We start from the raw sequence: 115,343 nt of genomic DNA, 5'->3' as shown, positions 1-115,343 counted from the left end.
CGAGGTGCCGCTCCTCGGCCAGATCCCACTCGTCCCGCTCGTGCGAGAGGGAGGCGACAAGGGCCACCCGATCGTCACCGTCGAGCCCGAGGGCGAGGCTGCCGAGGCCTTCGCCGCACTCGCCGAACGAATCGATGTCGAGCTGGCCCCGACCCGACGTTTCAACCCGGAATTGCGCATCAATTGAGTTCGACGACCGCGGCCGCCTCACGCCATGCCTACGATTGGCGGCCGCGCACCACAACACTGAGGAGTTCGTGTGGACATTCGTATCGGCATCATCCAATCGGCCCGTGAGCTCGAGCTCGACCTCGGCGACGATGCAACCGTGGAGGCCGTCAAGACCGGTCTCGAAGCAGCACTCGGCACCGAGGGCGGTGTCTGGTGGATCGCCGACAAAAAGGGCCGCGAGATCGCAGTGCCGGTGGCCCGTATCGCGTACGTCGAGATCGGCGGCGACAAGGCGGCGCCGCGGATCGGGTTCGGCGCGTAAGCGGCAACCCGAGTGGTGACGCGAACCTGAGCGAGGCGCTGCGATTCATGGCTCCACCCACGCAACGACCGCACCTGCTCGATCGGCGCCTGCTTTTCGTCACGGGCAAGGGCGGCGTCGGCAAGACCACCGTGGCGGCCGCACTCTCGCTGCTGGCCGCCGCGCAGGGCAAGCGCACGCTGGTGTGCGAGATCGATGCAAAGGGCAACCTTGCCGAGTTCTACGGCATGCAGTCGCTGCGCTACGAGCCGACCGAGGTGCAGCGCCACCTCTCCGCGATGACCATGAACACCGAGGACTCCCTCAAGGAGTACCTCAAGTTGCACCTGCGCATCCCGCTCGTGAGCCGCCTCGGCCCGCTCGCAAAGACCTTCGATTTCGTGGCGAGCGCCGCGCCGGGGGTCAAGGAGATCCTCACGGTCGGCAAGCTCGCCTGGGAGGTCCGAGCCGAGAACTACGACCTGGTCGTCGTCGACGCGTCGGCGAGCGGACACGTGGTCGGGCAACTCGCCTCGCCGGTCGCGCTCGGCGAACTCATCTCGGTGGGCATGGTGCGCCAGCAGACCGAGTGGATGATCGACATCCTCACCGACCCGCACCAGACCGGCGTGGTCATCACGGCGACCCCCGAGGAGATGCCGGTGAACGAGACGCTGGAACTCATCGAGCGGCTCGACTCCGAGACCGACATCGACGTCGCAGCCGTGATCGTGAACCGGGTGTTGCCGGAGCTGTTCAACCGCGACGAGGAGGCGGCCTTCGACCTGCTCGACACGCCCGCCGGCCGTGCCGCGCTCAGCGGTGTCGTCGGTTCGGGGGCCGAGGCGGTGATCGACGCAGCTCGCCTCGCCGCCGATCTTCGTCGCAGCCGCGCCGTGCACCTCGAACGCCTCGCCGGCGAGTTACCGAACACGATTCCGCTCGTCATGGTTCCGTATCTGTTCACCCGGATGCACGGCATCCGCGTCACCCGGCAGGTGGCCGACCTGCTGGGGGAGGAGATCCTGTGACCAACAGCGTGACCCTCGAACAACTCTGCTCGGCCAAGGAGATCGTTATCTCGACCGGTTCGGGTGGAGTGGGCAAGACGACCACCGCGGCCTCGCTCGCGGCGACCGCAGCGGCGGAGATGAATGCCAAGGTGCTGGTGCTGACCGTCGATCCGGCCAAGCGGCTCGCGAATGCGATGGGCCTGCAGTCGTTCGGCAACGTCGAGACCCGCGTCGACCCGGCCGGGTTCGCCGAGGCTGGCGTCACCCCCAAGGGGGAGCTGTGGGCGGCGATGCTCGACACCAAGCAGAGCTGGGACGACCTCATCCGCCGACACGCGCCCGACCCGAAGACCCGCGACGAGATCCTCAAGAACCCGCTGTATCAGAACATCACCGGGAAGTTCGTCCAGAGCCACGATTACATCGCCATGGAGCGGCTCTACGAACTCCACACCTCGGGCACCTATGACCTGATCGTCGTCGACACCCCACCCACCCGAAACGCCGTCGACTTTCTCAATGCGCCGGATCGCATGGCCGACTTCTTCAGTTCGAGGCTGTTGCGATGGCTGATCGCGCCGTATCGCAGTCGGGTCGTGTCGATGGCCTCGAAGCCCTTCTATTCGATCGCCGACCGCGTCCTCGGAAGCCAGTTCCTCCAAGACGTCGCCGAGTTCTTCATCCTGTTCCAGACGATGTATCCCGGTTTCGTCTCGCGAGCCGAGGCCGTGACCCACCTGCTCGAGGGTTCACAGACCACCTTCGTCGTGGTGTCGACCCTCGAGGCGGCGCCGGTGCGCGAGGCACAGTTCTTCCTCGACCTGTTGAACGAACGCAAGCTTCACGTCGGCGCGATCGTGCTCAACAAGGTGTTGCCCGAGTATCTGCTACGCGCCGACGGCGCCGCTGCGGCCAAGGAGATCGCGGCGAATCCCGACGAGGTGATCGCACAACTCGCCGGCGCGTGGGATCACGAAGGACACGGCCCACGGGTGCTCGCAGAGATCGGCACGAGCTTCAACAACTACCGCCTCGTCGCCCAACGCGAGGCCGAATTGCGCGCCGAGTTGTCGCGCCACGCCGATTCGGTGGCGGCCCTCGACTACATGAGCGAGGACATCACCGATCTCCGTGGGTTGTTGCGCCTCGGCGCGATGATGTGGAGGAACTGAGGTGGAGGCCGATTCGTCGGCGTCGCGCCGCCTCCCGGCCCACCTCGGCAGCGAGGCGATCGGGCACCTCACCCGGCTGTTGTCCGAATGGTCGATGCTCGCTGACTTCTGCTTCAGCGACCTCGTCCTGTACGTGCGCGATGACGACCGCTTCCGCATGGTCCGCCACGTGCGCCCCGCCACGAGCCAGACCATCTACCTGACCGACATCGTCGGTCAGACGCGAACCCCGATGCAGCGCCCGCTGATCGCTGCGGCCTTCGGCACGGGCGCCATCCACCGCGGCACCATCGACTCGGCGTGGCTGGGCGAAACGATTCGCGTCGAGGCCATCCCGGTGAACCTCAACGGCTCGCCCATCGCGGTGCTGGCCCGCGAGTTCGTCTCGGCATATCGCCCCCATCCTGGTGAGTTGGAACAAACCTACGAGACGGTATTCGGCAGATTCACCGAGATGATCGCCGACGGGACCTTTCCGTTCCCCCCGGAGGACGTCGAACATGCGACGGTGCCACGTGTGGGCGATGGGGTGATCGTGGTCGACGCGGATGGCCTCGTGGAGTATTCCTCCCCGAACGCCAACTCGACGCTCAACCGAAGCGGGGTCGAGGTCATCAGTCGTGGCTCGTCGTTACGCGACCTCGGCTTTTTCAACGTCTCGATGAGAGCGGCGCTGGCCACCGGACGGCCCAGCGCCGAGGAACGCGAGTTTCCCGGAGACGTCACCGTCGCCTTGCGAGTGCTGCCATTCATTCGAAACGGCGTTGCCGAGGGCGCCGTCATGTTGGTGCGCGACGTCACCGAGGTGCGCCACCGCGACCGGTTGTTGCTCAGCAAGGACGCCACGATCGCGGAGATTCACCATCGGGTGAAGAACAACCTGCAGACGATCTCGTCGTTGCTGCGGCTTCAGGGCCGGCGCCTCAGCGAGCCGACAGCGCGAGACGCGGTCGAGGAGTCGGTGCGACGGATCCATTCGATCGCGCTCGTTCATGAGACGCTGTCTCGCGAGCCCGGCGACGACGTCGAGTTTCGCTCGTTGCTGGGCCCCCTGGTGCGCATGGTGAACGAGGGCCTCGTCAGCAGCGAGCACCCGATCGAGTTTCGGATCTCCGGAGACGGGGGAGTGGTGGCCTCAGAAGTGGCGACGTCGTTGTCGCTGGTCGTCACCGAACTCCTGCAGAACGCCGTCGAACACGCCTTTGTCCCCGAGCGTCAGCCGTGGCACGAGCCGTTGGTCGAAATCGAACTGGCCCGAGACGACGACGACATCGTCGTGACGGTGATCGACAACGGGGTGGGCTGGATTCCCGCTGCGGTGCGCCCGGCGCGCAGTTCTGAGTCGCTCGGGCAGAGCATCATCGCCGCGCTGGTGATCGATGAGTTGCGCGGCACGATCGACTACAGATGCGGAGACGATGGATCGGGGACGAAGGTTGTCATCTCGGTCTCGGCGACCAAGCGTTGGGAGTGACTCGCCTACGACGAGGCCATGGGCCCGGACGCGACGATGGGTCGACACGGGTCGACCCATCGTCGGCACTGAGCGCTCAGGCGCTCAGCGGTTCAATTGTTGCGCCACCCGGGTCTCGGGTGTTCGGTGCAGACGTGTTCGGTGCTGCAGCGTTCGGTGCTCAGGCGGACTTGCGCTGGGCGGCGAGCCATGCGCGGCGGAGCTTGCGGCGCTCCTCTTCGGAGGTTCCGCCCCAGACACCGGAGTCCTGGTTCGTCATCATCGCGAACTCGAGGCACGGGTCTTTTGCCTCACAGGTCGAACAGACGCGCTTGGCGTTGTCGATCTGTTCGATGGCCGGGCCGGTGGTGCCGACGGGGAAGAAGAGGTCCGGATCGGTGTCCTGGCAGGCGGCGTTGGTGCGCCAGTCGTCGTTGGCCAGGGTGAGAGAGCGGCTCGAGGTCAGTGCCACGATTCCTCCGATATGCGTGCGGGGACGTAGATTTGAATGCGAATTCTCGGTGTGCCACCGCTCCAAGGCCGGCATCAGGTGATGGCCGGATCGTGGATCCCAAGCTGCCCGCCATGTCGGTCGGACTCTTGTGAAAAGTGGAACAAGGGAAAGTTACCGCCCGATTTCCGGGCTGTAAAGGAAAAGTTTCGAGGTGATTTGCGTTGACGCTCGTGATCGGCCATAGGGGTGCCTCCCACGATTATCCGGAGAACACCCTGGAGGCGTTTCGTGGCGCCGCGGCCCAAGGTGCTGATTGGGTGGAATTGGACGTGCGTCGGACTCGGGACGGACTCCTGGTCGTTCATCACGACCCCCACCTGAGCGACGGCCGAACGATTGCAGAGATGACGTCACGAGAGATTCCCGACTCGGTACCTTCGCTCGCGGCGGCCTTGGAGACATGCGCTCCGATGGGCGTAAACGTCGAGATCAAGAACACCGAAGGGGAACCCGGCCATGACGCTACCGCCGGAATCGCCCGCGAGGTCGTCAAAACGATTCGGGCCACCGTGAAAAGCGTCACCGACATCCTCATCAGCAGCTTCGACCTCCCAACCCTGGACGCAGCGCGGCACGCCGACGGCGATATCGCCACGGGGTTTCTCGTGTTGTCGACCGAGGAACCCGCCGATGCGGTCGCGCTGTGTGTCGAGCGCGGCCACCAGGCGGCGAATCCCTACGACCTGTTCGTGTCGGCCGAGTCGGTCGCCCGAGCCCACCAATCCGGTGTCGCCGTCAACGTCTGGACCGTCGATGACCCCGGCCGCATCGCGCAGCTCGCCTCCTGGGGCGTCGACGCCGTGATCACGAATCGTCCGGACGTGGCGCTCGGGGCGCTTGGTCGGCCTCGGAGTCGTGGCCTCGACCCCGTCCTCGGCGAAGGGTCGTGCGGCGAGCCTGAATCAACGTGAACATCACGGTCAGGGCGGCGACGATCGCCAACGCCCACCATCGCGAGGCCCCTGCACTCGCGCCGCAGCCGTTCTCTCCGCAGGACTCCACAACCGCGGCGATCATCGTCACCATGGGTACTCCTCGGGAATCACGACCCGCAGCGAGTCGGGGTGGTGGCGGAATTCGATGAAGTTGGCGTCGCCGAGGTCGTCGCCATCCGCCTGATACGCGACCGGATCGACCGCAGTGATGGTGAATCCGTTGGTCTTGGCCACGTGATCGACGATCGGATGGGTGGCGAGCGCGTCCCGTGAGCGCAACGTGGCGAACATCAATCCGAGAAACGAGCGGGCCCGCAACTCGGTGAGGGTCGTCACCGCGAGCGGGTCGACGAGGGTGAGGTGCGGCGAGACGTTGAACGGGCGATGCCCGACGTAGGTGTAGGGGTTGGAGTTCTGTGCGACGGTGAAATAGGCGTCGTCGACGGTGCGCCCGTCCTCGTGGTGTACCGAGAAATGTGGCCGCGTCCGGTCATAGAGCCGGAACCACGTCTCGAGGCCGCACCACACGAACAACAGGTGGCCGAGGCGGCGCTTGAGGTGCGAGCGCCGTTCGGTTTGGCGTACCAACACGGCGTCCCAGCCGACGCCGCAGTTGAACAGGAAGTGGCGCCCGTTCGCCGAACCGGTGCCGATGGATCGAATCGAACCCGCGCGCAGGGCGCTGAGCGCGGTCCTGGTCGCCTTGAGCGGATTGTCGCTGAGGCCCAACGTGCGAGCGAACACGTTGGTGGAACCTCCGGGCAGGGCCATGAGTGCGGTGGTCGAGCCGATCAGGGCGTTGGCAGCCTCGTTCAAGGTGCCGTCCCCGGCGAGCACCGCCACGACATCGACCCCGTCGTGCGCCGCATCGGCCGCGAGTTGGGTGGCGTGGCCGCGGTGGGTGGTTTCGACCATCTGGACCGTGTGTTCGGTGCCGAGGAGGCGATGCACACCGAGCTGTCGGCGCGGTCGCACCGACGAGGCGCGGGGGTTGACGATCAACAACACCTTCATGACGTTCGTACCGTAGCCCGGGCACCTCGGCGCGGCGGAAGTGGGGTGGCCGACCCTCGATATCCGAGGTTGTTTGTGAATACATTCTCTTGGCAGACTGTGACCATGAACGTCGTTGTTTGTGTCAAGCAGATCCCAGACCCGGCTGATCCGGGCGCGCTGGATCCCTCCACGAAGACCCTCGTGCGCGATGGCAAGCTCATCTTGGATGAGTCCGATGCCTACGGCGTCGAGATGGCCCTGCAGCTCGCCGGCGACGGCGAGGTCTCGCTGGTGTCGATGGCCCCGAACGGTGAGGTCTCCGGCCTTCGTACCGCACTCGCCATGGGAGCCGCCAAGGCCGTCCTCGTCAGCGACGATGCCTTGAAGGGTTCGGATGCCCTGACCACCGCCAAGGTGCTCGCCAAGGCCATCGAGCGGGTCGGCGGCTATGACCTGGTCATCGCCGGTATCGAATCCTCCGACGGCTACACCGGTGTCGTTCCGGCGCAGATCGCGGCCGTGCTCGGCATTCCCTCGGTCACCTTCGCCAAGTCCGTCACGGTCGATGGCTCCAACATCAAGGTCGATCGCCAGACCGAACTCGGCTACGACGAGGTCGTCGCACCGCTTCCGGCGCTCGTCGCCGTGACCGCGGGCGTGGTCGAGCCCCGCTACCCCTCGTTCAAGGGCATCATGGCCGCCAAGTCCAAGCCGGTCGATCAGGTCACCGTCGGCGACCTCGGTCTCGACGCCGGGCAGGTCGGCTGGGCCGGCGCCGGCCAGGAGATCGTCGAGGTCGCCACCGCCGCCGCCCGCGAGGCCGGCGAAGTCATCGAGGATGACGGCGAGGCCTTTAACAAGGTCGTCGACTTCCTGTCCAACCTGAAGGTCATCTGAGGAGTAACACCATGACGCTTTCAAAGATCTGGGTCCTCGCTGAGGCCGCCAACGGCGAAGTCGCCACCATCACACTCGAAATGCTGGCCAAGGCCCGCGAGCTCGCCTCAACCGTCGAGGCCGTCTACGCCGGTGCCGACGCCGACGCGATCGCCGGCCAACTCGGTGCCCACGGAGCGACCACCGTGCACGCCACCGGCGATGTCTCGGGCAACCTGCTCGGCGCTCCGGTCGGCCAGGCCATCGCCGCCGCCATCGACGGCGTCGACGCCATCTTCATCGGCACCACCCAGGACGGCCGCGACATCGCCGCCAACCTTTCGGTGGCTCTCGATGCCCCGGTGATCACCAACGTCACCGACATCGTGGAACGCGACGGCGGACTCGCCGGCGTCGAGCCGATCTTCGGCGGCACCCAGGACGTGTTCACCAAGTTCACCGGCTCTAAGCCGGGCATCTTCCTGGTGCGTCCGAAGTCCTTCGCCGCCGAGGAGACCGGTGGTGGCGCTGCCGCCGTCGCCAGCCTCGCGGTGCCCGACGGGGTCGCCAGCGCGGCCGTCACGAACCGGCACGTCGAAGAACGCACCGGCCCCTCCCTCGATGACGCCGATATCGTCGTCGCCGGCGGTCGTGGCCTCGGTGAGGAGGCGAACTTCGCGCTCATCGAAGACCTCGCCAAGGCCCTCGGCGGCGCGCCGGGCGCCTCGCGTGCGATCGTCGATGCCGGCTGGGTTCCCTACTCGTACCAGGTCGGCCAGACCGGCAAGGTCGTGAAGCCGACGGTGTACATCGCCGCCGGCATCTCGGGCGCCACCCAGCACCTCGTGGGCATGAAGGGCTCGAAGAACATCATCGCGATCAACAAGGATCCCGAGGCTCCGATCTTCTCGGTCGCCGATCTCGGCATCGTGGGCGACGTGCACAAGGTCCTTCCGGCCGTGCTCGAAGCCATCAAGAATCGCTGATCCTCGCGATCCGCCGTTCAAACGACGAGGCCCCGCTCAGGCGGGGCCTCGTCGCGTCGTACGGGCGTCGTCGCGTCCGGGGAGGCCGAGCGTTGGCGGCTCACACGAGTGGCCAGGGAACGCGATGTCCGGTCGGATCGACCGGAAACACGCCGCTGGCGATGATCGCGTTGGCGCGTTGACGTACCGCGTCGAGTTCGTTCTCGCTCAGCAACTCGCCCAGGCGTTGGGGCATGGGTGCCGCGACGAAACCGATGAGCGCCTCGATGAGTTCGCTGGGAATCGGGGACCCGGCGAAGTCCCAGATGACCGTTCGGAGCTTGAAGTCCTCGTGGAAGTTCAGCCCATGGTCGATCCCCCAGATGCGCCGGTCGTCGGTCAACAGAACATGGCCCGCCTTGCGGTCGGTGTTGTTCGACACCAGGTCGAATGCGCAGAGCCGCTCAAGCTGTGGCCGCAACTCGGCGTCATCGCGGAACGTGAAGTAGTGCTCCTCGAAACGCGCGTGGATGAAGAATTGCAGCGAGCCGACCCCGAAGGGGCCGTCGCGTTCGATCGTCGGTGGAATCAGGTTCCAGCCGAGGTCGTTCGCCAGCTCCCAAGTGGCCACCTCGCGGCGCCACAGCCCGTCGGGGAAGTCCCACAACGGGCGCTCGTGGGCGGCGGGTTTGTAGATCGCTCGACATGTGGCATCGCCGTCGCTCAGCGCGCACAGCCAGGTCCCGTTGGAACTCCACGGCATCCGCCCGAGCACCTCGATCTCGCCGTGCTCCAAGATTTCGAGCGCGTCAGATGAGTCGGCATCGACAGTGTCGATATACCCTTCGATCGGGTCGTCGGATCGGCTCATCGATTCGCGGAACCGTCAGTTCATCCGGGGACAGAAATGCCCGTCGGGATCGATCGGCCGCCCACACAACCGGCAGATCGGGCGACCGCGGGTGACGACCTCGCGAGCGCCGATCACAAATCCGGCCGCTTGTGCGGGGGTCAACACGAACCGGGCCTCGGCCCCCTCGGCGGGTTGATCCGGGTCGGCGTCGTCGGGGAGCAACTCCTCGGCGATGACGATCAGGCGCGACTCGTCCTGGTCGACCGCGACGAGCATCGACCCGACGATCCATTCGGTCAGGAGCGGCGATTCGAGCGGAACCATCGGTTCGGGCTCATCGACGACCATGTCGTAGCGAACCGCGATCTGTTCCAGAAAGTCGGCGAGGGCCTCGACCTGTTGCTTTTCGAGACGCAAGGTCACGACGTCGAGATCGGTTCCTGCCTGCAGGTAGAAGACCCGTTGGCCGGGTGGCCCCTCGGTGCCGGTGCTGAAGATGGAGAGCTCGGGGAAGTCGAAGGAAGAGTCCATGATGGTGCCAAGCGGTGCGGGGTCAGGACGGGGCGAGGGCCGAGAGGTCGTCGCCGGTGGAGTTCACCGACAACACGACCGGGACGCCGGCGCCGTAGAGGATCGGGGTGATGGAGCACGGGGAGATGACGATGCGCTGGAACAAGTCGAGATGGATGCCCTGCGCCTGGGCGACGACCGCTTTGATGGGGTCGGCATGTGAGACGCACACGATCCGCTCTCCCGGATGGCGAGCGACGAGCGATGCGATTTCGTTGCAGATGCGGGTCTGCATCTCGATGAACGACTCGCCGCTCGGGAATCGGAAGGTCGACGGCGCCGACTGCACCGCGCTCCATTCGGGGAGCTTGCGGAGCTCGTCGAGCTTGCGGCCGGTCCAGTCGCCGAACTCGCACTCGAGCAGCCCCTTGGCGGTGCGGACCCGCAGACCGAGGGCCTTGGCGATCGGTGCCGCGGTTTCGCGGGTGCGTTCGAGCGGGGAGGCATAGACCGCGGCGATGGGCCCCGCCGTTGCGAGACGCTGCGCCGCGTGTTGCGCCTGGGCGCGGCCGTGTTCGGTGAGGTGGAGCCCCGGCGAGCGCCCCGGCAGCACCGATCCGGTCGTCGTCGTTTGACCGTGTCGGACGAGCAGGACGGTCGTCGGCTGAGGGCTCGAGTGACGGGTGTTCGAACGAGCAGAGGTGCGTTTGGCCGTTGCCATTGCCGTCACGTTAGTTGGGGTGATCGCCGCCCCCGGTCCGCGGCGTTGGCGGTGGAGCCGAACTCCCGACGCTTCGGCCGCGGCGCGTTTCGGACTCGGGACGCAGCGGCGAGTAGCGTTGGCGAGTCATTCAACGCACGGAGAATCTCAGTGTCGCGTTCCCATCGCACTCGTTTCACACGTCTCGCCATGGTCGTCCTTGCAGGGGCCACCGTCGCCGGCTGCTATCGCCCGCCGGATGCCACCGAATGGGGCCCCGAGGCCAAAGCCCATTTCGTAGCGAGCTGCACCCATGAGGTCCGTGCCGGCAACGGGACGACCACCACGATCGCAATCGCCGATCAGGCGACGTGTGAGTGCATCTACGACGAGATGGTGAACACCTTCAACCTCAAGTGGGACGACATGAAGGACTACGAACGGGAGCTTTCCCGAATGAGCGATGGCGATGATCCGCCCAAGGCGCCTGCGGCGCTGACGAAGGCCCTCGATGCGTGCGAGGACGCCGGCAAGGCCGGGCCTCGGGTCACCACCACCACCGCTGCGGACGAGGACGCGGAAGCGAAGTAGTGCTGTAGCAGCCGACGTTTCGTGGGTGACGCGGCAGTGTCACCCACGAAACCTTCGAGCTGCGAAACGTGCGGGCGACGGAGGCGTCAGGCGCCCTTGCGTCTGGGTTCGGGGAGCCCGACTCGCACCTCCGCCTCGGCGGTGGTGGGCCAGCGTTCGCGTGACTTCGCTGCGAGGGTGCGCATGAGTTTGATCGCCCCCGGATCGCTGTCGCCCGGGCGGGCGATGATGGAGCCATCCGCGATCATCCGTTCGATGATCTCTCGCCCGAGGTCGGTGCGCACGATCGTGAGGGTCCAGTCGTTGTCCTTGCCGATGCCGCCGGTGGAGATGTCGGCGTGCTCGGCAGCGAAATCTGGGCAGTGGTTGCAGCCCTCGCGGGTCCAGGCGTGGCATTCCTTGAGGTTGATCTCGTGGTACGCGCCGTCGCGCATCCAGATCTGGAACACGCCCTTGATGTTCATCTTGACGATCTCGGACTTCTCGATGGCGTACTTCGCCCAGAAGAGTTCCTCGAAGATCGAATCGTCGAAGGTCTTGGAGCAGAGCAGCCCGATGTTGAACAGGAACGGCTTGGACACCTTGCCGATCTTGCGCTGCCACATCGTCGGGGCGACCGAGCTCTGACAGCTCATGCCCACCTGCGCGAGGCGGGTGTATCCCTTGTCCCGGGCCTCGTCGAACGCGAGGGTGTTGGCCGAGTAGGTGTAGCGGCTTCCGGCCGCGTCCATGATGTCCTCGCGTGTCGTCGCCACACCGGGGACGGCCTTCCACGTCGACTGGTCGCGGTTCTCGAAGTAGCTGACGAGCGCCGCGTCGACGTAGTCGTTTTCGATGGCCCACAACAGAATCGCGGAGACGAGCCCACCGTCCTGGCCCATCTTGTGGACCATGTCGTCGGAGGCTCGGGTCAACAAGATGTCCTGGTAGATGCCGGCGAGTTCGTCCTCGGTGCGGCCGCGAGCGAACAGGTGCTCGTTGGCCCCTTCCTCCCAGGTGCGGAATCTGGGGCACGCACGGGTGCAGCTCGTGCAACCCTTCTGGCCGTGCACGCAGTCGTCCGGCCCGAGTTCCTCCTCGAGGTGGAACGGGCGGTAGCCGCCGGCCTCGTGGTTGTACCCGATGACGTCGTGGGGGCATGCGATGACGCATCCGGCGCATCCCGTGCACAGACCGGTGTCGATGACCTCGGCTTTGAGTTCGAGCCACTGGTTGGTCCAGCGTTCCTTCTTGGCCGGAGCCGGAGGGGTCTCGATCACAATTGACATGGTGTTGACCTTAGTTGTGTGACGCCTGGATCGTCCCATCCTTATCGTCTCTGTCAGCTGACGGGCGCCGGTGCGGCGCGGAGGTCGCGCCAGCGGGTCGGGTGGCGAAAGCTGACCGGTCGGTCAAGAATGTCGACATGGATCTGACCTACCCACCCGAAGCCGAAACGTTCCGCGTCGAGATTCGCACCTGGTTGGAAGAGAACCTTCCCCAGGGTTGGTTCGACGAGGGGTTCGAAATGACCCCCGAGGAAAAGCGCCGGTTCAACGACGAATGGACCACGAAGCTGTTCGACGGTGGGTGGATCTGTGCGACGTGGCCGACCGAGTACGGGGGTAAGGGGCTCACGACCATCCAGGGCGTGGTGCTGAGCGAGGAGTTCGCTCGGGCGAAGGCTCCCATGCGGGCCGACTTCTTCGGCGACACGCTGGTTGGTCCGACGATTCTCATGAACGGCACCGAGGAACAAAAGAAGTACTTCCTGCCGCGCATCCTCAACGGCACGATGCGATGGTGTCAGGGCTTCTCGGAGCCGAACTCGGGCTCGGACCTCGCGTCGCTCAAGACCTCCGCGGTGCTCGACGGTGACGAATGGGTGATCAACGGCCAGAAGGTGTGGACCACCCAGGCGCAATTCGCCGACTACTGCTTCGTGTTGGCCCGCACCGACCCCGACGCTCCGAAGATCCAGGCGGGAATCTCGTATCTGCTGGTGCCGATGGATCAGCCCGGCATCGAGGTCCGCCCGATCATCCAGCCCGACGGCACGGCCGAGTTCAACGAGGTGTTCTTCGAAAACGCCCGTTGTCCGAAGGACAATGTCGTCGGCGAACTCAACAACGGCTGGAAGGTCGCCAACGACACGCTGACCTTTGAACGCGGCATGTCGGCGACGACCGGGCACCGCCGTTTCGAGGAGGAGCACCGCCGGATGGTGGCGGCCGCCAAAGCGAACGGCAAGATCGACGACCCGTTCGTTCGTCAGGGGCTCGCGAAGTACTACTCGAAGATCCAGATTCTGCGGATCAACGGTCTGCGGAACCTGACCGCCGCGCTCACCGGCAAGCGCGATGCGGGCACCGCCGCGCTCGGGGCGACGAACAAGTTGTTCTGGTCGGAGATGCACCAGGATGCAATGCAACTGGCGCTCGCGATTTTCGGGGCCGGATCGATGCTGATCGACGCCGGTCCCGAGGACGGCTCCTGGCCGGGGCAGGGACGACTCGAAAAGCGCGATCACTATCCGGTGTCGCCGATGATGAGCACCTATTTCTTCAGCCGTTCCGAAACGATCTGGGGCGGATCGAGTCAGATCCAGCGCAACATTGTGGGTGAACGGGTGCTGGGCCTTCCTCGCGAACCGAAGCCGGCTGCACCGAAGAATTAGCGCTCTGGCGCAACCGTTGTCGGGCAACCCGGACCCATGTGGCCCTTAGGTTCGGTGGGTGACCGGGGGCCGTGTTGCGAAACGATTACGCTCGACGCCGTGCCGCAGACACCCCGAGGTGGGGGCGACAACCGATCGTCGCGCCGTCCATCCAATTCAGCGAGTTCCTCGGGCGGTCAGCGTCCGCCGTCGGGTGCCGCGCGCATGGTTCGCGGCGACGGTCGGCAATCCTCGTCGCAACAGCGTGGGTCGCAGCCCCGGGCGCCGCAGCAGCGTGCGCCGCAGCCCCGGGCGCCGCAGCAGCGAGCCTCGCAGTCACGCCCGTCGCAACCGCCACCCGGCCGCCCGACGCGGGCCCGGCTCCTCGGTCGCTGGGCGCTGGTCGTCGGTTGTGCGATGGTGCTGCTCGCCGGTGCCGCCGCCACGTGGGGGTACCTGCAGTTCCGGGGTATCTCGCGGGCCGATGTCGACCTGGCGGCCGGCGAAACGTTCGAGCCGACGAATTTCCTGATCGTGGGCAGCGACACCCGCGACCTCGACGTCGAGGTGGACGGCGGGCGTTCCAAGGAGACCCCCGATGGTCAGCGGGCCGACACGATCCTGATCGCGCGGGCCGACCCGGAGCTCGGCGCCGTGGAGATGCTGACGATTCCCCGAGATCTGTGGATCTCGGACGGCAAGGGCGGGCATCGCCGCATCAACTCCGCCTACAGTGACGGCCCCCAGGGCCTTATCGACGCGATCGATGAGTCTCTCGGAATCCCGGTGCACCACTACCTCGAGGTGAACTTCGAGAGCTTCCAGGGCCTCGTCGACGCGCTGGGCGGCATCGGGATGTACTTCGATCACCCGGTCTATGACGAACGGTCCGGGCTGAATATCAAGAAGAAGGGGTGCTACACCCTGGATGGCTCTCAGGCGTTGGCGTTCGCCCGATCCCGTTATCTGAATTATTCGAACGGTGTGAAATGGATCGCCGACCCCACGGGGGATTTGGGTCGTGCCACGCGCCAGCAGGTGTTCTTGCGTCGGGCGTTGTCGAAGGTTTCCTCGCTCGGCCTCAACAACGTCGGCTCCATCAAGGTGCTGGTGACGCTGGCTCGCGACTACTTGACCATCGACGACGACATGGGCCTTCGCGAGATGATGGACCTCATGGGCAGGTTCTCCGAGTTCGACCCGTCGAGCATGGCGATTCACCGCCTCGCCACCGATTCGGTGCGCGAAGGAAACGCGCTCGTCGAACAGCTGAACGAGCGCAAGTCCCAGCCGGTGATCGACGTGTTCACCGGCGCCGCACCGATGCAGACCCCCGAGCAGCTTGCGCTCGCAGCGGTCAAGCCCGAGAACGTGCTCGTCGATGTGTTGAACGGCACCGACACCCCCGGGCTCGCCAAGCAGGGTGCGGGAGCGCTTGAGCAGCTCGACTTCGGTATCGGCAACATCGCAGACGGCGAGGCCGTCACCGAGACGACGATCACCTACGCCGAGGGCTACGAAAAGGAGGCGTTGCTGGTGGCCTCGAAGATCCAGCCGACGCCGACCCTGGAAGTCGACTCCACGCTGACCGATGGGCGTGTGGTCCTCACGCTTGCTGGCACCCTGACCGTGCCCGGGGTGAATGCGCCGGCGACGACGGTGCCGACCGGAGTGATGGGCGCGGGATCGACCCCGACGACGGCGAGTTCTGCAGGCGCTGCGACTTCGTCTGCGGGTCGTGGCGATGCGGGCGCCACGACCGCGGTCGCCGCGGTCGACGGCGACAGCGGCGGGAGCAGCGCTGCGGCGATCGTCGATGAGGTGATCGGACTCCAGATCGGCGATCCCCCGGCGGGGATCACCTGCGATCCGTAGGTCCGCTCGCGAACCTCGCAGCGCCGGTCGGGAGCCGCAGCGCCCGAGTCGCAGGCCGGGGCTCGTCAGGAACTGGCGGCGCCGGTCGACTCGGCGATTTCAGCGCGGACCGCATCCATGTCGAGGGCCTCGATCTGCCCGATCAGATCCTCGAGCGCGGCCTGGGGGAGTGCCCCCGGCTGGCTGAACAACAAGATGCCGTCGCGAAACGCCATGATCGTGGGAATCGACTGGATGCCGAATGCTCCGGCGAGTTCCTGTTGAGCCTCGGTGTCGATCTTGGCGAAGGTGATGTCGGGGTAGCGCTCGGACGCCTCGCCGTAGATGGGGGCAAAGGCGCGGCACGGCCCGCACCACGACGCCCACCAGTCGACGAGCACGGTGCCGTCGCCGGTCACCGTGGATTCGAAATTGTCCTTGGTCAGGTCGATCGTGGCCATGTCGTGAGTGCCTTTCGGGTCGGGACCGGAGGTCGGTCCGTTCATGCAACCCTTAAACCCCCAGGGGTATTCCCGGAGGTGGGTTCATCGCTTGTGGGGGAGGGTCCGGCGGTGCGAGGGGTCAGTCGAGGGCCAGACGGACGGCCTGACGTTTGCCGCGCTGCAACACTGCACCGTCGAGGCCGGCGACCTCCAGGGTTTCGCACGAGGGGTCGAGTTTCACCCCGTCGAGTTTGATGCCGCCTTGTTGCAGCGTCCGTCGCGCGTCGCCGTTCGACGTCGCAAGCCCGGCGGCGACGAGGAGGGCGATCAACCCGACGGAGTCGCCGTCGGCCACGACGACGTGGGCGGCAAGCGCCTCGGCGTCGATCTGCTTTTTGGAGAATCGATTGGTGAACTCCTCGGCGGCTTTGGCGGCGGCGTCAGCACCCCAGTACAGCTCCACGACACGCTCGGCGACCCGGCGCTTGGCGGCATAGGGGTCGTCGGCCTGAAGCCGGGCGAAGTCCTCGAGTTCGGACCGGTTCCAGCTCGTCGTGAGCTCCGCGTAGTGCGGGGTGACGTCGTCGGAGATCGACATGATCTTGCCGTACTGCTCCGAGGGTGCCTCGCCGATCGCGACGTAGTTGCCGAGCGACTTTCCCATCTTGTCGGCACCGTCGGTGCCGCGCAGCAGCGGAACCGTAATCACGAGCTGGGGCAGGCGCTTCATCGCCGTCTGGAGTTGGCGGCCGACGAGGTTGTTGTAGGTCTGATCGGTGCCGCCGAGTTCGATGTCGGCGTCGATGAAGATCGAGTCGAGGCCCTGCATGAGCGGGTACATGAACTCCATCAACGAGATGGGCTGGCCAGCTTTGTAACGCTTGTTGAAGTCGTCGCGTTCGAGCAGGCGGGCGACCGTCATCAGCGACGTGTACCCCAACACCTCGGAGAAATCCATGGTGGCGAGCCACTCGGAGTTGTAGCGCACCTCGAGGCGATCCTCGCGAAGGATGCGCTTCACCTGATCGAGATAGGTCGCGGCGTTGGCGCGCACCTGCTCCTCGGACTGCACCTTGCGGACCTCGCTGCGACCCGTCGGATCGCCGACCCGACCGGTGAAGTCGCCGACGATCAGAACCGCCGTGTGGCCCAGGTCCTGGAACTGGCGGAGCTTGCGCAACACGACGGCGTGGCCGAGGGTCAACTCGGTTCCCGACGGGTCGATCCCCAGCTTGACCCGCAACGGACGCCGCTCGCTCGCAGCGCGGGCCAGGCGTGGGGCCAGGCCGTCGGCGGGGAGCACCTCGGCGACGCCGACGCTGAGTTCGTTGGCGGCTTCGACGAACTCGGCGGGTACCGCAGCATCGTGTGCCGTGGGCGGGTCGAGGTCGGGTTCGGCGGGGGTTGGCGTGGCGGGGTCGGCACTTCGTTGCGTCATGGCGCCCTTCAGGATACCGGCGGCGTCGCCGTAGCCCGGTGAGCCGATCCCCGGTCGCCGCCACCGACCCAGTTCGGTCTCGCACAGAACCGCACGGGCGACGCCTGTAGGCTCCGGCCATGGTCGATCACACCCCAACGCCGGACCCCTTCGCTCCCGCGACCCTCGGGAACCTGACACTTCGGAATCGCATCATCAAGGCGGCCACCTTTGAGGGGGTCATGCCGCGCGGCAAGGTGTCGGAGGAACTCATCGAGTTCCACCGCAACGTCGCTGCCGGTGGCGTCGCGATGACGACGGTCGCCTACTGCGCGACGTCGATGAGCGGCCGGGTGCACCGAGACACGATGGTGATGAGCGACGGGATCGTGCCCGACCTCACGCGTCTCACCGACGCGGTTCACGCCGAGGGGGCCAAGGCCCAGGCACAGATCGGCCACGCCGGCTACGTCGCGAACCAGGTGTCGAACGGTACGAAGACCCTGGGGCCGTCCACGCGATTTGCGGCGCCCGCCATGGGCATCGTGAAGGCGGCGACGGTCGAACAGATCCGCGGGATCATCGCCGACTACGTGAACGCCGCGAGGGTCGCCCGCGATTCGGGATTCGACTCGGTCGAGGTTCACATGGGCCACAACTACTTCGTGTCGAGCTTCTTCAGCCCCAACCTCAACAAACGCACCGACGCCTATGGGGGTTCGATCGAGAACCGGGCCCGGCTCGCCCGGGAGATCCTCGAAGCCATCCGCGCCGAGGTCGGCACCGAAATTGCACTCACCGGCAAACTCAACATGGTCGACGGCGTGGCCAAAGGCCTCTGGATCAACGAGTCGCTTCAGATCGCCGAGCTACTTCAGGACGACGGCCATCTCGATGCGCTTCAACTCACCGGCGGAAGCTCGCTGCTCAACGGCATGTATTTCTTCCGCGGCCCGGTTCCGATGCAGGAGTTCGTGGACGCGCAGCCGAAGATGGTCGGTCTGGGCCTCAAGGTCTACGGGCCGCGGATCTTTCCGACGTACCCGTTCGAGGAGGGGTTCTTCCTTCCCGAGGCCCGTCAGTTCCGCGACCGTTTGACGATGCCGTTGATCCTGCTCGGTGGCATCAACAAGGTCGACACGATCCACCATGCGATGGACGAGGGTTTCGAGTTCGTGGCGATGGGGCGGGCGCTGCTTCGCGAACCCGACCTGATCAACAAGATGCAGGCGGGGCGCGACGAATCGCTGTGCATCCACTGCAACAAGTGCATGCCGACCATCTACAGCGGCACGCGGTGCGTCATCACCGACCCCGACCCGATCAGGGTGGCTCGCTGAGCCACCGGGTGAAGCATCGAGGTGCGCCGACACGGGCGCGTCGACAACGATGGGGCGGGCGCCGAAGCTCGGCGCTGATGGGAGACCACGGTGAGGAATTCACGGTCGATGTCGACGCGCCCGGGCCGCACCGGGGCTGCGGTCCTGTTAGCCGTGTTGTCGGCCATGGCGATCGTGTCGGTGTCCTGCAGCGGCGACGATGGCCCGGACACCGCTGACGGCGCTCCGACGACGGCAGCGGAGCAGACCGGTTCCGATCCGGGCGACGTCCCGGAACGCGAATGTGACGGCAGCGTCGAATCGCCCGACACCCGCTTCATCGTCGACACCTGTGGCCGGGTGGTCATCTTGCGCGGTGTGAACGTCGAAAGCTCCTCCAAGGGCGACAGCCAGGACGGCGATCACCTTCCCAAATCCGGCATCGATGGACAGGCGGCGTTGACGAACTGGGGGTGGAACACCGTTCGCTTCCTCGTGTTCTGGGGGCCGCTGGAACCCGAGGAGGGTCGCTACGACGAGACCTACCTCGATGGGGTCGAGCGCTGGCTCGATTACTACGCGGACCACGACATCCATGTCGTGTTGGACATGCACCAGGACCTCTACGGATGGACGATCGGCGGCGACGGTGCCCCGGATTGGGCGGTCGACTCCAAGGGACTGATCCCCGGTCCGGTCGACGAGTCGATGCCGTGGTATGTCAAGGGGGCGGATCCGGCGGTGCAGGCCGCCTACCAGTCGTTCTGGAATCCCACCGAAGGCCAACCCGACCTCAAGCAGAAGTACCTCGCTGCGCTGACGCACCTGGCCGATCGCTTCAAGGACCACCCCGCCGTGATCGGCTACGACGTGATGAACGAGCCGGCGTTCGCCAACGGCGATCTCACCGAGACACTGGCCATCCAGAGCGAGGCGGCCGCTGGAAGGTTCCAGAACGAGAACCTCACCGAGTTCATGCAGGGCGGCATCGATGCGGTGCGCGCGGTGGACCAGAACTCGTGGGTCTTCGTCGAACCGACATCGCTGCTCAACGCCTTTCCCTATGCGGGCGACCTCATCGAGTCGTCGCTGACCGACCCGCGCGAGGGCCCGCCGCGGCTGGTGTACGCGGGCCACCTGTACGAACCGGCGGTTCACGACGGCGCCGGTTACGCCGAGGGGTCGACCTATCTCGAACAGTGGTGGTCGATGCGCCCCGCCGAGGCGGCGGAGATGAATGCCGCGCTGTGGTTCGGCGAATGGGGCGGGTCGCCCGAACAGGACCGTATGGCCGACTACATCACCGAGGTGTTGCGTGCCTCCGATTCCGCCATGGCCGGTTGGGCGTGGTGGAGCTGGGACCCGGGGGGTTGGTCGCCGATCGCTGAGGATCTCACCACCGAAACGGCGAACGGTACAGCCCTCAAGTGGGTGCAGCCCCGGGCGATCGCGGGCACCCCGACCGCATTCGGATGGGACCGCGACGCCGGCCGGTTCACCCTGGAGTGGACCGAACGTGTCGAGGCGGTGGGAACCACCGACATCGCGGTTCCCGCAGGGCTGTTCGCCGAGGGGATCGAGGTCGTGGTCGATCACGACGTCGTCGAGTCTCCGGAGTGGGACCAGCAGCGATCGGTGTTGAGCCTCGAGGTGGATCGGTCGTTGGCCGACCACACGGTGTGCATCGCGGCGGCCGGTTCGGGCGCGTGCCCGGCCGGCTGAACCGTCGCCTGAACCGTCGCGATCGAGTTCTGGGCGCGCTAGCGGGTCGGATGTGACCCGCTAGCGCGCCCAGAACGCTTTTGAGGTGCCAGCGACGTCGCGAGCGCGCCTATGCTGTCGATCCCCGCCCTCGTAGCTCAGGGGATAGAGCATCGCCCTCCGGAGGCGTGTGCGCAGGTTCGAATCCTGCCGAGGGCACCACATCGCAACGCCGGGCGGGCGGTTGCCGAGCGGTTGCCGAGCGGTGAACTCACTTCGACGCCTCGTCGGCGGGGAGTAGGCTCACCCTTCCCGCTCACCCTCACCGCCTACCTGCCGTCGCCGCAGGGTTGGGCGGCGTTGCCAGCATTCACCTGCGATGGAGAAATCGTGATTCGTCACCAGCTCACCGAAGCGCTTCGGTCTCACCTCTCCGCGGTCGGCATCGAAGTCGACGGCCCGATCCACATCGAGGAACCGCAGCGACGCGAGCACGGTGACTGGTCATCGAACGTCGCGATGGCGAACGCCAAGCGCAACGGCCGTGTCCCACGCGAGCTCGCCCAGGAACTGGTCGATCGCATCAACGCCGACCTGCCGCCACACGTCGCACGCGCCGAGATCGCCGGCCCTGGATTCGTGAACTTCCACCTTGAACCGACCTGGTTGCACGACGTGCTGCGCGCCGTGGTCGCCGCCGGGGTGCAGTCGTATGCCCGCTCCGACACCGGTGGCGGTCGCAAGGTCATGGTCGAGTTCGTGTCGGCGAACCCCACGGGGCCGCTACATGCCGGTCACGCCCGCGGCGCCACCTACGGCGACGCGTTGGCACGCCTGTTGGACCGGGTCGGCTACGACGTCACCCGCGAGTTCTACATCAACGATCGCGGCTCGCAGATGCTCAAGATGGGCGCCTCGATGCTGGCGCGGGCAACGGGCCAGGCGGTGCCCGAGGACGGTTACGCCGGCGCCTACATCGCGCAGTGGGCAACCCAGCTGACCCCCGAGACCGTCGCGTCGAACGACGTCGAGGCGGCCACCGAGGTCGGCTATCGGTGCGCGCTCGCCGATCAGCGCGAAGTGCTCGCGGAGCTCGACATCAACTTCGATGTCTGGTTCTCGGAGCGGTCGTTGGTGGAGTCGGGGGCGATCGAGCGCACGCTGAGCGACCTGCGCGACCGCGGCGTGGTCTATGACGCCGATGGTGCGGTGTGGCTGCGCTCGACGGACTTCGGCGACGACAAGGACCGGGTGTTGGTGAAGTCCGACGGCTCGTTCACGTACCTGTTGCCCGACATCGCATATCACCGGGACAAATTCGCCCGCGGATTCGACCTGCTCATCAACGTCTGGGGCGCCGATCATCACGGCTATGTCCCGCGCATGCGCGCCGCGATCGTCGCGCTGGGCCATGACGCTGCCCAGTTCGAGGTGCAGATCACCCAGTTGGTGAAGCTGCTCAGCAATGGTGCCGAGGTGAAGATCTCGAAGCGGACGGGCAACATCATCGAACTCCGAGACGTCGTCGACGAGGTCGGCCCCGACGCCACCCGACTGGTGTATCTGCTGCAATCCCTCGACACCCCCCAGACGGTCGATCTCGGTGTCATCGCCAGTGCGTCGATGGACAATCCCGTGTACTACATCCAGATGGCTCATGCCCGGCTGTGTTCGATCGCGGCGAAGGCCGCCGAGCGGGGCATCGTGGCTCCCCCGCTCGAAAGCGTCGAGCTCGGCGTGCTGGTTCATGGCCGCGAACTCGAGGTGCTGCGAGGACTGAACTCGCTTCCTCAGGTGATCGAATTGGCGGCCCGCGATCGGGCCCCTCACAAGGTCACGACCTGGCTTCGCGAGTTCGCCGCGGAGGTGCACGGCTGGTATCACGACTGCCCGGTTCTTCGCGACGATGTGGACGAAGCGACGCGCTCCGCCCGACTGTGGCTCGCCGAGGCCGCACTTGTCGGGTTGCGGGTCGGGCTCTCGGTGCTCGGAGCGACGGCCCCCGACCAGATGGCGTTCCTCGACGCCGAGGCCGACGCGGCGAACGACGACGCGACGGCGGATGGGGCGGGCGGCGACGCGGGCACACCGTCGTGAGTCGCTTCGCCACCTACCTGCTCCCCGACAACGCCTCGGTCGACTCCGAGGGACAGCTGTGCATCGGTGGATTGCGGGCGACCGACCTCGCCGAGGAGTTCGGAACCCCGCTGTTCGTCTACGACGAGGACCACCTTCGGATGCGCATGCGCGAAGCGGTCGCGGCGTTCGGCCCGGGGGTCGCGTACGCGTCGAAGGCGTTCCTGTGCGGAGCGGTCGCCCGGATGGCCCACGAGGAGGGGATGAAGATCGACGTCGCCTCCGGTGGCGAGTTGTTCGTGGCGCTGCGCGCCGAGGTTCCGGGGGAGCGCATCGTCCTGCACGGCAACAACAAGAGTGACGCGGAGCTGATCGAGGCGATCGAAGCGAACGTGTCGAAGATCGTCGTCGACAGCTTCGACGAGTTCGACCGACTGGAACGACTGCTCGGCCCCGGCGGCACACATGAGTCCTTCGCCCCGCAACCCATCATGATCCGGGTGACCCCGGGTATCGAGGTGCACACCTTCGACGAGGTGCAGACGGGACAGGTCGACTCGAAGTTCGGTTTCGGCTGGGGAAGCGGCGACGCTCATCGAGCGGCTCAGCGGGCGAATGACTCCGGCGCGGTCGAGTTGCTCGGACTTCACGTCCACATCGGCAGCCAGGTCTTTTCGGTCGACAACTTCGCGTCGGCGATCGAAATGGTGGCTCCGCTGGCGAAGGAGCTCGCGGCGGAGGAGTTCTGCGTCGGTGGCGGCCTCGGCGTCGCCTATGTCGACGGGGAAGAGGGTTCGACGATCTCGGCGTGGGCGGCGGCGGTCAAGCGCGTGTGTGCCAAGGCGGGCATCGACGCCGATGTCACCGCCGAACCCGGTCGATCGATCGTCGCCCAGGCAGGAATGACGCTGTACCGGGTGGGGACCATCAAACGCATTCCAGGGGTGCGCACCTATGTGGCGGTCGACGGCGGGATGAGCGACAACCCCCGTCCGGTGTTGTACGGGTCGGGATATGAGACGTTCCTTCCCCGAGCGGTGACCGCGTCGCGACCCGACGTGGTCCGCGTCGTCGGCAAGCACTGCGAATCAGGCGATGTCCTGGTTCGCGAGGCGGCGCTGCCGGCCGACCTCGCGGTGGGCGACATCGTGTGCACGCCGGTGACCGGAGCGTACGGACACTCGATGGGTTCCAACTACAACAAGGTCCCGCGTCCGGCGGTGGTGTTCGTGTCGAGGGGATCGGCTCGCCTCGTGGTGCGACGCGAGACCTATGACGATCTGACGCGGCTCGACCTCGAGTGATCGTCGGGCGGTCGCCTGCGGCCGGGGTCCATGCGGTCGGGGTCCCTGCGGGCGACGGCGTCGGGACCTAGGCTCGACCCGAATCGCCACCGGTGGTTCGAACGACGACGCGGCTTCGTGCCGCACCACCTCGAAGGAGCATGAGTGCCGAGCAGCGCATTGGGTCTTCCCGACCTGGTGGCAGCCATGCCTGCTGCAACCGCCGTAATCGATCAGTGGGGCCGCACCATCACTGCGAACCAAGCGTGGCTACCGCTTGCCGGCGACGTCGCGCCGTTGTTCGGGGCGGCAACGACCGCGGCGGGTGTTTCCGGCGCTGGTGAGCCCGAATCGGTGCGGTTGACCGGCGCGGCGGCTCAGGTCCGTGCCGTGTTGCAGGGCGAGCGCGATGCCGTCGAGGTCGATGCGCTTGTCGGCGGCCGCGAGATGCTGCTGCAGGTCGTCGCGATCGGTGAAGGAGCGTCCTACTCGTTGGCGGTGATCACGCCGGTTCACCTACCAGCACCGGCACCTCCGGCGGCTCCGGCACCTCCGGTGGCGCCGATGGCCGACGTCACGCCGAACCCGACCGTGCAGTCCGCCGCCGGAGTCGATCAGGAACCGTCCGAAGTCGACGCCACCCTCAGAACCAACAACGGGGCGCTGCCGGGTCGCGAACTCTTCTGTGAACTGTTGGCGCAGGCTTCGACGATGTCGGCTCGTCACGGGTTCATTCCGGTCGTGTTGGCGGTCGTCATCGACGGCCTCGACCACGTCGAGGCGAACCACGGGGCTGAGGCGCGCCGCGACGTGCTCGTCGCGATGGCGTCGAGGTTCAAGTCCGGGCTCCGGCCGAGCGACTTCCTCGCTCAACCCGATAGCGAGTCGTTTCTGGTGCTGTTGCCCGACGTCGACTCGATCGAGACAGCGGAGCACATCGCTCACCGGCTCTGCGTCGAACAATCCCAACCGTTTCGCGTGGGCGACCGTCGCCTCCACGTCAGCATTCGTGTCGGCATCGCCGGTGCCGACCCGCGCAAGTCCGCGGAGGCGGTCGTGTCCGCAGCGACCGAGGCACTCGATGCGACCACGCCGCTTCCCGACCACGCCGTGATCGATCTGACCGGGGTCGAACCGGGCGGGGAGCGCGACGAGCTCCGCGTCGTGTCGGTGGCCAACGCGCAGCGTCGTCGCGACTCCCTGCCGAGGCCGGTGCGCAAGATCGATCTCCGGGAGATGAAGGACGAGGAGTTGATCAGCTACTACCAGCCGATCTTCGACGTCCGAAACGATCGCGTCGTTGCAGGTGAGGCGCTGATGCGCTGGCGCCACCCGCACTATGGGGTGCTGTCGGCCGGCGAGTTCCTCGGGCTGGCGATCAACGCCTCGATGTTGGCCACCCTGACCGATCAGGCCCTGGTGCGTGCCACCGAGACCTGGGCGGAAATCCGCGATGGGTTCGGGCCCGTGCCGCCGCGGTTGTTCGTGAACCTCAGCCCCGAACAGCTGTTGAGTCGCGTGGCGGTCGATCGTCTCTACCACCTGCTCGTGGCGACCGGGTTGCCGCCAGCCGACGTGGTCGTCGAAGTGACCGAGGAGGCCATGGCGACACGGTTCGGGGAGATGATCTCGGTGCTCGCCGAGCTGCGCGACCAGGGTCTGCACGTCGCGCTCGACGATTTCGGAAGCGGCTACTCCTCGCTGGGGCGGCTGCGCCACCTCCCCGTCGACGTCATCAAGGTCGACCAGTCGATGGTGCGCGGCCTCGAGACCGATCGGCGGGCCCGCCAACTGCTCGCAGCGGTATCGACGATGGCCACCGAGCTCGACGTCGACTGCATCGTCGAGGGCATCGAGACCGCAGCCGAGGCCGACATCGTCGTCGACCTAGGGTTCCGGTATCTCCAAGGGTATTTCTTCGCGCGCCCGTGTTCCGCGGACGATTTCGTCGCGCTCGTCACGCGCTCCGATGCGGCCGCCGTCGCGCCTCCGGTCTGACCGGCCGGGCAGACCCGGCGGTCGGCGCCCACCACTACCATGGTGCGACCCGGCCCGGAGCGGAAGCGATGAGTGATCAAGTGAGTGAACATGGCAACGGTGGCGCCACCGAAGTCCAGCGCGCGTCCCGCGTTCGGATCGGCCTGTTGGGATGTGGCAACGTCGGTGCCGCGCTCGTCGAGTTGATCGGCAGGGAGGCAGCCGCGATCGAACGCCGTACGGGCATCCGCCTCGAGATCGCCCGCATCGCCGTGCGATCGATGCTCAAAGACCGCGGCATCGCCGTGAGCGAGTCGATGTTCACCACCGACGCGGCGGCCATCGTGGCGGATCCCGACATCGATCTGGTGGTGGAGGTGCTCGGCGGCATCGAGCCGGCGCGGAGCCTGATCGCCACCGCGCTGCAGGCCGGCAAGCCCGTCGTGACCGCCAACAAAGAACTGCTGGCGAACGTAGGTACCGAGCTCGCAGCGGTCGCGGACGACGCCGGGGTCGACCTGTTGTTCGAGGCCGCCGTCGCCGGTGGGATTCCACTGATGCGCCCGTTGCGGGAGTCGTTGGTCGGCGAGCGCGTCACCCGGGTGATGGGCATCGTCAACGGCACGACGAATTTCATTCTCAGCCAGATGAGCGACCACGGCACCGGGTATGCAGAGGCGCTCGCGGAGGCGCAGAGCCTGGGGTTCGCGGAACGCGACCCGACCGCCGATGTCGAGGGCTTCGATGCCGGGGCGAAAGCGGCGATCATCGCGACGGTCGCCTTCGGGTGTCGGGTCGTCGCGGGCGACGTGTACCACGAGGGCATCTCGAACATCAGCGCGGCCGACATCGCCTATGCCCGCCAGATGGGGTACCTGATCAAGCTGTTGGCGATCTGCGAACAATTCGACGACGGTTCGGTCGCCGTGCGCGTTCACCCCACGATGGTTCCGGTCGATCACCCGCTCGCAGGCGTGGCCGGGAGTTTCAACGCCGTGTTCGTCGAGGGTGAGGCGGTGGGCGACCTGATGTTCTACGGGCGCGGTGCCGGTGGGGCCCCGACCGCGTCGGCCGTGCTCGGCGACGTGATCGACGCCGCCCAGAACCTCTCGCAGTCCACGCACGGATCGCTCGGCACGTTGTCGCAGTGCCGTGTGCGTTCGATCGATGAGTTGTCCTCTGCCTTCTACCTCAACCTCGAGGTGAGCGACGAGCCCGGAGTGCTCGCTGCGGTCGCCGGAATTTTCGGCGAGCACGACGTGTCGATCCGTTCGATGGAACAAGAGGGGCTCGGCGCGCAGGCTCGGTTGGTGTTCATCACCCACGAGGCGTCGGAGTCGTCGGTGCGTTCCACCCTCAAAGCCCTCACCGCGTTGAGCGCGGTGCAGCGGGTCAATTCCGTGTTGCGGGTCATCGGACCCGACAGTTGACCCGCACATCTGGGGGATCGAAGCAGCGAGGAGCAGCAGCGACATGCGTTATGTGAGTACCCGTGGATCGGCACAGCCGTTGGAATTCGCGGAGGTTCTGCTCGAAGGGCTCGCGACCGACGGAGGTCTGTATGTGCCCGAAGCCTGGCCGGCTTTGCCGGATCTGAGTGGCGATGCCGACTACGTGGAGACCGCGACCGCGGTGATGTGGCCATTCGTCGAGGGGTCGATCAGCCACGACGACTTCGCGTCCATCGTCGCCGACGCGTATTCGACCTTCGAACCGCCGCAGGGTTCGACGCCCGACGTCGTGCCGGTCAGCGATCTCGGCGACAACCACTTCCTCGCGGAGATCTACTGGGGGCCGACCCTCGCGTTCAAGGACATCGCGCTGCAACTCGTGGGCCGACTGTTCGACCACGAATTGGAACGACGTCACGACAAGGTGACCATCGTCGGGGCGACCTCCGGCGACACGGGGTCGGCGGCAATCGAGGCCTGTCGGGATCGCGAACACATCGACATCTTCATCCTGCATCCCGAGGGGCGGACCTCCGAGGTTCAGCGCCGCCAGATGACCACGGTGCCCTCGGACAACGTCCACAACATCGCCATCGAGGGGACCTTCGACGACTGCCAGGACCTGGTGAAGGCCCTGTTTGCCGATGAGGAGTTTCGACGGCGGGTGAAGCTGAGCGCCGTGAACTCCATCAACTGGGCGCGGGTGATGGGCCAGATCGTCTACTACGTCACCTCGGCTCGTTCGGTGAATCGGCGTCTCGGCCGTCCGCTCGATGCCCCGGTGGCCTTCACCGTTCCCACCGGCAATTTCGGAAACATCTTCGCCGGTTATGCCGCGATGAAGATGGGGTTGGCCATCAGCCAACTCGTCGTCGCTTCGAACACCAACGACATCCTGTACCGGTTTTTCACCACGGGGCGCATGGACATCGAGGGGGTGACGCCGACGCTGAGCCCGTCGATGGACATCCAGGTGAGCTCGAATCTCGAACGCCTGCTGTTCGAGATGGTCGGGCGCGACGGAGCGGCGATCGCGGAACTGATGATGGCGTTTCGGGCCGACAACACCGCCAGTGTCGCAGCCGAGCAGTTGGCGTGGCTGAGCGAGACGTTCTCGGCGGGCCGTTACACCGACGACGAGTGCCTGGCGCTGATCGGCGCGCTGTATCGCGAATCCGGCAAGCTCATCGATCCGCACACGGCGGTGGGCGTCGGCGTCGCACGGTCCCAGCGTTGGGACCCGGAGATTCCGATGATCACGCTCGGCACGGCGCATCCGGCGAAGTTCCCCGATGCGGTCGAGGAAGCGACAGGGGTGCGGCCAGCGTTACCCGAGCACCTCGCCGACCTGTTCGACCGTCCGGAGCGCTTCGAGGTGCTCGCGGCCGATGCCGAGCGACTCAAGCACTACGTGTCGTCGCATCTGACCGCCCACGGCTGAGTTCCGGCCACTGACGTGGGGTTTGCCGGCACCGAGTACCGTGGTTGCCGTGAAATATGTGGTCTGCGTTCCCGATGGGTGTTCCGATGAACCGACCGAAGAACTCGGGGGCAAAACGCCGCTCGAGGTTGCGGACATGCCGGTACTCGCGGCGCTCGCAGCGCGTTCGACGGTCGGGCGGGCGGCCGTCATCCCCGAGGGATTTCCGCCCGGATCCGATGTCGGCAACATGTCGATTCTCGGTTACGACCCGGCGATCTACCACACGGGGCGTGCCCCGATCGAGGCTGCGGCGCTCGGACTGAAGCTTCCTGCGGATCGGCTGGCCTACCGTACGAATCTGGTGACCGTGTCTTCGGACGGGACGATGGTCGACTTCGCCGGCGGCCATCCGACCAACGAATTGGCCTCGGAGATCATCGCCGCGATCGACGCCGAACTCGGCACCGGCGGCGACCTCGGCCTCGAGTTCCACCCGGGCGTGCAGTACCGCCACATCATGGTGGCTCCCGCCGACTGGGAGCTCGCCGAGTGCGTGCCGCCTCACGACATCACCGATCGCCCCGCGGTCGCGCCGACCGGGCCGGCCGCGGCGAAGCTCATCGAGGTCATGGAACGATCGAAAGAGATCGTCGCCCGATTCGACACGGCCGCGACCCAGATCTGGTTGTGGGGGCAGGGGTTCCAGCCCCAGATGACGCCCTTTGGCGAGCTGTACGGCCGCCGGGCGGGCATGGTCACCGCGGTCGACCTGGTTCGGGGCCTCGGCGTGTTGACCGACATGGAAATCGCCGAAGTCGAAGGGGCGACCGGCTGGTTCGACACCAACTACGAGGGCAAGCGCGATGCCGCGATCGAAGGGTTGCGCGGCGGTGCGGATCTGTTCGTGATCCACGTCGAGGCCACCGACGAGGCCGGCCACGCCGGCAACGTGCAGGAAAAGATCAGGGCCTTGGAGAACTGGGACTCGCGCATCCTCGCCGATCTGGTGCCGGCGTTGGACCAGATGGGTCCGTGGCGGCTGTTGATGTTGCCCGATCACCCCACGCCGTGGAAGCTCAAGACTCACACCATGGCACCGGTGCCGTATCTGCTGGTCGACTCCGAGCTCGACGGCCCCGGCGGGCAGTACAGCGAGGCGGGGGTCGCGGATGAACCGATCGTCGCGGCTCACGAGCTCATGGGCACGCTGCTGTCCCGATAGCGCGCCAGCCCGCACCGCCCGTTCTCCGATAACCAGTGGTCGTGATCACGACCACTGGTTATCGGAGAACAGGCCAGGAGTCGGGGCCGGTGGTTGGAACCGGGGGCACGGTGCCGATACGATGCACCACGCAGCGGATAGGCGTGCCGGTTCCCGTTTCCCGAACACTCGGTTCGTGGAGGTTCAGCGCCCCTCGCCATCCCGTCTCAGTCGTAGCCCGCTCGGCGGTTTGAAACGTCGGCGGTGCTTCCCCCACACCATCGTGGCCCTGCGCCCGAACATGTCTCGAAAGAGGTCCTCACCCGTGGCCGGTGATTCCCAGCACATGGAACGATCCACGCTCGAACGCAAAGACCGGGCGGAACTCGCCGCGGTCGCCGCGGCGCTCGAACTCAAAGTCCCGTCCCGGGCAAAGAAGGCCGACATCGTCGACCTGATCCTCGAGGCCGTTGGCCGCAGCGACGCACCGGACCCCGGCGATGCCGGTGATGCCGGGCCAGCGCGGTCGAAGCCGGAGACCACCGCGTCTGCCTCGGCCCAGGCATCGTTGCTCGACGCGCAGCCGGCACCGACGGTCGCAGCCGACGATGCCACGGGCCCTGCCTCGGGCCCTGCCGCCGGCGATACGGCAGGCGACGGCCAACCCGGCGAACCTCTCGGCTCCGACACCGCCGATGTGTCCTCGGCCACGAACGGCGATTCCGCAGCGGCCGCGGCTCGCGAAGCGACCGACGGTACTACGGGCGCTGCGGGAGACGAAGAGGCGGCGGACGAGGGGTCGACCGACGGCTCGACCGACGGGTCCGAAGACGCCGCGGGGGAGGGCACCGGCCGTCGCCGCCGCCGTCGCCGCGGCCGCGATCGCGGCGACGGATCGGAATCCACATCGCCCGAGGTCGAGGTGGAACCGGTCGAGGTGCAGGGCCTGTTGGACCTTCGCGAGGACGGCTACGGGTTCTTGCGCGTCGCTGGCTTCGTCGCCAGCCGTGAGGATGTGTACGTCTCGGTCAAGCAATGCCGTCAGCTCGGTTTGCGTAAGGGCGACTATCTGTCGGGCCTCGCTCGACCTGCGACGCACAAGGAAAAGAATCCGGCGCTCGTACGCATCGAAACCGTCAACGGTCTCGACCCGGACGCGGCACGCGATCGGGTCCGCTTCGACGACCTCACGGCCATCGACCCCGGTGATCAATTGTCGATCGGTACCGGCAACCCTGAGGATCTCACCGGCGAACTCATCGATGCGCTCGCCCCGGTCCGACTCGGGGCTCGTGGCCTCATCGTCGCTCCGCCGAACGTCGACACCAGCCCCGTGCTCACCACGGTCGCCAACGCCATCGAGGCGGCCCACCCCGAGGTGCACGTCATCGTGCTGCTCGTCGACGAGCGTCCCGAGACCGTCACGAGCTTTCGCTCGGCGCTCGAGGGCGGGGAAGTGGTGAGCTCGACGTTCGATCGTCCGGCCGACCAACACGCAGCGGTCGCCGAGTTGGCGATCGAGCATGCCAAGCGCCTCGTCGAGTACGGCAACGACGTCGTCGTCCTCCTCGACAGCCTCACCGGCCTGGCCCGAGCGTTCAACCTTGCAGCGGCCCCGGGTGGCCGCACGATCCACGGTGAGCTCGATGCCGGCGCACTCGGTTCGGCAAAGCGTGTGTTCGGCACCGGCCGCAACGTGGAGGACGGCGGCTCGCTCACCGTGTTGGCCACGGTGCTGAGCGACAGCGGCTCGAACATCGACGACGTCATCCTCACCGAGCTGCTTCGCGGCGCCAACTCGGCGCTGCATCTCGAACCGGCCACCGTCGCCGAGCCGCCACGCAAGCTGCCGGTCGGTGCGGCGCCGCAGGCCCAAAAGGCGCTGCTCGCCGAGCTCAACGGCTGACGTCCAATTCCCTCCTTCGGCGTCGCCCCGATCGGGGCCGTCGATGTTGGCGGCTCGGCGCCGCCTTGCCTAGTCTGGAGTAACTATGAAGGCTGACATCCATCCCAACTACCGAAACGTCGTGTTCCAGGACACGTCGTCGGGCGACAAGTTCATGACGCGCTCGACCGTCGAGACCTCCGAGACGGTGGTGTGGGAAGACGGCAACGAGTACCCGCTCGCCAAGGTGGAAATCTCGGCCTTCACGCACCCCTTCTACACCGGCCAGATGAAGATCATCGACACCGCTGGTCGTGTGGAGCGTTTCCAGAAGCGCTACGGCGATCGCGTGCGTCGCCCCTCGAAGGCCGCTGCCGCCGAGGCACCGGCCGCCGCTGAAGGCGCCGACGCAGAGTGAGCCCGGTACCCCCGGTACCGGCACCACAGGAGCAACGATGAACGCACTGCCCGAGGAGCGCCTCGGGCAGTTGCGCGTCGCGAAACTCAAGGCGCTGCTCGGCGAACGACTCGACGGTGACGAGGTGGTGAACTCGTCACCGTTCGGCGTCGGAGCGGCACTGGCGACCCGCTCGGGACTTGTCGCATTTCTCATCGAGGAGGCCGACCGGCGCAGCCTCGGCGGGGCACTCGTGTGGGCGTTGCGCCAGCGGGCGTCGCTTCCCGGCCCGATTCGGGTGGTGGTGATCGTCGACGCCGATGAGCCCACCGCGGGTCACCTGGCCCGCGAGGCGACCTGGTTCGATGTGCCGGTCGCGGTGGAACGCATCGTCGGCACCGCCTCGGTGCCGGTCGCCGCGGCGCCGTTCGAGGACCGTGGCGAGGCCGTGGAGATCCCCGGTGAGATCCATGCGCTCGTCGTTGGCGAGGTGGACGACGCCGCGAGTTCGGGGCACCGCGACGTCGACGTCGTCGTCGAGTGGGGAGTGTTGCGCGTCGAAGTGCTCGGCCTCGAGGTCGCCCGGGTGGTGCCCGGCGATTCTGCGGGTGGGGTGCGACTCGAGATCGGGATCGGCAAGTTCGACCGCGAGATCGCAGCGATGATGCACGCCGAGGTACCTCCGGCCACCGCGCTTCACAACGCGGTGGAGATCGTGCGCACCTATCGGCATGCCGCAGCGGCGCTGCACCCGCTGCGCGATCTCGTCGCCGAGCGTTGGCTGCGTCAGATCGCACTGGCCGACCCGTCGCTGGTCGGGGCCCGCGAATTGTTCCCCATCGACTCGACCCTGCAGCCGCAGAGTCTTCGTGAATCCCAACCGGCGTCCGCCAGCGGTGTCGCCGCGGACGGGTCGCCGATCATCGCCGTGTTCGGCGCCGGTGTCGACCTCGATATCGTCCCCCACGCCGCCGACACCCGAGCGTTGCACGACCCTGACGCGACGCTGATCATCGTCATGCCTCAGCGCAACATCCTCGCTCCGGTTGTCGCAGTGGCAGATGCGCTCGTGTCGCCCGCCCGCTTCGTCAACCTCGAACTCCCGTACTGAGACCCCCGTACTGATGGCTCCCCGCCCGATGGCCCCGCGGCGTGAGACCCTCAAACCGACCGAAGGTGCACACCGTGCTCGAACGACTCGCCCCACTCGAACGTGAACTCCGCGACGTGGATGCCATGCTGGGCGATCCCGACGTTTTCGCCGATCAGGCCCGGTTCGTGAAGTTGTCGAAACGCCGCAAGGAGCTCGAACCGATCGTCGAGCGAGCGGTCGAGTTGCGACGCGCGAGCGAGGACCTCGACGTGGCGCGGGAGATGTTCAGCGATCTCACCGGCGATGATCGGGAAGCGATGCGTGAGGAGATCGACGTCAACGAGGCTCGAATCGTCGAACTCGAGGCGGAGATCAAGATCCTGCTGTTACCCCGCGATCCCAACGACGATCGCAACGTCATCATGGAGATCCGCGGCGCCGAGGGTGGCGAAGAAGCCAACCTGTTCGCTCGCGACCTGTTCGAGATGTACCGGGCCTACGCCCAGCGCCAAGGGTGGGGCTTTGAGGTGATGGACGCTTCGGTGTCGGATCTCGGTGGCTATGCCGACGTGACGTTCGTGCTCAAGGGGGACAGCGTCTGGTCGCGCATGAAACACGAGGCCGGCCCTCACCGCGTTCAGCGGGTGCCGGTGACCGAGAGCCAGGGCCGGGTACACACGAGTTCGGCCACGGTCACGGTGTTACCCGAGGCAGAGGAGGTCGACGTGGCGATCGACCCCAACGACCTGCAAATCGACGTCTACCGCAGCTCCGGTCCCGGCGGGCAGTCGGTGAACACCACCGACTCGGCGGTGCGCATCACCCACAAGCCCACCGGGCTCGTGGTGGCGATGCAGGACGAGAAGTCGCAGATTCAGAATCGGGCAAAGGCGCTGGTGGTGTTGCGCAGCCGTCTGTTGAAGCTCGAACAGGACCGGCAGGCCGCCGAATTGTCGAGCGCTCGCAAGAGCCAGATCGGCGGGGGCGGACGAAGCGAGAAGATCCGGACCTACAACTTCAAGGAGAACCGGATCTCGGATCACCGAATCGGGTTCACCGCCTACAACCTCGACAAGGTGCTCGCGGGCGAACTCGATCACGTCAGCGACGCGCTGGTTCACCATGAGCGGGCCGAGCAACTCGAAGACCTGTCGTGAACCGCTCCGAGCCGACTGAGCCGACTGAGCCGACCGAGCCGACCGAGGAGCCGGACATGGGTCCGCACACCGACGGACCTGGCGATCTGGCGGGCACCGTCGCCTGGTCCGAGTTGTTGTCCGAGGCGACGGCGCGGCTGCGTCGAGCGGGGCTCGACACCGCCGCGAGCGATGCCCGGCGCATCGTCGAAGAGGCCTCCGGTCTGGAGGGGGCCGAGCTCATCGTGTCGTTGGAGGATCCCGTGACCGAACGGGCCATGGCACGCTTCGACGACATGATCGCTCGGCGGGAGGCGGGCGAGCCGCTGCAGTACGTGTTGGGACGGTGGGGGTTTCGTCGACTCGACCTGGCGGTCGACCCTCGAGTGCTCATCCCCCGCCCAGAGACCGAGATGCTCGTGGAGGCGGCGCTCGGCCACCTCGATCGGCTCGCCGCCCGGATCGCAGCGGACGGCGAGCGACGCGACGTCGTGGTCGCCGACCTCGGCACCGGCTCAGGGGCGATCGCGTTGTCGGTGGCCTCGGAACGGACCAACACCACCGTGTGGGCCTGCGATGCATCGCCAGCGGCGGTCGCAGCGGCGCGGGCGAACCTCGCGGGCATCGGACGGGCGGCGGTGCGCGTCCGCATCGTCGAGGGGGAGTGGTTTGACGCCTTCAGCGATGAGCAGCGTTCGAGTTTCGACCTCATCATCACCAACCCGCCCTATGTGTCCATCGACGACGAGTTGCCCGCCGAGGTCGCTGAGTGGGAACCCGCCGCAGCGCTGTTCGCCGGTGCCGATGGGCTCGACGATCTTCGCCACATCATCAGCGAGGCTCCTCGGTGGTTGCGCCCCGCGGGCGTGTTAGCGGTCGAACTCGACCCTCGACAGGTCGCTGCGGTGCGCGACCTCATGACGGGCGCCGGGTTCACCTCCACCGAGGTTCACCAGGATCTCGCCGGGCGCGATCGGATCGTGATCGGTCGGCTCGGATAGGGCGGCTCGGAGAGGTCGGCGCTGATCGATCGAGAGCGCCGATCTCCGGCCGGGTCAGGCCGCGGGCAACTGCAGGTTCGCCATGACGGCGTCCACAAGCGCGCCACCGTCGTCGCCGGCGACGATGGTCACCACCGACACCGTGACGTTGCCGGACCGGATCGCCCGGCCTGCCACGGTCGTTTCGACATTCGGGCGTGGCCAACCGGTGGCCGAGGACTCCCACCGCCACGAGAGTTGATTCGCCGCGGCTTCGGTGGGCACGACGGCCGACGGGGTGAGCGCGGCCTCCGCGGCCACCCGGGCGGTCAACTCTGCCAACGGGGGAGTTGCGGCGTCCCCGGTACTGGTGGCGACGAGCACCGCGCCGCGGAACCGGTCGAGTGCGCTTTCGAATTCGATCTTGGAGGTGGTCGTGTCGTCGAGGACCGCTTCCCACGAATCTCCGACCCACACCGTCGAGACCGTCGCGGGCACCGCACCGAGCACTTCGTTGCTCACCAGCGGGCTTCCGGGAAGGTCGAGGCGCGCCCCGGCACCGATGTCGACGCTGTGCCAGGTTTCGCCCGGCACGATCGTGCGCGGCTCATGGGCCCAGTCCGGTCCAGCCTTGACGACGAAGTAGTTCACGATCGCGGCGACGATGACCACCACGACGGCGATCGTCGCGAGGCTCACAGGCCGGCGAGCCCGCTTCGAGGCGATCCGTTCCGACCACAGCGCTTCGTCGTAGACGCGCTGAGATGCCAGGTCGGACTCCCTGAGCGGACGCGTGCACACCGAACACCGATCCGACTGCGGGGGGTTGAACGTTCCGCACAACGGGCACTTGATCCGTCGAGATGCCAGCTTCATCGTCGCTCCTTCACCCCTCACTTATCGGCGTTGGCTCCCTGGAGTTGAGTCGACGCACCTCGGGTGGTGGAGCGACGGTCTCGCCACGTCCGGTCGGGCCGGCGCTCGCGCGCCGGCGTTCGCGTACTACCGTCGGCGGTGATGGAAGAACCCCAGATCGACCCGGTGGCGCCCGTCGTTGCGGTGGTGGGTGCCGACCAGCACGGCCTCGAATGCGCTGCGGAGGCGCTGCGGTCGGGGTCGTGTGTCGGGCTGCCGACCGACACCGTCTATGGACTGTCGGCGGCGTTGTCGCGGTCGGGGGCCGTGCGGTCGTTGTTCGAACTCAAGGGCCGTGCCGCGACCAAGGCCATGGCGGTGCTGGTCGGATCGGTCGACCAGGCGCGGGAGCTCGGCGTGCTGAATGAGCACGCGGTGGAGATCGTGCAACGGTACTGGCCTGGCCCGCTCACGGTGGTGGTGCGACGAGCTGACGGCCTCCGAATCGATCTCGGAGGAGATTCCGGAACGATCGGGTTGCGGTGTCCGGATTCGGCGCTGTTGAACGCGCTCATCGCCCAGGTCGGACCTCTCGTCACGACGAGCGCAAACCGCGCCGGACACCCGACGATCACCAGCGCCGCGAGAATCGCCGAGGAGTTCGGTGACCGATTGGCCGTCGTGATCGACGGTGGCGAGTTGGCCGAGTCGGCGTCGACGGTGGTCGATCTGTCCGGAACGGGCATCGATGTGTTGCGCGAGGGGCCGATTCCCACGGGTGACCTGATGCGGGCGTCGCGTCGCTGACGTCGCGTCGCAAACGCTTCTGGCCACGGCACTCGCTAGTGCCGTAGCAGCCAACGTTTGCGTGCCGCGTCCACCACTTGGGGGTGGCGGCCTGTTTTGATTGGTGGATGAGCGAGAAGCTGTTTGTCCGGGAGGTCGACAACGATGAGGGCAACCGGTTGTTGAGGATCGTGCGTCGGTCCTCGGGGTCGGTGGTGACGTGGCGACGAGCGCAGATGGTGTTGTTGTCGGCGCAGGGGATGGACGTCGCGCAGATCGCCAAGGTGGCCTTCACGTCCCCGGACCGGGTGCGCGAGGTGATCCACAACTTCAACGACGACGGGTTCGACTCGTTGTACCCGAAGTATGCGGGTGGTCGGCCACCGACCTTCACGTTGCCCCAGCGCCGGAAGATCAAGAAGCACGCTTTGTCCCGACCTCAAGATCACGGTCTGCCGTTCTCGACGTGGAGCCTGTCCAAGCTGGCCGAGTTCCTCGTTGCCGAGGGGGTGGTCGACGACATCAGCCATGAGGGCCTGCGGGTTCTGCTCCGAGAGGAGGGCGTGTCGTTTCAAGTGATCAAGACCTGGAAGAAGTCGAACGACCCGGACTTCGAGGCCAAGAAGAACCGGGTCCTTGAGCTCTACGACATCGCGGATGGCAAGGCAGAGCCGGGCCCCGATGACCCGACGGTTGTGTTCTGCATGGACGAGTTCGGGCCCCTCAACCTGCTGCCACGCCCGGGCCGCCACTGGGCCCCGGTCGCGGTCAAGGGCGGCGGCGACGGCGGGGCCGGGTCACCTCGGCGTCGTCGCAGGCGGGCGACCTACAACCGCAACGACGGAGTCCGCCATCTGCTCGCCGCCTATGACCTGGGCCAGGACAAGATCTACGGACACATCAAGGTCACCAAGAACCGCACCAAGTTCCTCGAGTTCTGCCGCTACCTGCGATCGCTGTATCCGCCTGAGGTGCGTATCGCGATCGTGTTGGACAACTTCAGCCCGCACCTGTCCACGAACAAGGACCAGCGTGTCGGCGACTGGGCTGCGGCGAACAACGTCGAGTTCGCCTACGTGCCGACCAACGCGAGTTGGCTCAACCGCATCGAAGCCCAGTTCCAAGCCTTGCGCTACTTCGCGCTCGACGGTACCGACCACCGCTCCCACGACGAGCAGAACAGCATGATCCGCCGTTACATCGCCTGGCGGAACCGCAACGCCAAAGACAAAGCGCTACGCGAGATCACCACGCGCGCAAACGTTGCCTGACGCGGCACTAGAGTCCTGCGATGACGGGCACCCACCCGACACCACCGACCACGCGACCACCGACCCGAGGACCAGAGAGGGTGTGAGATGACATTCTTCAAACGTGAGGCGGAAAGCGTCGACTGGCTGCGGGGGGTCGACTTCTTCGACGGGTTCACCGACGACGAACTGCAGCGCGTGTTGGCCTTGTCCTCTGAACTCGAGGCGTCTTCGGGCACGATCCTGATCGACCAGGGCGACGCCGGTGCGGAGTGTTTCGTGGTGGTGGCGGGAGCTGTGGCCGTCTACACCGGCGGCGACTACGTGACCTCGGTGTCGGCCGGATCGATGGTCGGTGAGACCGCCCTGATCGAACACCGCCCACGCAACGCGAGCGTGGTGGTCACCAGCGACGCCAAGCTGTTGCGTTTCGACGCGGTGCAGTTTCGTCGGCTCCTCGAGGAGATGCCCAAGGCCTCCGAACGGGTCATGACCATGTTGCAACGCCGACTCTCGGGCGCCCCGCCACAGTCCTGAGTTGCCGCCAGCCCTGAGTCGCCGCCAGCCCTGAGTCGCTTCCGGTCACAGCCGCTGTCGGCGAGCGTCGACCCACCAGCGGGCGCGTTCACGGAAGGTTCAGCTGGCCACCGGAATCGATGGTGACGGCGGTGCCGATGCGATCCTCGTCGAGGAGGAACGCCGACAGGTCGTCGTCGTGGCCCTTGAACCATGTCCGCGCACCCGCTGGCGTGCGAACGATGCCGTGGCTCTGGCCCGCAGTGCCGTCCCGTTCGAACATGACCGTCCACGTTTCGATGGTCGCGGGTCCGGTGTAATCGCTGACCACGTCGACCGTGTCGAACGCGTCGATGCGTTCCTGGGGTGTTTCGCACCGGAACGCATCGGAGGACGGCTGACACGAGTACACGCCGAAGCTGTGCTTTTGGATGTGTCCGCCGTTCGCGGTGACCAGGCCCGTGGACTGCGGGTCGTTGCGCAACACCTCGACCATCGTGGCGATCGCATGCCCAACGGGGTTGTTCCAGGGGCCGCCGCCGAAGCACAGTCCGCCGTACACACTGAGTTGGCGGGAGGTGTCGATATCGAGTTCCTTGCAGGCGATCTCGACCGCCGAGGGAAAACACGAGTAGACGTCGAGGTGCTCGACGTCGTCGATCGTCACGCCGGCCAACTCGAGCGCCCTCGGCCCGGCGACCGCGATCGCAGCCGAGCCGGTGAAGCTCGGCCGGACGCTGAAATATGGATCCTTGCCGTCGGTGCCGGCGAGCGGAAACACCCACCGGTCCTTCGATACGCCGAGCGCTTCGGCCAGTTGCGCGGAGACGACGATGGTCGCCGCGGCCATGTTGACATCGGGGTTCGACACCATGTGTTTGGTGTAGGGGTAGCCGACGATGCGGTTCGACTCGCTCACCGTCGCGATGTCCTCGACGCTGTAGGGGGTGCGGTCCCAGGCGTTCGGGTTCGTCGCGGCCACCCGTGAATACCCGGACCACAACTCGGCGGCGACGCGCATCTGTTCGGCACTCGTACGCCCCGCCTCGTGTGCGAGTGCGTTTTCGAACATCGGGTAGATCTCGGTGGGCCAGATGATGCGATGAGCAAGTTCGGCCTCATGGACCATCATGAACGGCTCGCTCTCGGTCCAGCCGGGAACCACCGATTCGTCCTGCAACGGCCACGAGAGTTCGACCCCGGCCTTGTCGGCGCGAGCCTTGGCGCGCACCGCCTCGGCGCCGCACAGCAACCCTGCGGACGTCTCCCCGGCCACGATGCGTTCGCAGAGGCGGTTCATGAGCATCTGCGGGGTGTTGCCGCCCATCGTCGGATACAACGTCAGCTTGGGGCTGCAACCGATCTGCGCGGCCAGAAGCGGCCCCGGATCGCGGTAGCGCCACGAAAACACCGGCACGAAGGCGATGGTGTCGAGTTTCGACAACACCGCCTCGGCGCCCGAGTCGGCCGCAGCGATGCGCGAGGCCTCCGCGGCCAGCTCGACCGGATCGAGATACAGCGAGTCGTCGCGTTGGAGAAACTGCCCGACCCCGATGATGACGGGCGTGTTCGCAGAGACGGCGTGAGACATGGGCCGAGACTACGGCAACGGTTATGGCACCGGCGCCGATGCGCCCCACCGGCACCGTGCGGCACCCGCCGTCGCCGAGGCGCCATGCGCGTCCCGATGCGCGTCCCGATGCGCGACCCGCGGAGCCGCTTGCGCCACGCCCTGCGGACCGCGCTTCGACCACGATTAAGATCGCGGCCATGACTCGCTTTGCTGTCGGTTCGGATCACGCGGGCTTCGAGCTCAAGAATCAGCTGGCCGACCATCTGCGCTCCCTCGGCCACGAGGTCACCGATCTCGGTGCCCACAGTGCCGACCGCGTCGACTACCCCGATTTCGGCGCCGCCGTGGGGCGGGCGGTCGCCGCGGGCGAGGCCGACCTCGGCGTGTGCGTGTGCGGCTCGGGCATCGGCATCGCCATCGCCGCCAACAAGGTGCCCGGTGTTCGCGCCGCCACCGTGCACGACGCCACCTCGGGGCGGCTGGCTCGCGAACACAACGACGCGAATGTCATCTGCATCGGCGAGCGACTCACCGGACCCCAGGTAGCACTCGACACCCTCGAAGCGTTCGTCAACGCTTCGTTCGAGGGCGGTCGCCATGCCGATCGCGTCGCAAAGCTCGACGCTCTCCTGCCCGGCTGAACCGCCGGGTCGACGAAACGAACTCCCTCCACCGACGAAAGGTCCCCATGGGCTGGCCAACCGAACGCGACGATGCCGTCTTCTCCCTCATCGAACGAGAGGTCGAGCGGCAAAACGCGGGGCTGCAGCTGATCGCCTCGGAGAACTTCACTTCCCCGGAGGTCATGGAGGCCACCGGTTCGGTGCTCACCAACAAGTACTCCGAGGGGTACCCGGGCAAGCGGTACTACGGCGGCAACGAGTTCGTCGACGACATCGAGACCATCGCCATCGACCGGGTGCGTGAACTGTTCGGTGCCGAGTTCGCCAACGTTCAGCCCCACTCGGGGGCAAACGCGAACCTGGGCGTGTACCTCGCGCTGCTCGAGGCCGGAGACACCGTGTTGGGGATGAGCCTCGATCACGGCGGCCACCTCACCCACGGCAGCCCGGTGAACATCTCGGGCCGGACCTACAACTTCGTTCCCTACCAGGTGACCCCGTCGGACGAACGCATCGACTACGACCAGATCCGCGACCTCGCCAAACAGCATCGCCCCAAGCTCATCGTGGCCGGTGCGACGGCGTATCCGAGAATCATCGACCCCGCGGTGCTGCGCGAGATCGCGGATGAGTCGGGTGCGCTGTTGATGTTCGACGCCGCCCATATCGCCGGGTTGATCGCCGGCGGCGCGCATCCGAATCCGGTGCCCTACAGCGACATCGTGACCTTCACGACCCACAAGACCCTTCGCGGTCCCCGCGGCGGGTGCATTCTCGCTCGCGAGCAGTACGGGGCGGCGATCAACAAGGCGATTTTCCCCGGGTTGCAGGGCGGCCCGCTCGAACACGTCATCGCCGGTAAGGCCGTGGCCTTTCGCGAGGCCATGCACCCGAGTTTCACCGACTATGCGAACCAGATCGTGGCCAACGCACAGGCGCTCGCCGCTGCGCTCGGCGCCGAGGGGTTCCGCCTCGTGTCGGGAGGAACCGACAACCACCTCATGTTGGTCGACCTGCGTCCGTTCGACGCCGAACTCACCGGCAAGGACGCGCAGCTCGTGCTCGATGAGGCCGGCATCACGCTCAACAAGAACACCATCCCCGACGATCCTCGTTCGCCGTTTGTGACCTCCGGGCTGCGCATCGGCACGCCGTCGGTCACCACTCAGGGCATGCGCGAGGCCGAGATGGCCCAGATCGCGGAGTTCATCGCCCGGGTGTTGCGGCACCGCGACGACCGCTCGGTCATCGACGCGGTTCGCGCCGAGGTCGCCGATCTCTGTGCGCGGTTTGCCCCGTATCGGGCGTCGCGCTGACCGCGCTCCGAGCGGTCTCGAACACCGGGTTGTCGACGATCGCGCCGCTAGGGTGATCCTGTGATGCGGTCATATCTGATCGTGCTCGCGGTCAGTGTCGTCGTCACGGCGGCGGTGATGCCGCTCATGATGCGACTGTCCGCGAAGTTCGGGGCGATCGCCCATCCGAGCGACCGCAAGGTTCACGCACAGCCCACTCCGTCGCTCGGCGGGGGAGCGATGTATCTCGGTCTCCTGGCCGGGTTCGCGTGTGCGGCGTTGCTCGGCGAGTTCGAGTCGGTGTTCGAGTCACCGTCGAACATCGTCGGTGTCGCGATCGCTGCGACCGTGATTTTCGCGACCGGGCTCGTCGACGACATCCGCGACGTGTCGCCTCCTGCGAAGGTTGCCGGCATGGTGCTTGCGGGGTCGATCCTGGCGTTGAGCGGAGTGTCGATCATCAACGTGCCGATGCCGCTGCTGGGCTTCACCGTGTTGTCCCCCGACCTCGCCACCCTCGTGAGCGTGTGCTGGGTGCTGCTGATGGCCAATGCCGTCAACCTGATCGACGGCCTCGATGGGTTGGCCGCCGGGGTGATGGCCATCGCCTCGGGGGCGTTCCTGTTGTACTCGGTCAAACTCGACGCTGAAGGCGCCCTGTTCGCGGGCAACGTCGGGCCGCTCGTCGCGGTGGTGACGGTGGGGGTGTGTCTCGGGTTCCTGTTCTGGAATTTCCACCCGGCGAAGATCTTCATGGGGGACAGCGGCGCACTGTTGCTCGGACTGTTGATGGCCTCGTCGACGATCGCGGTCGGCGGGCAGAGCGATGACTCGTTCACCGGGCAGTCCTGGTTTTTCTTCGCACCGCTGGTGATGCCGCTGTTGATCCTCGGGGTCCCGCTGATCGACCTGGCCTTCGCGGTGTTGCGGCGCACACGAAGTGGCGCCGGGTTCGCCACCGCCGACAAGGATCACCTGCATCACCGGCTGATGCGCCTCGGTCATGGTCACCGTCAGACGGTGATCATCATGTGGAGCTGGACGGGTCTGTTCAGCGCGTTCGCGCTCTACCCGGCGATGTCGGGTCGCTCGACATTGATCATGCCGATCGCCTTGGCGGCGCTGCTGTTGCTGGTGTTCACGCTGGTGTTCCCGTGGGCCTCGCAGCGGCGTCGTCGACCAAATGGTGACGACGCCGCAGACGGTGACGATGCCGCAGACGGTGATGACGGTGGGGTCAGCGCAGCGGAACCGTCTCGGTCGCCACACCCGGGCGCATGATCCGACCCGGGGTCGCGTCGGTGGCAGTCCCGTCGACGACGATGTCGGTTCCCGCGACGATGACCCGCTTGATGCCCTTGGCCTCGGGCACGAGCCGGGCGGTGCCGCCGGGGAGATCATCGACGAGTTCGATCTTGCCGGCGCCGATCGTCTCGGGATCGAACATCACGAGGTCGGCGGCGTAGCCCGCAGCGATGAGTCCGCGGTCCTTGAGGCCGAACAACTTCGCCGGCGCCTCGGTGAGGTGCTGAACGGCCCGCTCGAGCGTCGTCAGTTTGCGCCCACGCAGGCAGTCGCCGATCCACTGGGTGGTGTAGGCCGGCCCAGCCATGCGGTCGAGGTGGGCGCCGGCGTCGGAACCGCCGATGATTACGCTCGGGTGTTCCCACGCCTCGGCGCGCATCTGCCACGACAAGTCGTCGTCGTCGGTCGGGCCGGGCCACAACACGGTGCGGAGGTCGTCGGCCAACACGACGTCGAGCAGTGCGTCGAATGCGGAGATTCCGCGTTCGGCACCGATCTGGCCGGCGGTCTTTCCGCGCAGCCCGGCGTTGGCCTCGGAGTAGGTCTGGCCGATGACGTATCCGTCCCAGCCGGCCAGCCGGGCGAACACTCCGGCGTCGGGCGACGCCGCCCGCTCGACCATGAAGCGGCGCACCTCGGGATCGCGCAGCTTCTCCATGCGTTCGTCGAGGGGCAGGCCCAAGATGTCGCCCCAGTCGGGCAACAGGTTGAGGCCACAGAAGTTCAGGAAGCTCATGTTCATCCCGACCAGGATCGGCATGGTCAGCGCGACGACCTTGGCCCCCGCCTCGCGGCAGCGATCCATGGCCTCGAGTTGGGTGCGGTACCGCTCCGGGGCGTTGGAGTCGACGGTGAGCACGTTCCAGTTGAGCGGTCGTTGGGCGGTGAGGGAGAAGTCGATCATGAACTCGATGTCGTCCTCGTCGAACCCGTCGAGACATCCGTTGGATGCGTATTCCAGCGTGGTTCCCTCGAACTGCGACACCACCTCGGCGAACGCCATCAATTCCTCTCGGCTGGCCCAACGGCTGGCGACCGGCTGGCCGTCGCCGTCGGTGTGGGTGCGCGACAGGGTGGTGGAAAAGCCCAGACCGCCCGCCTCGATCGAGGTGCGCAGCAGTTCGATCATCTCGTTGAGCTGTTCCGGGGTCGCCTCGTTGCCGACGGCCTCCTCGCCCATCACGTGGCGGCGAAGGGCGCAGTGCCCGACGAGGAAGCCGGCGTTCACCGCGATGTTGCCGTCGAGCCGGTCGAGGTACTCGCCAAAGGTCGACCAGTTCCAGTCGACCCCCTCCTCGAGGGCCTTGAGCGGCATGCCCTCGACCTTGGCCATCATCCGACGGGTGTAGTCGGCATCGGCGGCCTTGAGCGGGGCGAGGGTGAATCCGCAGTTGCCCGCCAAGATCGTGGTGATGCCGTGCAGGTTGGACGGCGAGGCCGCTGGGTCCCACATGAGTTGGGCGTCGTAGTGGGTGTGGGGATCGATGAATCCGGGGGTGAGGACCAGGCCGGTGCCGTCGATCACCTCGGATGCTTCGGGCAATTCGTCGCCCGCGTCGAAGATCGCAGCGATGCGCCCGTCCTGGATGGCGACCGATCCGCTTCGGCGGTCTGCGCCGGTGCCGTCGACAATCGTCGCGTTCGAAATGAGTCGATCAAACATGTTCAACACCTCGTTCGGCATTCGTTGTGCGGGCGGTCGTTTGAGACCGTTCGGAGCGGTGCGTGCGGCACCTGGAACCCGACGGTATCAAAATCTGACGGTCCGTCAGAAACAAGTCGAACCGAAGGGCGAGATTGCTGACTAGGGTTGCGGCCCGTCATCCGACCTGATTGGATGGCCGCCACTCATCGACATGGGGGATATGCATGAAACTGCGAGTCGTCGCCGCCTTGGCGATCTCGGCACTGTTGGCAACCGCGTGTGCGGCTGAAGGCGCCGACGAGGCCGTCACCGGCAACACCGAATCGACCGTCGCGCCGTCCGAAGGCACCGATACACCCGATGCCGGGGGAGCGGGTCGATTCGGCGACATCGAGTCGCCCTGCGGGCCGGGCGAAGCCACCGTCGCCGAAGCCGACGCGGGCTTGGGCACCGACAAGTTGTACCTCGGCGTCGCCAACAACCGCGAGGGCTTCAAGCCCGGCCTTCTCAAGGAACTCTGGGACTCCAGCACGGCGTTCGTGCAGTGGTGCAACGCCCAGGGCGGTATCGCCGGCATCCCGCTCGAGGCCGTCGATCTCGGCGTCGATGTCATGGCGGTGGAAGACGGCATGGCCGAGGCGTGCACCGACGTGTTCGCCATGGTCGGTGGCGGATACGCCATGGACAACCTGATGTTCTCGGGCAAGCCGGGCAGCGACTTTCACGAGTGCGGTCTGATCGCATTCCCGGGGTTTGCCGTATCAACCGACTTCTCCGAGGCGACCGATCAGGTCCAGGCGATCCCCAATCCGGCGCACCTCAAGGCCTATGGCTCCTATGTGCAGCTCGCCGACGTGTATCCCGACCTGATCGGCGACTTCGGCGTGGCGTTCGGCGATCTGGCGTCCATCGAGCAGAACAAGGACCAGGTCGTCGGTCAGGCCAAGCTGGTCGAGGGCTTCGGCAACTTCAGCACGGTCCGGTACGCGGTGGTCAACGCCGACTACTCCGTCACCGCCCAGCAGGTCATCCAGGCCGGTATCAAGTTGCTGAGCTTCGTCGGCGAGCCCGTCTCCTACGCCGGGCTGTCCCAGGCGCTCAACGACCAGGGTTGGGAAGGCGTCACCACCGCCGACGCAAATCAGTACGACTCGCGCCTCATCACCGCCCAGGGCCCCGAGGCCGTCGAGGGTGCCGTGATTCGCCTCGCCGCCCACCCCTTCGAGGAGGAGGACAAGTGGCCGGCGACCAAGCAACTCGTCGAGATCCTCGATGAGTACTCACCCGATTGGGAACATGCCGGCCTGACGATTCAGTCGTTCTCGGCCAACCTGCTCTTCGCGACCGCTGCCAACGAATGCGCCAAGAAGAACGGCGAGATCACCCGGGTGTGCGTGCTTCAGGAAGGCAAGGCCATCAAGAGCTGGACCGGCGGCGGTCTGCACGCCGAGGCCAACCCCGGCGACAACGAGCCGAGCGGCTGTTCGGTCCTCGTCACGATCAAGGACGGAAAGTTCGAACGCCTCCACCCCGAGATCGGCAGCGAAATGGACAGCGAGGACGGCTTCTACTGCGACGAACTCGTGACGCTCGAAGGCAACTTCGGCGCAGGAGCGACATCACGGTCGATTCTCGACAACTAGGTTTCCACCCCAGGCAAACGGCTGAGAGGCATCTCGGTGAAAGACCTCATTACCTACACGGTCACTGGTATCGCGATGGCGTCGGTGTACGCCATCGCTGCCAGCGGCCTGGTGGTCACCTACACCACGTCGGGGATCTTCAACTTTGCGCACGGCGCGTTCGGAACGCTGTCGGGGTTCGTGTTTTGGCAGCTCAGCACCGAGTCGGGGCAGGGCGGCTGGGGCATACCGAGGGCGTTGGCCTTCGCGATCGTCGTGTTGGGGTTCGCCCCGCTGTTCGGTGCGCTGGTCGAACGCGTCATCATGCGCGGTCTCGAGGGTGCGACCGAAGTAGTTCGCATCGTCGTGACGGTGTCGTTGCTGTTGGCCGTCATCGGCCTCGTGAACTGGATCTGGCCAGGCGACGTCACCCGGTCGATGCCTCGGTTCTTCGGCAACAGTTCAGTGCGCATCGGTGGGGTGAACGTCGCCTACAACCGCATCCTCATCCTCGTTGCCGCGCTGCTCGTCGCCGGCGGACTCCGCTTGGTCCTGTACAAGTCGCGCATGGGTATCGCCATGCGAGCGGTCGTCGATGACCGCTCGCTGGTGCGTCTCAACGGCGCCCGGCCCGGCCGTATCTCGATGTTCGCCTGGGCGCTCGGTTCCGGCCTCGCCGCGCTGTCGGGAATCCTCAGCGCTCCGCTGAGCCAGTTCGACTCGATCACCCTCACCTACACGGTCGTGAACTGTTACGCCGCGGCGGTTTTCGGCAAGCTCAAGAGCCTGCCGATGACCTTTCTCGGCGCACTCATCCTCGGGCTGGCCGAGTCGTATTACGCCGGTTTCGTCGTGACAAAGACCCCGGAGATCGGCGGATTCTCGACCGGCGGATTCCAGTTCGCACTTCCGGCGATCATGATGATGATCGTCATGGTCGCCCAGCCGCAGGCCCGCCTTCGCACCGGCGGCATTCAACGGACCCGGGCGGCGATGCGGGTGCCGACGCTGAACATGTCGCTCGTGGGGGCGGGGGCGTTGATCGTCGCCATGTACGGCATCACCACCCTCATTCCCTCCGACCCGGCGCGTTCACCGCTGGTGTGGACCATGTACTTCGCGCTCGTCAGCCTGTCGCTGGTTCCACTCACCGGATTCGCGGGGTCGATCAGCCTGGGGCAGATGACGTTTGTCGGTCTCGGAGCGGTCGTGATGAGCAAGGTGGCGGCCCAGACGGCATCGCTCGGGGCGCTCATCGTCGCCCTCGTCGTGTGTGCGGTCGTCGGGGCGATCATCGCCCTGCCCGCCCTTCGCCTCACCGGCATCTACCTCGCGCTTTCCACGGTGTCGTTCTCGCTGGTGATGTCGAAGGTGTTCTTCAGTCAGCGAAAGCTCGCGAACGGCAACACCGTGCGCGTCGAGCCGATCGATCTCGGGTTCTGGAAGCCGGTCACCAACCAGGACCTCGTGATGTTGGGAACCGTGGTGTTCGCGTTGCTCGGCGTCGGAGTGTGTGCCTTGCGTCGCAGTTCCTACGGACGGCGCCTCATCGCCATGAAAGACAGCCCGGTTGCGTGCGCGACCCTGGGACTCGACCTGACGCGGACCAAGATCGGCGTGTTCGCCTTTTCGGCGTCGATCGCCGGGCTCGCAGGCGCGTTGTCGGCCCGCTCGGTTCCGGTCAGCGAATACGACCTGCTCAACTCGATGTCGGTGTCGATGTTGGCGGTGGTCGGCGGCATCGGGGCGGTCGGCGGTGCGCTCATGGGCGGCCTCATGCTCGGCGGATTCCAGATGTTCCTGCCGAGGTTCCTCGCCGGCAACGTCGTCGGGATCTTCCAGTTCTTCAACGTCGATATCAAGAACCTGCTGCAGGTCGCCCCGGGCATCATGGGCATCAGCCTCGGTCGCAACCCGGACGGTGCGGCGGCACAGATCGCGGAAGCGTTCCGGCCGGTCACCGAACGCAAGGACGCGTTCGGGTTGATGCTCGGCGGTCCGGTGATCATCTGGCTGCTCGCCCGAAGTGGCACCGTCACCGGATGGGGGTTTGTCGCCATGATGATTCTGTTCCTCCTGGCGATCGTGCCGCTGTTGCCGGTGCTGTTCGCTCCGATCGAAGGGGGAAGAGCGCTTCCTGCGGGGGTGTGGCTCATCGCATGTTCCGCGATCGTTGGAGGCCTGAACTGGCACGAACTGCTCGATTCCAACGGCGCCCGGGTCGTCGCGATGATCGTGGCCGCGCTCGTCGCGGCGTTCGGGGCGGTCGCGATCCACGGCAAGGTTCCGAAGATGACCGAACCGCGGCCGTCGCCCGACCTGTTGGGAATCGATCGGCCGATCATGCGGGCCGACGTGCTCGAGGCTGAAACCGTGTTGGGCGTGAGTGAGGGGGACTTCGGTGGCCTTGCTTGAGACTCGAGGGTTGACCGTGCGTTTCGGCGGGAACCTGGCCGTGTCCGACGTCAACCTCGCGGTGGAATCGGGCCGGGTGACGGGGCTGATCGGCCCGAACGGCGCCGGCAAGACCACGACGTTCAACATGATCTCCGGCGTTCTGACGCCGACTGCGGGTCGCGTGGTGCTCGACGGAAATGACGTGTCGAAGGTGGGCACACACAAGCGCGCTCGATTGGGGATCGGCCGGACCTTTCAGCGGCTCGAGGTGTTCTCTTCGCTGAGCGTTCGCGAGAACCTGTTGGTGGGTTGTGAGATTCGCCAGGCTTGGGCGCGCCGGACCCCGGCGAACCGACAATTGCTCGCCCCCGAGGGGAGCGACCCCGACGCCGGTGCCGAGGTGGAACTGATCCTCGATCGACTCGGACTCGCGGAGTTCGCGGATGTCAACGTCGGCTCGTTGTCCACCGGTCGGGCCCGCCTCGTCGAACTCGGCCGAGCGCTGGCCATCCGGCCCCGGGTGCTGCTCCTGGACGAGCCGGCCTCGGGTCTCGACGATCACGAGACCGAGCAGTTCGGAGAACTGCTGGTGCAACTCGCGCAATCGGGCCTCGCCATCTTGATGGTCGAACACGACGTCCCGCTCGTGATGAAGGTGTGCACCCAGATCTACGTTCTGGATTTCGGCCAGATCATCGCCGAGGGAACGCCGGCGGAGGTCCAGGCGAACGAGTCGGTGCTCAACGCCTATCTCGGGAGCGCGCTGTGAGCGATGTCGCGAACCTCATCGAACTGCAGGGAATCCGTGCGGCCTACGGAAACATCGAGGTGTTGCACGGCATCGACCTCGAGATTCCGGCGGGGGTCGTGGTGGCGCTGCTCGGCCCCAACGGGGCGGGCAAGACCACGACGCTCAACGTCTGTTGTGGCCTCGTAACGCCGACCGCTGGCAAGGTGATCGTCGCCGGCCGTGACGTGACCGGAGTCGCCCCAGAGGAGCTTGCCCGGCGTGGGCTCATCACCATTCCCGAGGGTCGGGGGGTGTTTCCCAACCTGACCGTTCGCGAGAATCTGCAGATGGCCAGCTATGCCGGTCGACCGATCGACGAGATCGAGGAGATGACCTACGCACAGTTCCCGAGGCTGGGCGAGCGGCGCAGCCAACTCGTGGGAACGATGTCCGGCGGCGAACAGCAGATGCTGGCGATGGCGCGGGGTCTCGCGTCGAATCCGGCGGTGTTGCTGCTCGACGAGTTGTCGATGGGACTCGCTCCACTCGTGGTGGAGGAGTTATATGCGATCGTCGCGGACATCGCGCGCACCGGCGTGTCGATTCTGGTCGTCGAACAATTCGCCCGCACCGTGCTCGGCATCGCCGACCTTGCGGCGATCATGGTCAACGGATCCATCCGTACCGTTGGGCCGCCGGCCGAGGTGGAAGAGGAGCTCTCCGCTGCGTACCTTGGCGGCGACCACGGCACAACCGGCGGTGCGCGGTGACCGGCGGACCCACGACCCCAACCCACACCCCTTCGATCTCCCAGCCTTGGAGGAACCACCAATGAATGAGAATCCCGATCGCATCCAGCAGTTCAACAAGGAGATCGGCGACCTGAAGCTCAAGGCGTCGAGCGGCGAGAACGAGTCGCGACTGCTCGTGGTCGGAGTCGTGCTGTCGATCGCCGGTCTGGTGCTGGCGATCTACGGCGGGCTCATGGTGCAAGGCACCTTGAACGAGTTCAACCAGCGCTCCTACACCGCCACCGGCAGTTTCATCGGCCTGGCGTTGTTGATCGCCGGCGCGGCGCTGTTCATCCGTTACTCGATCGCGCGCTACCTGCGGTTCTGGCTGATTCGCCTGGTTCATGAGAGCCGTGCGAACACCGACCGCATCGTGGAAGCGATCGAGATCGCATCCGGTCAGAGCCCGGAGCGGTAAGAACCGTCACAGCCAAAGGTTGGACTTGCGAGCAGATCGCGGGTCCCCGTAGATTGGGAACAGTTTCACAAGCACGCCGGACGAGGGTCCGGGCGCCGAAACCGGGACACCATTGATGGCCGTAGCCGACCACCACGAACTCACCGAACAGCCTGCCGGCCAGCTCGCCACTGCGCAGCGCGCCAGCGCGCAGCTGACCACGTCGCACACCGGCTATGAGCTGGTCGTGTCGCCGTTTCTGTTGGCGCTGTTCGGATGGTGGGTCGATTCCAAGCTCGGCTGGACCCCGGTGTTGACCATCGCACTGGCCGTGTTCGGTGTGGTCGGAGCGGTCACGAGCATGTACCTGAGCTACCGACGGTCGATGGACGAGGCGGCGGCGGCGGCCGGTGTCATCCGCGGCGAATCAGCGGCTCGACGTGCGCAGGCCCGCCAGAGCGTCGTCGAGGCTCGGGCTGCCGAGCGTGCCCGCCTCGATGTCGAACTCGCCGAGGCGCAAGCGGCCGAGCGACGCGGGGTCAACGGCACCGCACCGGAGGCGGCGGTATCGACAGCAGCGGCAGGGTACGGCGCATGAACGATCCCGTGAACCCGCTGACCACCGCCGTGCAGAGCGCTCCGGCATTCGAGATCGCCCTCGACATGGCGAAGCGCTCGTGGATTCTCATCCCGGTCACGTTCTTCGTCGGCGGATTCTGGGGGCTCAACGGCATCTTGTCCGCGGGCTACGCGCTCGTGCTGATCGTCGTCAATTTCGTGCTCGCCGCCTACATGTTGTCGGCCGCGGGTCGTATTTCGTTCGCCCTGATGGCCGGTGCCGCGCTCGGCGGCTACCTGCTGCGCTTGGGCCTGATCTTCGCTGCGGTCATGGCGGTCCGCAACATGTCGTGGGTTGAGTTTGTGCCGCTTGGCATCATGCTCATCGTCACCCACCTCGGACTCCTGTTGTGGGAGCTCCGATTCGTTTCGGGTTCGATGGCCTTTCCGGGCCTCAAGCCGAAGCCTGTTCCAAACCGGCCTGACGATCCCCACGTCGCGAACGCGGCGTAGAGCTTTGTCGGCAACTGAGACGTCATCTACTGAGGAGTGAAGCGTGCTCGCTGAGGTGAAATTCCCTGGCATTGAAGAGATGGTCGAATGGCCGAACTTCTTGATCAAGGACGGACCGTTCGCGTTCAACAAGGTCGCCCTGATCTCGCTGATCGCAATGGCCATCCCGACGATCTGGTTCCTCGTCGCCGGAGCCAAGGCGAAGAAGGCCGCGCAGAGCGCTCCGACCGGCGCCCAGAACATGGCCGAGATCGCCGTCGACTTCGTCGAGAAGCAGGTCATCATGCCGACCATCGGCCCGGACGGCCTCCGGTACCTGCCGCTGCTCATCTCGATGTTCCTGTTCATCTTCTTCGGCAACATCTTCGGCATCTTGCCCACCGCCCACTTCGGTGCCAACGCACGCATGGCCAATCCAGCCATCCTCGGCATCTTGGCGTTGGTGATGTTCGTGACCGTCGGCGTGAAACACAACGGTCTGGGCTACTTCGCCTCCGCGCTGTTTCCCCCGGGAGTTCCGAAGGCGCTGTACATCCTCGTGACCCCGATCGAGTTGATCTCCACGTTCCTGGTGCGCCCGTTCTCGCTCGCCGTTCGTCTTTTCGCCAACTCGCTGGCTGGCCACATCCTCCTCATCACCTTCTCGGTGTTGAGCGCCACCTTGTGGGGATTGAACGCTCTGGTGCTCGCCATGCCGTTCTCGTTCTTCATGCTCATCGCCTTCGTGGGCTTCGAGTTGATGGTGGCCTTCCTTCAGGCCTACATCTTCGCCCTGCTCACCGGTGTGTACATCGGTGGCGCCCTGCACCCGGCGCACTGATTCACTCAACAAAGTCGTGGGGGAGCGTTGCTCCCCACCGAGACCTGACCAACCTCTGGTGCACGGCACCGGAACTCACAGGAGAAACCAACAACCATGTCCACGCTCAGCTCCATCGCCCAGCACGCCATCGACGCGACGTCGCAGTTCAACTCTGAGGAACTGACCGCCGCCGATGTCAAGGGCATCACCGCAGCCGGCGGCGCCGGCATCGCGTACGGTCTTGCCGCCATCGGCCCGGCCATCGGCATCGGCTACCTCGTCGGTCAGTCGGTCCAGGCGATCGCTCGCCAGCCCGAGGCCGCCGGCCAGGTGCAGACCACGATGTTCCTCGGCATCGCCTTCACCGAAGCCCTCGCGCTGATCGGCTTCGTGGTCTTCATTCTTCTCAAGTTCGTCTGATCTCAGCACGGATGCGAGGTGGCCCGACCGCCGCGCATCGCGAACTGTGAGTTGTTGGTAGTGGGGTGGGGGTGTTGCACCCCCACCACCACGAGTCGCCAACCGAAACTTTGTCCGTCATTTCTTCAACAGGAGAACCCATGCTTGCCGTAGCGCTCAGCCTCCTCAGCGAGGGTGGTGAAGCCGCCGAAAAGGTAGCCAACCCCGTTCTTCCGACCGTCCCTGAGATGGTCTGGGGTGCGATCGCATTCTTCTCGCTGCTCGCCCTCATGAAGTTTGTGCTTCTGCCGCCGATCAAGCAGTCGACGCGCAAGCGCGAAGAGCGCATTCGTGCCGATGAGGAAGCCGCCGAGCGCGCCATCGTCGAGTCCGAACAGATCCGCCGGGATTACGACGCGACGCTCGCCGAGGCCCGTGCCGAAGCCGCTCGTATCATCGACGAGGCACGCGAGTCCGCCGAGGCCAAGCGTTCCGAGATCATCCGAGCTGCCGAGGACGAGGTCGCTAACGCCCGACAGGGTGCGCTCGCCGAACTCGAGACCGAGCGTGGCTCGGCGCTCGATTCGCTGCGTACCCAGGTCGCCACGATCGCCGTTTCGGCCGCCGGCAAGGTCATCCAAAAGCCCCTCGACGTCGCCGCCAACCAGGCCGTCGTCGACGCCCACGTCAGCCGCGCTGACGCCTAAGGAGTACGAGATGATCGCATTTCTCGCCGCAGGCAACGGCAACTGGTTGCCACACGACATCAACGAGGTCTACTGGGGAACCGCAGCGTTTCTCATCGTGTTCGGGCTCATCATCTGGAAGGCGGGTCCCGCCATCAAGACCGCTATCGCTGCTCGGCCGGCGCGCATCGCCGAGGAACTCGGTTCCGCCGCGACGGCTCGTGCGAGCGGTGAGGCCAAGGTGGCCGAGGTGAAGAACGCCCTGGCCGATTCCGACAAGGAAGCCGCCCGCATCATCGATGAGGCACGCCAGACCGCGTCACGGCTCAGTTCCGACACCGTGGCCCGCGCCGAGGCCGAGGCGGTCGCCATCCGAGAGCGCGGCGCCGCCGACCTGGTCGCGGCACGCCGTCAGGCCCAAGCCGATCTCACCAACGAGGTGAGCCGCCTCGCACTCGGAGCAGCCGAACGGGTCGTCGACGCGAACCTCACCGACGACACCCAACAGGCGCTCATCGACAGCTACATCAGCCAGGTCGGCGCGACCAACTGACCCGAGGAATCACCATGTCCGAAGCTGTAAACAACGCCTACGCAGAGGCCATCGGGGCCGTCGCACGTGCCGAGGGTCAGGCCAGCACCGTCGAGCGCGAGCTCGTCGCCGTCGCCTCCGCGATCACCGGCTCCGACGAGTTGCGCACCACCCTTGGCGACACCAAGATCCCCGCGGCCCGTCGCATTCAGATCGTGGAGGATCTCCTCGGCGGCAATGCGGCGCCGGCGACGGTGTCGATCGTGTCGCTCATCGTTGCGAACGGCCGCGTCGGCGATCTCGAAGCGATCGCCAAGGCCGTGCTCAACCGTGGAGCGGCTGCCCGCGGCGAAGAGGTCGCCGAGGTTCGTTCCGCGGTCGCGTTGAACGATGAGCAGATCGAGCGGCTCGCCGCCGCGCTCAAGGCGAAGCTCCATCGCGACGTCACCATCCGCAACATCGTCGACCCGTCCGTCCTCGGCGGCATCATCACCCAGGTCGGTGAGACGCTGCTCGACGGTTCTGTCCGTACCCGCATGACCCAGCTGCGCGAGGCCTTCTGACGCCTCGGCGTCGCCCGCCAGCCCGCACCTTTCACCTGCTCAGGAGCAACGACACACCATGGCCGAGTTGACCATCAACATCGCCGACATCACGGCAGCCATCCAAAAGAACCTCGATGGGTTCAACCCCGACGTGAGCGTCGGCCAGGTTGGCCGTGTCATCGAGGTCGGCGACGGTATCGCCCGCGTGTCGGGCCTTCCGGACGCGACCGTCAACGAGATTCTCGAATTTGAGTCGGGCAAGCTCGGCCTCGCGCTCAACCTTGACGAGCACTCGATCGGCGCCGTGGTCCTTGGCGAGGTCGACGACATCGAAGAGGGACAAGCCGTGAAGGCGACGGGCGAGATCCTGTCGATTCCGGTGGGCGATGGAATGTTGGGCCGAGTGGTCAACACCCTCGGCCAGCCGATCGACGGCAAGGGCCCGCTCACCAACGTCGTCACCCGACGCGTCGAGGTGCAGGCGCCCGGAATCATGGGCCGCCAGCCCGTGGGCGAACCCATGCAGACGGGAATCAAGGCGATCGACTCGCTGATCCCGATCGGACGTGGGCAGCGTGAGCTGATCATCGGTGACCGTAAGACGGGCAAGACCACCGTCGCGATCGACGCCATCATGAACCAGAAGGGTCTGGGCGTGAAGTGCATCTACGTGGCGATCGGGCAGAAGGCCTCGACCGTCGCGCAGACCGTGGCCCGCCTCGAAGAGGCCGGTGCGATGGAATACACGGTCGTCGTGGTGGCTCCGGCCTCGGACCCGGCTCCGTTCAAGTACCTCGCTCCCTATGCCGGTTGCGCCATGGGTCAGCACTGGATGGAGAACGGCGATCACGGCCTCATCATCTACGACGATCTCTCCAAGCAGGCCGAGGCCTACCGTCAGGTGTCGCTGTTGCTGCGCCGTCCGCCGGGCCGCGAGGCCTATCCGGGCGACGTGTTCTACCTGCACAGCCGTCTGCTCGAGCGTGCCGCCAAGCTCTCCGACGAGCTGGGTGCCGGTTCGCTCACCGCGCTTCCGGTCATCGAGACCAAGGCCGGCGACGTGTCCGCCTACATTCCGACGAACGTGATCTCGATCACCGACGGTCAGGTCTTCCTGCAGGACGACCTGTTCAAGTCGGGCGTACGCCCCGCGATCGACGTGGGCATCTCGGTGTCACGCGTGGGTTCGGCCGCACAGATCAAGGCGATGAAGACCGCGGTCGGCACGCTGAAGTCCGATCTGCAGCAGTTCCGCGAGCTCGAGGCGTTCGCCGCCTTCGGTTCTGACCTCGATGCCGTGTCGAAGGCGCAGCTCGAGCGTGGGTATCGTCTCACCGAGTTGCTCAAGCAGGGCGTGGGTGAACCGGTTCCGGTTCAGGAGCAGGTGGTCATCCTCTACGCCGGCACCCGCGGATTCCTCGACAACGTCGATATCGCCGATGTTCGCCGGTTCGAAGCCGAACTCGTCGAGTGGTTCCGTACCCGTCACGGCGACCTGCTCGCTGCGATCAAGGAGACCGGCAAGGTCGACGAGGAGACCCTCGACGCCGGCGTGAAGGCGTTCGCAACGCAGTTCCGGGCGACGCAGGCTGCAGCAGCGGTGGAAGCGACCGCCGAGGGCGACTTGGCCTCCACCGGCACCGCCCACGGTTCCAACCACCTCCCCGAGGGCGAGTCGGTCCTCGCCGACGACGAGGCCTGATCCATGCCAGGTGCACAAGAGCGGGTACTCCGCCAGCGAATCGCCAGCACCCAGAACACCAAGAAGATCACCCGCGCCATGGAGCTGATCGCGGCCACCCGCGTCGTGAAGGCCCAGATGGCGGCCAACGAGGCTCGCCCCTACAGCGAGCAGATCACCTCGGTGATCGCCAATCTCGCTCAGGGCGGAGTTGAGGTGGCCCACCCGCTGTTGCGACAGTCGACCGACGTGCGCAAGGTGGGGGTGCTGGTGCTCAGCGCCGATCGCGGCCTCGCCGGCGCCTACAACTCGACGGTCATCCGGGCCGCGGAGCGTGTGATCCAAAAGGCCAAAGACTCCGGTCAGAGCTATTCGCTCGTCACGGTCGGGCGTAAGGCACAGGCGTATTTCGAGTTCCGCAACTATCGCATCGAAGCGGCCTTCGAGGGCATGTCGGATCGTCCAAACTACGAAGTCGCCCGGGAAATCGCCGGCAAGGTGACCGGGTTGTTCAACGACGATGTCGATGTGATCGAGCTGGTGTACACGAGGTTCATCTCGATGGGCACCCAGGAGGCGGTCGTTCGTCGTTTCCTCCCGCTCGAGACCTCCGCCGCAGATGACGCAGCGGGTTCAGGCGCCGACGATGCCGGCCCGAGCGCCCAGGTCGAATTCGAACCCTCGCCGGCCGAGGTGCTCGAGTCGCTGCTTCCCCGCTACGTCGAAAGCCGCATTTTCGCGGCGTTGCTCGACTCGGCGGCGTCGGAACTGGCGAGTCGCCAGCGGGCGATGAAGTCGGCAACGGACAACGCACAGGAGCTCATCATCAAGCTTCAGCGCAAGATGAACCAGGCTCGCCAGGATGCCATCACCACCGAGATCTCCGAGATCGTCGGCGGTGCGAACGCACTCAACGACGATGCAGACGATCCCGAGGATCTGCTGCTCGACCACATCAGCTCCGATCCGTTCCCGGCGCTGACCGCCAAGAAACACACCAACATCTGAACGATTCGGCGCCCCGGATTCTCGGGTTGCCACTCCCGTCACGACCATCTCCCGAAGACCAACGAGGAAACGACGCCATGACCGCAACCGAAACCACGCTCTCCGACGGCCGTATCGTCGCCATTGCCGGCCCGGTGGTCGACGTGGAGTTCCCATCCGACTCGATCCCGCAGATCAACCACGCGCTCGAGTTCACCATCGCGGTGGACGGCGTCGACGTGCGGGTCATGGCCGAGGTCGCCCAGCAGATCGGCGACAGCCGTGTCCGGGCCATCGCACTCAAGCCCACCGACGGCCTGAGCCGGGGCACCGTGGTGCGAAACACCGGCCGCGGCATCAACGTGCCCGTCGGTGACGCCACCCTCGGTCACGTGTTCAACGTGATCGGCGAGCCGCTCGACGTGGCGGCCGACACCCTGGATGTGAAGGAGCGCTGGGACATCCACCGTCCGGCTCCGAACTTCGACACCCTCGAGCCGAAGGCGCAGATGTTCGAAACGGGCATCAAGGTCATCGACCTGCTGACCCCGTACCTGCAGGGCGGCAAGATCGGTCTGTTCGGTGGTGCGGGCGTGGGCAAGACCGTGCTCATCACTGAGATGATCAACCGTGTGGCCTCGAACCACGGCGGTGTGTCGGTGTTCGCCGGTGTGGGCGAGCGCACCCGTGAAGGAACCGACCTGTTCATCGAGATGGGCGAGACCATGATGGGCGGCTCCGACAAGTCGGTGCTCACCAAGGCTGCGCTCACCTTCGGCCAGATGGATGAGCCGCCCGGCGTGCGCCTTCGCGTTGCGCTGTCGGCGCTCACGATGGCGGAGTACTTCCGTGATGTGCAGGGCCAGGACGTGCTGTTGTTCATCGACAACATCTTCCGCTTCACCCAGGCGGGTTCCGAGGTGTCGACCCTGCTCGGTCGTATGCCCTCGGCGGTGGGTTACCAGCCGACCCTCGCCGATGAGATGGGTGCGCTTCAGGAGCGGATCACCTCGACCGGCGGTCGCTCGATCACCTCGCTGCAGGCCGTGTACGTGCCCGCCGACGACTACACCGATCCGGCGCCGTTCACCTCCTTCACCCACTTCGACGGCACCACCGAGTTGAGCCGTGACATCGCGGCGCTCGGCATCTACCCGGCGGTGGATCCGCTGGCGTCGACCTCGACGATTCTCGCCCCCGAGGTCGTGGGCGACCGTCACTACGGCGTTGCCCGCCGCACTCAGGAAGTGCTGCAGCGCTACAAGGAACTCCAGGACATCATCGCCATTCTCGGCCTCGATGAGCTCTCCGAGGAAGACCGCATCACCGTCGACCGTGCTCGTAAGGTGCAGAAGTTCCTGGCGCAGCCGATGTTCGTCGCCGAGGTGTTCACCGGTCTGCCCGGTATCTTCACGCCGGTGTCGGAGACGATCGAGTCCTTCGAAGCGCTGCTCAACGGCGACCTCGACCACCTGCCCGAGCAGGCGTTCTACAACGTCGGTGGTGCCGAGGACGTGTTGCGCAAGGCGAAGGAACTGGAGAAGAACGCCTAATGGCGCTGCAGGTCGAACTCGTCTCACCCGAGCGCATCGCGTACTCGGGCGAAGCCAAAGAGGTGATCGCACGTGTCGTCACCGGTGACATCGCGTTTCTGACCGGGCACGTGCCGTATCTGGGCATCTTGCAGTCGGCACCGGTGCGCGTGTTGTTCGAGGACGGCACCGAGTTGCCGATCGCCGTTCACCAGGGCTTCGTCCAGGTGGCCGACGACACGGTCACGATCCTGAGCGACGTCTGCGAGCTGCCCGACCAGATCGACATCCGTCGTGCCGAGGCGGCCAAGGCGAAGGCCGAGGAGGCGTTGCGCGCCGACGTCGGCGATTCCGAGGCCCAAGACGCGCTGCGTCGGGCCCAGACCCGCATTTCGGTGGCGACCGGCACGGTCGCCGGCGCCCGCCACTGACGCGCACCCAGCGCAGCGCCGGTCACCCGACGCACCCCAACGAACGGTTCTGTAGGTAGTTTCTGTTGCTCTGGCAACAGAAACTACCTACAGAACGTTTTCGGTCAGGTCAGCCGAGCTTGGCGGCGCGGTGTTGGGCCTCGACGAGGCGCACGGTGCCCGAGGTCGAGCGCATGACGAGCGACTGTGTGGTCGCCCCGGCGCGGTTGTAGCGAACCCCTTCGAGGAGTTCGCCGTCGGTGATGCCGGTGGCGCTGAAGAAGCAGTTGTTGCCGGCGACGAGGGTCTCCTCGGTGAGGACCTCGTCGAGGTCGTAGCCGGCCTCGATCGCGGCCTGTCGTTCCTCGTCGTTACGCGGCCAGAGCTTGCCTTGGATGGCGCCGCCCATGCACTTGAGCGCGGCCGCGGCGATGACCCCTTCCGGAGTGCCACCGACGCCGAACATGATGTCGGCACCCGATTCGGGCCACGCCGTGGAGATGGCGCCCGCGACGTCGCCGTCGGGGATGAGCCGGATTCGGGTGCCCGCAGCGCGAACCTCGGCGATGATCTGTTCGTGGCGGGGACGATCGAGGATGACCGCGGTCAACTCCGAAACCTTCTTGCCCTTGGCCGCAGCGACCGCAGCAAGGTTCTCGGCGACCGACTTGTTGATGTCGATGACCTCGGCGGCCTCGGGGCCGGTGGCGATCTTGTCCATGTACACACACGGACCCGGGTCATACATGGTGCCCCGCTCCGACACGGCGATCACGGCGATGGCATTGCCCCGGCCGAGGGCGGTGAGGGTCGTACCGTCGATCGGGTCGACCGCGATGTCGCATTCGGGGCCGGTTCCGTCGCCCACCACTTCGCCGTTGTAGAGCATCGGCGCTTCGTCCTTTTCGCCTTCGCCGATGATGACGGTGCCGCGCATGGCGACGGTGGTGAGTAGTTTGCGCATCGCGTCGACGGCGGCGCCGTCAGCAGCGTTCTTGTCTCCCGCACCGACCCAGGGTGACGCCGCCATGGCGGCCGCCTCGGTCACGCGGACCAGTTCCATGGCCAGGTTGCGGTCTGGCGCAGTGGTCTCAATCGTGGTCTCAGTCATGGTTCCACGGTACCGGAGCATGTACGGAGTTGGCCGAATCGGGGCGGACGCGTCTGTAAGGATGTCGCCTGTGAGCGAACGAGACGAATCCGAGACCGACGAGACCGACGAGACCGACGCGATGGACACGAGCGACGCCGCCGGGGACCTCGACACCGGCGACGAGACCGACGAGTCGGGCGACGAGGTCATCCACTCCGATGCGGAACTCGCGGCGGCCGAGGCCGAGGGCGACACGATCGCCGAGGAGTTCGAGGAGTACGTCGAGTACGAGATGATCGGTTGGTCGGGCGAGTCCCGTACCACCCTGGCCTCGATGCTCACCCTCAACGGCATTCCCCACACCTGGCAGGGAGCGACGCTGGTGGTGCGCCTCGAGGACGAGGACCGCGTCGAGCCGTTGCTCGACGAGGTGAACCAGTCGAACGATTTCGGTCTCGACGAGTCGAAGACCCGGGTCGTCTACGAGGTGGGCGCATGGCCCGCAGCGCTGCAGAGTTCGCTTGCCGAGGCGCTCGGAATCGCGGAGATTCCCTTCGAGTGGGATGACGACGGCGACCTCGTTATCTACGAAGACGACGAGGAACGTGTCGAGGAGATCCTCGATGCCATGCCCGACCCGGACGACCCCGACGCGGTGGACTCCGATGGGATCGACGTCCAGGCGGTGTTGAGCAATCTGTGGGAGTCGACCCGAACCCTGTCCAAGAAGGCGACCGACGCGGATGCGACTGTGACCTTTCTCGATGGGGCCGAACGCATGTCGCGCCTGAGCCTCCCGTTCGGTTTCGACGGTGCCGTGTGGCGCTCGATCGTGGCCGAGGTGCTGGAGCTGCGCGACGCCATGGAGTCCGATCGAGCGACCGACGTGGTGACCGACGACGAGGTCTCCGACATGGCCGCCACGATCAGCCGGTCACTGCGCAAATTCGTCTAGTCGATCGCCGCGCCGGGCGCTCGCCGTGCCGGAGCCTGGCCGCGGTCTCAGCCCGGTGCTACCGCGGTCGGATCGTGCGGGTAGTTTGGCCGAATGCCGTTGGCCAGTATCGAGGCCTACCTGTCGCGTCCGATCGCCCCGACCCGCCGAATCGCCCTTGGCGATCTCCACCTGCCGATCGACACGGCTCCCGGATCCGGCGGTGTCCTGCTCGCCGGGATCATGGCCCGGTTCTCACGCGAACTCGACGCAGATACCGACGAGGCCTTGAGCGTGCTGCTCGATCTGCTCGAGTCGGGTGCGCGGGTCGCTCAACCGCAGCTTCGCCATCGGATGCAGGTCGACCGGGTCGGGCTGATGAAGGCTCGCTATCACCTGGAATCCGAGGACGGCCGGTTCCGGTTCCGGTTCGACAGCCGTGTCGGCTCTGCGACCCAACACGTGCTGGCGGCCGCGTACGCCGGGGCGACGCTGAGCGGAACCGACCGCGCCGCGGCCTTCGCCGCGATGCGCAAGGGCCTCGACTGGGGCGGCGCCGTCGATGACCGGTTCGTCCGTTTCGTGGCAGACCGGCGTCACCTCGGCGCCACCGTCGGAAGCGATCCGGTCGGCTGGGCGATGACGGTGCTGGGCATCGAACGAGCGGCGCCGTCCGACAGCGAATCCGACGACACAGGTGCAGCGACAGCTCGCGAACAGTTCCATATCGCCATCACCGGTGCGTTTCGTCGTCAGCTCATCGCCGCACACCCCGATCAGGGCGGAGACCCCGAGCGGGCGGCCGACCGCATCGCCGACATTCGCGAGGCGCGCCGCATCCTGTTGTCGAGATGACCCCGGTGCGGTCACGCGGGGTCGGGGGCCGAATCGCTCGGATTGAGCTCCTCGAGTTCGACCCCGGCGGTCTCGGGAAGTGCCCACACCAGTGCGGCGACGATCAGCGGTCCGAGTGCGAGCATCGCGACGGTCGGAGCGTAGTGCCCGTCCGAGACACTTCGAGCGACGATCAACAACCCCAGGATGCTCCCGCACACAGCAGCACCGTTCATCAGCCCGTTGGCCGCGCCGCGGCGAAGGGTCGGGAACAGTTCGGGGAGCAGTGCCCCGAGGGAGGGCACGATGAGACCTCCGACCGCCGAGCCGATGAGCGACCCGACCCACATGAGGGGGCCTCCGAACGTGAACAACAAGGTGTTGCCGATGGCAAAGCCGACCATGCCGATCGCGGTCGCCAGCCGTCGACTCGATCGGTCGGCCATCCGTGCACCGAGGGCGACACCGACGAATCCCCAGCTGTTCGTGGCCAACATGAATAGCGCGATGAGTGCGGGGCCCATCTGTCGGGTGTTCGACAGGTAGTCGGTCTGCATCTGTTGGACCGGCGCGGCGAAGACGTTCAACAGAACCATGGTGAGTGCCAAGACGAGGAACCGCGAGATGACAACGCCGCTCCAGCGTTCACCTTCGGACTCAGGCTCGGCGCTGGACTTGGCGCGGAAGCCGGCTGGTTCCGTCGCTGCCAGCGGATCGACCGACTCGAAGCGGCGTGATTCCGGCAGGCGGGCCACCGTTTTCCAGGTCGCGATGAGGGTGACCGCCCCGAAGAGGTACAGCAGTCGCCACGCGGAGGGGCCGAGGTTGATGAGCGGCAACAACCACAACACGATGCCGACGCCGAGCGCTCCCGGCAGGCTCATGAGCCCGATCGCGTAGGCCCGTGAGCGAGCGGGTAGTTCTTCGGAACACACGATGGGGATGAGATACGCCGAGGCGGCGACGAGGCCGCGACAGACGAGTTGGCTGCCGGTGACGACGGTGAGCGACGGGGCCAGCGCTGTCACCAGCGCTGCAACCGACGCGCCGACCAACGTCCACTTGAGCACCGGCCGTCGACCGCGGCGATCGGCGAGTGCTGTGGCCACGAAGGTCAGCACCGCTCCGACGCGAATGACGGCGAACGCCGTTGCCTGCACGTCGGTGTCGCCGCCCAGGTCCTTGGCGATGAAGGCCATCGTCTGGCCGATGAGCCCACCGAGAAACCCGGCGATCAGCGACAGGGTCGCGCAGAGTCCGAGAATGGTGGCATCGCGTTGGGTGATGCGCTGGGTCGGTGCCCACCACGGCGAGGTGTCGCGCGGAACCCCGTGGCGAATCGGGTGGCGCAACAACAACTCCATGAGCCGCCCCATATGCGGTGCGGCGAGCCTCGCCCGGAGCGTCTCGACGAGCGCCGTTTGGCCGATTGTTTCGCCGTCGATGGTGTGAATCTCGCGTTCCCACGTCGAGAACGGACCGGCCACACCCCGAAAGACCCCGGGAGCGACCTCCTCCTCGGCGACGAGCACATCGTTGCGTGGGAGACGCCTGGCGGCGATGAGTGACGGATCGGAGATCGTGGTGCGAATCGTGGGCATCGGCGCTGGGTCGTCATGCACGTGAGGTGCTCGTCGGTGCCGGATCGTCACCGGGACGCCGACGCGCCGAGCATACTTGCGACCATGCGCACCCTCGCCGTAGACCCGACCGGACCCATCGGTGGTGAAGTGGTCATCTCGGGCGCCAAGAACTCGGTGCTCAAGTTGATGGTCGCCACGGTACTTGCCGAGGGCCGCTCGACGTTGCGCAACGTCCCGCTCATCTCCGACGTCGAGTGGATGTCGCAACTTCTCGAGGCGATGGGCGTCGTGGTCGATCGGCCCGACCCCGAGTCGCTGGTGATCGACACCACGCACCCGATCACCCCGGAGGCCCCATATGACCTCGTCGAGGCGATGCGGGCATCGACCGCCTTGCTCGGAGCGTTGTTGGCCCGCAGCGGCGAGGCCCGCATCGCCATGCCCGGCGGCGACGACTTCGGCAACCGGCCGATCGACATGCACCTTCGCGGGCTCGAACAACTCGGTGCCACGGTCGAGTTGAGCCATGGCACGATCCTCGCTCGACACAACGGGCTGACGGGCGCTCACATCGTGTTGGAATACCCGAGCGTCGGTGCCACCGAGAACATCATGATGGCGGCCACGCGCGCGGATGGGGTGACGACGATCGACAATTCGGCCCGCGAACCCGAGGTGGTCGACCTGGCGGCGATGCTCAACCGGATGGGGGCGCGGGTCATGGGGGCGGGTAGCCCGACGATCACTGTCACCGGGGTCGACGAGTTGCGGCCGGTGGAACACGTCGTCGTGCCCGATCGCATCGAGGCCGCGACCTACCTGGCGATTCTCGGGGCCGCGGGCGGGGAGTTGTTGCTGCGCGGGGCGCGCCACGGCGACATGTCGTTGCTGATCGCCAAGCTCGGTGAGATGGGGATGCGGATTTCGCCCGATGCGGCCGGTATCTGGGCGCTGGCGAGCGGACGTCCCAAACACGCGGATGTCGCGACGCTGCCCTATCCGGGAATCGCCACCGACGTGTTGCCGATGCTGGTCGCGCTCATGTCGATCGCGGATGGCACGAGCTTTGCCACCGAGAACCTCTATCAGGGCCGATTCCGCTATATCGGCGAGCTGCAACGCATGGGTGCCGACATCCGTGTCGAGGGCCATCACATGGCGGTTCGTGGGGTCGAGCGACTTTCGGGTGCGCCGGTGCGTGCCTTCGACATCCGCGCCGGAGCGGCGTTGGTGGTCGCGGCGTTTGGGGCGGAGGGTGAAACCGTGATCCACGACGCCCATCACATCGACCGTGGCTATGTCGACATGGCGGCCAAACTGCGTGCACTCGGAGCCTCGGTGGTGGCGACGGAATAGCCGTTGTCGGCCCGGCGTTGGGAACCATGAACGGTCGGGGCCTACGCTGGAGCGCCGAGGTCCGAGTCAGGAGTTTGACGTGCGAGACAAGGTGCTTGAGGTCATCGAGATCGTCCGGCCCGCCATCCAGGCCGATGGGGGCGACGTCAACCTCATCGAGGTCGACGAGGGCGCGGGCGTCGTGACGGTCGAGCTGACGGGTGCGTGTGTGAGTTGTCCGGCATCCACGGTGACCCTCAAGGCCGGAATCGAGCGAATCATGAAAGATCGTGTCCCCGGTGTGACCGAGGTGCGTCAACTCGGCGAGGAAACGGTCGAGACCGGCACGATCGTGTCGTTGTAATCGGTTCCGTGGGCGACGACGCGGCATCGGCCGCACAGCAGCAACGTATCGCCGCGCTCCTCGACGAGGCTCGGGGTGGGCGCCGTGCGGCGATCGCTCGCCTGCTGTCGTTGGTAGAGCGCGGCGGACCCGATGCCCGCACGGTCGGCCGGCTCGCTCACCCACTCGGTGGCACCGCCTACACGGTGGGAATCACCGGAGCGCCGGGTTCGGGAAAGTCGACGCTGACGAACGCGTTGTGCACCCACGCTCGCACCGAGTCCGACCTCGAACGCCTTGCGGTGTTGGCGATCGACCCGTCGTCCCCGTTCAGCGGTGGCGCGATCCTCGGCGATCGCATCCGCATGGGCGATCAGACCCTCGACGAGGGGATCTACATCCGTTCGATGGCCACCCGAGGCCACCTCGGTGGGTTGGCGCTGGCGACCCCTTCGGCGATACGGGTGCTCGACGCGGTCGGATTCCCGGTCGTGGTGGTCGAAACCGTGGGCGTGGGACAGGTCGAGGTGGAAATCGTCGCGTCGGCGGACACGTGCGTGGTGGTCCTCAATCCGGGTTGGGGCGACGCGATCCAGGCCAACAAGGCGGGGCTCATGGAGATCGCGGATGTCTTCGTGGTGAACAAGGCCGATCGGGCCGGAGCGACCGAGACGGTTTCCGACGTCGAACAGATGCTGAATCTGCGGCCCGAGGACGGCTGGCGCCCGCCGGTGGTGTCCACCGTTTCCACGTCGGCGGCGGGGGTGGGGGAGCTGTGGGATGCCATCTGGGCGCATCGCCGCCACCTGGAGCGCTCCGGTGAGGGCGAGCGTCGCCGTCGGGGGAGAACCGCGACCGAACTGCGGGGGATCGTCGCGGCTCAGCTCGCACAGCGTGCGGCGTCGCTGGGGTCGGGGCCAGCCTTCGACGCGGTGCGCGAGGAGGTGCTCGCTCGACGCCTCGACCCGTGGACCGCGGCCGACTCCATGTTGGGGCCGGCCTGAACGCTAGGTTTTGGCCCGTGCCTGACCCCACCTCACCACTCGTCGCGCTGTCGATCGACTCCGACGCCATCGCCACCATCACCCTCCAACACGGCAAGGTGAACGCCTTGTCGGTCGAGGTCCTCGAAGAACTCAAGGCCCATGCTGCGACGATCGCATCGTCAGGCGCCAGGGCGGTGATCGTGACCGGTGGCCCGAAGCTGTTCGCCGCCGGCGCCGACATCACCCAGTTCGTGCAAGACGACGACGCGTCGCAGACCTCGGTCGCCGGCCCCGAGCGGGTCCGCGAGATCGGAGGGGCGTTCCTGGCGGCCTTGAATGCGATCGCGGCCCTGCCCCAACCGACGATCGCCGAGATCTCCGGGTTCGCGCTCGGCGGCGGTTGTGAACTGGCGCTGGCGTGCGACTTTCGCATCGCGTCGACCAGGGCGCGGTTCGGCCAGCCCGAGATCCTCCTGGGGATCATCCCCGGTGGAGGGGGAACCCAGCGGCTGGCCCGTCTGGTCGGACCCTCGATCGCCAAGGACCTGGTGTTCACGGGGCGACAGGTCGACGCGGCCGAGGCATACCGAATCGGCCTGGCCAACGAGGTCGTCGAACCCGAGGAGCTCGCTGGGCGCACCCGCGAGTTGGCGGGGCAACTCGCCGCCGGGGCGCCAAACGCGCTGGCGATCGCCAAGCGGGCGATCGACACCGGCCTCGACGGGACCCTGGAGGCGGGCCTCGAGTTGGAACAGGACGCGTTCGTCGAGGTGTTCGCCACCCCCGATGCCGCCGTCGGCGTGACGTCGTTCCTAGCGACAGGGCCGGGGCACGCCGACTTCGGCGAGATCGACCGAAACGCTTGATGGCACCCGTCGCGTTCGACCACCCATACTGATGGCCATGTCCGAACTGCCGGGGAGCGACGTCTCCACCGCGACGAGCCCAACGAGATCGCGTCGGCGCGGACCGGTCATCGTCGCCGTCCTCGCCGGAGTTGTCGCGCTCGTCGGGGTCATCATCGCTGTCGTCGCAACGAACGGCGAGCCGGCGCGCACGGCCCCGCGGCCGACGACCACGGTCGCCGCCCCTGAGGAGCCGCCGCGCACCGATGACGGCGGCGGACCGGGCAAGATCGCCTACGCCACCTCGGCCGGGGACGTGATGGTGGCGAACAGCGACGGCACCGAACCGGTCAAGATCGGCGGCGACGCGGCGACGAACGGCGAGGGGTTGGCCCCGTTGGCGTGGCGTCAGCCAGGCAGCGACGCCATCACCTACGTACGCCGCGACGGCGCACTGGTCGTCGCCCCGATCAACGGGGCCGCCCCCACGGTGCTCGCCACCGATGCCGTCGTTCCCGCCGATGCATCGGATCGGATCCTGGGCTGGGATGCGACCGGCACGTTCGTGATCTACCTCGCCGAACCAACGCCCGGCAGGGTCGAGTCCCGCGCCATTTCGTGGGCGACCGGCGATGAGACCGCATCCGGTGGCGCCACCCTCATCGCCGGGGACGGTTCGGGCGAACCGATCAACATCGCCTTCGGAGATCCGGTCAACCGACGCACCCGCTCGCAGGTCGTGTCGCCGCTCGACCCGGTGGTGTATCTCGATTCAGTCGACCCCGATACCGGTGCGCCCTACACCGCGGCGTTGGTCGTGCCCGGCGGTCAGGACCTGTTGTCGAGCCCGTTCCAGCTCGACGATGTGATGTTCAGCCCCGACGGGCGCTACGTGTTCGCGGTGTCCCGGTCGGTTCGCGGGGTCGAGCAGCTCGTTCGCATGTCGCTTCGCGACCCGACCAAGTCCGACCTGGTGTTCGACAACGAGCGGGTGTGTGCGCCGTCCATGTCGCCCGATGGTCGCTACCTCGTGTTCGGGGCCGGTCCTGATTGTTCGCAGATGTGGAGGCTCAACTCCGACGGAACCGATCCGACGATGCTCACCTCCGATGTGCGTGGTGCAACCTTTGCGGCGGGGACCTTCTCGTGGAGCCTCGACTCGGAGATCGTCAGCCATCCGCTCTGCCAGGATGTCGGCACCGAGGTGAGTTGCGGCGGACCGTACCTCGATGTGAGCGTGGCCGACGGCACCGTCACCCAGCGGGCGGTGGCGGGCAACGTCGTGCGCGAGCACCGCGCCCTGCTGCGCAGTGTCCATGTCGGCATCGAGATCACCGGTGCGATCGAATACTCCGGCAAGATGCAGGCCGCCGAGAAGTCGCTCGCCGAAGAACTCGAGGTGAACGAGGGCGAAGGAAGCCACATCGTCGTGATCGACGAGGCCGATGCCGCCCGGCGGTTCGAACTCGACGTGGTTCGGGCGACCGGCAGCAACTTCGTGTCCGGGGTCATCCGCGTTATCGACTCCGGCTTTGACGAGTCGTTCAGTTTCATCGGCCAACTCACGCCCTACAGCCTCGGCTACGCCAAATTGAACGGGGTGTGGACCCGTTCGGAATCGGTTCCCCTCACCTCGGGGCTCGTCGAGATTACGCTCGAGCGATAGCTGTGAGCCTCGACACCTCTGAACTCATCCCCACACTCGGCGCACATCTGCGCGAATGGTTGCCTTCGCAGGCCTGGTTCGACGCGCGTCTCAACGAGATCGACGAACTCACCGTCGTGCGGACCGAAGCGCTGCGCCGCAGCTGGCCGATCGTGTTGTGGGTCCCGGTCGAGGTGGTCATCGACGCCGCGCCGTCGCTGGTGCACATGTTTGTGGCGCTTGCAGCATCGGTTCCGGCGTCGGTGCCCGACCGCGGTGTCATCGGCGAGGTGCCGACCGGCGGAACCCCGTTGATGGCCTACGACGCGTTGCTCGACCCCGTCGCTGCGCGTGCGGTGGTGGAGCGGTTGAGCGACACGATGACCGATGAGGTGCCGACCCGGATCTTCGAACGACCCTGGGTTACCAACATCGAACTCGGATCGCGTTTCGATCTGACCCTGTATCGGCGGGTGCAGCTCGGCAAGCACCCCGACGTCGATCTGGCCGGTGCCTTGGCCGCCGCTGGGCTGTCGGTGACCTGTCCGCCCGCGGCGGTGTGGCGGCGCGGCGACACGGATCTGGCGAACCTTCGGCGTCGCTCCAAACGCGGTGATCTCGGCGTTTCGATCGCACAGGCATCGGCGCGGGAGTTGCTGCGTCGCCGATGTCAGCCCCGTGAGAACCCGCTCGACGTGATGGATTCGTTCGCGTTGTTGGGTCGCAATCTGGCCGACATGCACGTCGAGTTGGCCGAGCAGTACGGGGTCACCGTCGGCGATGGCGAGGCATTGTTGGACGTGCTGGTCGAGCGGCTTCCTCGTCAGCTGTCGGACGAGGCGGCGGATGTGTTGGAGCATTCGCTGTCGCGGTTGGTGTACGCGGATGACCTCGGCGGGTTCATCCGGGTGCACAACAACCTCGATCTGAGCAATGTCGAACGGATCCGCTCCGGGTGGTTGGTTCACCGCTTCGGATGCCGGGCGCAATCCGACCTCGAACTCGAGTCGCGGCCGCTGTCGCCGCTGGTTGATTTGGCCGGGCTGTTGCACGGATGCAGCACCGTGGCGCGATCCGCTGCTGCGGACGCGCTCGCAGCGATCAACCCTGATGAGCAACCGGAGCCGGGAACCCCGGCGGCGCTCGAACTCGAGGCGGACCGTCGCGAGGTGCGGGTCCTCGCTGACGCCTGGGAGGAGCGCGCCGCCGACGCGCTGATCGCCGGTTACACCTCCAACGACGCGGTGCACCGCCTGTTGCCGGTGGAACGAATCGCCCGGGACGCGCTGCTGACGTTGTTCGAGCTCGAGTTGTCGATCCGGGATCTGGTCGTGTCGACGCTGCGTGGCCATCAGCTGGTCTCGTTGCCGCTCGAGTCGGTCGACGGCCTCATCGACACCCCGATCCGGTTGCGTTGGTGACCCTGATGCACCGCCCAATTCCGGGCACGCACGATCGGTAGGCTGTGACGATGTCGTCGCCTCCGCCGTTTCCCCCCGGACCGCCGTCATCTGCTGGATTCGGCGGAGGAGTCCCGGCGACCGATCGGGTGTGTTATCGACATCACGACCGCCGGGCCGGGGTGTCGTGTCAGCGCTGCAACCGTCCGATCTGCCCGTCGTGCATGGTGAGTGCGTCGGTCGGGTTTCACTGCCCGGACTGTGCGAAAGCAGGTGCGGCCGGGTCTCGGACCATCAGCGCCCGCGACCTCACCCCGACCTCGTATCTGACCTTGACGCTCGTCGCGGTCAACATTGCGATCTTCTTCATCGACCGGGCCGGCATCGGGGTGAACTCCCGCGCATTGTCACAGGAGTGGGTGCTGTACGAACCGTTCGTCGCTCGCGGGCAGTGGTGGCGCCTCGTGATGAGCGGGTTCCTGCATGCGAACCTGATGCACCTCGCGTTCAACATGTTTGCGCTGTACTCGATCGGGACGTTTCTCGAAAAGGTGGTCGGGCCGCTTCGCTACGGGTTGATCTATGCCGTGTCGTTGATCGGCGGATCGCTCGGCGTGATGCTTCTGTCCGACGCGGCTCCGACGGTCGGGGCTTCGGGCGCGATCTTCGGCATTTTCGGGGCCTTCGCGGTGCTGAGCCTGAGCCGCGGGATCAGCCCGATGGCCAGCGGCATCGGCAGCACGATTCTGTTGAACCTGTTCATCACCTTCACGGTGCCGGGGATCTCCATCGGTGGTCACGTCGGCGGTCTGCTCGCCGGCGCCGCATGCGGTGCGATGCTGTTCGGGGTGAACCCCGATCAGGCTCGCGATCGCCGAGCGCGTCAACAACGGGTGGGCAACGACTGGGCGGTGCTCGGCTCGATGGCAGCGTTGGGCGCGGTGTGTTTCGTGGCGTCGCTACTGCTCGCCGTCGGGTAGCGCACTGGGCCATCGGGCCGCGAGCTTCCGCAGCGACGATCGCCAGATGGCGACCATGACGGGGCGGGCCGCGAACGTTGCGACCGGGCCGCCGACGAACCACGGAAACCGGAGGCGCTCGGTCCAGCTCACGACGCAATGTGACGGGCCGGCGTCGATGACGCTGATGACCCCTTCGCCGGTGACGAGGCCGACGTGGCGAACCCCGATCTGCGCGCCCTCGACCCAGGAGGTGATCTCCATGCGGTCGACGGTGCGCAGCGGACCCACGACGGTGAGGCAGTCGAAGGTGGTGCCGACGCCGCGTCGCTGTTCGCCGTGGAAGGTGATGTCGGCGGCGTCGTACATCCAGTCGACGTGGCGATCGATGTGCGCGAGGTCGTCCCAGACCACATCGGCGGGGGCGCGGACGAGTTGGGAGACGGTGAAGCGGTCAGCGGGCACGGCGATACACCGACACCTGTGAGCGGGACCCGTCGTCGAAGGGGTTCTCGGCGAAATCTTCGAATCGTTCGACGAGTTCGAGGCCGGCGGTCGTGGCCAGTTCGTCGAGATGCGCGGGGCTGATGGTGCGTACCGTCCAGGGGCGAAGCGCGACCCCGCCGTCGGTGAACTCGAGGTGGCTGCCGTGCACGAGCGCTGCGCCGAGGTCCGCCTCCCCAGCGGCTCCTGCGCCGGGGCGCGTCTCGGGCCGGGCGTCGGTGGCGATGAGGACGACGCGCCCGGGTTCGACCGAACGGGTGACCAACTCGGTGCGCCGTTCGGTGAGCCTCGCCGCCACGATGGTCTCGGTGACGAGGATTCCGTCGGAGCCGATCGCTTTGGCGCACCCTCGAAGGCAGTTGGTCTGAGCGACCCTGGTCGTGAGGTTGAAGATCATGTTGAGCGCGGCGACGACCACATCGGCTCGGGGGTGGGCGTTGGGGTCGGCGGCATCCGCGAGGAGGGGGCGTACGCGACCTTGCGGATCGTTGAGCGCGAGCCGTTCGAGCATCTGCTCCGACGAGTCCATGCCGGTGACCTCATAGCCGGCGCTCGCCAGCGCGAGCGCGACGCGTCCGGTTCCAACCCCGAGTTCGAGCACCGCCGCCGGCGCCGGCACCCGTGACCGGATGAAACCAACGAGGTCGTCGGTGGGCAACTCGTGGTACCAGTCGTCGTAGACGTCCGCGAAGCTCCTGCCGTAACGGGTCGGATCCGGCGGCGACATGGCAGCGTCGTGAGTTACATCCACGGCGTCAGTCTGACAGATGCCACGGCAACGTCGGGGTGCCGGGGACGCGGTCGCCGGGTCCTAACCTCTGCAAGGTGAACGCCCCGGAGGTCTATCTCGATCATGCGGCATCGACGCCGATGCGCAGTGTCGCCTCACGCCTCATGTCGGACCCGGACGGGATCGCAGCGGCCAACGCTTCGGGAACCCATCGCGCCGCCCGCCGGGCCCGCGCCGCGGTCGACGACGCCCGCGAGCTGCTCGCCGGGGTGCTCGGGGCCGACCCGGGCGATGTCGTGTTCACCTCCGGGGGAACCGAATCGGACAACCTCGCCGTGTTCGGCCGCGTCGCCGCGGTGCCCGGACTGGCGTTGTGTTCGGCGGTCGAGCATCCCGCGGTGCTCGAGGCGGTGCGGCGGGTCGGCGGGCAGACCCTCGCGGTGAGCGCGGACGGCCGCCTGGACCTCGACGCGCTCGAGGCGCGCCTCACCGAGGCGAGTCGCGCGGGTGAGCGGGTGTCGCTGGTGAGCATCATGGCGGTGAACAACGAGGTCGGCGCGCTCCAACCGGTAGGTGAGGCGATGGAGATCGTCCGTCGCCTGGCGCCCGGCGCCGCCGTTCACACCGACGCGGTGCAGGGTCTCATGTGGTTGGACCTGCGCGAGATCGGCCGCAGCATCGACCTGCTCAGCGTCTCGGCGCACAAGTTCGGTGGGCCCCAGGGGGTCGGAGCACTCGTGGTCCGTCGCGGCACGTCGCTGGTGGCCCAACACATCGGGGGAGGCCAGGAGCGAGAGTGGCGCAGCGGCACCCACAACGTGGCGGGGATCGCGGCGATGGCGGCCGCCGCCGCAGAGGCCGACGCGCAGCGCGACGCCGAGGTCGAACGTCTGAGGGCGCTGCGCGACCGACTGGTCGAACGCGTCGTGGCAGGGCTCGGTGCGGCCGGCGGGGAAGCGGCTGGGGATGGCGCGGGGGAAGCGGCCGGGGACGGCGCGGGGGTGTCGTGGACCGGGGCTCGCATCGATCCCGCTCACCTCGCGGCGGGGTTCGCCCACTTCTGTTTCGACGGCGTCGAGTCCGAGGCGTTGCTGTTCCTGCTCGACGCCGCCGGTGTGGCCGCCTCGGCCGCCTCCGCGTGCGCGTCGGGCGCGCAGCATCCCTCCCATGTGCTCGAGGCGATGGGGATCGGACGCGACTCGGCACGGGGATCGCTGAGGTTGTCCCTCGGTCACACCACGACCGACTCCGAGGTCGACCTCGCCGCGGACGCGGTGATCGACTCGGTGCGCCGACTCCGCTCGCATCGCCATTGATCCCATCTCCATCGATCCCATCGGCGGCCGATCGCGGCCGGCGAGCCTCGAGGCGCGACAATGGGGCGGTGAGCGCTTCGAATCCCTCGCGAATCCTGGTTGCCATGTCCGGCGGCGTCGACAGTTCGGTCGCCGCAGCGCTGTTGCAGCGCGCCGGCCACGAGGTCGTCGGGGTCACGATGAAGCTCTGGGGCGGGCAGAGCGACTCGGGGTGCTGTTCGGTCTCCGATGTCGACGACGCACGACGGGTCGCCCAGCAGCTCGGAATCGACCACCACGTCTTCAATTTCGGCGACGAGTTCGACGAGTTCGTCGTCGAACCGTACGTGGCCGACCACGTTGCCGGCCGCACTCCCAATCCGTGTGTGGAGTGCAACCGTCACATCAAGTTCGACAAGCTGTTGCGTCGCGCCGATGCCCTGGGGTTCGACCTCGTGGCCACCGGGCATCACGCCCGCCGGGTCCAGCGGGGCGACCACTTTCGCATCGCCCGCGGTGCCGACGATCGCAAGGATCAAAGCTATGTGCTGTACCCGCTGGTCGGCTCGGCGCTCGCCCGCACGATCTTTCCCCTCGGCGAGATGACCAAGCCTCAGGTTCGGGCGCTCGCCGAGGAACTGGGCCTGCGCACCGCGGCCAAGCCCGACAGCCAGGACGTGTGTTTCATCGCCAAGTCGACCGGCGGGCGCAGCGTGTTTCTCGGCGAGCGGATTCCGATGCGATCGGCCACGGTCGTGGACACCTCCGGTCAGCGCGTGGGGGAACTCGACAGCATCGAACTCGTGACCATCGGTCAACGGCGGGGGCTCGACGTCGGCGGACCCGGGGGTCGGCGCTACGTCCTCGACGTCGACACCGCGGCCCAGGTCGTGACCGTCGGCGGGCTTGAGGACCTGTTGAGCGATCGGGTCGAACTCGCGGAGGTCGTGTACGCCGATGCGTCGTCAGCCGGCGACGCGCTCGTCGGCCGGGCGGTTGGGGTCCAGTGCTCGGCGCACGGCCGTGAGGCGCCCGCCGTGGTCGCCGCATCGGGGCCGGCGGCGTCGCTGACCATCGGCTGGAACGAGCCGCAGCGACGCGTCGCTCCCGGACAGAGCGTGGTGCTCTACGACGGCGCCGAGGTGATCGCCGGCGGCGTCGTCGCCCGCTGAGCCGTCATTTCTGCGTCGTCATCACTGAGTCGTCATCCCTGCGCGGAGGTGGGCAGACCCCGGCGTGCGGCCTCTTGCATCACGGCGCCCGGGCGCACCGGGGTGATCAACACCGCCCGCACGAGTTCGACCTCGGCCTGATCTCGCCCGATGCGCACGGAGATGTCGAGCGGCTGGTCGAATGCAAGCTCGATCACTAGGCCCGCAGCGTTGCTGGTGAGGTCCTTGGCCACGGTGTCGGTGAAGGCCGGTCCGAACCGGGTGATGCGGGCTTTGGAGAACAACACGGGGTCGCTCAGCGCGAGGTGGTCGACCAGGGTGACCCCCGCCGGCACGAACACCAGCCATCGCCGAGACAGCCCGAGGAAGCTTCGAGCTGCCACGGGGGCGGCCACGAGGCCGACGATCAACGTCAACGTTCCGGGGAGCCACGCCTGCGCCGCCAACAGGATCGGACCGCCGACGAGCCCTCCGGCGGTCGCCGCCCAGAACACGGGAATGGGCCCGAGGAGGAATCCTGCGGGGATGCGAAGGGCGAAGCGCCGTTCGTCGCCGTAGGCAGCGCCGTTTGCGTACTCGTTGGCCAGCACACCGGCGAACGCGCACGCGGTGGCGACGAGGGCGGCGATCAGGCCGATCACCCCGAAGGCGTTCGCGGCGGCCCGTTCCCCCGTGTCGGGACGGTTCATCAGCATCGATGTGATGCCCGCCACCAGGGCGATGGGGACGACCCAGCGCAGGACCGCATGCGCTGCGGGCACCGTGACCAGCGCCGCTCCCAAACCGAGGGCCCACAGCGTCCACGACAGCACTGCGGTGACCACGACGACGGGGGTGGAGCGGCCATCGAGTGCGTCTTCGATCACGGTGCCGAGGGTGAGGGGGAGAACCAGCCACGCGACGCGCAGGAGCCAGACGATGGGGTGGGATCGCATTGCCACAGACTTGCAAAGAATCCGGCGGCATCGCTAAGCAGGACGGATGGGGGTTGGTCCGCTGCAGATGTCGCTACCCGCCGGATTGGCCACGGTCATCGGCGCACTGCCGCAGCTGAGCGCCCGCGACGCGGCGGCGATGGTGACGCAGTTCGTTCCCGATCTTCCCGCAGCACCCACCGTTGTCCTCGAAGCTGAAGCCGCGGAACTGCTTGCCGGTACCGCCGGTTACGTCAGCGATCGCGATGCCGATTCGCTGGCGGGTGCACGGGCATTTCTGGAGAGCCTGCGCGGACGGGTCGACCCGGTGGTCATGTCGCTCACCGGTCCGGTGACGGTTGGCCTGCGACTCCTCGGGGCGGGGGTGAGTGGGGACGAGGCCAGTCGGCTGGCTCGCGACTACGTCGAAGAATGGGCCGGGGTGATCCTCGACATGGCGGCGCAGGTCCTGCCCGACGCTCCGGTCATGTTGTTCTTCGAAGAGCCGGGCCTGTCGAACTCGATGCACCCGACGTTTCCGATGTCGCCCGCGGCGATCGACCGTCTCGTCGGCGGCGTCGTGGAGGCGATCGCCGAGCGGGCGTTCGTCGGCATTCAGGTCAGTGGCCGCGCCGACTGGGGGCTGCTCGTACGGACCGGCATCCGGGTGCTCGGCGCACCGATCAGTGCACGCCTCGACTCGGCCGCCGCCGATCTGCAGCGGTTCTTCGACGAGGGCGGGTTCATCGCATGGGGTGCGGTGCCGGTCGACGAGCCGTTGGGGCCGAACTCAGATCGTCTGTGGCGGCGGCTGTCGGAGATCTGGGCCGAGCTGGCAATGGCGGGGCTCGACCCGCTCCAGCTTCGCGAACGTTCGATCATCACCCCGGCGGCGAACCTGCACGCGTTCGGCGCCAGCCAGACCGAACGGGTGCTGCGCCTCACCAACGAGCTGTCCCAGCGGGTCTTCCATCAGGTCACCGGGGCGCGCTTCGCCGTAGGCGCATGAATACTGTGCCGTAGGCGCATGAATACTGTGCCGTAGGCGCATGAATACTGCGCCGTAGTCTCGTGAGCACTGCGCCGTAGACGCGTGAGGGTCGTACCGTAGGCGCGTAAGGGTCGTGCTATTCGATCCCGCGGTCGACCGCCCAGCGGATGAGTTCGTGGCGTCGGGACAGGTGCAGCTTCGCCATGATGTTGCGCACGTGGTTCTCGACGGTCTTGGGAGAGATGAAAAGCTCCTCCGCGATGGTGCGGTAGGGGTGCCCCCGTGCCACCAGCCCGACGATCTCGCGTTCGCGCGGCGACAGCGCCTGCTCGGGCGGCGATGACGTTGCAAGGCGTCGGAACTCTCCGAGGACCAGTGCGGCGAGCTGGGGCGAGAACACCGGTTCGCCGTCGACGGCGCGATGCAGTGCGATGCGCAGGTCCTCGGACCGTGTCGACTTGGTGAGGAACCCGACCGCTCCGGCAGCGACGGCGTCGAGCAGGTCGCGCTCGGCCTCCGACACGGTGAGGATGACGATGGGGACCTCCGCGGCGCAGGCCCGCACGACCGCGAGGCCGCCCCCACCGCCCATGTGCAGGTCGACGAGCGCGAGGTCGGGTCGTTCTCGTCGGATGGCCTCGATGGCCTCGGTGGCGTCGTTGGCCGCGGCGACCACGGTGAAGTACTGCCCGAGGTCGGCTCGCAGGCCCGACAACCAGATCTCGTGGTCGTCGGCGATGACGATGCGAAGCGATCGGGTCAACCGGTCGGTCATCTGGTCTCCTCTCGGGCGGAGCGCGGCGCCGCCGATGTCGGAACGCGCAGCTCGACCTCGGTGCCGTGTCCGGGCCGGGACCGCACCGTCGCGGTGCCCCCGACGTCGTTGAGTCGGCCGCGAATCGAACGCGTCAGTCCGACCCCTTCGGTGGTGGTGACGGGGTCGAACCCGACCCCGTCATCGTTGATCGTCACGGTCAGCGTGTCCTCGTCGGCGTCGACACACACGGTCACGACCGTTGCGCGGCCGTGTTTGGCAGCGTTGGTGAGCGCCTCGCCGACCGCAGCGACGAGTGCCTCGTGACGTGGGTCGGGTCCGTCGGGGGCATCGATCACCACGACATTCACTTCGATGAGTTCGCGCCCGGAAACACGAGCCGCGGCGCGTTGCAGATCTGCGACGAGATTGGTCGGCAACGGTGTCGTGGTCGTGGTGTCGCCGATGAATGCACGCAGTTCGCGGTCCTGTTCCCGGGCCAACGCGACGAGTTGGTCGTCGTCGCTTCGTCGCTGAATGACGGCCAGGGTCTGCAGCACGCCATCGTGCAGGTCGCGGGCGAATTCCTCGCGCGCCCGGGCGAGCGCGACCTCCGATTCGGCGCGCCGGAGCCGACCGCTGACGTAGCCCGCGACGACACCGGCGATGACGGCCAGGAGCACGGACCCGGTGAGCGCCAACCAGGCACCCCCGGTGGCGTCGCCGATCGCCGCCGCCACGATTCGGGTCACGCCCAGGGCCAACCCGGCGAGGGCTCCGGTGGACATGCCCGCCGTCGCACCGATGCTCAACACGGCCGCGATCGGCCAGGCCGATCCGTAGCTCTGGGGGTGGTCGCCCGCATACACCCAGGCGTCTGCGGCGGTGACCGCCATGGCGACCCCAAGGTCGATCGCCATCGACGGGGCTGTGGTGAGCTTCGTCGGCGAGACCGCGAGGGTGCGGAACCACCACGCCGTCCACGCGGCCATGACCAGGAGCCCGCCGAACGCCACCCCGGTTCGTCCGAGCACGCCGGAGCGGGCGTCGATGATGGTGACCACGGTGCTCCAAACGAGGGTGAGGACCCGCAGCGCGCCCGTTCCGACGAGCAGTTCTCGTAGTCGTGGGTCCGCTCGCTCACCGTTGATCACCTCCGCCAAGGTACTCGTGGCCGTTGCCCAGGCCGGGCCCGTCGCCGACGTTGCGGCCGAGGGAACGCAACGCGACGTTCGAGCGGCGCCACTGCACGATCGACCAGGCGAACAGCGGCACGGCGATGACGAGGGTGACCGCCACCTGGCCGATCGCATCGATTCCCAGGTCCTCACCCGATGCCCCCACGAGGGAGGAAACGAGTTGGTACAGGTAGGTGATGAGCCGCGAGATCCCGACGACCGCGGTGCAGCCGGCGAGCCAGCCGAAGAGGGTGCGCCGAGTGGGGGAGAACACGGCGAAGCGGTCCTCGTGTTCGACCCGGTGCACGAAGTAGCCGCAGGTGGCGGCGATCGGGAGCAGGACGATGGCCACCGTGATGGCAAGCGCCATGGTGGTCCGATCGTCGAGGTGCTGTGGGTTGGCGATGGCCAGGTGCAAGGCGCTGCCGAGGGCGAGCGAACCCAGGCCGGCGCCCCAACACAGCCCGTGGTACAGCAGGCGGTGGCGATCGACGCTGCGCAGCGACCTCAGCGCCGTGTCGGCGGCGGCGTCGGCCGACCAACCGGCGCGCACGAGCAGATCGGCGATCTCCTCGGGGGTGGCGCCGGCGTTGCGCTGGTCGACCAGCCACTGTCCGGTGCTCCTGGAGGTCGTCGGGTTCGGCTGGGTGGTGGTCGAGTTCATCGTGGGTCCTCCGTGGGTGAGTTCTCCCGATCACCATCGACCTCGAACGGGCACACCACCATCGGGGCGATCCCCCAGATCCGCCTGGGGGCTCCCCGATGTGCCGCGCCGCGCGTCACGCTGTGCCGCGCTGTGCCGCGCCGCGCCGCGCGTCACGCTGTGCCGCGCTGGGACGACCTGCGCCGTCGGACGGTTAACCGCCGAAGAGCCAGTCGACGACCACCCAGGTGAACACCGCGATGCCCGCCACAAACACGGCCACGGTCAACACGAACATCGCCACGACCGCGATGAGGACCTTCCAGCTCTCCCGGCGGGTCGCCTCCCGGTCGGCGAGGTCGCGTTCGATCACCCGCAGGTTGCGGTTGTTGGCCTTGACGGCGAAGGAGAACACCGGGCCGAAGAACGGGATGAGCCCGAGGGTCGATTCGATGAGCGCGATGACGGTCATGCGCAGCACCGTGACCCAACTGCATCCGGCGCGAACCCCGGCGAGCACGACGACCGTGGCGAATCCGAATCCGGCGGCGTCGCCGAACCCGGGAATGAAGCTGAGGAACCCGTCGATGCCGACGCGTCGACTCGTCCCCACCGGGATCGAGTCGTCGAGCATCCACGCCAAGCGGCGCACGTACCAGGGCACCAACCCCTCGGCCGGGGCGTCCTCGGGGACGGCGATCGGCAACGCTCTGGTCGAGCGGAGGAGCACGAGCGGTGAGTCGTCGTGGCCGGAAGTCACGGCGCGGACATTACCCAGTGGTCAGGTCGTCGGCGAGGACGGGCGGGCCGTGGCTGTGTCGGCGGCCGTGGTAGGGCTAGTGATCGCCATGGCGACGAGCATTCCGCTGGCGAGCACCAGCGCCGGCAGCCCGAGCACCATCGCCGCACCGCCACCGATGTTCGCGCCCGTCGCCGGTGCGGTGATCAACGCGACGCCGCCGCCGAAGCCGACACCGAGGAATGCTGATGCGACGGCGATGACCCAGGCCGGCAGGATGGATCTGAGTTGCAGGACAACGCGAAGTGCCGCAACAGCGATGACGATGCCGCCGAGGGAGATGGCTGCGACGGCGAGCCATGGGCCGGGTCCGTCGATGTCGGGCAAACGGGCGATGTAATCGGCCGAATCGAGCGATGGGCGGTAGGTGGCGCGGGCGATCGTCACGCCGGCGACGCCGGCAGGCATCGTCGTGCCAGCGATCGTGGCGATCACCGCCGCCGCGCCAACAGGTCGCCCGGGTGGTTCGTTGCGGGAGAGATTCATCGCGTCGCCTCGCCATCGCTTCGTCGAGAGTGTCAGGGGCGAACGGTAGTGTGCCCGTTGTGGCCGCGCCGACCGATCTTCCTGACGATCCCATCGAACGCCTCGAGGCGCTCACCGAGCTCCTTCGTCGCTACAACGCGGAGTATTACGAACTCGACGCACCGACCATCCCCGACGCCGACTACGACGACCTGAAACGTCAGCTCGAGCACCTCGAAGCCGAGCATCCACAGTTCGCGGCGGCGGATTCGCCGACGACGACGGTCGGCGGTGCGCCGTCGCAGATCTTCGCCGAGGTAGTGCACCGCGTCCCGATGATGTCGCTCGACAATGCGATGGATCAGGGCGAATTGCGGGCCTGGGGGGAGCGGACAATGAAGCGGCTCGAATCCGAGGGGTTCGACGCCGCCGATATCGACTACGTGTGCGAACTGAAGATCGATGGGCTGGCGATGTCGTTGCGTTTCGAGGCGGGCGACTACGTGCAGGCGGCGACGCGGGGCAACGGTCGGGTGGGCGAGGACGTGACCCCGAATGTGGCGGGGATCGGTCCCATCCCGAGGCGGCTTGCTGACGGTGCTGGGGGCACTGGGAGTACTGGGAGTACTGGGGGCACTGGGGGTGCTGGCACCCCGGAGGTGTTGGAGGTGCGCGGCGAGGTCTACCTGCCGGTCGCGGCCTTCGACGCGCTCAACGCCGCGCAGGCGGCCGCCGGGGCGCGGCTCTACGCCAATCCCCGAAACACCGCAGCGGGCTCGCTTCGCCAGAAGGACCCGGCGATCACCGCATCGCGTGGGTTGTCGTTTTTCGCCTATCAACTCGGCGAGGTCGTCGGCGGCCCGCAGATCACCCGCCATTCCGAGGCGCTCGCTTGGTTGGCGTCGCTGGGGTTTCCGGTGAACCCCCAGCACCGGGTGGTGTCGCGGCTCGAGGAGGTCGAAGCGTTCTGTTCCCATTGGATCGAGCATCGCCATGAGCTCGGCTACGAGATCGACGGGGTCGTGGTGAAGGTCGACCGCCTCGACATGCAACAGGCCCTCGGGGTCACGGCCAAGGCCCCCCGATGGGCCATCGCGTTCAAGTTGCCGCCCGAGGAACGCACGACGAAGCTGCTCGACATCCAGGTCTCGGTCGGCCGAACGGGCAAGGTGACCCCGTTTGCGGTGCTCGAACCCGTGGTCGTCGCCGGTTCGACGGTGGCGATGGCCACCCTGCACAACGAGGACCAGGTGCGCATCAAAGACGTGCGGCCCGGCGACACCGTCATCGTGCGCAAGGCCGGAGACGTGATCCCCGAGGTCGTCGGCCCGGTGCTCGACCTGCGCCCAGAAGGCCTCGAGCCGTGGGTGTTCCCAGCGACGTGTCCGTGCGCATTCCACCAGCCGCTAGTTCGCGTCGAGGGTGAGGCCCGCCACAGTTGCGTGTACTCGGCCTGCCCCCAGACGCTTCTGGCGCGGCTGAGTCACTTCGCGTCCCGGGGTGCGATGGACATCGACGGCCTCGGCGAGCGGCAGCTGCAACTGTTCATCGACCTGGGGCTGGTGCGCGACGTCAGCGACATTTATGCGCTCGACTTCGACGCGATCCTCGCCCAGCGCGGTTACCAGGAGACTTCGGTCAACAACCTGCGCGCGGCGATCGAAGCGTCGAAAACCCGTCCCCTCGGCAACCTGTTGTTCGGGCTCAATATCGTGCACCTCGGCGCTGCGGGTGGGCCCCTGCTGGCCGAGGGCCTCGGCAGCCTCGAGGCCATTCGCGCCGCGAGCGTCGAACAGATCGCCTCGATCGAGGGCATCGGGCCGGTGATCGCCACCTCGGTGCACGAGTTCTTCCGCGACCCGGAAAACAATCGGGTCGTCGATCGTCTGCTTTCGCTTGGTGTCGCCCCGACGTTGCCGCAACGCTCGCGCCTTGAGCCGACTCTGGCCGGTATGAACATCGTGGTCACCGGAGCGCTCGAGGGGTTCACCCGCGACAGCGTCGCCGAGGCGATCAAGGCGCGCGGCGGAAAGTCTCCCGGAAGCGTGTCGAAGAAGACCACGGCGGTGGTCGTCGGCGAGGACCCGGGGGCCTCAAAGCTCAACAAGGCCATCGAACTGGGCATCGCCCAACTCGACGAGGCACAGTTCCTTCACCTACTCGACACCGGAGAACTCCCAGCGTGACCGTTCAGCCCACCCTCGATGCCGTGTTTTTCGACTTCGGTGGAGTTTTCATGGACTCTCCCTTCGGTGCCATGGAGGCAGCGGCCGCGACGTTGGGGGTCGACCGCGACCTGCTCGTCGACACCGTGTTCGGCTCCTACGACGCCGATACCGATCATCCGTGGCATCGCCTCGAGCGAGGTGAGATCGAACTCGCCCACGCGGTGGACGCGATCGGCAAAATCGCGCTCGGGAACGGCTTAGGCAACTTCGACATCTTCGGCGCGCTCGCCGGGATGGTGCGCGACGGTTCAGATCGCACCTTCATGGTCGAGGTGGTGCAGCGGCTTCGCGGAGCGGGGGTGCGCACGTCGATCATCACCAACAACCTCAAGGAGTTCGGCTCGGTGTGGCGAGCACACATCGACGTCGACGAGTTGTTCGACGACGTGGTCGACAGCTGCGAGGTCGGGCTGCGCAAACCCAACGTGGCGATCTTCGAACTCGCGGTCGAGCGCCTCGGCGTGAGCGCCGAGCGGAGTGCGTTCATCGATGACTTCGAGCCCAACGTCGCCGCAGCGAGGTCGGTCGGGATGCACGGGGTGTGGTGCGGCTATGAAAACGCCACCACGCGGTCGGCTGCGGCCGAGCTGTTGCGCCTCGCCGGTCTCGACTGACCGACCTCGACTGAGCCGCGTTCGAATGAGCCGCGTCAGGCGACGTTGAAACACCAGCTGATCTGTTCGGGGTTGTCGGGTCCGTCGACGACCTTCCAGACCCAGGCGTCGACGCAGGTGCGAGGGGTCGCGAGTCGTTCCACGCGCTTGCCCAACCCGGGCGTGTACTCGATGAGGCCGAGCGTCGGAGCCTTGCGGAGCCCGTCTGGGTCCTGGTCGGCCTCGGAAATGGTGTTGGCAATCTTCTCGCCGTTCACGACGAGGAACGCGTCGTAGCCCGGTTCGAGGTCGATGCCCACCGTCGCCTGAGGCGGTGCCTGCGAACCGCTCGTCGGGATCAGCCGATCGACGTACGGCTTGGTGGCCAAGCTGGTCTGGTCGGGGCCGGTGACGGCGTTGTTGTACACCCACACTCCAAGCGCGATGGCGCACGCGGACAAGACGTAGAGCAGGGCCTTCACCTTTTTCGGCATGGTCCCCATTGTGCCCGTTGGGTTGCGGCGACGAGAACCGGTCGCGTCGACAGTCCTCAGGTGACGCGCAACTACGATGGCGACGATGGTGCGTCGACTCCTTGAGCGCGGTGATTTGTTCGAGAACCGCTACCGGATCGTGTATTTCCTGGGCAGCGGCGCCTCCGCTCAGGTGTATCTCGCCCGCGACCTGAAACTCGATCGCGATGTCGCCATCAAGGTGCTCCACGAGTTCGTGGCCGCCGATACCCGCTTCCTTCGCCGGTTTCGCGCCGAGGCCAAGGCGGTGGCCGCGCTCGATCATCGCCACATCGTCAAGCTGTACGACTACAACGAATCCGCGGCGAACGGATTGCCGTACATCACGATGGAATACCTCGGAGGGGGTTCGCTGCGTTCGGTGCTCGACCATGGGCCGCTGACCGTCGCCCAGGTGATCGGGATCGGCATCGCCGCCGCTTCGGCGCTCGATCACGCCGGCCGGCGAGGCATCGTGCACCGTGACATCAAACCCGCCAATCTGCTGTTCGGGCTCGATCGCCAACTCAAGATCGCCGACTTCGGTGTTGCCCGGGCGCTCAGCGAGTCGAGTGTCACCGATCTCGCCGGGTCGCCGGGTACCCCGAAGTACGTCGCTCCCGAACAAGTGCAGGGCTCCCTCGTGTCGCCCGCTGCCGACGTGTATGCCCTCGCCCTGGTATTGGCGGAGGCCGTGAGCGGAGAGGCGGTGTTCGAGCGCGACACCCCAGATGCGACCTCGTTGGCGCGGCTTGGCCACGACCTGAGCGCCCCGGCCGAAGCGGGTCCGCTCGGTCCGCTCCTCGAAGCGGCCGGAAAGCTCGACCCGGAGGAGCGAATCTCCGCGGTCGATCTACAGCTCGCGTTGATCGAACTATCGAGGCAGTTCGCCCGTCCGGCGGACATTCCGATCGCGAGCGCGGTCCCGCCCTCCGAACTCGATGCCGTCGCCGCCGATGTTGCGGCGGAGGTGGCGGCGATCGACCTCACCGCGGTGTTGGAGGTCGAGGACCCGACCGAGGTGCTGTCAGCGGTGGGGGCGACAGGCGCCCCAGCTTTGGGTGAGCCGGTTTCGGGCGAGCCGGCCTCTGGGGACTCGGATCCGGACACCGACATCGCGACGCCGGCGACGGTGCGCCTGTTCGATGCTGCGGCGATCGATGACACAGCGCTGGACACGGCAGCGCTGGACACGGCAGCGGTCGAGGAGATTGCGATCGGCGCCGATGCCACCTCGCCGCCGGACGAGTCGGTGGACGTGGCGGCCGGCGAGGCTGCGGGGGAGTCGGCCGCCACCGGTGCGCTCGATGCCGGGCCCGACGCCGACTCCGATGCGCCTCCGGTCGATCCATCGAATGAGCGATCGCCGCGTCGTTGGCCGTGGATCGTGGTTTCGGTGGTGTTGGTCATCGGGTTGATCGCCGGCGGAACCTACTGGTGGATTGAACTGCGTATCCCCCGACACCCCGTGTTGAACGTGGTGGGCGAGGTCGAACAGAACGCGAGCCAGGCGCTCAAGGACCTCGGGTTCGAGGTGGAGGTGACCAGGACCCGGCAGGACGACACCGACCCGAACGAGGTCATCGCCCAGGATCCGGCGGCGGGCGAGGAACTCCGCGAGGGCGAGACGGTGCACCTCACCGTGTCGCTCGGCAACTCACTCGTCCCGTATCCGGCCCTGGAACCGGGGGTCAGCGACGAGGGGTCGGTTCTGGCGGCGCTCGACGAGGTGGGGCTCGTCGTCGGCCAACGCGACGACCCCTTTGACGAGACCGTGCCGGCAGGGGTCCTGATTTCGGCGACGCCCCAGGTGGCCCCCGACGCGACGGGGCAGGTTCCCAAGTCCACCCCGGTCGACCTGGTGATTTCCGCAGGGCCGGCCCCCCGGAAGGTTCCGGTCGGGCTCGTCGGTCAAAGTGCTGAGGCCGCCAGCCAGATCCTCGCGTCGGTACAACTCGGGATGAACCGTATCGACGAGTTCAGCGACCAACCGGTGGGCACCGTCGTGCGGCTGGGACAACCCGAAAACACCGAGTTGCCTCGGGATTCGGCCGTCGATGTCGTCGTGTCGATCGGGCCCGAGACCTTCCCGATCCCCGACGTACGAGGTCAGAGCGGAACTCAGGCTGAGGCCACGTTGAACGCGGCGGGGTTCAGCATCGCCGGCATCGATGGCGCCCCCTCGGCGGCGGTCGTCGGACAACGCCCACAGCCCGGCGAACTGCACGTCAAAGGCACCGCAGTCCAGTTGCTGACCAGCCGCGCCTGACCGTCGGCGGCGAGGTCGCCGGACGATTTCGAGGGGGGTATCCCTCACCCGCGACAAGCGCCGCCCTACATTTTCCCTACGGCATGTAGCGGGTTGGGGTGGTCTGCCCACGTGGTGTTCCCCAGCCGCCGCGACGAGGCGGCCACCCCAACCGGCTACATGTCACCCCGAAACGTTGGCGGACGCGGCCGCACCGGTGGCTTCGCAACTGTGCGACGATGGTGCTCCATGACCGGCGATATCCCATGACGAATCGGCGCGCCGCAGGTCCGTGGCTGGTGACGTGGTCGGTGCTCACCGGCGCATTCGCCATCGGGCTGAACTTCACCATTCTCACCGTGAGCCGACCCTCGATCGCCGAGGACCTCAACACGAGTGTCGCGTCGCTGGTGTGGCTGGTGTCGGGTCCTATCGTGGCGAACGCGTTGGTGGCGGCCACCGGTGGAAAGCTCGGCGACATCCTGGGCCACCGCCGGGTGTACCTCGCGAGCTTTGCGGGAATGACGGTGTTCACCGTGTTGTGCGCATTCGCCTGGTCTCCCGCCTCGCTCATCACATTCAGGATCGTCTCGGCGATGCTCGGCGCCGCGATCAGCCCGTGTGCGATGGCGATCATCAACCTGATGTTCGCCCCGCACGAGCGCGCCAAGGCGCTCGGGTACTGGGCTCTCGTGGGCGCCGGATCGCCGATGATCGGCCTGGTGATCGGCGGCCCGCTCGTCGAAGCGTTCGGATGGCGCTCGATCTTCGTCATCCAGATTCCGGTGCTCGTGGGTGCGCTCGCAGTGTGCTGGCGGGTTCTGCCCCACACCGAACGGGGGGAGCGCACCCGGTTCGACGTTGCCGGCAACGTGGCGCTCGCCGCCGCGGTGCTGGCGCTCATGTTGTTGGCCGAGCGCACACCGAAGTGGGGCTGGTCCGATGCCCGCACGATCGGCATCGCGGTCGCTGCGGTGGCGTTCGCCCGGGCCTTTGTCGTCATCGAGCGAAGGGTCGAGCATCCACTGATCCCCATCCGCTACTTCAGGCGCAGGTCGTTCACCTCGTCGGTGATCGCCGCGACCTTCGCCCAATTCGGCTACATGGGCGGGTTCATCTTGTTGCCCGTGTTGCTCGACGAGGTGGGCAACTGGAGCGACACCCGGGTCTCGCTCACGAGCACACCGCGGCCGTTCGCGTTCGCGATCGCCGGGATGGTGGCCGGTCGGCTCTTCGCCACGGTCGAACCTCGCACGCTGACCCTGGTCGGAACCTCGATGATCAGCGTGTCGCTGGTGATGATCGCCTTCGCCGTCGACGGGTTGCCGCTGTGGCTCATCGTGGCCTCGGCGTTGGTGTCGGGCTGGGGGATGGGCACGGTGCAGCCGGTGAGCTCGACGGTCGTCGCAAACTCGGTGTCGAACCAGGACCTCGGGGTGGCCGGAGCCACGGTGCAGATGGCGATCCAGGTGGCGACGTCGCTCGGCATGAACATCTTCGATGCGATGCACACCGCACTCGGAGCGACGAACGGAACGCTCGGCGGGTTCGAACGCTCGTATCAGATCGGCGCGCTCATCTCGGCGGGCGGAATCGCGGCCGCGCTGTGGATCCCGCGGCGCGCCCACCTCACCCATGACCCGATTGGGCACTGAGCCACGATCGGGTACCGAGCACGGCTCGCGTACGCGTGGAAAATCAACTCTGGGCGCGCTGGCGGGTCGGATGTGACCCGCTAGCGCGCCCAGAGTTCTGCGGCGTGCGCTTACTCGGTGCGACGCGGTGCTATTCGGTGATGTCCTGGATGCGCTGGGCGACCTCGGCGGCGTTGGGGTCTTCGACGGCGCCGCCGGCGAGTCCCATCATCTTGGTCATATCGCCGACGACCTTGATCTTGCCGGCCATGAACGCCTGCATGCCGGCCTGCGGGTTGCCCTCGACGATGATCGCCTTCGCGGTGAGATAGTCCACCGTCATCGTGAGGTCGGCGCTGTCGAGTTCGCCGAGGCCGATCTCCATCGCCTCTCCGCTGCCGTCCATGAATGCCTTCTCCTCGCCGGGGCCGAAGGGCACCTCGGTGATGATCAGGTTGGCCTTCACCGGATGCGGTGATGCCGTGCCCTCATAGTCGGAGCGGATCGCTTTGGCTGCTTCGACCCATTCGGGGGTCAGGAACTGGAACTTCGCCATCGTCGGGCTTCTCTCTCCTCGCGGGGTGTGAACGGCGTCACTGTAGACCGCTGCGGTGCCGCGGGCCGGATCCAGGCGCCGTCCTAGACTGTCGTCCTATGCCAGAACGCATTTCCCGCGACGATGTCGCACAGGTGGCGAAGCTGGCGCGCCTGGTTCTCAGCGACGAGGACCTGGTGCGCGCCACCGCTCAGCTCGGCGACATTTTGGATCACGCTCGCGATATGGCGGCGCTCGATCTCGACGGGGTCGAACCCACCGCGCATCCCTATCCGCTCGTCAACGTGTTTCGCGACGACGTTGCGACGGCCTCCCTCGACCGTGAAGAGGTGCTCGCGTCGGCGCCGGCCGCCGAGGACGGCATGTTTCGAGTTCCTCCGGTGATCGGGGAGGAGCCGTGAGCGCCGGACGTCCACAGACCGCGCTCGAGATCGCCGCCTCGATCCGCTCGGGCGAGCGGTCGGCCGCCGAGGTGATCGAGGACGCGCTGGCATCCATCGCTGCGACCGAACCGCAGGTCGGTGCCTACAACCTGGTGCTCGACGAGGCGGCTCGGGCCGCGGCCGCCGAGATCGACCGCCGTATCGCTGCAGGCCAGGAGGTCGGTGCGTTGGCGGGGGTGCCGATCGCGATCAAGGACAACATCTGCACCCGAGGGGTCGAGACCACCTGCAGTTCGCGGATCCTCAAGGGTTGGAAGCCTCCGTATGACGCGACGGTGATGACCCGCTTGGCGGCGGCCGGAACGGTGATGGTCGGCAAGACCAACATGGACGAGTTCGCCATGGGGTCCTCCACCGAGAACTCGGCGTTCGCCCTCACCCGCAACCCCCACGACCTCGACCGCGTTCCCGGGGGCAGCTCGGGTGGATCGGCGGCGACCGTCGCCGCCGGCAACGTCGCCCTCGCACTCGGCTCCGATACCGGCGGGTCGATTCGCCAACCGGCCGGGTTCTGCGGCGTGGTAGGCGTCAAGCCGACCTACGGTTCGGTGAGCCGCGCCGGGCTCGTCGCCTACGCGAGCTCGCTCGACCAGATCGGACCCTTCGCCCGCAACGTCGCCGATGCGGCGGCGCTGCTCGAAGCGATCGCGGGCCACGACCCGAACGACTCGACCTCGATTCCCGAGGCGTTCCCCGCGCTGTCGGATCGCCTCGGCGACGGGGTCGAGGGCCTGCGGGTCGGCCTGCCACGAGAACTGCTCGGCGAGGGGATCGCCCCCGAGATCCGCGCTCGAATCGACGAGGCCGCAGCGGCACTCGCCTCCGCCGGTGCAACGATCGAGGAGGTCTCGATTCCCACGGTCGAACAGGCCCTGAGCGCCTACTACATCCTGGCCCCGGCGGAGGCGAGTTCGAACCTCAGCCGCTTCGACGGCGTTCGGTTCGGCCAGCGTGTCGACGCTGCGACCACTCCGGAGATGTATGACCGCAGCCGCACCGCCGGTTTCGGTGCCGAGGTCAAGAACCGCATCATGTTGGGCACCTACGCACTGTCGGCGGGCTACTACGACGCCTACTACGGCACCGCACAGAAGGTTCGAACGCTCGTGATGAACGACTTCGCGGCCGCCTACGGCACCGTCGACGTGTTGTTGACCCCGACCTCGCCGACCACCGCGTTCGCGATCGGTGCCAACGTCGATGACCCGCTGACCATGTACCTCAACGACATCTGCACGATTCCGACCAACCTGGCGGGGCACCCGGCGATGTCGGTGCCGTTCGGGGCCGATGGCGACGGGTTGCCGATCGGCGTGCAGGTCCTCGCCCCCGCACTCGGCGAGGTGGCGATGTTTCGCACCGCCGCGGTGCTCGAAGCTGCTGCGCCGGCGTTGCGAACGCCGAATCCGTTGGAGGTGTCGAAGTGAGCGACGTCATCAAGCCGTCGGTCGGCGGCACCGGCGAGGTGTTCACCACCGATCGCCCACAGCAGCCCCAGAACCCGGTGCTGCCGGAGGGGTGGGAGATGGTGATCGGCCTCGAGGTGCACGCCGAGCTGTCGACCCGCACCAAGTTGTTCAGCGGATCGCTCAACGAGTTCGGCGGCGACCCCAACACCAACATCGACCCGGTGAGCCTCGGGCTGCCGGGGGCGCTTCCGGTGCTGAACCGTCACGCCGTCGAGTTGGCCATCCGCACCGGCCTCGCCCTCAACTGCACGGTCGGCCGTTCGGTGTTCGCCCGGAAGAACTATTTCTACCCCGATATGCCCAAGGGGTATCAGATCAGCCAGTACGACCTTCCGATCAACCGCGACGGCTGGCTGGAGTTGCCCGACGGCACCCGCATCGGCATCGAGCGCGCCCACCTCGAGGAGGACACCGGCAAGTCGACCCACATGGGCGGGGAGTCCGGCCGAATCCACGACGCGCAGTATTCCCTGATCGATTTCAACCGCGCCGGTGTTCCGTTGCTGGAGATCGTCAGCCGGCCCGACCTGCGCACCGCGGAGGAGGCCAAGGCGTACGTGTCGGAATTGCGGGACATCCTCGTCGCGGTCGGCGCCTCCGACGGCAAGATGGAGGAGGGTTCGATGCGGGTCGACTGCAACGTCAGCGTCCGTCGCATCGGCGACGGCCTCGGCACCCGCTGTGAGATCAAGAACGTGAACTCGCTGCGGTCGCTCGGGCGCGCCATCGACTACGAGGCCCGCCGCCAGATCGATCTCATCGACGCTGGGGAGGCGGTGCAACAAGAGACCCGTCACTGGAACGACGCCGCGGGGCGAACCTCCACCCTGCGCACGAAGGAGGAGGCGACCGACTACCGCTACTTCCCGGAACCGGATCTGGTGGTCGTCGATCCGGATGAGGCGTGGATCGAATCGGTGCGGGCGGCCCTGCCGGCGTTGCCCCGCGAGCGTCGAGTCGCACTGGTCGAGGCAACCGGTGCCGGAACCGAGGCGGCGGCGCTCATCGTGACCCGCGACCTCGACGCGCTGGTACTCGAGGCCATCGGGTTCGGTGCCGATCCCGGGCGTGCCGCCACCCATGCGGAACACAACCTCACCGACGAACGTGCCCGCGACATGAACGCGACCCGGTTTGCCGAACTGATCGCCATGGAGGTCGGCGGAGCGGTCACCGCCACGCAGGCCAAAACGGTGCTCGCGGAGATGCTCGATCGCGGACCGGGCGCCGACCCGGCGGCCATTGCCGCGGAACTGGGGTTCGAGGCGATGGACAGCGGCGAGATCGAGGCCCTCGTCGACGACCTGATCGCCAAGCACCCCGAGGAGTTCCAGCGATTCTGCGACGGCGACGGCAAGGTCGTCGGATTCTTTGTCGGTCAAGTCATGAAGGCGACCCAGGGCAAGGCGGACGGCAAGGCGGTCACCGCGATCCTGAACGGTCACAAGCCGTGATCGTGGCCGGTGTGAAACGGCGGCCGGTGGCGCGCGCTGTGCTCTGTGCAGTGGTGACCGCAGCGTTGTCGGTGCCGACGCTCGCGTGCAGCTCCGACGACGGCGTCGTCGGTGGCGTGCAGCTTCCGACCACCAGCACGGTCGCGGCCGCTGGGCACGAGCCGCCCTCGCGGGTGATCACCGCGACCGAGGCGCTCGACGCGGTGCAGCGGGCGCGCGACTCCGGCGACCTGTGCGAGCTCGTCGGGGCGCTGATGATGCCCCTTCCAACCTCGGCCGGCGGCGATGCCGAGGCGAGCGACGAGGAAGGCGAGCTCTACCAGAACCTCGCCGCGATGGTCGGATCCTCCGCCGACCTCGTGCCGACCGACGACGCCGATTTTCCGACGCTGGTCCGCGACTGGGAGGCGGTCGGTGACGCGTTGAACGTCGCGGCAACCGAACTGACGAGGCTCCCGGGCGACCTGACCAATCCGGTGCTCGTCGCCGCGCTGCGCTCCGACCAGGCGACCTCGGCGCTGCGCAACCTCGAACGGTTCGACCGGGTGCGTTGCGGCGAGGCAGGCCCGAACACTGGCGCATGAGTCTCAGCGTGTGGTTTCGGTGAGAGCGTTCATACATTGGGCCTTGAGTGTTCGGGGATCTTCCGTATGCTGCAGGGTCGGTACCGACGGACTGACTGATCGCAAGCCTGCTTGCACTCGTGAGCCCAGGGACGCGAAACACACCGAGTCCCGGCTCGCCTACGGAGCACCCCGATGACATCCGCTCAACGCAATATGGTGATCGTCGTCGGGGTCGTGATCTGTGTGACCTTGGGTTGCGCACGCAGCACGGCCGATGGGGTGCGCAGAATCGAACTCGTCGCCGGCGACACCTCGGCCCCGACATCGTCGGTGGGCCTTGCCGCGGAGGTGTCGGGCGAAGGTTCGGGATCGAGCGAGGACTCGGTTGCGGGCGAGGAATCGGTGGCGAACTCTTCCGAGGCGGCGAGCTCGCCGTCGGTGCGCGCCGCGAACGCGAGTCGTGGCGGTTCCGCAGCCGATGAACAGTTCGCAGCGACCCTCGACCGAGCGTTGGAATCCGGCGACCTGTGTGTCGTGTGGGACCTGCTGATGTCGGTTCGTTTGAGCGCCGAGAACGACGACGTCCTCGCCGAAGCGATGCGCCTGGTCGTCCGGGTGATGGGGCTGAGCAGCCGAATCGTTCCGTCGGCGCTCGCCGAGGACTGGGATCTGGTCACCGACCGGATCGAGGAAATGGCCGAGTCGGTGTCCTCGGGTGACAAGGATGCGGCGTCGCTGGCGTATCACGACACCGGGTTCGTTCACGCTCAAGAGGAAATAGCGCAGTGGACCTCGGTCAAATGCGGATGAGACCCGACACGCGGTTGACGGAGGATGCTGAGTGGTGAGGACCCGATTCGGAGGTCGACCCACCTCGACCGTCGCCGTGATTGCGACGTTCACGGTGGTGTCGTTGTTCGGTTCGGCGGCGGTCGGGTGCACGCGGACCCGCGACGTCGATCTTTCCGACACGACGAGTACGACGATCCGGCGAATTTCCGACGATCGGTTGGCCGACGCCGGGTCGGTGGCGAGTGCCGAGGCGGTCGGTCAGGTTCAGGCGTTGGTGAATCGCCTGCTCGGCGTCGACGATCCCTGCGCGATCCTGAACGAGAACGCGATTCAGGATTACACCCTCGACGGCAGTTCGCTCGCCAGTTCCGCGGTGCGCCGCGCCCTGTCGAGTGGAGTGACGGCGGTGTACAACCACACGATCAACCTGATCCCGCAGGACGATTCGACGATGATCGCTGCGCTCCGAGTGCAGCGCGAGACGCTGATCGATGTCCTCGACGTCGTCGATCGCTATGCGACCAACCCGACGTCGAACGAGGCGGCGAACCAGGTGCGGACGTTGGTGACCGGGGAGGAATTCGTGAAATCTGCCGAGGTCATCAGTCTGTGGCTGGGAAGCAACTGCCTCTGAGCCGCCGCGCATCGTAGGCGTTCGGGGAGTCGAACGATGGTCGTGACCTCGATCGAGGCTGGTGCCGGAGATGGCGCTGCTGCTGGTGCTACCGGTGCCGGGGGTGGCGCCCGTGGCGGTGCTCGCCGGCGGACATCGCTTGATGCACTGCGGGGTATTGCCGTCGCGCTCGTCATCGCGTACCACGTCGACCCGGTCGTGGTTCCCGGCGGATTCATCGGCGTCGACCTGTTTTTCGTCCTCTCCGGCTATTTGATCACCACGCTGTTGTTGGTCGAACACGGGCGATCACAGCGCATCGACCTGAGATCGTTCTACGTGCGGCGAATCCGTCGGCTGTGGCCCCTCGGCTGGACGGTCGTGGCGCTCATCTGTCTGGCCGGGCTGGGAAATGTGTGGTCTCCGGACCAGCAACGGGGGTTGCCGTCCTCGGCGCTGGCGGCGATTGCGCAGGTCGCCAACTGGCACCAGATCAACTCCGGTGGGTACGTCACGGCCTTCGTCGGTCCCTCGCCGTTTCAGCATTACTGGAGCCTGGCGATCGAGGAACAGTTTTTCGTGGTCTGGCCACTCGTGGTGATGTGGTTGTTGAGGCGCCGTGCGGCCGGTTGGTTTCCCGCTGGGCTTGTGGTGATGATCGTGGCATCCGTCCTCGCGAACGAGGCGGCCGGGTCGTTCGCCCGCGGGTACCTGGGCTCAGACACCCGAGTCGTCGCGTTGGTGATCGGCGCCGTGCTGGCGTGGCTGCTTCGGGTTCGACCCTTCGAGGCCCCGGTGGGGGAGTCGAGGCGATGGGTGCTGGTGGTGGCCGGCTCGGTGGCGTTGGTGGGGTTCGTGGCCTTGGCGTTCAAGGTCCACCCCGAAGGGGTTACGGCGACGTTCGGAGGATTCGCTGGGCTGGCGGTCGTCGGTGCCGTCGTCGTGGCCGCAGCGCTGTGCGTGGACGACGGCCACCCGGTTGTGTCGGCGCTGGCGTGGGTCGGGCGAATCTCGTTCGCTCTGTACTTGGTTCACTGGCCACTCATCGTCGCCCTGCCCCTCGACGTTGCGCCGGCGGTCCGCTGGGCCGTCGGGTTCGTGGTGGCGCCGGCGGTGGCGTACCTGCTGCACCGAACGGTGGAACAGACCTTCCTGCACCGCCGCGACACTCCTGCGGTTCGAGTCGCAGGTGCCGCGTTGCTGGTGGCCGCCATCGTGGCACTGGTGGTGTCGGTTCCGCAGGGCAAGACCGTGACCGAAGAGGTCTCCGAGTCGCTCGACCAGGGCGCTGATCCGGTCGACCCGATCGTGCCGAGCACCGATCCCGGTGGTGATCCGGGCGGGGAGCAGGGGGTGAGCGTCGCCGGGACGACGCTGCCGCCGTGCATCCCCGAGGTGTCGACCGGACCCGAGTTCGGTTCAGAGTCCGAGTTCGACGAAGCCACGGTCGAAGAGTTGGAGGACCCGGGCTCGGTCGTCTGTGCCGGTCAGCTCAAGGTGTTGTTCGTCGGCGACTCCACGGGGCGTGGCGCGGCGAACGGGATGCGGTCGCTAGGTGATACCCGGGTGCTGGTGTGGGATCGCACCACGCTGGGGTGCTCGCTCGGGGGAGAGGACTGCCCGAACTGGCGCGAGACGTGGGCGGAGGCGTTGGCGGTTGCGGACTTCGACATCGTGGTGATGCACCACGGGCTGGTGTCGGATTTCCGCGATATCGACGACCCGCCGTTCATGTCGGCCGCGGGTGAGGCGAATCGTCGTGCGCAACTCACCGAGGCGGTCGAGTTGATGGCCAGCGGTGGGGCCACGGTCTATCTCGTTTCCCCGCCGACCCCGCTGGCTCCGGAAGGGCTGTTCTTCTGCGACGGCAAGAAGACCAACTCGCCGTGTGACCCGACGTGGAACGACGCATGGCGGGCCTCGATCCTCAACGTCGCGGCCGACACCGGCGCACAGGTGCTGAACACCGTGGGATGGGAGGCGGCCCGAGGCCGCGGGACCAAGGATCGACCCGACGGCACGCACTTCACGGGCAGCGCGCTCACTCAGTACGCGCAGTGGATGGTGGGGGAATTCGTCGCCCATTCGGCCGGCTGAACGCTGACGCCTCGCAGTTTCTGGGGTTTGGCTGTCTCGGGCTTGGCTGTCTCGGGCTTCGTTGTCAGGGGTTCCGTTTAGTGTCATACATATGTTCGAGGGCTTCGACAGCGAACTGAATAACCTGGGTTCCGGGATCGACGATGTGGCGGTGTTGTTCGAACTGCAACGGCGTTTGGATCTGCACATGATCGACGTGTTGGGCGAGTTGGATGCTGTTGGGATGACCGACATCGTCGAAGGCCTGTCCGCCAAAGCGTGGGTGTCGAAGACGGCTCGTTGTTCCGGTGTGACCGCGGCCCGACGTGTTTCGGTGGCTCGGGCGGTGCGGCGCCGGTATCGGCCCGAGGTGTTGGACCGGCTCCGTTCCGGTGTTGCGGGGTTTGACCATCTGGTCGTGATCGGACGGTGGTCGAACCCGCGGATCGAACCCACCTGGTCCGACAACGCCGGACCCATGTTGGATTTGGCCGAACATTTGACGTTCGCGAAATGGGAAAAGATCATCGCCGCGCTGGCACGCCTCGTCGACACCGACGGCACCGAACCCGCCCCACCAGCCGAAAAGTCCTGGCTCGACCTACGCGACATCCACGGCCCCGACGGTGTCATCGGCGTAGAAATCGTCGGAGAGTTCTTCGGCGACTACGCCGAAGTTGTACGCCAAGCCATCAACGACGCCACCAACCGTCACCGCAAACAGGTCCGCAACGACGCCGAACAATTCGACCGGTCACCGACAACATCAGAATCCCAACTACGGGCGAAAGCGTTGATGGACCTGTGCCGGTTCGGCACCCAGTTCACCCTGTCGGGTAACTACCGGCCAGGAACCGCAGAAGTCACCATCATCTTGCAGGCCGACGAACACGGCCAACCACGCGCGTATTCGCCTACGGGTGATCCACTCACCGCGGACGTGATCGAACGGATGATGTGTGACCCAGAACTACGCGCTGTCCTGTTGGACTCGTTGGGCCAACCGTTGGATGTCGGCCACTCCGTACGGCTCGCCACCGATGCTCAACGCGCCGCACTCGCCGCACGGGATGGGGGGTGTTGTTTTCCCGGCTGCGAAGCACCCGCACAACAAACCGAGACCCACCACGTCCGCCACCACCGCAACGGCGGTGCCACCGCGGTGAACAACCTGGCGTGTCTGTGCCGACACCACCACGGCCTGGTGCACCGCGTCGGATGGGCCATGCACATCACCACCGATGGTTGGACCCTCTACACCCACCCCTGTGGCATCACCATCTGGGGACAACAACACGGTGTTCAACGCCAAGGCCCCATCCCCGAAGAACTCGCCACCCAACCCGAACCCCCGGCCCGACCGAAGGTGAAAGTCCGCGGCGGGACCGTCGATTTGGGCGACGCGATCGCCACCATCCGCCGCCGCTACGACCGCATGGCCGCCACCCCCGACACCCGCATGTACCGACCCCACGACGCCCGCAGGTCAAACACAGGCCGAAACTCGGGCAGGAGCAGCCGAACCGGTGGAGCGACGAGGGCCAGGCGAGCCACCGCCGGGCAACTCTCACTCACCCCGACCAAACCACCCCAACCACCGATACGCCAATGAACCGGCGAGCGACGGGGCACGCCGGGATGGATCCGAAACGTGTGCGTCGAGTGTGGGGCAGCCGACGGCATGTCGTCAGGGGCGCCAGTAGGATCCGCTACATGACCGGACCCAGTGCCCCTCAGCCGAGTTCTCCCCAGTCCAGTGCCCCTCAGCCCACACCCGCTTCCTCTCCTGCGACCGGAACGGTCGGGGCTGATTCGCGCGCTTCTTCGGGTGCGACCGAATTGAGCGCGGCCGAGATCGTTGCGCAACTCGATCGCGACACCAAGATCTCGCTGGTGTCGGGCAGTGGGTTCTGGTGGACCGAGGCGCTGCCGCAGTTCGGCCTCGAACAGATCATGGTGACCGATGGGCCACATGGGCTGCGCCAGCAGGGCGCGGTCGGCGACCATCTCGGCCTGGCGGGTTCGACCCCGTCCACGTGCTTTCCGCCAGCGGTCACGGTCGGCAGCGCCTGGGACGTCGACCTCGCGCACGACATCGGCGTGGCGATCGGCGAGGAGGCCAACGAGCAGGGGGTTGCGGTCGTGCTCGGCCCGGGCCTCAACCTGAAACGCCACCCCGGTGGCGGTCGCTGTTTCGAGTACTACTCCGAAGACCCGCTGCTCGGCGGCAAGCTGGCGGCGGCGTTCGTGCGTGGCACCGAGTCGCAGGGGGTGGGCACCTCGGTGAAGCACTTCGCGGTCAACAACCAGGAGACCTACCGGCTCGTCGTCGATGCGGTGGTCGACGAGCGAACGCTGCGCGAGCTGTATCTGAGCGGGTTCGAGATCGCCGTCACCGAGGGGCGTCCGTCGACGGTGATGAGTTCCTACAACCGGGTGAACGGAACCTACGTTTCGGAACACCACGAGTTGCTCACGTCGATCCTGCGCGAGGAGTGGGGCTTTGACGGGCTCATCATGAGCGACTGGGGCGGCACCAACGACCGTGTGGCCGGCATCGCGGCGGGTGAGGACCTTGAGATGCCGGGCAGCAAGGGCCCCTTCGACCCCGAGATCCGCGCCGCGCTCGACTCCGGAGCGCTCGACGAGGCCGCCCTCGACGCGTGCGCCACTCGGGTCGTGGAACTCATCCAGCGCTTCCAGCGTCCTGCGTCCGGGCCGAGTTCGGACCGCGACGCACACCATCAGCTCGCTCGTCGCGCCGCCGCTGCGGGCTCGGTCCTGTTGTCCAATGACGGAGTCCTGCCGCTGACGCCGACGGGGACGATTGCGGTGATCGGGTCATTCGCCACCTCGCCGCGCTATCAAGGCGCGGGCAGCTCGCAGGTGAGCCCCACCAGGCTCGACAATGCGCTTGACGCGCTGCGCGAACGGGTCGGCACCGATGCGATCGTTCGGGTGGCTGAGGGGTTCGACGCCAAGACCGGCAACGCGTCGCCGGCACAACTCGACGAGGCGGTGGCCGTCGCCACCGATGCTGATGTCGCCGTGGTGTTCGCTGGGCTGCCGGCCCGCTTCGAGTCCGAGGGATTCGATCGCACGACCCTCGATCTTCCCAGCGGCGTCGTGGCCCTCATCGAGGCCGTCGCGGCGACGGGCACCCCGGTGGTCGTGGTGCTCAACAACGGTGGTGTGGTGCACCTGCCGTGGGCCGACCGGGTGAATGCCGTGCTCGAATGCTGGCTCGGTGGCCAGGCCGGAGGGCCGGCGATGGTCGATGTGCTCTTCGGTGACGCCGAGCCCGGTGGGCGGCTGGCCGAGACGATTCCGGTACACCAGGCGCAGCTGCCCGTCGACCGCTTCTTTCCGGGTGAACCCCGCCAGGTGCAGTACCGCGAAGGGCTCTTCGTCGGCTACCGGTTCCACGACACCGCTGGGGTCGAGCCGAGGTTCGCCTTCGGCCACGGTCTCTCCTACACGTCCTTCGAATGGGGCACTCCGAAGGTCACCGGGTCGGGTACCGATCTGGCGGTGTCGGTGACGGTGACCAACGCCGGCGATCGCCGGGGTTCCGACGTCGTGCAGCTGTATGTTCGCGATGTCGACTCCACCCTTCGGCGACCCGACAAGGAATTGCGTGCCTTCGCCAAGGTGCATCTGGACCCCGGCGAGTCGACGACGGTCACGTTGCCGCTCGACCGTCGAGCGTTCGCGGTGTGGGATGTGTCGGCGCACGACTGGTTGGTCGAGGCCGGAGAGTTCGAGTTGGTCGTGGCGCGCTCCGCGGCCGACATCCACGCGTCGATCGCGGTCACGGTCGAGTCGGACGACGTGGTGGCCCCGATGCCGACCCCCAAGGGTTACGCGGCGACCGAGACCGAGTTCGTCGCGCTGTTGGGTCACGCCCTTCCGTCGGTTCCGGCCGACCGGCCGTTCCATCGCAACTCGACGCTGTCGGACCTCGAGACGACCAAGATCGGCAATTCGATCGCCAAGCAGGTGTTGAGGGAGGGTGTGAAGCGGGCATCGCACGAGTTCCCCGACCCCGACGAGGCGACGTTGGCGATGATCGAGTCGGCGTTTCGCGAGGGGCCGTTGCGCGCGCTGGTACTGCTGAGCAGGGGAGTGGTGCCCTTCGACGCGATCGATGGGGTCATCGACGCGCTCAACAAGGACTGGTCCGGCGTTGCCAGCCGAGCCAAGCGGGCCCTCAAGCGCTGAGGTCGCCGCGATCCTCGTGCGCGGCGTCGCCTTCAGGATTTGGCGTGGGTGGTTTTTGGGTTGGTTGGGTGGTTTTCGGTTGGTGGTCGTTAGCGTGGGTGTTGTTGGTCGTGGGGTTGGTTTGTCGCGAGTCAGACTTTGTGGCAGGGCTGTTAGTTGAGTCCTGATTGGAGAGTCTGTCATGGGAAGACCCCCGGTGATTCCGGTGGAGAAGAAGAACCGGATCGTGTTGAGCGTTCTGGCTGGTGAGATCTCGGTCGCGGAGGCGGCTCGTCGCGAGAAGGTCTCCGAGCAAGCGATCGGGAACTGGAAGCGACAGTTCCTCGAAGCGGGCAAGGCGGGGCTGGCGGCGGGCAAGTCGGGCCCGTCGTCTCGCGAGGAACAGCTCGAGGTGGAGGTCGCTGATCTGACCCAGGCGCTCGGCGAGGCGGCAGTCGAGCTGCGGGTGTGGAAGAAGTCTGCTGAGGGCCGCTTGGGCCCTTCGAGGACCTCGAGGTGATCCGCGTCGAGGCGGGCATGTTGACCGCGAGGTTCTGTGCGCTGGTCGACATGCCCGAACGGACCTGGCGGCGCTGGCAGGCGAACGCCCGGGCGGGTCGCCCGGTGAAGGGGCCGTGGCCCCGCCCTGTGCGCGACGCGGTGCGCGACACGGTGCGTCGTCACGCGTTGGCCCATCCGGGCTGGGGGCATCGCAAGGTCTGGGCGATGACCCGTCATGACGGGCATCGGGTGTCGGAGTCGACGGTGCTGCGCCTGTTGCGCGACGAGGGCTTGTTGTTGCCTGCCGCGTATCAGCGTGAACGACGCCAGCTCGCCCAGCGCCGCAAAGCGGCGTTCGCCGTCGAGCCGACCGGGCCGAACCAAATGTGGCAGCTCGACTTCTCCGAGTTCGAGACCACCCAGGGAGGCACGTGGCGCCTGGCGGGGTGCCGGGACTACTTCTCGAAGTACGAGCATCCGTTCCACGTCTCACCGACCGCGAACCAACACGACGCGATCGCGGCGATCGAGGCAGCGCTCGCCGAGCACGAAGCGCTCTTCGGGCATCCGTTGCGGGACCGCTGCCGCGTCGATGAGACGACCGGTGAGGTGTTGCCGGCGGTGACGATCGTGACCGACAACGGCGGCCCGTTCCGGTCGTTCCGCTTCGAAGCGTTCATCGCCGCGCACCCCGAGCTCTGCCATGTCCGCACCCGGCCAGAACGGGTCCCGCGAACGAGGGTTCGGCACCTTGAAGTACGAGTGGCTGTTCCTCGACGACATCGCGGACGCCGTCGAGCTCGTCGAACGAGTCGACGCCTACCGCCACGACTACAACACGACGAGGCCGCATCAGGCCCTCGCCTGGAACCGGCCAGAGGAGGTCCACCTGGGCCTGGCCAGCCCCACCACCCCCACCTTTGAAACCCAAGAAATCCTGCCAACTACTTGACGCGCGACAGATCAACCCACCCGCCGTACAAACCGCATGACCACCCACAACCACCCGCAACAAAACCGGCAAAACCTTATTGACACGCTCCGCTACGGAGTCAGCAACGGCAAGAACGTGTACGTGGGGATTACGAACAACGTTGCTCGTCGTCAGGCGGAGCACGGGTCGAGGTTCGTGCTCGATCCGATCACTTCGTCGCCGGTAACGAGAGGGCAGGCACGGGCCATTGAGGAGGCGTTGATCGTCCGAAACCCGGGTTTCCAGAACGTGCGACACAGCATCAGTCCTAACCATTCGTGGTACCAGGAGGCTGTCGACTGGGGCGAAGCTTGGCTCCGAGCCAACGGGTTGTAACGATGAGTGACGTTCTCACGAACCTTCAGGTACTGAAGCCATCGCGTAAGAAGCCGCAGGCCGGAGAACTCTTCGCGATGCAGCTGCCCGATGATCGGTTTCTGTTCGGGCGGGTCGTCACGACGGAAGCGATGGCCGGACCGTCGATGGGTGGCGCGATTCTGATCTACGTCTACCGGCCTCGTTTCGACTCCAAGGAAGTGCCGGAGCGCTCAGCGCTTTCGGCCGGTGAACTGTTGGTGTCGCCGATGATGACGAACCGCCTACCGTGGTCGAAGGGGTACTTCGAGACGGTGGCTCAATGGCCGATCAAGGCCGGTGATGTCCTCGAGCAGCACTGCTTCCGGCGTTGGGATGGTCGTTACTTCGATGAGGCGCTCAACGAGGTGCCGGGCGCGGTGGAGCCGGTCGGCGACTACGGGTTGCACAGCTACCGGACCATCGACGACGAGATCAGCGACGCGTTGGGGTTTGAGCGGGCGCCTGACTGACCGTCGAGCCCGTCTACCCGACTGTCGTCGGCTTGTTGAGTGGTGTTTGTCGTAGGGTGGGGTTGTGGGTGGTGTTGGTTGTCTCCAACTCAAGGTTGCGGGGAACCAGGTTTCTGTGCGGGGTTGGTTGGCGTCGGGTTCGGCGTCGAGCTGGACGACGGTCACTGATTCGAGTGTGTCGGTGGCGGGAGCGACTCGGGTGTCGTGGAGTCGTGTCGCTGGTGTGAACACGGCGGTGGTGGATGGGTTCCGTCAGTTCAACACGTCGAGTTCGTTGTCGCCGTTTGTCACCTATTCCTATGATGATGATGGGCGGGTGATCGGCGAGGCGTTGGTGTCGGGGTCGTCGCGTGGTTACACCTATACCGATGGTCGTGTGACTCAGGTGACCCAGAGCGTGCCTGGAGCGAACCGGACAACCAACTTTTCGTATGATGTTGCGGGGTCGGTGTCACAGGTTGGGGTGGTTGGTGGTGACACGACCTCCTATGGCTATGACAACGCCGGTCAGGTCGTGACGGCGACACATAGCGCATCTGCGAACGAGTCGTGGTCTTATGACGGTGCGGGGCGTCGTAGTAGCTATACGGTCGGGTCCGATACGACCACGTATAGCTATAACGCCCGGTCGCAGTTGATGTTGGTTGATCACCCGACCGGTCCTGACACCACCTACACCTATGATCAGGCTGGTCGTCGCACCGGTGAGGCAACCGGAACGGCGACGGTCGCGTACACCTATAACCCGTTAGGGCAAACCGCGACGATCACTCGTAGCAACAGTGGTACCGCGATCACGAAAGAGGATCGGTCATATCATCACGACGGTTTGTTACGTCGTGTCACCACAACCGGACCGTCTGACACGTTCTTGCGGTACGTGAAATACGACTGGGATACCACGACAACGGTTCCCGAGTTGGTCACCGTGTTGGATGGGTCATCGAACACTGCGATCGTGTCCGGACCTACCGGACCGGTCGCGTCGACGAAAGCGAACGTCCCAACATTGTTTGGTCTCGACGGGTTCGGGTCGGTGATCAACAGCACCGGTCAAAGCTTCGCGAACGCGTCAGGTTATGACACCTGGGGTAACCCGACCGGATCGACTGCGACCGCGGCGCCGACACTTGGGTACCGAGGCGAGTTGAACACCCAAACCGGCCTCTACCTGCGTGCCCGCGACTACAACCCGAACACTGGACAGTTCACCACCATCGACCCGCTCGACGACATCACCGGAACCCCAACATCAGGAAACCCGTACCACTACGTCAACAACGACCCCATCAACTGGCAAGACCCACTCGGCCTCGCCCCAGGCCTCGGCGCCCCCACCGACCATAATTTCGGTAACGCGTTCGACTTCTTGTTGGGCGCCGGTTCGTTCGACCCGATCGACATGTTGGGTAACGATTGCAGCCAGTTCGAAGTAGGTCTTGGTACGGCGTGCATGATCGTGAACCTGTGGGGGGCAACGAACGGTCAGTACTGCGGTGATGATCTGATGTACATGGAGGTTTGTTATAGGGCGTACAAAGCGTCGCTGAAGACCAGGCTCGCGAGCGTGTACAGCCAGATCGCCGGCTACGCGTCAGTCGTGGAGAAACTCACGAGCCTCGCGTTGACCGCAGGGCTCGGCACAGGCGCCTGGAAAATCGCTGAAATCAACGACGTCGCGTCAGCCATCAACACATGGATGAAACGCGGCGGCGCCCCCAAATTCGACGAAATCGCTACCGTAGCCGGATCCCTACTCAACATCCACAAATCACTCTCCAGCATCGGACGAATACCCACCCCAAGCGGAACACCTGCACGATTCATCGACAGTGGTGGGGCGATCATCGACCGAGCGTCGATTCGTACGACGGTCAGCGCTCAGCGACAGGGCCGCCATGTTCTCGGAGATCGGCTCTACAGCGGCGGGAGCTACTTCAACTCTGCTGACGATGCTCAGCGGGTGCTAGATGACTTCCATAGTGGTGCCGCTGAGATCCTTGGGATCGAAGGCAATGACATCGTTGTTCGCTCACCGAACGTGACGGGCTTCAATCACAATCCTGGTGCAGGCTTCCCTAACCAGGCCACGAATGTGTTCTTCATCAAAGGGTCGGCCAACCCAAGCGTGGTTCCGTACAACCCGAACTGGACTCCATGATGTACCCGTCACCGAGCGATCCGCTGTCGGCGCCCGTGTGGGAGAATTACGTAGTCGCCCAGGTGGTGCAGGCGAGTCTGGGGCTGATCCCAGAGGGCGCGCTTGCCGTCGGCGTTCGCGTCGAGGGCACACTCGTCAGCCTGGTAGTGCAGTTGAGCGAGTCCACCTCGCGTGAAAGCGATGACATCGACGACATTCGCACGACTCTCGATGATCTGCTGGGCCCCGAGGTTTCCGTGGAAGTGATCACAGAGCACCTCCGCGACAGAAGAGTCTCGCCGTATGACGGCATTCGCTGGGTCTACCTGCGTCGGGTTGAGGATTGAATGATTCGATTGATTCGGCTGCTCGTCTTCGGTCTCGTCGTCGTACTCGCGTGGCCGCTCGCTGTTGCCTCGGCTACGACCACGGGACTGCCGCCCGTAGGGGTGACATCTGAGCTGGCTTGCCTGTGGGGCAGGCCTGGAAGGATGTCCTCATGCCCAACCCTATCCGCAGGAGTTCCGCGACGATGTCGTAAAGGTCGCCCGGAGCCGCCCCGACGGTGTGACCCTGGAACAGGTCGCCGCCGATTTCGGGATCCGCCCGATGACGTTGTCGAAGTGGCTTCGCCAGGCCGCTGTCGACGACGACGGCCCAGTTCCTGGAGGCCATTTCGGGGTGGCTGAGCGACCTTGAGGGCTGGTGTGCGATCCAGGGCAGGGAACTACCGGCCGAGCCGTCGTGGGCGCTGGTCGCCTGGATCGTGTCAGCGGGCCTGACCTACGAGTAGCCGGCGCGGCGGTCCCACCATGTCGGCGGCCACCCTGAGTGAGCGCGGGAACCGGGAACGCGGGCCTGTCGGGCTGTCACCACTTGCCTCTACAATCGGTGTTGTGACCGTGACGCTCGACCTTCCAGCAGAGGCCCAAGCCCGCCTCCAAGCCGAAGCAGCACGCCGCGGGATCACCCTCGACCAACTCGTCGCCGAGATTGCCGACAGCTTCCCCGCCGATCCAGCCAACAGCGATGGTGCGGTTGAGGCACCGCGGCGCAGGCGTTCTTTCGTCGGGATCGGATCGTCGACGAGTGGCCGCAACGCCCGCGACGCCGACGAAATGCTGGCCGAGGGATTCGGGCGCGACTGACCGTGCTCATCGTGGACACCGGCGTCATCGGCATCGCTGAACGCCTCGGCCAGACCACGATCGCCACGCTTGACCGTCGGCACTTCACCGTCGTGCGGCCCGCACACCGCGACGGCTTCGTGCTGATCCCCTGACGAGGCGGGTGCCTGAAGCGCCGACTTGTATGGCTGTAGAAGGTCGTTGAGGTTTCGGCCCGCAGCGTTCCGTTGGTCGTGACGGCGGGAAGGAGATCCAACCCGTCGGGGCCGCGGTCCTGGCGCTAACGCAGGAGGCTGGCGAGAATTCCGCCGGAACGGCCACCGATCTCGGCGACGAGCCGGTTGATTTCCGACGACTTGAATCCGAGGTGCTTGAGGCGCGCCTTGTCCTTGCCGTCGGACTGTTCCAGGGCAAGGTGGGCGAGCGAGTCGCCGGCAAACAGCAGGCGGCTCTCCTTGGTTTCGAGCGGTTCCTCGCGGTGGTGATTGCCGATGGCGGTGACGAGGGTTTCGGGGAACTGCCAGTTCGCCAACACCGTCGCCGCGGCCTTCGCGTGGCTCATGCCGAACTCTTCGGTCTCGCGTTCGGCGAGCGTGGAGTCGTCGGCGTGATCGCGGCTGATCTCGCGGTAGGTGACCGGATCGACCGTGTTGAGCATCGGTGTACCGAGGTCGTGGATGAGCCCGATGGCGAACCCGTCGCCGGGGGAGACCTCGAAGTGCCGGGCGATGAGCGAACACGCCGCAGCGGTCGATGCCGAGTGTTCCCAGAAGCCCTCCGGTGCCGGATGCTTCAACCCGGTGAGCCCCGAGGCGAACATGATGGCCATCGATCGGATGGTCGAGAACCCGAGGATGGCGACGGCGATCTGGGTGGTCTTCACCTGGCGGGCCATGCCGAAGGCCGCGGAGTTCGCCATACGGAGCACCTGCGCGACGAAGATCGGGTCCTGTTCGATCGCTGCCGCGATCTTGCGGGCGTCCGCGTAGGGATCGTCGGCGAGTTGCAGCACCTGCATGGCGATGTGGCGGGCCCCCTCGACGTTTTCGAGCGCGTGTTCCAGTTGTTCGACGCGATGAGGGTTGGTCGCCGTCACCATCGACATGTCATGACCTCCGAAAGAGAATTTGTCGAGTTGTCGGCGCGGTCGGCTCACAAACTTGAGCCGACCGCGCAACGACGCATCAGACCGTGTGAATCAGGTGGTGTGGATCAGGTGGTGTGGATCAAGCGGTACCGATCAGGCGGTACCGATCAGGCGGCACCGGCGCCGCGGCGACGAAGGACCACGAACAAGCCGCCGATACCGATGGCGATGACTCCGCCCCACACGAGCGTCATCGTGTTGGACCCGGTCCATGCCAACTTGTCGGCCGCGGCGCGTTGCTCGGCGTTGGCCGTCAGCTTGGCCATGACCGTCGGGGTCGAGGGGATCGGCGTGGGCGACGGCTCGTTGACGATGGTGGTGCAGTTGGTCTGCACCGTCGCCGAGCCGATGACACCGTCAGCGATCACGTTGGCCGAAACGACGTCGTTCGGGCCCATCACGACCGACAGTTCGGCACCGCTTTCGCCAGTGATCACCTTGCCGTTGATCGCCCAGGTGAACACCGGCTTGGCGCCCTTGGGAAGACCCGTCACGGTCGCGGAGATCTTGACGGGATCGCCCGCCTTGACGGTCGCCGGACAGGACAGGGCGATGGTCGCACGGACGACGCCGACGTCGTCGAGACAGTCAAGCTTGACCGAATCTGAGGTCAGCCCGGTCGGGTCGGTCGCGGTGACGCTCACGACGTCGTCAGGCTGCAGCACGATCGACAGCGAGGCACCGGTCTGGCCCTCGACGACCTTGCCGTTCACGGTCCACTCGAAGGTGAGCGAGTCGCCGTCGGCATCGGTTCCGGTTGCGTTCAACACGGTCGGCTCGCCGAAGACGATCTGGTCCGGGCAGCTCAGCGTGACCGTCGGCTTCGAGGTGCCGGTGCACGTCGAGGTCGCCACGGTGCTCTCGAGGCCTGCCGAGTCGATGGTTCGCACGCCGACCTGGTCGCCGCGCTCAAGGGTGAGCTTGGCGCTCGGGCCGGTCTCGCCCTCGACGACCTTGCCATTCACGGTCCACTCATAGGTCAGGGCCGTGTCGTTCGCGTCGTCTTCGACGTCGGCACCCTTCGCGGTGAAGGTCACCGGCTGCCCGAACACCAGGTCCTCAGGGCATTCGAGGCTGACGGTCGGGCGGGTGTTGCCGGTGCAATCCGCACTTGCCGCCGCCGAGACGATGCCGTCTTCGGTCGTGACGGTCACCGTCAAGGTGTCCCCGGGCTGCAGGCTGATGACGAGGCGCGGGGTGAGGTTGCCGTCGATCGGCGCGCCGTTGTGGCTCCAGGTGTAGATCAGGGTGCCCTCACCGTCGGGGTCGTTGCCGTTGGCGATGAAGGTCGCCGGCTCCCCGTAGATGGTCGGCACCGGACAGGTGATCGTCACGGTCGGGCGATTCGCACCCACGCAGTCGACGGTCACCTCGTCGGAGGTCATGTCGTTGGCCTCGTCTCGGGCCTGCACCGACACCGAATCGCCGGCTTGGAGCACGAACGTGGCCTGGGAGCCGGTCTGTTGCTCATCGACGGTGCCGTTCAGGCTCCAGCGATAGGTGAGCGCGTCGCCCTCGGCGTCGTTGCCGACGGCGACGAAGATGGTCGGCTCGCCGTAGAACACCGCGGCCGGACAGGTCAGGGTGACCGTGGGCGGGGTGTTTTCGGGCGAGGTGATGCAGTCGACCTCGACGCGGGTGCTGGTCAGACGACCATCTGAAGCCTCGACGGCGACCACGTCGCCAACCTTGACCTCGATCGTTGCCGAGGGTCCGGTCTCACCAGCGACGACGGTGCCGTTGAGATACCAGGTGTAGGTGAGCTCGTCGCCCTCGGGATCCGAACCTTTGGCTTCGAAGGTCACCGGCCCCGGCGCGGCATCGGCCGGGCACTCGAGGGTGACCGTCGGCGGCTGATTGCCGATGATCGGGATGCACGAGGCCACGACCTCGTCGGAACGGCTACCGCCCGAATCGATCGCGGTGACCGCGACCCGGTCGCCGGCGTTCACGACGGTCTTGAGCATGGCCGTGTCGTTGCCGGCGACGACGGCGCCGTTGACGGTCCACTCATAGGTCAGGGAATCGCCGTCGGAGTCGGAACCCTCGGCGAGGAAGGTGTTCTCCTGACCCAACACGAGGTCGGTCGGGCAGTAGAGGATCACCGTCGGTGCCGACTTCGCGACGCAGTTGGCGTCGGCCGAAGCGCTCTGGCCGACGCTGTCGGTGACGATCACACCGATCTGCTCACCGGGCTGCGGGGTGTGGGTGAAGGTCGCCTCGGTCGCGCCCTCGACCGGCTGACCATTGACGGTCCACTGATAGGTGATGGCGTCGCCGTCGGGATCGGACGCGTTCGCCGTCCACGTCGCAGGCTGGCCGTAGCTGACGCCGTCGGTCGGGCACGCGATGTCGACGGTGGGTCGGCCGTTGTCGGTCCACGACGCAGCGACGGTCTGGTTCGCCTGGGCGATACCCGGCTTTCCGATGATGAGCTTCTGTCGGTTCGGACGAACGAAAACGCGCCCGGCACTGAGCGGTGCGGCGGCGGTGCGCAGGGTGACCTTCACATTGGAACGCGGCCCCGCTGCGGTGACACAGAACCTCGACGCTCCGGTGACGGTGTTGATCGTGGTCGCGACATCGCACACGCCGTCGACGACGGGATGGGCGTTGACCAGGGAGTCGGAGAGCTCGATGGCGATGGGGTCGGTCGAGGTCGTCGCGACGTCGTAGAAGATCGGCGATCCGTACGCTGCAGAACCCTTCGCAGGCGTGACGCTCAGCGTGCCGGCCGGCTCGGAGGAGACCGGGTTCCGTTCGGCATCGTCGACGAGCGACTGGTAGCGGGCGATGACCGCAGCGTCGTTGCGAGCATCGTTCGTCGCCAGGTCGAACCCGTCGGAGAAATGCCAGATCGCGGCCTGCGCGGCGGCGATCTCCACGGGGTCGAGGGTGGTGGTCGCGTTGGTTTGTGACAAGACGCGAGCGACCTTGGCCAGGTTCTTGACGTTCGACTCTTCCCAGCCGGTCTCGGCATAGGGCACGCCGAATTCGATGGCGGTGCCGATGTCGATGCAGAACATGAACGACGGCGCACTGTTCAGGTCGACCTGAAACAGCATGGTGGGCACCTTCTGGGACTTGCCCTGGTACGTGCCGTGCACGGTCTTGCCCGACGGCCCGCTTCGCGGCGTCACCGAGGAGGCGGCGTCGACGCTGGTGAGGGTCAGGCCGAGGGCACCGATGATGACGACGGCGGCCGCGAAGATCGCGAGCAGCCGTTGTCGCCCGGAAGTCGATGTGGAGGTCGATGTGGAGGTCGTCACCATCTCCACATCGGCACCTCGGTGCGCGAAACAAGGGGATTTCTCAGAAAACCCCCGGATCCGGCCCGGCGGCGACCCTCGGTACAGACCGGGCGACGGCCCTCGTCTCAGACGCGCCGAACGGAGATGTTCACCTCGGGTCCGACGACGAAGTCGATGTCGGTGGCGAGGCAGGCCTCGCTCACCATCGCCACGTGTTGACGCGCGGCGTCGAGGATCGACGCCTCCGCGGTGAGGGTGACGGTGATGCGGTCGGTGATGTGGAGATCGGCGTCCTTGCGGGCCTGTTGGATCTGGCGGATGATGTCGCGGGCAAGCCCCTCGGCCTCGAGGTCCGGCGTCACCTCGGTGTCGAGGTTCACGAGCAGGCCGAGGTCGACGATGCCACCTTCGGGGTCGAGCTGGCGGGCCGACGCGACCGCGAATCCGTCGGTGGGCTGCAACGCGATCTCGAACTGTCCGGCGTCGAGTCGATGGCCCGCGGCGGTGACGGTGCCGTCGCCATTGTCGGCCCAGTCGCCGGTCTTGGAGGCCTTGATGACCTCCTGGACAGCCTTGCCGAGCACCGGCCCGAGCACCTTCGCGTTCACCTTGAGCTGCCAGGTTCCGAACCCGGAGGCATCGGCGGAGAACTCGACATCCTTCACGTTGACCTCGTCCGCGATGAGGTGGGCGAGCGGCGCCAGAGCAGGGGCGCCGTCGCCGGCCACGGTGAGCCGACGAAGCGGAAGGCGGGTACGCAGCCGTGCGTCCTCGCGCAGGCCGAGGGCAGCCGAACACACCGCCCGCACCGCGTCCATGCGCGTCACGAGTTCGGCGTCGTCGACCAGGTTGGCGGCGTCGGGCCAATCGGCCAGGTGCACCGACGCCGCGGCACCTTCGAGACCCGCCGAGGCGGTGAGGCCTCGATACATGTGGTCGGTGAGCAGCGGCAGCAGGGGAGCGGCGACGCGCAGCAGGTTCAGCAACACGGTGTAGAGGGTGTCGTAGGCGTCGCGCTTGTCGTCGCTCAGGGTTCCCTCGTCGACCGAGCCCGGCGCCCAGAAGCGATCGCGTGAGCGACGGATGTACCAGTTGTTGAGCGCGTCGATGAACGACACGATCTCGTGGCAGGCCCCGGCGACGTCGTAGTCGTCCATCTGGCGGGTCGTCGTGGCGACCAGCGCTGCGGTCTTGGCGAGGATGTAGCGGTCGAGTTCGCCGGAGGCGTCGCTGCGTTCACTCGCCCGATACCCGTCGACGTTCGCGTAGCGGCAGAAGAACGAGTACGCGTTCCAGATCGGATTGACGACGAGGCGGACGACCTCGGCCATCCCCGAGCCGTCGCGGGCGATCTTGAGGTCGCCGCCGCGCAGGATCGGCGAACTCATCAGATACCAGCGCAACGGGTCGGACCCGATCGTTTCCATCACCTCGACCGGATCGGGGTAATTGCGCAGCTTCTTGGACAGCTTGCGGCCCTCGGCGTCGAGCACGACGCCGTGGCACATCACGTTCTGGAACGCCTCGCGGTCGAACAGCGCCACCGACAACACGTGCATCGTGTAGAACCAGCCCCGCGTCTGGGCGATGTATTCGACGATGAAGTCGGCGGGTTGGTTCTTGTCGAACCAGTCCTTGTTCTCGAACGGGTAGTGCGCCTGAGCGAAGGGCATCGACCCCGACTCGAACCAGCAGTCGAGCACCTCCGACACCCGGCGCATCATCGACGTGCCGGTCGGATCGTCGGGGTTGGGCCGCACGAGGTCGTCGACCATCGGCCGGTGGAGATTGTCGGGCCGAACTCCGAAGTCGCGTTCGATCTCGTCGAGGCTGGCGTACACGTCGACGCGCGGATACGCGGGGTCGTCGCTCTTCCACACCGGGATCGGGGCACCCCAGAACCGGTTGCGGCTGATCGACCAGTCCCGGGCGCCCTCGAGCCACTTGCCGAACTGGCCGTCGCGCACGTGGGAGGGGATCCAGTTGATCGACCGGTTGGTCTCGAGCAGCCGGTCCTTGAAGTCGGTGACCCGCACGTACCACGACGACACGGCCTTGTAGATGATGGGGGTGTCGGTGCGCCAACAGTGCGCATAGTTGTGGTCGATCGTGTCGTGACGCACGAGCTTGGATTCGTCGCGCAGCCGTTTGGCGATGAGCGGGTTGGCCTCGAACACGTTGATGCCGGCGTAGTCGGAGACCTCGGCGGTGTAGTTGCCCGAGTCGTCGACCGGGCTGACCAACACGATGCCGTTCGCCTCGCCGACGCGCTGATCGTCCTCGCCGTGGCCGGGCGCGTTGTGCACGACCCCGGTGCCGTCGGAATCGGTGACGAAGTCGTCGCCGAGCACCCGGAAGCAGTTCTCGCGCCCGGCGAAATACGCCATCAGCGGCGTGTAGGTGCGCCCGACGAGTTCGCGCCCGCTCATCGTGGCCCGCACCTCGGCGTCTTCGCCGAGTTCGCGGGCGTAGCGTTGCGCCGCAGCGGCGCCCAGGATCACGAACCGGGCTCCGCCGGCCGCCTCGTTCGCCGGCGACTCGACCAGGTGATAGTCGAGGTCGGGCCCGACGACGAGCGCCAGGTTGGCCGGCAGCGTCCACGGCGTCGTCGTCCACGCCCACATCTCGGTGTCGCCAAGATCGCCGGCGGCCGGGTCGAGGCGAAATCGCACGGTGAGCGCGGGATCTTGACGCGGGCGCATGGCGTCGTCGAGGCGGATCTCGAAGTTGCTCAGCGGCGTCTCGGCCCCCCAGGAATACGGCATGACCCGGTAGGCCTCATAGAGCAGGCCCTTACGGTGCAACTCGGCGAATGCCCACATGACCGATTCCATGTACGGAAGGTCGAGGGTCTTGTAGTCGTTGGTGAAGTCGACCCACCGAGCCTGGCGGGTCACATAGGTCTCCCACTCCTGGGTGTAACGCAGCACCGAGGTTCGACAGGCGTCGTTGAAACGGCCGATACCGAAGTCGGTGATGGCCACACGTCCGGAGACGTCGATCTCCTTTTCGGTCTGCATCTCGGCGGGCAGGCCGTGGCAGTCCCAGCCGAATCGACGCTCAACCTTGTGGCCACGCATCGTCTGATAGCGGGGGATGACGTCCTTCACGTACCCGGTGAGCAGATGGCCGTAATGGGGGAGACCATTGGCGAACGGCGGGCCGTCGTTGAAGATGTACTCCGGCGCCCCGTCTCGATGATCGATCGACGCCTGAAATGTTCCCTCGTCGTCCCACAGCTCCAACATCTCGCGTTCGATCGCGGCGAAATCGGGTTTCGCAGCGACGTCGGGGTAGGGGGTGGAGCCGGAATCCTGGGTGGTCACGAGCCGCGATGCTACCGGCCCCGATCGGTGTGGCCCGAACCGGTTTCGCCCCGCTGCACCTGGCGCTCCGACGGTGTTCCGCAATCCGAGGCCTCGCAGCGTCTAGCCTCTCGTGCCACGCACACATCTTTCGGGCGACAGCTCTGGCGATGATCGTGCAACACCAATAGGGAGGACATATGAAGAACAGTCGCATGGTTCGCGCCGCGATGGCCCTGGGCGCTTTCGCCCTGCTGGGCACCGCGTGTGGGAACGACGACGACAGTGCGTCGACCACGACCAAGGCCGACTCCACCACCACGGAGGCGCCGTCGAGCGGAGCCGATCGAGGCAACGTCGACGGGATGCTGAAGATCGGGACGCTCGTTCCCCAGACCGGCGATCTCAACACCATCCACGATTCGCTGGCAACGCCGATCGAGTTGGCGCTCGCGGAGATCAACGAGGCCGGCGGCGTGCTGGGCAACGACGTCGAGCTCGTCGAGGGCGACGACGGCACCTCGGCCACCGTTGCACAGACGACCTACGACAAGTTGATCAACTCCGACAAGGTCGACCTCATCATCGGCCCGGCGCCCTCGGGTGTTGCCGCCAAGCTGGCCGACGGCTTCGGCACCGACCGTGTGCCGGCGTGTTCCGGATCGACCACCGCCGCGAACCTTCAGGGTGCAGGCAACGGCTACTTCTTCCGCACCGCACCCGGCGACGATCTGCAGGGCCCGGCCCTCGCGGAGCTCATCAGCGGCGACGGGCACACCGACGTGGCGATCATCGCCCGCAACGACGACTACGGCAAGGGCTTTTCTGAGTCGCTCGCCGCGGCGTTGGAAGACAGCGGCGCGACGGTCACCGAGACGGTGCTGTACAACCCCGACTCGGGTTCGGGCTATGACGCCGACGTGCAAAAGGCGCTCGATTCGAGCCCCGACGCGGTGGCCGTGATCGGCTTCAACGACGACGGTGCGCAGATCGTCAGCTCGCTGATCGGCAAGGGGCAGGGCCCCGATGTGATGCCGACCTACACCGCGGATGGCATGCAGGGCTCGAGCTTCGGCGAGACTGTCGACCCGTCGAACCCCGGCAAGGTGGCGGGCATGAAGGGCACGGCTCCGGCAGCCGCACCTGCTGGCATCGACCACCCGTTCACCGCGAAGTTCGCGGCGACCGGGGTGGATACCATCTTCAGCTCGTACTACTACGACTGCACCATCTTGATGGCCCTGGCCGTTGAGGCCGCAGAGTCTGACGATGGAACGGCCGTCAAGGACGCGTTCGCCGCGAACCTCGAAGGGGACAACGATTGTCAGACCTTCGCCGACTGCAAGGCGTTGCTCGCCGAGGGCAAGACGATTCACTACCGGGGCGCCTCCTCAGCGTTCGACACCTGGAACGTGATGCAGCCGGCCACCGGCGTCTACGACGTGTGGCAGTTCACCGACGACGGCAGCGTCGGCGAGGTTGACGGCGCGGAGCAGATCTCCGTTCCGTGACCTTCTAGCGAGCCGTGTTGTTGG

Annotated in this window: 104 protein-coding genes and 1 tRNA gene (1 of these 105 running past the window's edge); 79 read left to right on the top strand and 26 right to left on the bottom strand. The window is 66.6% G+C overall.

From position 1 onward, the window contains the following. The 5 genes from M9952_11315 to M9952_11295 form a co-directional block, all read left to right on the top strand. Window positions 1-187: the end of an Mrp/NBP35 family ATP-binding protein gene (locus M9952_11315; GenBank protein MCO5313507.1), read on the top strand. 968 nt of this gene lie to the left of the window's left edge; only the last 187 of its 1,155 coding nucleotides appear in the window; the start codon falls outside the window, past its left edge; it ends in the stop codon at window positions 185-187. Between the two features lie 72 nt (window positions 188-259). Continuing rightward, a complete protein-coding gene (locus tag M9952_11310; GenBank protein ID MCO5313506.1) occupies window positions 260-493 on the top strand; it encodes a DUF3107 domain-containing protein in 234 nt (77 codons plus the stop codon). Window positions 494-540: 47 nt separating this feature from the next. Next, window positions 541-1,503 carry an ArsA family ATPase gene (locus M9952_11305; protein MCO5313505.1) on the top strand — a complete coding sequence of 321 codons (963 nt, stop codon included), beginning with the start codon at window positions 541-543 and terminating at the stop codon, window positions 1,501-1,503. Next, the gene (locus M9952_11300) at window positions 1,500-2,657 is read left to right on the top strand and encodes an AAA family ATPase (protein ID MCO5313504.1); all 1,158 of its coding nucleotides are present in this window, start codon (window positions 1,500-1,502) and stop codon (window positions 2,655-2,657) included. Before M9952_11305 ends, M9952_11300 begins: the two co-directional genes overlap by 4 nt. Window position 2,658: 1 nt before the next feature. Beyond that, window positions 2,659-4,131, top strand: a complete 1,473-nt coding sequence (locus M9952_11295; protein MCO5313503.1) for a histidine kinase N-terminal domain-containing protein — start codon at window positions 2,659-2,661, stop codon at window positions 4,129-4,131. Window positions 4,132-4,291: 160 nt separating this feature from the next. Here M9952_11295 and M9952_11290 read toward each other — a convergent pair whose 3' ends face one another. Next, on the bottom strand, window positions 4,292-4,552 hold the full coding sequence (locus M9952_11290; protein MCO5313502.1) for a WhiB family transcriptional regulator: 261 nt from the start codon (window positions 4,550-4,552) through the stop codon (window positions 4,292-4,294). Window positions 4,553-4,794: 242 nt separating this feature from the next. Between M9952_11290 and M9952_11285 the strand changes: the two genes are divergently transcribed. Further along, window positions 4,795-5,535 (top strand): glycerophosphodiester phosphodiesterase, encoded by a 741-nt coding sequence (locus tag M9952_11285; GenBank protein ID MCO5313501.1) that lies wholly within the window; start codon window positions 4,795-4,797, stop codon window positions 5,533-5,535. Window positions 5,536-5,643: 108 nt separating this feature from the next. Here the strand turns inward: M9952_11285 and M9952_11280 are convergent, their stop codons facing one another. Continuing rightward, on the bottom strand, window positions 5,644-6,573 hold the full coding sequence (locus M9952_11280) for a hypothetical protein (GenBank protein ID MCO5313500.1): 930 nt from the start codon (window positions 6,571-6,573) through the stop codon (window positions 5,644-5,646). Window positions 6,574-6,678: 105 nt separating this feature from the next. On the opposite strand from M9952_11280, the gene M9952_11275 reads away from it, so the two are divergent. Together M9952_11275 and M9952_11270 are read left to right on the top strand one after the other, a co-directional pair. Continuing rightward, window positions 6,679-7,452, top strand: a complete 774-nt coding sequence (locus M9952_11275) for an electron transfer flavoprotein subunit beta/FixA family protein (GenBank protein MCO5313499.1) — start codon at window positions 6,679-6,681, stop codon at window positions 7,450-7,452. Between the two features lie 11 nt (window positions 7,453-7,463). Then, a complete protein-coding gene (locus M9952_11270; protein MCO5313498.1) occupies window positions 7,464-8,417 on the top strand; it encodes an electron transfer flavoprotein subunit alpha/FixB family protein in 954 nt (317 codons plus the stop codon). Between the two features lie 100 nt (window positions 8,418-8,517). Here M9952_11270 and M9952_11265 read toward each other — a convergent pair whose 3' ends face one another. From M9952_11265 to M9952_11255, 3 genes are read right to left on the bottom strand one after another with little or no spacing between them, the layout of a single operon-like run. Then, window positions 8,518-9,267, bottom strand: coding sequence for an SCO1664 family protein (locus M9952_11265; GenBank protein ID MCO5313497.1), 750 nt, complete (start codon window positions 9,265-9,267; stop codon window positions 8,518-8,520). 15 nt (window positions 9,268-9,282) lie between these two features. Beyond that, window positions 9,283-9,780 carry a DUF3090 family protein gene (locus M9952_11260; protein ID MCO5313496.1) on the bottom strand — a complete coding sequence of 166 codons (498 nt, stop codon included), beginning with the start codon at window positions 9,778-9,780 and terminating at the stop codon, window positions 9,283-9,285. A gap of 22 nt (window positions 9,781-9,802) precedes the next feature. Next, window positions 9,803-10,480 (bottom strand): MSMEG_4193 family putative phosphomutase, encoded by a 678-nt coding sequence (locus M9952_11255; protein ID MCO5313495.1) that lies wholly within the window; start codon window positions 10,478-10,480, stop codon window positions 9,803-9,805. A 189-nt stretch (window positions 10,481-10,669) separates the two neighbouring features. Between M9952_11255 and M9952_11250 the strand changes: the two genes are divergently transcribed. Continuing rightward, on the top strand, window positions 10,670-11,050 hold the full coding sequence (locus M9952_11250) for a hypothetical protein (protein MCO5313494.1): 381 nt from the start codon (window positions 10,670-10,672) through the stop codon (window positions 11,048-11,050). Window positions 11,051-11,136: 86 nt separating this feature from the next. On the opposite strand, the gene M9952_11245 is transcribed toward M9952_11250, so the two are convergent. After that, window positions 11,137-12,318 (bottom strand): Coenzyme F420 hydrogenase/dehydrogenase, beta subunit C-terminal domain, encoded by a 1,182-nt coding sequence (locus M9952_11245; protein ID MCO5313493.1) that lies wholly within the window; start codon window positions 12,316-12,318, stop codon window positions 11,137-11,139. A 137-nt stretch (window positions 12,319-12,455) separates the two neighbouring features. Between M9952_11245 and M9952_11240 the strand changes: the two genes are divergently transcribed. Together M9952_11240 and M9952_11235 are read left to right on the top strand one after the other, a co-directional pair. Next, on the top strand, window positions 12,456-13,706 hold the full coding sequence (locus M9952_11240) for an acyl-CoA dehydrogenase family protein (protein MCO5313492.1): 1,251 nt from the start codon (window positions 12,456-12,458) through the stop codon (window positions 13,704-13,706). Between the two features lie 396 nt (window positions 13,707-14,102). Beyond that, window positions 14,103-15,560, top strand: a complete 1,458-nt coding sequence (locus M9952_11235; protein MCO5313491.1) for an LCP family protein — start codon at window positions 14,103-14,105, stop codon at window positions 15,558-15,560. A gap of 65 nt (window positions 15,561-15,625) precedes the next feature. Here the strand turns inward: M9952_11235 and trxA are convergent, their stop codons facing one another. Continuing rightward, on the bottom strand, window positions 15,626-16,045 hold the full coding sequence (gene trxA, locus M9952_11230; GenBank protein ID MCO5313490.1) for a thioredoxin: 420 nt from the start codon (window positions 16,043-16,045) through the stop codon (window positions 15,626-15,628). A gap of 76 nt (window positions 16,046-16,121) precedes the next feature. Then, entirely contained in the window at window positions 16,122-17,420 is a 1,299-nt protein-coding gene (tyrS, locus tag M9952_11225; protein MCO5313489.1) for a tyrosine--tRNA ligase, read from the bottom strand. A 119-nt stretch (window positions 17,421-17,539) separates the two neighbouring features. Between tyrS and M9952_11220 the strand changes: the two genes are divergently transcribed. The 14 genes from M9952_11220 to prmC all read left to right on the top strand — a co-directional run bounded on the left by M9952_11220 (window position 17,540) and on the right by prmC (window position 35,342). Further along, on the top strand, window positions 17,540-18,739 hold the full coding sequence (locus M9952_11220) for an NADH:flavin oxidoreductase (GenBank protein MCO5313488.1): 1,200 nt from the start codon (window positions 17,540-17,542) through the stop codon (window positions 18,737-18,739). Window positions 18,740-18,829: 90 nt separating this feature from the next. Next, window positions 18,830-20,440, top strand: coding sequence for a cellulase family glycosylhydrolase (locus tag M9952_11215; protein ID MCO5313487.1), 1,611 nt, complete (start codon window positions 18,830-18,832; stop codon window positions 20,438-20,440). 126 nt (window positions 20,441-20,566) lie between these two features. Beyond that, a tRNA-Arg gene (locus M9952_11210) sits at window positions 20,567-20,641 on the top strand. A 168-nt stretch (window positions 20,642-20,809) separates the two neighbouring features. Beyond that, on the top strand, window positions 20,810-22,516 hold the full coding sequence (gene argS / locus M9952_11205) for an arginine--tRNA ligase (protein ID MCO5313486.1): 1,707 nt from the start codon (window positions 20,810-20,812) through the stop codon (window positions 22,514-22,516). Further along, window positions 22,513-23,799 carry a diaminopimelate decarboxylase gene (gene lysA, locus M9952_11200; GenBank protein MCO5313485.1) on the top strand — a complete coding sequence of 429 codons (1,287 nt, stop codon included), beginning with the start codon at window positions 22,513-22,515 and terminating at the stop codon, window positions 23,797-23,799. The genes argS and lysA overlap by 4 nt, the downstream gene beginning before the upstream one ends. Window positions 23,800-23,985: 186 nt before the next feature. After that, on the top strand, window positions 23,986-25,776 hold the full coding sequence (locus tag M9952_11195) for a GGDEF domain-containing phosphodiesterase (GenBank protein ID MCO5313484.1): 1,791 nt from the start codon (window positions 23,986-23,988) through the stop codon (window positions 25,774-25,776). A gap of 68 nt (window positions 25,777-25,844) precedes the next feature. After that, a complete protein-coding gene (locus M9952_11190) occupies window positions 25,845-27,185 on the top strand; it encodes a homoserine dehydrogenase (protein ID MCO5313483.1) in 1,341 nt (446 codons plus the stop codon). Window positions 27,186-27,228: 43 nt separating this feature from the next. Continuing rightward, window positions 27,229-28,647: a threonine synthase gene (gene thrC, locus M9952_11185; protein ID MCO5313482.1), complete on the top strand. Its 1,419-nt coding sequence runs from the start codon at window positions 27,229-27,231 to the stop codon at window positions 28,645-28,647. Between the two features lie 49 nt (window positions 28,648-28,696). Continuing rightward, window positions 28,697-29,851, top strand: a complete 1,155-nt coding sequence (apgM, locus tag M9952_11180; GenBank protein ID MCO5313481.1) for a 2,3-bisphosphoglycerate-independent phosphoglycerate mutase — start codon at window positions 28,697-28,699, stop codon at window positions 29,849-29,851. Window positions 29,852-30,176: 325 nt separating this feature from the next. Then, a complete protein-coding gene (gene rho, locus M9952_11175) occupies window positions 30,177-31,736 on the top strand; it encodes a transcription termination factor Rho (protein ID MCO5313480.1) in 1,560 nt (519 codons plus the stop codon). Window positions 31,737-31,821: 85 nt separating this feature from the next. After that, entirely contained in the window at window positions 31,822-32,133 is a 312-nt protein-coding gene (locus M9952_11170) for a type B 50S ribosomal protein L31 (GenBank protein MCO5313479.1), read from the top strand. 37 nt (window positions 32,134-32,170) lie between these two features. After that, window positions 32,171-33,223 carry a hypothetical protein gene (locus M9952_11165; GenBank protein MCO5313478.1) on the top strand — a complete coding sequence of 351 codons (1,053 nt, stop codon included), beginning with the start codon at window positions 32,171-32,173 and terminating at the stop codon, window positions 33,221-33,223. A 74-nt stretch (window positions 33,224-33,297) separates the two neighbouring features. Continuing rightward, window positions 33,298-34,362: a peptide chain release factor 1 gene (gene prfA / locus M9952_11160; protein ID MCO5313477.1), complete on the top strand. Its 1,065-nt coding sequence runs from the start codon at window positions 33,298-33,300 to the stop codon at window positions 34,360-34,362. 56 nt (window positions 34,363-34,418) lie between these two features. Continuing rightward, window positions 34,419-35,342: a peptide chain release factor N(5)-glutamine methyltransferase gene (prmC, locus tag M9952_11155; GenBank protein ID MCO5313476.1), complete on the top strand. Its 924-nt coding sequence runs from the start codon at window positions 34,419-34,421 to the stop codon at window positions 35,340-35,342. Between the two features lie 54 nt (window positions 35,343-35,396). Here the strand turns inward: prmC and M9952_11150 are convergent, their stop codons facing one another. After that, entirely contained in the window at window positions 35,397-36,197 is an 801-nt protein-coding gene (locus M9952_11150; protein MCO5313475.1) for a hypothetical protein, read from the bottom strand. Between the two features lie 141 nt (window positions 36,198-36,338). Here M9952_11150 and M9952_11145 point away from each other — a divergent pair, with 141 nt between their 5' ends. The 3 genes from M9952_11145 (at window position 36,339) to M9952_11135 (ending at window position 38,749) form a co-directional block, all read left to right on the top strand. Continuing rightward, window positions 36,339-36,983 (top strand): L-threonylcarbamoyladenylate synthase, encoded by a 645-nt coding sequence (locus tag M9952_11145; GenBank protein ID MCO5313474.1) that lies wholly within the window; start codon window positions 36,339-36,341, stop codon window positions 36,981-36,983. A 107-nt stretch (window positions 36,984-37,090) separates the two neighbouring features. Then, window positions 37,091-38,233, top strand: a complete 1,143-nt coding sequence (locus M9952_11140; protein ID MCO5313473.1) for an IS630 family transposase — start codon at window positions 37,091-37,093, stop codon at window positions 38,231-38,233. An 87-nt stretch (window positions 38,234-38,320) separates the two neighbouring features. Beyond that, window positions 38,321-38,749: a Crp/Fnr family transcriptional regulator gene (locus tag M9952_11135; protein MCO5313472.1), complete on the top strand. Its 429-nt coding sequence runs from the start codon at window positions 38,321-38,323 to the stop codon at window positions 38,747-38,749. Window positions 38,750-38,837: 88 nt separating this feature from the next. Here M9952_11135 and M9952_11130 read toward each other — a convergent pair whose 3' ends face one another. After that, a complete protein-coding gene (locus M9952_11130) occupies window positions 38,838-40,319 on the bottom strand; it encodes an acetyl-CoA acetyltransferase (GenBank protein MCO5313471.1) in 1,482 nt (493 codons plus the stop codon). A 179-nt stretch (window positions 40,320-40,498) separates the two neighbouring features. Here M9952_11130 and rpiB point away from each other — a divergent pair, with 179 nt between their 5' ends. The 3 genes from rpiB (at window position 40,499) to M9952_11115 (ending at window position 43,500) form a co-directional block, all read left to right on the top strand. Further along, complete coding sequence (gene rpiB, locus M9952_11125; protein MCO5313470.1) at window positions 40,499-40,942, top strand: ribose 5-phosphate isomerase B; 444 nt, start codon at window positions 40,499-40,501, stop codon at window positions 40,940-40,942. Window positions 40,943-40,989: 47 nt separating this feature from the next. After that, complete coding sequence (locus tag M9952_11120) at window positions 40,990-42,240, top strand: serine hydroxymethyltransferase (GenBank protein MCO5313469.1); 1,251 nt, start codon at window positions 40,990-40,992, stop codon at window positions 42,238-42,240. 63 nt (window positions 42,241-42,303) lie between these two features. Further along, complete coding sequence (locus M9952_11115) at window positions 42,304-43,500, top strand: undecaprenyl/decaprenyl-phosphate alpha-N-acetylglucosaminyl 1-phosphate transferase (protein MCO5313468.1); 1,197 nt, start codon at window positions 42,304-42,306, stop codon at window positions 43,498-43,500. Here M9952_11115 and M9952_11110 read toward each other — a convergent pair. Then, window positions 43,457-45,187, bottom strand: coding sequence for an amidohydrolase family protein (locus tag M9952_11110; protein MCO5313467.1), 1,731 nt, complete (start codon window positions 45,185-45,187; stop codon window positions 43,457-43,459). The genes M9952_11115 and M9952_11110 overlap by 44 nt on opposite strands. Window positions 45,188-45,393: 206 nt before the next feature. Between M9952_11110 and M9952_11105 the strand changes: the two genes are divergently transcribed. The 16 genes from M9952_11105 to M9952_11030 all read left to right on the top strand — a co-directional run bounded on the left by M9952_11105 (window position 45,394) and on the right by M9952_11030 (window position 59,772). Further along, window positions 45,394-46,812, top strand: coding sequence for an ABC transporter substrate-binding protein (locus tag M9952_11105; protein MCO5313466.1), 1,419 nt, complete (start codon window positions 45,394-45,396; stop codon window positions 46,810-46,812). A 36-nt stretch (window positions 46,813-46,848) separates the two neighbouring features. Next, window positions 46,849-49,206 (top strand): ABC transporter permease, encoded by a 2,358-nt coding sequence (locus M9952_11100; GenBank protein MCO5313465.1) that lies wholly within the window; start codon window positions 46,849-46,851, stop codon window positions 49,204-49,206. Then, window positions 49,193-49,957, top strand: a complete 765-nt coding sequence (locus tag M9952_11095; GenBank protein MCO5313464.1) for an ABC transporter ATP-binding protein — start codon at window positions 49,193-49,195, stop codon at window positions 49,955-49,957. The genes M9952_11100 and M9952_11095 overlap by 14 nt, the downstream gene beginning before the upstream one ends. Next, entirely contained in the window at window positions 49,954-50,688 is a 735-nt protein-coding gene (locus M9952_11090; protein MCO5313463.1) for an ABC transporter ATP-binding protein, read from the top strand. The genes M9952_11095 and M9952_11090 overlap by 4 nt, the downstream gene beginning before the upstream one ends. 61 nt (window positions 50,689-50,749) lie before the next feature. Continuing rightward, a complete protein-coding gene (locus tag M9952_11085) occupies window positions 50,750-51,127 on the top strand; it encodes a hypothetical protein (protein MCO5313462.1) in 378 nt (125 codons plus the stop codon). A gap of 115 nt (window positions 51,128-51,242) precedes the next feature. Then, window positions 51,243-51,704 (top strand): AtpZ/AtpI family protein, encoded by a 462-nt coding sequence (locus M9952_11080; protein MCO5313461.1) that lies wholly within the window; start codon window positions 51,243-51,245, stop codon window positions 51,702-51,704. Then, entirely contained in the window at window positions 51,701-52,177 is a 477-nt protein-coding gene (locus tag M9952_11075; GenBank protein ID MCO5313460.1) for an ATP synthase subunit I, read from the top strand. Before M9952_11080 ends, M9952_11075 begins: the two co-directional genes overlap by 4 nt. 43 nt (window positions 52,178-52,220) lie before the next feature. Next, entirely contained in the window at window positions 52,221-52,997 is a 777-nt protein-coding gene (atpB, locus tag M9952_11070) for a F0F1 ATP synthase subunit A (GenBank protein MCO5313459.1), read from the top strand. Window positions 52,998-53,183: 186 nt separating this feature from the next. Further along, window positions 53,184-53,399: an ATP synthase F0 subunit C gene (atpE, locus tag M9952_11065; GenBank protein ID MCO5313458.1), complete on the top strand. Its 216-nt coding sequence runs from the start codon at window positions 53,184-53,186 to the stop codon at window positions 53,397-53,399. Between the two features lie 140 nt (window positions 53,400-53,539). Beyond that, window positions 53,540-54,085, top strand: a complete 546-nt coding sequence (gene atpF, locus M9952_11060; protein ID MCO5313457.1) for a F0F1 ATP synthase subunit B — start codon at window positions 53,540-53,542, stop codon at window positions 54,083-54,085. A 10-nt stretch (window positions 54,086-54,095) separates the two neighbouring features. After that, window positions 54,096-54,617 (top strand): F0F1 ATP synthase subunit B, encoded by a 522-nt coding sequence (gene atpF, locus M9952_11055; GenBank protein MCO5313456.1) that lies wholly within the window; start codon window positions 54,096-54,098, stop codon window positions 54,615-54,617. A gap of 14 nt (window positions 54,618-54,631) precedes the next feature. Beyond that, window positions 54,632-55,159, top strand: a complete 528-nt coding sequence (gene atpH / locus M9952_11050; protein ID MCO5313455.1) for an ATP synthase F1 subunit delta — start codon at window positions 54,632-54,634, stop codon at window positions 55,157-55,159. 58 nt (window positions 55,160-55,217) lie between these two features. Then, window positions 55,218-56,843, top strand: a complete 1,626-nt coding sequence (gene atpA, locus M9952_11045; protein ID MCO5313454.1) for a F0F1 ATP synthase subunit alpha — start codon at window positions 55,218-55,220, stop codon at window positions 56,841-56,843. A 3-nt stretch (window positions 56,844-56,846) separates the two neighbouring features. Beyond that, a complete protein-coding gene (locus M9952_11040) occupies window positions 56,847-57,830 on the top strand; it encodes a F0F1 ATP synthase subunit gamma (protein ID MCO5313453.1) in 984 nt (327 codons plus the stop codon). A 77-nt stretch (window positions 57,831-57,907) separates the two neighbouring features. Further along, window positions 57,908-59,362, top strand: coding sequence for a F0F1 ATP synthase subunit beta (atpD, locus tag M9952_11035; GenBank protein ID MCO5313452.1), 1,455 nt, complete (start codon window positions 57,908-57,910; stop codon window positions 59,360-59,362). Continuing rightward, the gene (locus M9952_11030; GenBank protein ID MCO5313451.1) at window positions 59,362-59,772 is read left to right on the top strand and encodes a F0F1 ATP synthase subunit epsilon; all 411 of its coding nucleotides are present in this window, start codon (window positions 59,362-59,364) and stop codon (window positions 59,770-59,772) included. Before atpD ends, M9952_11030 begins: the two co-directional genes overlap by 1 nt. Before the next feature lie 109 nt (window positions 59,773-59,881). Here M9952_11030 and glpX read toward each other — a convergent pair whose 3' ends face one another. Then, complete coding sequence (gene glpX / locus M9952_11025) at window positions 59,882-60,862, bottom strand: class II fructose-bisphosphatase (GenBank protein ID MCO5313450.1); 981 nt, start codon at window positions 60,860-60,862, stop codon at window positions 59,882-59,884. Between the two features lie 70 nt (window positions 60,863-60,932). Here glpX and M9952_11020 point away from each other — a divergent pair, with 70 nt between their 5' ends. Beyond that, window positions 60,933-61,799 (top strand): hypothetical protein, encoded by an 867-nt coding sequence (locus tag M9952_11020; GenBank protein ID MCO5313449.1) that lies wholly within the window; start codon window positions 60,933-60,935, stop codon window positions 61,797-61,799. Between the two features lie 93 nt (window positions 61,800-61,892). Continuing rightward, entirely contained in the window at window positions 61,893-62,633 is a 741-nt protein-coding gene (locus tag M9952_11015; GenBank protein MCO5313448.1) for a hypothetical protein, read from the top strand. Between the two features lie 11 nt (window positions 62,634-62,644). Here M9952_11015 and M9952_11010 read toward each other — a convergent pair whose 3' ends face one another. Continuing rightward, complete coding sequence (locus M9952_11010; protein MCO5313447.1) at window positions 62,645-64,234, bottom strand: MFS transporter; 1,590 nt, start codon at window positions 64,232-64,234, stop codon at window positions 62,645-62,647. Between the two features lie 63 nt (window positions 64,235-64,297). On the opposite strand from M9952_11010, the gene murA reads away from it, so the two are divergent. The 7 genes from murA (at window position 64,298) to M9952_10975 (ending at window position 71,729) form a co-directional block, all read left to right on the top strand. Next, complete coding sequence (gene murA / locus M9952_11005; protein MCO5313446.1) at window positions 64,298-65,551, top strand: UDP-N-acetylglucosamine 1-carboxyvinyltransferase; 1,254 nt, start codon at window positions 64,298-64,300, stop codon at window positions 65,549-65,551. Window positions 65,552-65,630: 79 nt separating this feature from the next. Then, complete coding sequence (locus M9952_11000) at window positions 65,631-65,894, top strand: NifU family protein (GenBank protein ID MCO5313445.1); 264 nt, start codon at window positions 65,631-65,633, stop codon at window positions 65,892-65,894. An 8-nt stretch (window positions 65,895-65,902) separates the two neighbouring features. Then, the gene (meaB, locus tag M9952_10995; GenBank protein ID MCO5313444.1) at window positions 65,903-66,877 is read left to right on the top strand and encodes a methylmalonyl Co-A mutase-associated GTPase MeaB; all 975 of its coding nucleotides are present in this window, start codon (window positions 65,903-65,905) and stop codon (window positions 66,875-66,877) included. 17 nt (window positions 66,878-66,894) lie between these two features. Beyond that, window positions 66,895-67,725, top strand: coding sequence for an enoyl-CoA hydratase-related protein (locus M9952_10990; protein ID MCO5313443.1), 831 nt, complete (start codon window positions 66,895-66,897; stop codon window positions 67,723-67,725). Between the two features lie 37 nt (window positions 67,726-67,762). After that, the gene (locus M9952_10985) at window positions 67,763-69,370 is read left to right on the top strand and encodes a hypothetical protein (GenBank protein MCO5313442.1); all 1,608 of its coding nucleotides are present in this window, start codon (window positions 67,763-67,765) and stop codon (window positions 69,368-69,370) included. A gap of 2 nt (window positions 69,371-69,372) precedes the next feature. Continuing rightward, complete coding sequence (locus M9952_10980; GenBank protein ID MCO5313441.1) at window positions 69,373-70,770, top strand: hypothetical protein; 1,398 nt, start codon at window positions 69,373-69,375, stop codon at window positions 70,768-70,770. 50 nt (window positions 70,771-70,820) lie between these two features. Continuing rightward, window positions 70,821-71,729 (top strand): rhomboid family intramembrane serine protease, encoded by a 909-nt coding sequence (locus M9952_10975; protein ID MCO5313440.1) that lies wholly within the window; start codon window positions 70,821-70,823, stop codon window positions 71,727-71,729. On the opposite strand, the gene M9952_10970 is transcribed toward M9952_10975, so the two are convergent. Together M9952_10970 and M9952_10965 are read right to left on the bottom strand one after the other, a co-directional pair. Further along, entirely contained in the window at window positions 71,709-72,173 is a 465-nt protein-coding gene (locus tag M9952_10970; protein MCO5313439.1) for an SRPBCC family protein, read from the bottom strand. The genes M9952_10975 and M9952_10970 overlap by 21 nt on opposite strands. Beyond that, window positions 72,163-72,963 (bottom strand): class I SAM-dependent methyltransferase, encoded by an 801-nt coding sequence (locus M9952_10965; protein MCO5313438.1) that lies wholly within the window; start codon window positions 72,961-72,963, stop codon window positions 72,163-72,165. Before M9952_10965 ends, M9952_10970 begins: the two co-directional genes overlap by 11 nt. 74 nt (window positions 72,964-73,037) lie before the next feature. On the opposite strand from M9952_10965, the gene M9952_10960 reads away from it, so the two are divergent. Then, window positions 73,038-74,258, top strand: coding sequence for an aminotransferase class V-fold PLP-dependent enzyme (locus M9952_10960; GenBank protein ID MCO5313437.1), 1,221 nt, complete (start codon window positions 73,038-73,040; stop codon window positions 74,256-74,258). 68 nt (window positions 74,259-74,326) lie between these two features. After that, window positions 74,327-75,409 (top strand): tRNA 2-thiouridine(34) synthase MnmA, encoded by a 1,083-nt coding sequence (gene mnmA / locus M9952_10955; GenBank protein ID MCO5313436.1) that lies wholly within the window; start codon window positions 74,327-74,329, stop codon window positions 75,407-75,409. 32 nt (window positions 75,410-75,441) lie between these two features. On the opposite strand, the gene M9952_10950 is transcribed toward mnmA, so the two are convergent. Continuing rightward, window positions 75,442-76,344: a hypothetical protein gene (locus tag M9952_10950; GenBank protein ID MCO5313435.1), complete on the bottom strand. Its 903-nt coding sequence runs from the start codon at window positions 76,342-76,344 to the stop codon at window positions 75,442-75,444. Window positions 76,345-76,390: 46 nt separating this feature from the next. On the opposite strand from M9952_10950, the gene M9952_10945 reads away from it, so the two are divergent. After that, on the top strand, window positions 76,391-77,332 hold the full coding sequence (locus M9952_10945; protein ID MCO5313434.1) for a hypothetical protein: 942 nt from the start codon (window positions 76,391-76,393) through the stop codon (window positions 77,330-77,332). A gap of 118 nt (window positions 77,333-77,450) precedes the next feature. On the opposite strand, the gene M9952_10940 is transcribed toward M9952_10945, so the two are convergent. The 5 genes from M9952_10940 to M9952_10920 form a co-directional block, all read right to left on the bottom strand. After that, window positions 77,451-78,089 carry a response regulator transcription factor gene (locus M9952_10940; protein MCO5313433.1) on the bottom strand — a complete coding sequence of 213 codons (639 nt, stop codon included), beginning with the start codon at window positions 78,087-78,089 and terminating at the stop codon, window positions 77,451-77,453. After that, the gene (locus tag M9952_10935; protein MCO5313432.1) at window positions 78,086-79,222 is read right to left on the bottom strand and encodes an ATP-binding protein; all 1,137 of its coding nucleotides are present in this window, start codon (window positions 79,220-79,222) and stop codon (window positions 78,086-78,088) included. The genes M9952_10940 and M9952_10935 overlap by 4 nt, the downstream gene beginning before the upstream one ends. Beyond that, window positions 79,209-79,910: a hypothetical protein gene (locus M9952_10930; GenBank protein ID MCO5313431.1), complete on the bottom strand. Its 702-nt coding sequence runs from the start codon at window positions 79,908-79,910 to the stop codon at window positions 79,209-79,211. Before M9952_10930 ends, M9952_10935 begins: the two co-directional genes overlap by 14 nt. A gap of 193 nt (window positions 79,911-80,103) precedes the next feature. Beyond that, a complete protein-coding gene (locus M9952_10925) occupies window positions 80,104-80,649 on the bottom strand; it encodes a DUF4112 domain-containing protein (GenBank protein MCO5313430.1) in 546 nt (181 codons plus the stop codon). 21 nt (window positions 80,650-80,670) lie between these two features. Continuing rightward, window positions 80,671-81,174 (bottom strand): hypothetical protein, encoded by a 504-nt coding sequence (locus M9952_10920; protein MCO5313429.1) that lies wholly within the window; start codon window positions 81,172-81,174, stop codon window positions 80,671-80,673. A gap of 59 nt (window positions 81,175-81,233) precedes the next feature. On the opposite strand from M9952_10920, the gene ligA reads away from it, so the two are divergent. Then, on the top strand, window positions 81,234-83,339 hold the full coding sequence (gene ligA / locus M9952_10915; protein ID MCO5313428.1) for an NAD-dependent DNA ligase LigA: 2,106 nt from the start codon (window positions 81,234-81,236) through the stop codon (window positions 83,337-83,339). Then, window positions 83,336-83,995: an HAD family phosphatase gene (locus M9952_10910; protein ID MCO5313427.1), complete on the top strand. Its 660-nt coding sequence runs from the start codon at window positions 83,336-83,338 to the stop codon at window positions 83,993-83,995. The genes ligA and M9952_10910 overlap by 4 nt, the downstream gene beginning before the upstream one ends. 35 nt (window positions 83,996-84,030) lie before the next feature. Here M9952_10910 and M9952_10905 read toward each other — a convergent pair whose 3' ends face one another. Then, on the bottom strand, window positions 84,031-84,468 hold the full coding sequence (locus M9952_10905) for a hypothetical protein (protein ID MCO5313426.1): 438 nt from the start codon (window positions 84,466-84,468) through the stop codon (window positions 84,031-84,033). Between the two features lie 85 nt (window positions 84,469-84,553). On the opposite strand from M9952_10905, the gene M9952_10900 reads away from it, so the two are divergent. Next, on the top strand, window positions 84,554-86,755 hold the full coding sequence (locus tag M9952_10900) for a protein kinase (protein MCO5313425.1): 2,202 nt from the start codon (window positions 84,554-84,556) through the stop codon (window positions 86,753-86,755). A 245-nt stretch (window positions 86,756-87,000) separates the two neighbouring features. Continuing rightward, a complete protein-coding gene (locus M9952_10895) occupies window positions 87,001-88,389 on the top strand; it encodes an MFS transporter (protein MCO5313424.1) in 1,389 nt (462 codons plus the stop codon). A gap of 130 nt (window positions 88,390-88,519) precedes the next feature. On the opposite strand, the gene M9952_10890 is transcribed toward M9952_10895, so the two are convergent. Beyond that, window positions 88,520-88,924, bottom strand: a complete 405-nt coding sequence (locus M9952_10890; protein MCO5313423.1) for an SCP2 sterol-binding domain-containing protein — start codon at window positions 88,922-88,924, stop codon at window positions 88,520-88,522. Window positions 88,925-89,022: 98 nt separating this feature from the next. On the opposite strand from M9952_10890, the gene gatC reads away from it, so the two are divergent. From gatC to M9952_10815, 15 genes are all read left to right on the top strand, one after another. Then, on the top strand, window positions 89,023-89,325 hold the full coding sequence (gene gatC, locus M9952_10885) for an Asp-tRNA(Asn)/Glu-tRNA(Gln) amidotransferase subunit GatC (protein MCO5313422.1): 303 nt from the start codon (window positions 89,023-89,025) through the stop codon (window positions 89,323-89,325). Further along, window positions 89,322-90,794, top strand: a complete 1,473-nt coding sequence (gatA, locus tag M9952_10880) for an Asp-tRNA(Asn)/Glu-tRNA(Gln) amidotransferase subunit GatA (protein MCO5313421.1) — start codon at window positions 89,322-89,324, stop codon at window positions 90,792-90,794. Before gatC ends, gatA begins: the two co-directional genes overlap by 4 nt. Further along, window positions 90,791-92,290, top strand: coding sequence for an Asp-tRNA(Asn)/Glu-tRNA(Gln) amidotransferase subunit GatB (gene gatB / locus M9952_10875; protein ID MCO5313420.1), 1,500 nt, complete (start codon window positions 90,791-90,793; stop codon window positions 92,288-92,290). Before gatA ends, gatB begins: the two co-directional genes overlap by 4 nt. Before the next feature lie 11 nt (window positions 92,291-92,301). Beyond that, a complete protein-coding gene (locus tag M9952_10870; protein ID MCO5313419.1) occupies window positions 92,302-92,874 on the top strand; it encodes a hypothetical protein in 573 nt (190 codons plus the stop codon). A 174-nt stretch (window positions 92,875-93,048) separates the two neighbouring features. Beyond that, window positions 93,049-93,666 (top strand): hypothetical protein, encoded by a 618-nt coding sequence (locus M9952_10865; protein ID MCO5313418.1) that lies wholly within the window; start codon window positions 93,049-93,051, stop codon window positions 93,664-93,666. Window positions 93,667-93,700: 34 nt separating this feature from the next. Continuing rightward, window positions 93,701-94,282, top strand: a complete 582-nt coding sequence (locus tag M9952_10860; protein MCO5313417.1) for a hypothetical protein — start codon at window positions 93,701-93,703, stop codon at window positions 94,280-94,282. 36 nt (window positions 94,283-94,318) lie between these two features. Then, complete coding sequence (locus tag M9952_10855) at window positions 94,319-96,358, top strand: acyltransferase (protein ID MCO5313416.1); 2,040 nt, start codon at window positions 94,319-94,321, stop codon at window positions 96,356-96,358. Window positions 96,359-96,449: 91 nt separating this feature from the next. Next, window positions 96,450-97,949 carry an HNH endonuclease gene (locus M9952_10850; GenBank protein ID MCO5313415.1) on the top strand — a complete coding sequence of 500 codons (1,500 nt, stop codon included), beginning with the start codon at window positions 96,450-96,452 and terminating at the stop codon, window positions 97,947-97,949. Between the two features lie 101 nt (window positions 97,950-98,050). Continuing rightward, on the top strand, window positions 98,051-100,558 hold the full coding sequence (locus M9952_10845) for a glycoside hydrolase family 3 C-terminal domain-containing protein (protein MCO5313414.1): 2,508 nt from the start codon (window positions 98,051-98,053) through the stop codon (window positions 100,556-100,558). Window positions 100,559-100,739: 181 nt separating this feature from the next. Continuing rightward, window positions 100,740-101,057, top strand: coding sequence for a helix-turn-helix domain-containing protein (locus M9952_10840; protein ID MCO5313413.1), 318 nt, complete (start codon window positions 100,740-100,742; stop codon window positions 101,055-101,057). Then, the gene (locus tag M9952_10835; GenBank protein ID MCO5313412.1) at window positions 101,054-101,962 is read left to right on the top strand and encodes an IS3 family transposase; all 909 of its coding nucleotides are present in this window, start codon (window positions 101,054-101,056) and stop codon (window positions 101,960-101,962) included. The genes M9952_10840 and M9952_10835 overlap by 4 nt, the downstream gene beginning before the upstream one ends. 387 nt (window positions 101,963-102,349) lie before the next feature. Continuing rightward, the gene (locus M9952_10830; GenBank protein ID MCO5313411.1) at window positions 102,350-102,838 is read left to right on the top strand and encodes an immunity 26/phosphotriesterase HocA family protein; all 489 of its coding nucleotides are present in this window, start codon (window positions 102,350-102,352) and stop codon (window positions 102,836-102,838) included. Window positions 102,839-103,019: 181 nt separating this feature from the next. Continuing rightward, window positions 103,020-104,999 (top strand): hypothetical protein, encoded by a 1,980-nt coding sequence (locus M9952_10825; protein MCO5313410.1) that lies wholly within the window; start codon window positions 103,020-103,022, stop codon window positions 104,997-104,999. After that, window positions 104,999-105,325 (top strand): hypothetical protein, encoded by a 327-nt coding sequence (locus M9952_10820; protein ID MCO5313409.1) that lies wholly within the window; start codon window positions 104,999-105,001, stop codon window positions 105,323-105,325. Before M9952_10825 ends, M9952_10820 begins: the two co-directional genes overlap by 1 nt. A gap of 549 nt (window positions 105,326-105,874) precedes the next feature. Next, on the top strand, window positions 105,875-106,126 hold the full coding sequence (locus M9952_10815) for a hypothetical protein (GenBank protein MCO5313408.1): 252 nt from the start codon (window positions 105,875-105,877) through the stop codon (window positions 106,124-106,126). Between the two features lie 259 nt (window positions 106,127-106,385). On the opposite strand, the gene M9952_10810 is transcribed toward M9952_10815, so the two are convergent. The 3 genes from M9952_10810 to ileS all read right to left on the bottom strand — a co-directional run bounded on the left by M9952_10810 (window position 106,386) and on the right by ileS (window position 113,829). After that, complete coding sequence (locus M9952_10810; protein ID MCO5313407.1) at window positions 106,386-107,210, bottom strand: HDOD domain-containing protein; 825 nt, start codon at window positions 107,208-107,210, stop codon at window positions 106,386-106,388. A 149-nt stretch (window positions 107,211-107,359) separates the two neighbouring features. Next, window positions 107,360-110,524 carry a PKD domain-containing protein gene (locus tag M9952_10805; protein ID MCO5313406.1) on the bottom strand — a complete coding sequence of 1,055 codons (3,165 nt, stop codon included), beginning with the start codon at window positions 110,522-110,524 and terminating at the stop codon, window positions 107,360-107,362. Between the two features lie 104 nt (window positions 110,525-110,628). Continuing rightward, window positions 110,629-113,829, bottom strand: coding sequence for an isoleucine--tRNA ligase (gene ileS / locus M9952_10800; GenBank protein MCO5313405.1), 3,201 nt, complete (start codon window positions 113,827-113,829; stop codon window positions 110,629-110,631). A 179-nt stretch (window positions 113,830-114,008) separates the two neighbouring features. Between ileS and M9952_10795 the strand changes: the two genes are divergently transcribed. Next, on the top strand, window positions 114,009-115,319 hold the full coding sequence (locus M9952_10795) for an ABC transporter substrate-binding protein (GenBank protein MCO5313404.1): 1,311 nt from the start codon (window positions 114,009-114,011) through the stop codon (window positions 115,317-115,319). Window positions 115,320-115,343 lie beyond the last annotated feature (24 nt).

Source organism: Microthrixaceae bacterium (genome assembly GCA_023957975.1).
GTDB lineage: Bacteria > Actinomycetota > Acidimicrobiia > Acidimicrobiales > Microtrichaceae > JAMLGM01.
This window is presented reverse-complemented; position numbering and strand designations above follow the sequence as displayed.

What these genes read in the sequence shown, in the direction of transcription:
- M9952_11305 (MCO5313505.1), top strand. Translation starts at nt 541, where the DNA reads ATGGCTCCACCCACGCAACGACCGCACCTGCTCGATCGGCGCCTGCTT.
- M9952_11280 (MCO5313500.1), bottom strand. Translation starts at nt 6,573, where the DNA reads ATGAAGGTGTTGTTGATCGTCAACCCCCGCGCCTCGTCGGTGCGACCG.
- M9952_11275 (MCO5313499.1), top strand. Translation starts at nt 6,679, where the DNA reads ATGAACGTCGTTGTTTGTGTCAAGCAGATCCCAGACCCGGCTGATCCG.
- M9952_11270 (MCO5313498.1), top strand. Translation starts at nt 7,464, where the DNA reads ATGACGCTTTCAAAGATCTGGGTCCTCGCTGAGGCCGCCAACGGCGAA.
- M9952_11265 (MCO5313497.1), bottom strand. Translation starts at nt 9,267, where the DNA reads ATGAGCCGATCCGACGACCCGATCGAAGGGTATATCGACACTGTCGAT.
- M9952_11260 (MCO5313496.1), bottom strand. Translation starts at nt 9,780, where the DNA reads ATGGACTCTTCCTTCGACTTCCCCGAGCTCTCCATCTTCAGCACCGGC.
- M9952_11255 (MCO5313495.1), bottom strand. Translation starts at nt 10,480, where the DNA reads ATGGCAACGGCCAAACGCACCTCTGCTCGTTCGAACACCCGTCACTCG.
- M9952_11250 (MCO5313494.1), top strand. Translation starts at nt 10,670, where the DNA reads ATGGTCGTCCTTGCAGGGGCCACCGTCGCCGGCTGCTATCGCCCGCCG.
- M9952_11245 (MCO5313493.1), bottom strand. Translation starts at nt 12,318, where the DNA reads ATGTCAATTGTGATCGAGACCCCTCCGGCTCCGGCCAAGAAGGAACGC.
- M9952_11240 (MCO5313492.1), top strand. Translation starts at nt 12,456, where the DNA reads ATGGATCTGACCTACCCACCCGAAGCCGAAACGTTCCGCGTCGAGATT.
- M9952_11235 (MCO5313491.1), top strand. Translation starts at nt 14,103, where the DNA reads ATGGTGCTGCTCGCCGGTGCCGCCGCCACGTGGGGGTACCTGCAGTTC.
- trxA (MCO5313490.1), bottom strand. Translation starts at nt 16,045, where the DNA reads ATGAACGGACCGACCTCCGGTCCCGACCCGAAAGGCACTCACGACATG.
- tyrS (MCO5313489.1), bottom strand. Translation starts at nt 17,420, where the DNA reads ATGACGCAACGAAGTGCCGACCCCGCCACGCCAACCCCCGCCGAACCC.
- M9952_11220 (MCO5313488.1), top strand. Translation starts at nt 17,540, where the DNA reads ATGGTCGATCACACCCCAACGCCGGACCCCTTCGCTCCCGCGACCCTC.
- M9952_11195 (MCO5313484.1), top strand. Translation starts at nt 23,986, where the DNA reads ATGCCTGCTGCAACCGCCGTAATCGATCAGTGGGGCCGCACCATCACT.
- M9952_11190 (MCO5313483.1), top strand. Translation starts at nt 25,845, where the DNA reads ATGAGTGATCAAGTGAGTGAACATGGCAACGGTGGCGCCACCGAAGTC.
- thrC (MCO5313482.1), top strand. Translation starts at nt 27,229, where the DNA reads ATGCGTTATGTGAGTACCCGTGGATCGGCACAGCCGTTGGAATTCGCG.
- rho (MCO5313480.1), top strand. Translation starts at nt 30,177, where the DNA reads ATGGAACGATCCACGCTCGAACGCAAAGACCGGGCGGAACTCGCCGCG.
- M9952_11170 (MCO5313479.1), top strand. Translation starts at nt 31,822, where the DNA reads ATGAAGGCTGACATCCATCCCAACTACCGAAACGTCGTGTTCCAGGAC.
- M9952_11165 (MCO5313478.1), top strand. Translation starts at nt 32,171, where the DNA reads ATGAACGCACTGCCCGAGGAGCGCCTCGGGCAGTTGCGCGTCGCGAAA.
- prmC (MCO5313476.1), top strand. Translation starts at nt 34,419, where the DNA reads ATGGGTCCGCACACCGACGGACCTGGCGATCTGGCGGGCACCGTCGCC.
- M9952_11150 (MCO5313475.1), bottom strand. Translation starts at nt 36,197, where the DNA reads ATGAAGCTGGCATCTCGACGGATCAAGTGCCCGTTGTGCGGAACGTTC.
- M9952_11145 (MCO5313474.1), top strand. Translation starts at nt 36,339, where the DNA reads ATGGAAGAACCCCAGATCGACCCGGTGGCGCCCGTCGTTGCGGTGGTG.
- M9952_11140 (MCO5313473.1), top strand. Translation starts at nt 37,091, where the DNA reads ATGAGCGAGAAGCTGTTTGTCCGGGAGGTCGACAACGATGAGGGCAAC.
- M9952_11135 (MCO5313472.1), top strand. Translation starts at nt 38,321, where the DNA reads ATGACATTCTTCAAACGTGAGGCGGAAAGCGTCGACTGGCTGCGGGGG.
- M9952_11130 (MCO5313471.1), bottom strand. Translation starts at nt 40,319, where the DNA reads ATGTCTCACGCCGTCTCTGCGAACACGCCCGTCATCATCGGGGTCGGG.
- rpiB (MCO5313470.1), top strand. Translation starts at nt 40,499, where the DNA reads ATGACTCGCTTTGCTGTCGGTTCGGATCACGCGGGCTTCGAGCTCAAG.
- M9952_11120 (MCO5313469.1), top strand. Translation starts at nt 40,990, where the DNA reads ATGGGCTGGCCAACCGAACGCGACGATGCCGTCTTCTCCCTCATCGAA.
- M9952_11115 (MCO5313468.1), top strand. Translation starts at nt 42,304, where the DNA reads ATGCGGTCATATCTGATCGTGCTCGCGGTCAGTGTCGTCGTCACGGCG.
- M9952_11110 (MCO5313467.1), bottom strand. Translation starts at nt 45,187, where the DNA reads ATGTTTGATCGACTCATTTCGAACGCGACGATTGTCGACGGCACCGGC.
- M9952_11105 (MCO5313466.1), top strand. Translation starts at nt 45,394, where the DNA reads ATGAAACTGCGAGTCGTCGCCGCCTTGGCGATCTCGGCACTGTTGGCA.
- M9952_11085 (MCO5313462.1), top strand. Translation starts at nt 50,750, where the DNA reads ATGAATGAGAATCCCGATCGCATCCAGCAGTTCAACAAGGAGATCGGC.
- M9952_11080 (MCO5313461.1), top strand. Translation starts at nt 51,243, where the DNA reads ATGGCCGTAGCCGACCACCACGAACTCACCGAACAGCCTGCCGGCCAG.
- M9952_11075 (MCO5313460.1), top strand. Translation starts at nt 51,701, where the DNA reads ATGAACGATCCCGTGAACCCGCTGACCACCGCCGTGCAGAGCGCTCCG.
- atpF (MCO5313457.1), top strand. Translation starts at nt 53,540, where the DNA reads ATGCTTGCCGTAGCGCTCAGCCTCCTCAGCGAGGGTGGTGAAGCCGCC.
- atpF (MCO5313456.1), top strand. Translation starts at nt 54,096, where the DNA reads ATGATCGCATTTCTCGCCGCAGGCAACGGCAACTGGTTGCCACACGAC.
- atpH (MCO5313455.1), top strand. Translation starts at nt 54,632, where the DNA reads ATGTCCGAAGCTGTAAACAACGCCTACGCAGAGGCCATCGGGGCCGTC.
- atpA (MCO5313454.1), top strand. Translation starts at nt 55,218, where the DNA reads ATGGCCGAGTTGACCATCAACATCGCCGACATCACGGCAGCCATCCAA.
- M9952_11040 (MCO5313453.1), top strand. Translation starts at nt 56,847, where the DNA reads ATGCCAGGTGCACAAGAGCGGGTACTCCGCCAGCGAATCGCCAGCACC.
- atpD (MCO5313452.1), top strand. Translation starts at nt 57,908, where the DNA reads ATGACCGCAACCGAAACCACGCTCTCCGACGGCCGTATCGTCGCCATT.
- M9952_11030 (MCO5313451.1), top strand. Translation starts at nt 59,362, where the DNA reads ATGGCGCTGCAGGTCGAACTCGTCTCACCCGAGCGCATCGCGTACTCG.
- glpX (MCO5313450.1), bottom strand. Translation starts at nt 60,862, where the DNA reads ATGACTGAGACCACGATTGAGACCACTGCGCCAGACCGCAACCTGGCC.
- M9952_11015 (MCO5313448.1), top strand. Translation starts at nt 61,893, where the DNA reads ATGCCGTTGGCCAGTATCGAGGCCTACCTGTCGCGTCCGATCGCCCCG.
- murA (MCO5313446.1), top strand. Translation starts at nt 64,298, where the DNA reads ATGCGCACCCTCGCCGTAGACCCGACCGGACCCATCGGTGGTGAAGTG.
- M9952_10985 (MCO5313442.1), top strand. Translation starts at nt 67,763, where the DNA reads ATGTCCGAACTGCCGGGGAGCGACGTCTCCACCGCGACGAGCCCAACG.
- M9952_10975 (MCO5313440.1), top strand. Translation starts at nt 70,821, where the DNA reads ATGTCGTCGCCTCCGCCGTTTCCCCCCGGACCGCCGTCATCTGCTGGA.
- M9952_10950 (MCO5313435.1), bottom strand. Translation starts at nt 76,344, where the DNA reads ATGCGATCCCACCCCATCGTCTGGCTCCTGCGCGTCGCGTGGCTGGTT.
- M9952_10945 (MCO5313434.1), top strand. Translation starts at nt 76,391, where the DNA reads ATGGGGGTTGGTCCGCTGCAGATGTCGCTACCCGCCGGATTGGCCACG.
- M9952_10940 (MCO5313433.1), bottom strand. Translation starts at nt 78,089, where the DNA reads ATGACCGACCGGTTGACCCGATCGCTTCGCATCGTCATCGCCGACGAC.
- M9952_10930 (MCO5313431.1), bottom strand. Translation starts at nt 79,910, where the DNA reads ATGAACTCGACCACCACCCAGCCGAACCCGACGACCTCCAGGAGCACC.
- M9952_10920 (MCO5313429.1), bottom strand. Translation starts at nt 81,174, where the DNA reads ATGAATCTCTCCCGCAACGAACCACCCGGGCGACCTGTTGGCGCGGCG.
- M9952_10905 (MCO5313426.1), bottom strand. Translation starts at nt 84,468, where the DNA reads ATGCCGAAAAAGGTGAAGGCCCTGCTCTACGTCTTGTCCGCGTGCGCC.
- M9952_10900 (MCO5313425.1), top strand. Translation starts at nt 84,554, where the DNA reads ATGGTGCGTCGACTCCTTGAGCGCGGTGATTTGTTCGAGAACCGCTAC.
- M9952_10895 (MCO5313424.1), top strand. Translation starts at nt 87,001, where the DNA reads ATGACGAATCGGCGCGCCGCAGGTCCGTGGCTGGTGACGTGGTCGGTG.
- M9952_10890 (MCO5313423.1), bottom strand. Translation starts at nt 88,924, where the DNA reads ATGGCGAAGTTCCAGTTCCTGACCCCCGAATGGGTCGAAGCAGCCAAA.
- gatC (MCO5313422.1), top strand. Translation starts at nt 89,023, where the DNA reads ATGCCAGAACGCATTTCCCGCGACGATGTCGCACAGGTGGCGAAGCTG.
- M9952_10865 (MCO5313418.1), top strand. Translation starts at nt 93,049, where the DNA reads ATGACATCCGCTCAACGCAATATGGTGATCGTCGTCGGGGTCGTGATC.
- M9952_10855 (MCO5313416.1), top strand. Translation starts at nt 94,319, where the DNA reads ATGGTCGTGACCTCGATCGAGGCTGGTGCCGGAGATGGCGCTGCTGCT.
- M9952_10850 (MCO5313415.1), top strand. Translation starts at nt 96,450, where the DNA reads ATGTTCGAGGGCTTCGACAGCGAACTGAATAACCTGGGTTCCGGGATC.
- M9952_10845 (MCO5313414.1), top strand. Translation starts at nt 98,051, where the DNA reads ATGACCGGACCCAGTGCCCCTCAGCCGAGTTCTCCCCAGTCCAGTGCC.
- M9952_10840 (MCO5313413.1), top strand. Translation starts at nt 100,740, where the DNA reads ATGGGAAGACCCCCGGTGATTCCGGTGGAGAAGAAGAACCGGATCGTG.
- M9952_10830 (MCO5313411.1), top strand. Translation starts at nt 102,350, where the DNA reads ATGAGTGACGTTCTCACGAACCTTCAGGTACTGAAGCCATCGCGTAAG.
- M9952_10820 (MCO5313409.1), top strand. Translation starts at nt 104,999, where the DNA reads ATGTACCCGTCACCGAGCGATCCGCTGTCGGCGCCCGTGTGGGAGAAT.
- M9952_10810 (MCO5313407.1), bottom strand. Translation starts at nt 107,210, where the DNA reads ATGTCGATGGTGACGGCGACCAACCCTCATCGCGTCGAACAACTGGAA.
- M9952_10805 (MCO5313406.1), bottom strand. Translation starts at nt 110,524, where the DNA reads ATGGTGACGACCTCCACATCGACCTCCACATCGACTTCCGGGCGACAA.
- M9952_10795 (MCO5313404.1), top strand. Translation starts at nt 114,009, where the DNA reads ATGAAGAACAGTCGCATGGTTCGCGCCGCGATGGCCCTGGGCGCTTTC.